Here is a 114,423-nt window from a genome sequence, read left to right on the forward strand (position 1 = left end):
AAGAAAGTTACGTGAGTGCTTCGCGAGATGCAAATCGCCTGGTCACGGCGTGTCGAACAGCGCGAGAGGCCGGCACATCGCTCTCATGCACGGCCACGAATACCTCCAGAGTGCGCCCGAGCCGGCCCGATGGTCGTGTCGGCAGGCGTACCGGAACGGAGTAGCTCGTGCCTATCGCAGCAGTCGACTACAACCATGTGCGACTCACTGTCAGTGACATCGCGACCTCGCGGAAGTTCTACGACGACGTCTTCGGTTTCGAGGTGGCCTTCGAGCTCCCGCCGAACCCGGACGAGGCGACGAAGGAAGCGCTGGGGTTCCTCTTCGGCGGAGTCATCTACAAGTTCGGCGGCGGGCTGCTCGGTCTGCGCCCCGTGGCTCCGGGTGACGACACGTTCGCCGAGGACCGCGCCGGCCTGGACCATCTCAGCTTCAGTGTCGCGTCGTTGCAGGATCTGCACGACGCCGCCGCACTGCTGGACACCCTGGGCATCGAGCACGAGCCGGTGAAGGATCTCGGTGACGCCGGCATGGCGATCCTCGAGTTCCGGGATCCCGACAACATCGCCCTGGAGATCGCCGGTCCCAACAGCTAGTCAGTCCGAGGCGCGCTTTCGCTCGTCTCTCGCTGCCATCCGGGCCTCGAGGTCGACGGCATCCAACTTGTCGGCTTCCTCGAGGGTCGGGGCCGTCCCCCCGAGACGGGCCGGTACCCAGTACTCGCCGGCGGGGTGGTGATAGTTCTTCTGCACGTCGGCGAGCATGGTCTGCATCGTCGATCGCAGGTGGGCGGTGAGGTCACCGGCCGACATGGTCGGCGCGATCGGCTCTCCCACCGCGATGGAGATCGGGGTCTTCGTGCGTCCGAGCTTTTTCGGGAACCCCTTGGTCCACACACGCTGCGCGCCCCAGATGACCACCGGAATCACGGGGACCCCGGCCTCGATCGCCATCCGGGCCGCGCCCGACTTGAACTCCTTGATCTCGAAGCTGCGACTGATCGTTGCTTCGGGATAGACCCCCACCAGTTCGCCTCGCGACAACGCGTCGACCGCAGCCCGGTAGGACTCCGCGCCGGCGGCGCGGTCGACCGCGATGTGCTTGAGAGAGCGCATTATCGGCCCCGACTTGGGGTTGTCGAACACTTCCTTCTTCGCCATGAACCGGATGTACCGCTTGTGCTTCCGCGCAGGCAGGCCGGCGTAGGTGAAGTCCAGGTAGCCCGTGTGGTTGATGGCGATCACGGCGCCACCCCGAGCGGGGATGTTCTCCGCGCCCTCGACGTCGAACTTCAGCCCCTGCGCCGCGAAGACGGTGCGAGCGATTCCGATGACAGTGCGATAGACGGGGTCCACAAGGTGCAGCGTAGCGGCTCGTCGCCGCCCCCGAGAGGGGCTCGTCCGGTAGGGCACTCCGTCAGCGGGAGTTGCCCACCGCCACGACCATCTTCCCGGTGTTCTCCCCGCGCAGCATCCCCAGGAACGCCTCCACCGTGTTCTCGATGCCGTGCACGACCGTCTCGTCGAAGGTCACGCGACCCTCGGAGAGCCACGTCCCCATGTCCTCCGCGAACTGGGGGAACCGGTGCAGGTAGTTGCCGACCGTGAATCCCTGCAGGGTGAGACCGCGGGTCACGATGTTCGACATGTTGTCCGGCCCCGGCGTCGTTCCCACAGTGTTGTAGGCGGATATCGCTCCGCACAGTGCGGTCCTGCCACCGTCGTTGAACGCGTCGAGCGCCGCTTCGAGGTGGTCGCCGCCGACGTTGTCGAAGTACACGTCGATGCCGTCCGGGGCTGCCTCACGCAGTTGGTCGCGCACAGGAGCCTGCTTGTAGTCGAAGGCCGCGTCGAACCCGTACTTGCTGGTGAGCAAGTCCACCTTCTCCGGTGATCCCGCAGAACCGACGACGCGTCCCGCGCCGAGGATCCGTGCGATCTGCCCGACCGCGCTGCCGACGGCGCCCGCTGCACCGGACACGAACACCGTGTCGCCCTCCTGCAGGCGCGCCACGTCCTGCAGTCCGACGTAGGCGGTGAGTGCGGTCATGCCGAGGATGCCGAGGTAGGCCGAGGTGGGGACACCGTCGATCTCGCGCACCACGCGGAACTGCGACGCTTCGGCCTGCGCGACGTCGCGCCACCCGAGCTGGTGCACCACGACGCTGCCCACGGGATGCTCGTCCGAACGGCTCTCGACGACCCGGCCCACGGCGCCACCCGTCATGGTCTCGTTCAGTGCGAAGGGCGGCACGTAGGACCGCACGTCGTTCATGCGCCCTCGCATGTACGGGTCGACGGACAGGAAGTCGTTGGCGACGCGCACCTGGCCGTCGCCGAGTTCGGGCAACTCCGTCTCCACGGTGCGGAAGTTCTCCTCGGTGGGCCATCCGGTGGGACGGGAGACCAACTGGATCTGGGTGCTCTTCACGAAATACTCCTTTTGTGGATCGTTCGGTACAGTAAATACCGTACGCCTCACCGGCGAAAGGTGACAGATGGGTAGGAGAGCGACGTTCGATGCGGCGCAGGTCGTCACTGATGCGCGGGATGTGTTCTGGCACAGAGGCTTCGATGGCGCATCTCTGCCCGAACTCGAGGCGGCGACCGGGCTGTCCCGGTCCAGCATCTATCACGCGTTCACCAGCAAGCGCGGCCTGTTCGACGCAGCGGTGCAGGACTATCTCGACACGGTGGTGGCACCGCGGCTCGCCCTGTTGCGTACCGACGACGGTCTGGACGCGTACTTCGCGTCGATGGACGTCGAACTCGAGAACCTCGATGCCGAAGCACCACGTCGCGGCTGTCTTCTGGTCAACACTGCTGCGGGATCCGCCGCGCACGACGACACCCTCGCCGCCGTCGTCGACGCCTACCGTCGGCGACTCACCGATGCGGTCACCGACGCCCTGGTGAACCGGGGTGACGACGATCCCGAGAATCGGGCTCGCATTCTGGTGACGATGAGCTCGGGCGCACTTCTGCAGGCACGCGTCGACCGGGACGAGGCACGCGCAATCATCGCCTCGGCACGGAAGTTGGCGCGGTCCTGGGAATCATGAGCCGACGCGGACATCGGTACCGTCGAGGAAGTGGATATCGACCGGTGGCGTAGCCGACTCCCCGTGACCAGAGCATCGGACGGTGAGCTCGTGGGGTGGACCGTCTCCGACATGGCTCGCGACGACGGCGAACTCGTGGACGCCGTCAACCCTGTCGGCCACGTGATCGCCGAAGACGTGCAGCTCGAGGCGGCAATCGACGTTCTCGAAGCGCGCGGGCTGAGCTCGCTGTCCGTGCCCTACTGGGCGCGTGCGCCGTTACCGCTTGTCGGCGAGCTGGATCTCCGGCGTGCGACACCGGAATGGCAGTGGCGTCGGATGGTCATGACGCAGTTGGACGACACCAAGGTGTGGATCCGTCCCGCCTACCCGTCGTATCCGGAGCGGATGGTGGAACTCGCCGTCCCGCTGCCGGCAGACGACGTCCTGGTCCCCGAACCGCCGACACGGGACGAGTAGTTCCGCGGCACCCTGGCGCGGATCACTCCAGCAACGCCACCTGATCGCTACCGACGTACAGAAGTCCGGCGGAACTGTCGACGACGGAACCGTGTCCGTCCGCATCGGCATCTTCGGTCGGGCCGAGGAGATCTCTCCCGGTCATCGCTCCCGTGCGGACGTCGAGCAACTGCACGGACAACGAGCCGTCGGGTCCAGCCACCACGCTGGCGGCGCGGCCACCGACCTCCGCTGTCACCGGATCGAAGTCGTCCGCTGCCTGCTGCCACAGGCGCGTCCCGGTCCGCAGATCGAAGGCGGAAACCTCGGCGGTTCCGCGCGCTCGGACCAACACCACGTCTCCCACGACTGCTGTCCCGTTGGTCGCGGTAAGCGCATCGTTCGACCACAACACTTGCCCGGTGACTCTGTCGATGGCCGATGAGCCCACCAGAAGCGGCAGGTCGGCGGTCGAAGAATCCCATTCGTCGTAGGAATAGCTCGGCCCGGGAACCACCGCCAGGACACGGCCGTCCACTGCAATCGCCTCGTAGCCGGTGACGGGATCCGACGACTGGTCGCACGTCATCCTGCGTACCGTCGTCACTCCACCCGCCGACACGGTCGCGCCCGACACACAGGAGTCGGGGCGTCCACGAGACCACCTGGTGGCGCCTGTCACGGGGTCGAAACCCAGTGCCTCACTGCCGAATCGAACGATACCGACGTCTTTGCCCACCGTGACGACCTCGCCCGGATAGCCGGGATAGCCACCCGTGATCGGCGTCGACACGGCCCAGTCGGCTGCAGGGTCGTCGAGCGTTCCCTTACGTAGAACGGTGGGGCCGGATTCGCCCGCCGGCGTCACTGTCTGGACCACCGAGTACAGCGCATCCCCGTCGGTTCCTATCCCCACCAGCGGGTCCCCGCCGGGCATGTTCTGCAGATCCCCGGTGCTCGTATCGACGGCGACCAAGGATGTCTCAGACGCACGGTCGGGATCGGCTCGCAGACACACCACTGTCGTGCCGAGAAGCGTGTCGAGGCACGACACGAGATCCTCCACGGGTGCTCTCCACCGCACGACCCCCGTCACCGTGTCGATACCGAGCAAGGTCGAGTCGTCGTATGCGCCGGTGGTTCGGTCGAGTCGGCCCACCGACACGACTGTGACTCCGCCCGCGTCGATGACCCCGGACGCCAGCGGGGGCACCGTGCCGCTACCTGGATCACTGAAAGTGGAGAAGCGTCCTCCCGCATCTGCTGTGAGCGTCCACGCGCTGTCGACGACGTCGCGGACGACGGGCAGAGCTTCGCCAGGGGTGCCATCCGGATCGACATCGAGGCCTGGCGCCGTTGCCAAGTGCTCGAGGTCCGCCGTCGAGAGATACGGCACGTCGGCGGGTTTGTCCTCGCGCGCCGTCACGGTGATCACCGTTCCGGACGGGCGAGTGACGACGATACTGGGGACGCCGGTGCGGGATCGGGCGGACACGGCCCCTCCGGCGAGCTGCACGTGGTCGCTGCTCAGGTCCTGGTCCGGGTCGTGAACGTCCGGGTTCCGCGGGGCCTCGGTGCCGCCGGCGATACCGAGCGTCAACGACCCCGAACGACCGCTTGCACTTGTGCGGACCTCGATACACGCACCCGACTTCGAGCCGTCCGACAGCGTCAGCTCGCTCAGCGAGCGATCAAGCTCGACTCTGCGGCCCGGTCCGTCGTCCCAGGCATTCGACAACGCTCTGCTCACTGCGCCGAGCCGCGCCCTGTCGAAAGTCGGTGCGCCCTCGACGGTGCTTGTTCGACATACCGGAGGTAGGGGCGACGTTTCACCCGGAATCCGCGCCGAGACACGCAGGCCGGGAGAGGCGACGATGTCGAGCAGTTCGTCCTGTGTCACCGGGTCGTCGCTTCCCAGCTGGAGCACGGTGCCGTCCGGCGCGTACGCCAGAGCGGACCCCGGCGACAGATCGACCACGGTTCCGTCGGCCAGTCGCACTCGCCGCGTCACCGTCGGCCCGCAGGGCGGGACACCCCGATCCGTCACACTCACCGTCGCGGTCAGCGAACCGGACTTCCCTGCACGTGTGATGGTTCCCGATGCGGTGGTCGAGGCGATCTGCTCAGGTGCCACGTCGGACGGCCTACTCATGATGTCGTCGGGAACGCCACCGAACTGCAAGGACCCGGACGGCGACGCGAATGCCACCGTCGTTCCCCGTGGGAGGGCGCGGTGCAAGGCGTCCGTCATCGCCGCCGCCTTGCGAGCGGAGAACCACGGTGCGGCAGGACTGTCGTATGTCTCGGCGCCGAACGCCACGTAATAGCCGCTCGTCTCGCCGGCCGACGTGCACTGCAGCGGAAGGTCGACGGGATCGGGCGGGCGCAGAATCGCCGCGATCAGTGTTCCGGCCGCCACGATGCCCACGACGACGAGCGCATCGACGCCGCGAGCTCGCATCGACTACGAGGTCGGCGGACGCAGGACGTCGGTGCCGACGAACGGGACGAGTGCCTCGGGAATGCGAACGCTGCCGTCGGGCTGCTGGTGGTTCTCGAGGATCGCGGAGATCCACCGCGTCGTGGCCAGGGTCCCGTTGAGCGTCGCCGCCGTCTGCGGCTTCCCGTTCTCGTCGCGGTAACGAACACCGAGTCGACGCGCCTGGAACGTGGTGCAGTTCGAGGTGGACGTGAGTTCACGGTAGGTGTTCTGCGTGGGAAGCCATGCCTCGCAGTCGAACTTGCGCGCAGCCGACGATCCCAGGTCGCCGCCGGCGGTGTCGATGACGCGGTACGGCAACTCGACCGCGGCGAGCATCTCCTTCTCCCAGCCGAGGAGCCGCTGGTGTTCCGCGTCCGCGTCCTCGGGACGGGTGTAGACGAACATCTCCACCTTGTCGAACTGGTGGACACGGATGATGCCGCGGGTGTCCTTGCCGTAGCTGCCGGCCTCGCGGCGGAAGCACGACGACCATCCCGCATAGCGCTTCGGGCCGCCGTTCAGATCGAGGATCTCGCCCGAGTGGTAGCCGGCGAGGGGCACCTCCGACGTGCCGACGAGGTAGAGGTCGTCGTCGCCCAAGTGGTAGATCTCCGACGAGTGCGCGCCCAGGAAGCCGGTCCCGGCCATGATCTCCGGCCGCACGAGCACCGGTGGGATGACCATCGTGAACCCGTTCGACACTGCCTTCTGGGCGGCGAGCTGCAGCAGACCGAGCTGCAGCAGTGCGCCGTAGCCGGTCAGAAAGTAGAACCGAGCGCCCGACACCTTGGCGCCGCGCTCCATGTCGATGATCCCGAGAGCCTCGCCGAGCTCGAGGTGGTCCTTCGGATTCTCGATGGTCGGGATCTCACCGATCGTCTCGAGGGTGACGAAGTCGTCCTCGCCGCCGGCCGGCGCGCCCTCCTGCACGATGTTGGAGATCGCACGGTGTGCGGTGTCGAGAGCCGCGTCGGCGGCATTCTGCTCGGCCTCCGCCTCCTTCACCCGCGCGGCGAGCGCGGACGCCGTCGCGAGAAGCTCCGGGCGCTCGTCGGGAGTGGCCTTACCGATCTTTTTACCGAACGCCTTGTGCTCGGCGCGCAGATTGTCGGCAGCCGACACGGCGGCCCGGCGCGCGGTGTCCGCCTCGAGCAACGCGTCCACCAGGGACGGATCCTCGCCACGGGTGCGCTGCGACTGACGGACGGCGTCGGGGTCCTCGCGGACAACTCTGAGGTCGATCACGGGACGTCAGCCTACTGGGGCGATGTGGTCACCCTCGTCCGAGGACGTCCAGGTAGTCCTCGCGGCCGAACATGCGCGCGGCGTCGACCGCGGTCGGATGCCCCGCATCGGCGTCGGCTCCGGCGTCGACCAGTGCCCGGACGACGTCGTCCTCGCCCTTGAACACGGCACCGGCGAGCGGGGTCTGACCCTTGTCGTTCGCGCGGTTCACGTCGGCTCCGCGGTGCGCGAGGGCCACGACGCTCTCGGCGTGACCGTGATAGGCCGCCAGCATCACCAGGGTGTCCCCGGATCCGTTCGTCAGATCCACGGGCACGCCCGCGTCGACGTACGCGGTGAGTGCGGCGGTGTCGCCGCTGCGTGCCATGTCGAATACGCGCGTCGCGAGGTCCTCGATCCCGGCCTCGAGCCCGGTGTCCTCGGTATCAGCACCACTCATACCGTCCGAACCTACCGGCAGGCATGATGGAGCCGATGTCTCCGAAGCCCGAAGATCCCACCCCGAGCCCGTCCGGCGAGGACGGCCCGGTGGTCGACGACGCCCCGACGTCCGAGATCGCGACACCCGACGCGTCCACATCCGACACGTCCGCGCCCGACGCGGTGGTACCCGAGGCATCGACGGCCGACGAGACCGACACCGCGACGGACGAGAAGAGTGGTCCCCGCACCGTCCAGGCCTCGAACGCCCGTCGGCTGCTCGCCCTGGTCGCGATCGGCGCCATCGGAGCCGCCGCCGTCACCATCGGTGTGTCCGGTGGGTTCGACCGGAGCGAGAAGCTCGCCACACCGTCCACGGCAGGAACCGTCGGAACCGCGTCGACGACGTCCTTCGGCTCGTCCGACGCGGGCGACTGCCTGCAGTGGACCCCCACCGACGACCCCGACACCGACCGCCAGGACCTCGCCGAGGTGAGTTGCGCCGAGCCGCACCGCTTCGAGGTCGCCGAGACGGTGGACCTCGGGGTGTACCCGGTCGCCGAGTTCGCGACGGGATCTCCGTATCCCGACGCGGCCCGCTTCGCCTCCCTGCGCGACGAACACTGTGAGACCGCGGTGCAGGACTACACCGGGGGCCGCTTCGACCCCACGGGCAAGTACTCGGTCGGCCTCATGTTCCCCAGCCAGGCCGGGTGGGCCGCGGGCGAGCGCGCGATCCGGTGCGGCATCCAACAGACCGGCGCGACCAGCGCGCTGCAGGTGATGACCGGCAGCGTCGCCGACCAGGACCAGTCGATGGTCTGGGAGACCGGTAGTTGCGTCGGCGTCGAGTCGGGCGTGCCGACAGACCCGATCGACTGCACCGCTCCGCATGCCTTCGAGGTGGTGTCGGTGGTGGATCTCGCCGCGCAGTTCCCCGGCGGACTGCCGTCCGTCGAGGACCAGGACCGCTATCTCGAACCCACGTGCACCCAGGCGTCGGACGCCTACCTGGGCGGTCCGGACGTTCTCCGGGAGAAGACACTGACGCTGTTCTGGGACAACGTCGACGCCTCGAGCTGGTTGGCGGGCAGCAAGAAGGTGAGCTGCTCCATCGGCAAGGAGGTCGAGTCGGGCGGGTTCGCGTCCATCGTCGGCTCGGCGAAGGGCGACATCACCATCGACGGCGCCGCGCCGGTTCCGCCGCCTCCCGTTCCGGACGGCCGCAGCCTGCCGATCCCGCTCCCCGGAGCGTCTCCCCTGCCCGGTGCGTGACGTGTCGGTCAGCATGTCCGAAGCGGAGTTCGAGAACGCGGTCGGCGATGCGCTGGACACTCTCCCGGACGAGCTGGCCGCATACATGAACAACGTCGTCGTGCTGGTCGAGGACGAGCACCCGACGGAGGATCTCCTGGGTCTGTACGAGGGCGTCGCTCTGACCGAACGGTTCGAGTACAGCGGGCACCTGCCGGACGTCATCACGATCTACCGACTGCCGATCCTCGACATCGCCCGTGACGAGGACGACGCGCGCCGCGAGATCGCGGTGACCGTCGCCCACGAGATCGGGCACCACTTCGGCATCGACGACGATCGCCTGCACGAACTCGGCTTCGGCTGAGCTCCGTTCTCCACCTGCGGAACCGATTCCAGCCGTCGCGCGTCCAAGTCTCGAGATCCGACCGGACGCTCGAACGGAGACCCCCATGCCCGGCCACGTACTCGTCGATCCCGAGGCGCTGCTCGCGGCCGCGTCGGAACTCGATGCCGCGGCGATGCGCCTGGCGTCGTCTCTCGCCTCCGCGTCCGTCGCGCTCCGTCCTCCCCCCGCGGGCAGCGACGAGGTGTCCGCGCTGGCTGCACGCTACTTCTGGTCGACCGCGCAGTCTCTCGACACCTCGACGTCCGCGGCGGTGACCGAGCTCCACGAGACGGCGGCTGCCCTGCGAGTCCAGGCGGCGGCGTACCGCGAGGTCGACGCGTCGTTCTCCACGGCCCTGACCGCGGGCACCGCGTGACGGCCGGGCCCACCGGGGTAATCTGGCTCCCGCGTACCGCGGCGGTGAACTCGGCCGCACTGCTCGCGGGTGCCGGCCCCGCTCCGCTGGCCGCCGCCGGCACGGCGTGGGCCGCGGTGGCCACGGCACTCGCCGCGGCCACTGCGACGGTCAGCGGTGTCGCGTCCGCACTGGCAGCCACGTGGGACGGGGATGCCGCCGACGCCGCCGGAGCGGGGATGACGGCGTTCGCGACGTGGGGCACGGGAGCGGCGCAGCACGCCGCGGCCGTGTCCGCTCGGGCCGCCGCCCAGTCCGCGACGGTGGTGACCGCGCTCGCCGTCATGCCGACACTGCCGGAGATCGCCGCGGTGAAGGCCGGACGCACCACCGCGTACGCCACCGGCGGCGCCCTCACCGGCGCGGCGCAGGCTGCCGATGCCGCCGACGCCGCGCTCGATCTCCGCGCCGCCCTGGTCATGGAGGCGTACGAAGCGGCGACGGCGCCGCTCGCGCTCGTCGACGGTCTGCAGATGCCCCCGCAGATCACCACGGCGGTCACCGCGGCCACCTCCACGGTCATCTCTGCTGTCCCCGGTCACGGGCCGGTGCCGGGCGAGGCCGGGACACCGCCGTCGGACGACAGCGGATCCGACCGGCAGAAGCATGGATTCTCGGACGGGGCGGCGCACCAGGGTCACCGGTCGCCCCTCACCACGGACAGCATCGGACACGATCCCGCCGTCACGAGGGCGGCGTCGCTGATCCAGCAGATGCCCGCGCAGGCCGGGTCGACGCTGTCCTCCGTTCTGTCGTCGGCACCGCAGGCCGGTGCGGCACCGACGATCAACCACGCTGTGCCGCAGCAGGTTCCGATGGTCGCCACCGGGTGGGGTGGCGGCGGCGGGCGAGGTGGCAGCGGACAGGGTGGCTCCGTGCACGCCGCCGGTGGCTCGTTCGCACGGACGCCGTCACCGTTCCTCGGTGCGGGCGTCGGATCGGACACGGCGGTGTCAGCGGGACAGGACGCGTCCGTGTCCGGCGCCGCGCACGCCCGGTCGCCGTTCGGCGCGGGACTTCCCATGGGTCACAGCAGGCTCGGCTCCGACGATGTCGTGCACGCCCGCAGGACACCTGCCGTCGTCGAGGAGGAGGCGGGAGTTCCGGTCGTGCCCGCCGTCATCGGGGCGCGGCGATGAGCGCGGCGCCGGTGCTGGGCGGGGACGTCCCGCTCGAGGGTTCGCTCACGCTCGACACGAACGAACTGACGTATCTCGTGGGGGCGATCGGAGGACGTTCTCTCCCTGCCGTTCTCGGATGGCACCCGGCCGGCGCGACCGTCGCCGATCGCGCGACCGTCCTCGCGAGTGCCGCCCGACGCCTCGCCGATCGTCTCCTGGTGTCAGCCGACGGCGGCCTGCACCGTGATCTGGCCGCGATGCTCCGTGCGGCGGCGGCGCCTCGCTGGAGTGTCGACGTCCGCATCGTCGGCCACTCCACCGGCATCGAGAACCGGCGAGGATGTCTGTGCGGCAACGACATCGACGATCCGGTGTGGATGACCGAGAGCGAGGGATCGGTGACGATCACGCGGGTCGACACCGACATGGCCGCCCTGATCGCGGCCTGGCTCGGCGACGCCGCAGGAGCGCCGATCGATCCGCTGACCGAGTACACCGACGTCCTCACGGCCGGTATCGAGGACGTCGTCCCGCACTGCACCCGCCACACCGAGATCGTCGGACTCCGACACGATCACGGTGTCACCACCACGGTCGACCCGTCGATCGCGGTGTACGACAGCGACTCCGGCCGTGTCGTCGCGACCACGGTCCAGGATCCGACCGGACGATCGAGCACATCCGTGCGATCCGCGACACCGGTACGCACCGTCGGAGCACTCCGCTCGCTGATCACCTCGCTGGAACGGCGCTCGATACTCGACGACCACCTGGTCCGTGTGTCCGCTCAGCCCATCGGATCGTCGGGAGTGCGGCTGCCCTTCGTCTCGAACGGGGGCGTGTAGTCGCCCCAGCGCACGCAGTCCCAGGCCGAGACACCCTCGGCGGGCACCAGTTCGACGGTCCCCGTGTTGTCGAGATGGTTGTCGGCGGCGAAGTCGCGATCGATCCCGGACAGCACCGCGGCGACGAGCCGAATCGCAGCACCGTGACTCACCACGTGGACGGTGGCGGAATCGTCGCCGAGGTGGGTGGCGCGGAGCTCGTCCAGTACCGGCACGTAGCGGGCGAGCACGTCGGCGCCGGACTCGCCCCCGGGCAGGCGGGCATCGAGGTCACCGTCCAGCCAGGCGCGATACACCGCGGTGAAGCGGGCGTGGTCCTCCTCGGCGCTGCGGTCCTCGAGGTCGCCGACGAACGTCTCCTGCAGACCGTCGCGCACCGTCAGCGGCGTACCGGTCGCGTCGGCCAGGTACTGCGCGGTCTGACGTGCGCGGACGGCGATGGACGACACCACGGCGGCCGGCGTCTGCGTGACTGTCCGGGCGTACTCCTGCGCCTGTCGGTGTCCGAGCTCGGTCAGCTCCGCGCCGGGCGGCAGGGTGTCGAGACGACGAGCGACGTTCGAGTGGGTCTGACCGTGCCGCACCAGGACGAGTCGGCCGCTCACCGATCTCCCCGTCGCAACGCGTCCAACCAGTCCCGGCCGCGGTCGTCGGTGGGGCGAGGACCGCCGGCGGCGACGTGCGCGCTGGGCCAGGAGCCGAGGAACCGCACGTCGGTGCGCGAGTGCAGGACCCGCAGGGCGTCCGCCACCGCGACGTCGTCGATGTGGCCGACGCAGTCGATGTAGAAGCGGTAGGTGCCCAGATGGGTACGGAGAGGGCGAGACTCGATGAACGTCAGATCGATGTCGCGCGTGCTGAACTCGGCCAGCGCGGACACCAACGTGCCGGGCCTGTTGGCGGGCGTGAGCACCACGGCAGTGCGATCCGCCCCCGTGGGCGCAGGCGGCGGGCACGGGCGCGTGACGTACACGAAGCGGGTCCGTGCGTTCTCCACGTCGGCCACGCCGTCGGCCAGTACGTCGAGTCCGTGCCGTCGGCCCGCCAGACCGGTGGACACCGCGGCGTCGGCGAGTCCGGCCGCGACGTCCTCGGCCGCACCGGCATTGGACGACGCGAACTCCACCTGAGCATCGGGCATGGTGGCGGCGATCCACTGCTGGACCTGGGCGGCGGCGTGGGGGTAGGCCCGGATCGTGCGGACGTCCGCCATGGCGGTGCCCGGACGAGCGACGATGGTGAAGGCCACGTCGAGTTCGGTCTCCGCGAGGATCTGCAGCCGGTCCCCGATCGCGAGCGCGTCGAGAGTGGGCGGGACCGAGCCCTGCACCGAGTTCTCGATGGGCACCACGGCGCCGTCGGCCGCACCGGAGCGCACCAGTTCGAGGGTGGCGGGCGGGCTCGACGCACTGACGCGCTCGACGGGAGCGCCGAACGCCCCGTCCGCCTCGAGCTTCCCCAGGGCCATCTCGGTGAACGTTCCCGAGGGTCCGAAGTAGGCGATGCGCACCCCGGTCACGCTACGCGTCCCCCGCCGCGTCGCCGGTGATCTCGTCGATACGACGGCGAAGTTCGTGTGCGATGTTCCCGGCGTTCGGCACCAGGACACCGAGAAGGACCTCTCGGGTCGCGGCCGCGGCGTCGGGATGAAGGGCCACCAGCGCGGCCAGATCCGGGGAGCGGAGCGCGCTGCGGACGTCGTCGCCGCGCAGTGCGGCCACCGTTCCGGCGAGCACGGCGAGCACCGAGGACGTGTCGGTCGCGACGGCGAAGAACCCGTGTTCCGCGTGCGCGACGACCGCGAGGAAGTCGGCGACCCTATCCTCGGACCACCCCGCGTCCAGGCCGGGATGCCGACCGGCCCGATCGACGAGCGCCGTCGTCTCCACGACGTCGCCGTCCGGACAGAGCACGACGACGGACGAGCACGGCGTGATCGCCACCGCGTCGCCCAGCTGCTCGGCGGTCGCCTCGACCACGTAGGCGCGCACCGAGGGCGGCTCGTCGGGCGGAGCCACGTCCAGTCGTACGAGGAACCGTTCGAGGGCGGCCGAGTCGTCCACCGCACTCAGCGGAACGCAGGCCGTTCCGACGAGTGGGTGCGGTTCGAGGGCCTCCGCCGTCGCCACGTCGTCGACGGTCGCGACGAGCAGGTCGGCGAACAGGGCCTCGGGATCTCGCCGGGGGCGCACGCCCAGGGTCAGCATCGTGGGCACGCTCCGAGTCTAGTTCGACGTCTTGCGCACCGGCGCGAGGGCTGGTTAGCTAACCCTTACCTAATTACTTCCACCCGAGGGGGCCGTCATGAACGGTGTCGTCACCACCACCGCGCCGTCCACCGCCGAGCGGGTGCGCAGCGTGTGTCTGCGTGCCGAGCACACCGTCCTGGCGGTGGAGGGTAGCGCACCCGTCGCCACGACCATGCACTTCCTGCGCTCGCCAGGCGAGATCGTCATGGTGGTGCCCGCGGACAGCACCGTGGGGGCCGTGTCCTTCCAGGCCGGCTCCGCGGGGATCCCCGCCGTGCTCGAACTGACCGACCACACTCCCCTGGACCTGCGCGAACCCGTGCGCTCGCTGGTCTGGCTCAGCGGTGAGCTGCGCCGCGTCCCGGACACCGCCGAGCGCGCGGTCGCCGCGGCGGTCGCCTCCCAGTACCCGCACGCCGGACTGCTCGACATCGGACACAGCGGCATCCTGCTGCGTCTGCTGCTCGAGTCCGTCGTCGTGGCCGATGCAACGGGGGCGGAGCCGGTGCCGGTGCGCGACCTCTTGAACGCCGATCCCGATCCGTTCTGGGAGGTCGAGGGAGGCTGGCTGCAGCACCTCGACAGCGACCACTCGGACATGGTCGAGCAGATCGCGCGGCGACTCCCACCGTCGTTGCGCATCGGTCGCGCCCGGCCGCTGAGCATCGACCGCTACGGCGTCGGGATCCGGGTGGAGGGGCAGGGCCAGGACCACGATGTGCGGGTGCCGTTCGCGAACCCCGTGTCCGACGTGACCGAGCTCGGTCGCGCGCTGCGCGTGCTCGCCGGATGCCCGTTCATGAACGGCCTGCGGGCGCGCGACCACCACTGACTACGACCCTCGAGACGGGTCACGGGCACAATCGACCGGGTGCATCCGGAGAAGACACCCACCACCGAGTCGCCACGGTCGATCCGGATCGAGATCGTCGTCGTCCTGCTGTTCACGTTCGGGCTCAGCGGACTGTCGAGCATTCTGTCGCTCGTCGAGAGCGCGCTCGAGCAGGGCGCCCTGTCGGACCAGACCGTGGCGATCAACGTGCCGCAGTCGACTCTCGGACCGATCGACTTCCTCCGTCAACTGATCGGCGTCGTCCGGCTCTGCGCATGGGGGGCACTCGGTCTGTACCTGTTGTGGCGCAGCGGAATCGGGCCACGCGCCATCGGCTTCGCACGTCCCCGCCTGCGCCCGCACGTGCTGCACGGCGTGGGGCTCGCCGCGATCATCGGCATCCCGGGCCTGCTGTTCTACCTCGTCGCCGTCGCACTGGATCTCAACGTCACGGTGCTGCCGAGCACGTTGAACGACGTGTGGTGGCGCCCGATCACGCTGACGCTCTCCGCGGTGGCCAACTCGGTCGCCGAGGAGGTCCTGGTGGTGGCGTGGCTGATCTCGCGGCTGCGCGCCCTCGGGTGGACCGACAACCGATCGCTGCTCGCGTCGGCCGTGTTGCGCGGGAGCTACCACCTCTACCAGGGCTTCGGGGCCGGCGTCGGCAACCTCGTCATGGGTCTGATCTTCGGCCGGTACTTCCAGCGCACCGGTCGACTGTGGCCCCTCGTGATCGCCCACGCCCTCATCGACATCGTGGCGTTCGTGGGGTTCGCCGCCCTGCGGGATCACGTTTCGTGGCTGCCGGGCTGACAGGTCGGCCGGTTAGAGTCGCCGGATGAGCCAGCAACCTCCGTACGACCCGCGGCGGCGACCGCCACCCCCTCGCCGTCCGGGTCCGGAGGAACCGCCGGTGGTGCGGCGACGGGCGGGCAGCCCTCCGGGGTGGGCCGACCAGACCCGTGTGCAGCGGGGTCCTCAGCAGCCACCACCCCGTCAGGATCCGCGGGCGTGGTCGGCGGTTCCCCCGGCGCGGGACGCGCCACGGCGTGACGATCGGTACCGGGACGACCGGCGACCGTACGACGACGGGCGTGGGCCGGCCGATCGAGGCCGCGCCCCTGCTCCCGCCCCGGTTCCGCCGCGCCAGGTGCCGCCCGAGCCGACGCGTCGACGCAGGCGGCCACGGTGGGGTCGCCGCACAGGCATCGCCCTGGTGGTGTTGCTCCTGCTCGTCGTCGGGGGCGCCGTCTGGGCGGACACGTCGCTGTCCCGAGTCGACGCGCTCGGGAACTACGAGGGTCGCCCGGGAGACACCCCGGGGACCAACTGGCTGCTCGTCGGATCGGACAGTCGTACCGGACTCACTCCCGAGCAGGAGGCCGAACTCGCGACCGGTGGGGACATCGGTGCGGGCCGGACCGACACGATCCTGCTGATTCACGTGCCGGCGAGCGGCCCGACCACGATGGTCAGCCTCCCGCGCGACTGGTACGTGCCGATTCCCGGCAACGGCACCGACAAGCTCAACGCCTCGTTCTCCATCGGCGGCGCGCCGCTGCTGGTGCAGACCGTGGAGGGTGTGACGGGCCTGCGCATCGACCACTACGCCGAGGTGGGCTTCGGCGGGTTCGCCGACATGGTCGACGCGATCGGCGGGGTGGACATCTGCGTGCCCTACGACATCGTCGACCCCCTGGCAGGAATCGATCTGCGTGCGGGCTGCCAGGAGCTCTCGGGTCCGCAGGCGCTCGGCTTCGTCCGCAGCCGCGCGACGGCACTCGCCGACATCGATCGGATGAACAACCAACGACTTTTCCTGTCGTCGTTGCTCTCGAAGGCGACCAGCTCGACCACCTTCCTGAACCCGTTCCGGGCGGTGCCGCTGGTACGGGGGGTCGTGAAGTCGCTGCAGGTCGACGACGGCGACCACATCTGGAATCTGGCGTCCCTCGGCTGGGCGCTGCGCGGGGAGATGGTCACCACCACCATTCCCGTCTCCGGGTTCGAGGACGTCGACGGCTCGGGCAACGTCCTGCTGTCCGACCGCGAGCGGGCGTCCCGGTTCTTCGAGCTCCTGGCCACCGATCAGCAGCTGCCCCCCGACCTCGTCGGCGGCGGATGACGCGTCCCGACGGACACGCTCGACCCAGTACCGTGTGTCGTCATGAGCCTCGACGACGTGTCCGCTGCCTCCGACGCCCGGGATTCCGGGGTGTTCCACGACAGGGAGTCCAGCGCGTTCCACCTTCTCCTCCGTGAACAGGTGCGACACGAGTTCACCGCCTCGCAGCAGTACATCGCGATCGCGGTCCACTTCGACGGGGCGGATCTGCCGCAGCTCGCCGCACGGTTCTACGCCCAGGCCGACGAGGAACGCGGCCACGCCATGATGATGATCCAGTACCTGCTGGACAACGACCTCGAGGTCCGGGTGCCCGGGGTCGACGACGTCGTGAACGCGTTCGGGTCGGTGCGCGAGCCGGTCGAGCTGGCGCTGCGGCAGGAGAAGAAGGTCACCGAGCAGATCACGACGCTGGCACGCACCGCCCGCGACACCGGCGACTACCTGGGCGAGCAGTTCATGCAGTGGTTCCTCGCCGAGCAGATCGAGGAGGTGGCGTCGATGACGACGCTGCTCACCATCGTCGACCGTGCCGGCGAGAACCTCTTCCACATCGAGGACTTCATCGCCCGCGAGATGACGAGCGAGTCCCGCGGCGGCGGCAACGCGCCGAGGGCCGCCGGGGGACTCGCCTGATCGTCAGCGCAGGGTGACCTGCCGGCTGCGCAGGCCGTCACGGGCGCGCCGCTGCTCGGAGGTGAGCTCGCTGGTGTCGGCCAGCGTCTCGTCGAGCCTGCGGCCGAGAGCCGCTGTGCCCGTCGCCCATTCGTCGGGATGAACCTCGGGATCGAGGTCGAAGACGGGTACGAGCAGGCCGTGGGTACGGAACGAGCCGGCGAAGCGCGATCCCTCCCCCACATGCAGTTCACCCACCGACTGCAAGCGAGCCAGCGCGATCATCAACTGATCCTCGTCCTCGGGACGGACCCAGCGGATGTGCGCCTTGTCGCCGGCGTCGACCCACCAGGCCGCGGACACACCATCGGCCGTGATGCGGGCGGACGGGAGGATCGCACCGTTGGCGCGCTCGATGGTGGCGTCGACCTCGGGGTCCGCTCCCGCGCCCTCCGGGATCCACCACGAGAAGTCCTTGTGGACGGTGATGTCCAGGGGCGACGTCGCGTCCACGAGTTCCGTGAGCGCGGGCGTCTCGGCGGACGGGTTCGACGCCGCCGTCGAGGTTCCGGGCGTCGCCGAGGAGGCCCACACGACGGAGGCGGCGAGGTCGGCCGACAGATCCTCCGAGAAGGTCTGGACCTGCATCGCGACGAACGCGTTCTTCTGCTCGTCGTCACGCACGAGTGCGGCGACGGCACCGGGGAGCACGGTCGCGAGGGTGAAGGGACGGTCGCTTCCCGTCACCGGGAGGGATGCCGACGCGGAGGCGACGAACTCGCGCATCGCCACGATGTCGCACTCGAAGGCGAGGCCCTCGAACGGCCGCACCGGCGCGGACGACAGCGCCTCACGCTCGGCTCTGCGCTGCTCGAGCAGCTCCGCGCGTCGACTGTCGGGCTTCGGTCCGCTGTTTCTCTTGCTCTTCTTACCCACGAGCGTCGAACCTACCGGGTGATGCTGTCGTCCAACCACGCGAGCGCCTGACCCGGATGATCGGTGGCGAGCCAGCGCACCCCGAGGTCGTGGCACAGATGCACGTCCTCCTCGGTGTTCACGGTCCAGCAGTACGTCGCTCGACCGGCCGCCGCGGCGTGATCGACCAGGTTCGGATGATCACGCAGCGTCTTGATCGAGGGCCCGACCGCCGTGGCGCCCACCGTGGTCGCGGCGCCGCCGCCGATGTAGCGCGACGCGGTGCCGAGCAGCACGGTCGGCAGCATCGGCGCCGATCGCCGCACCCGCCACACCGCCGACGGCGCGAACGACATCACGACGGCGCGGGACAGGGATGCCGACCCGGGTCGGCCGATGCCGAAGCGGTGCAGTTCCGCCAGCACGGCGTTCTCGATCAGGCCTCCGTAGCGCACCGGGTGCTTGGTCTCGATGAAAATCTTGGCGGGCTTCGCCTTCCACGCCATGACCATGTCGATGAGATCGCTCAGCAGCAGCACGTTCGCCGGATCGTCGGCTGTCCCGTAGTCGTGGCCGGACAGTGCCTCGTAGGTGAGGGCACTGACGATCCCGGTTCCCGACGACGTCCGGTCGATCCGTCGGTCGTGGACGCACACCACCCGGCCGTCGCGCGTGAGCCGCACGTCGCACTCGACGCCGTCGGCCCCCTCGCGCAGCGCCTGTTCGTACGCCACCAGTGTGTGTTCCGGCCGCGTTCCCGACGAGCCTCGATGCGCGACGACGAGGGGTGTGGCCTCGTGTGCGGAGTAGATCATCGGACGTCGGCGAGCTGGTCGGGTGCGGTGTCCTCCGGGGCCGGGGTCGTGTCGGACACGGGGGTGGTCGGCAGGACCGTCCATCGCGTGAGGGTGCGGGTGTCGCCGCGCACGGTGCGGCCGTCGGCTCGGCGGATCACGGTGAGCGTGAGGGCGGCCACCCCCGCGGCGACCAGGTCGGTGATCGCGGTGAGGACCACACCGTTCGCCTGCGCCTGGATGCCGTCGACGGTGCGCCACGCGACAGTTGCCGCGATCAGCAGCCAGTTGCCGACCCAGGCCGCCCACCACCACGGCACCAGACGCTCGAGTCGGAGCCGGTGCTCGCTCGTGCGGGCCAGCTCCGTGAGGAAGACCCCGGGCAACAGCAGGGTGACGATCGGCAGCAGCGATCCGAGGTACAGGGTTCGCGTGCGCCGCGGATCGGTGAGTCCGTGACGGGCGTAGGCGCTGCGGCGCAACCGGACCACGCGGGCGACCGTCGCCACCGCGGCGACCAGACCGACTCCGAGGGACAGGAACGACAGGCACCACACGGCGGCGTCCGACAGTGCGAGGACCGCGGCGGGCATCAGTCGGTCGCGACTGACGAGCAGCACGACGTACCGGGCCAGCTCGGCGACGGCCGCCGCGACGAACAGGGCGACGGTCGCCGTGAGCAGGGAGGTCGAGCGCCGGGCCAGCCGGTCCGTGGCGCTCTCCGGCGCACTCGGGTGCGGGCGCGGCGCGATCGGCAGACCCCAGGTGGGCATGACGTCGTAACGGGGGGTGGGGGTCGGCACCCGGCGGACACGGCGCCGCGGCGCGGATCCGGGCGCGGAGGCCACCCAGCGGAAGTTACGACGGACGGCCATCGGCAACTGCCCGACCGGGGCAGTCGACTGCCCGACCGGCACCGGGGAGAGCAGGACCCCGTGGCAGACGGGACACCACTGCCGCGGCGACGGCCCCACGTCGATGCGCCGTGTGCAGCGCGCACAGATCTGGAACCAGGCCACCGGCCGAGGAGCGGTCACGGCGTCAGTACACGGTGGCCGGGCGACCGGCGTCGTCGACGACCGGGAGGCCGGCCTGCTGCCACGCCACCATGCCGCCGTCCACGTTCACCGCGTCGACTCCCGCGTGCTGCAGGTACTCGACGACGCGGGCCGAACGCCCACCCTGGCGGCACACCACGTAGAGGGTGCCGTCAACGCTGATGTCGGCCATCCGCGACGGGACGTCGCCCATCGGGACGTGCAGCGCGCCGGGAGCGTGCCCGGCGGTCCACTCGTCGTCCTCACGGACGTCGAGCAGGGCGGCGCTGGGACCGGGCTCCGGGACGTCGGAGACGGACACGGACGGTACGGATCCGAAGCTCACGCACTCGATCCTGTCACGCCCCTCGCCCCGGTGCCACCGTCGATCACCAGTCGTTCTCGAACCGCCCGCTCTCGTACCGCCCGCTCTCGTACTGCCCGCTCTCGAACCGTCGTGCGCCGCGGGCCACCACCCACGTGGTCCCCACCTTCGCCGCGGGCAGGGTGCCCGCCGCGATCTGCGCGAGCACGGCCTGTCGGGAGATCGCCCGCTCCGCCGCCACCTCGGACACCGACGACCACCCGTCGGTGGGCGGCAGTCCGGACACCGACTCGTGGTCTCGTGCCGAGCGGACGGACAGCGACACGAGGTCGCGACCACCGGCGAGATCTCGCAGCAGAGCCGAGGCGAGGGTGACGGCCTGCGGCAGGCCGTCTGCCGAGAGTGTGACCACCAGGCGCGCGCGGCCGAGATGGCTCCGGGTGAGGCGTCCGCGAAACGGCGCGACCGCCGAGGCCAGGGAGTCGATCTCCGCTGCGTGCAGGTCGTCGAGCGCGGCGGACAGTTCGGCCTCGGCGGTGAAGTCCATGGGGAGCAGTATTGTCGATCGGCATCTTCGACTTCCTACGGAGGTTGCTGATCGACAATCACCATCCCCATCATCCACAGAAACATCCACAGAAACGGGACTCGATCCCGTTTTCTCCGCGTGTGTCGCACCCACGGTCGCTCCCCGACTCCGGCACGCCCTTCTACTGTCGAACCATGGACCTCAGAATCTTCACCGAACCGCAGCAGGGCGCGACCTACGACGACCTGGTCCGCGTGGCGCGCGCCGCCGAGGACTTCGGGTACGACGCCTTCTTCCGCTCCGACCACTACCTGGCGATGAGCACGGACGGTCTCCCCGGACCCACGGACGCCTGGATCACCCTGGCCGGCATCGCCCGGGAGACCTCCACGATCCGCCTCGGCACCCTCGTCACCTCGGCCACCTTCCGGTACCCGGGTCCCCTGGCGATCTCGGTCGCGCAGGTCGACGCGATGAGCGCCGGCCGCGTCGAACTGGGGCTCGGAGCAGGCTGGTACGCCGAGGAGCACGCGGCGTACGCGATCCCGTTCCCGTCGGTGGGCACGCGCTTCGATCGCTTCGAGGAGACCCTCGCGATCGTCACCGGTCTGTGGGGCACTCCCGCGGGTGAGACGTTCTCGTACCAGGGCGACCACTTCACCGTGACCGAGTCACCCGCTCTGCCGAAGCCGGTGCAGAGTCCGCCGCCCATCATCATCGGGGGCATGGGGAAGAAGCGGACGCCGGAACTCGCCGCGCGTCACGCGACGGAGTTCAATCTCCCGTTCGCGGACACCGACGCGACGGCGACACAGTTCGACCGGGTGCGCGCAGCGTGCTCGGACATCGGCCGTGATCCGTCGTCGATGACGTTCTCCAACGCGCTGGTGCTGTGCTGCGGCACCACCGAGGACGAGATCGCCCGTCGCGCCGCCGCGATCGGACGGGACGTGGAGGAGCTCCGGGCGAACGGCGCGGCAGGGACGCCTGCCGAGATCGTCGACAAGCTCGGAACGTACGCCGGGCTCGGATCGACCCGGTTCTACCTGCAGATGCTGGACCTGTCCGATCTCGACCACATCGAACTGGTCGCCGCCGAGGTGATGCGTCAGCTGGCCTGAGGGCCGGAGGTCGGGTCACTCGAGGTCGGCTCGTTCGCGGTCGGGGCAGGCGTCCGCGGATGCCCCGACCAGTGGCGGGCGATCCACCGTGCCGCCGGCGTCTCGACGTAGCGGTACACGAGATCCGAGAGCACACCGGTGATCAGCGCGAAGACGAGCACCGCGACGGTCGCACCGAGATGCGGCTCGACGAGCGAGTAGATGCGGTAGAGCACCAGAGTGTGGACCAGGTAGATCGTGTAGCTGCGCGTCGCGAGCCAGTGGATCACGCGCGAGCGGCCGAACGCGGTGTCGGTGGGAGCCACCAGCACCACCGCGACGACGAGCACCAGCACCGTCCACAGGTGACCCTGCTGACCGACGTGGAAGGCGTCCACCGTCGTCGCGTACCGGATGACGGCGAACTGGGCGAGACCCGCGAGAAGAAGGGCCCGCCACGACGCCAGCCGGGCGAACGCGAGGTACACGATCTGGCCCAGGAAGACGGTGGGCAACGTCGCCGCGACCTTGTCGACCATGGGGATCGTGTACTCGTACGGCACCAGATCGGTGTAGAGCAGGATCAGCCAGCACACCGCCGCGCCGACGACCGGAACCAGCACGGGGCGGGACGCGAGCACCCGGCGCATGCTCACCGCGTACACGTAGAAGACCCCCTGGACGACGAGCGTCCAGGTGACCCCGAGGACCACGACCTCCGGGCGCACGAAGAAGCCGCCGAGCACGAAGCTCATGGCGGCCTCGGCGTTGCTGATGCCCACGGTCTGCGAGAACATCCCGTTCACCCCGAGGCGGACCAGCACGATCGCGGCGAGGACCGACAGCCAGAACACCGGGAGCAACCGCGCTGCCCGCCCCACGAGGAAGGCGCGCGGCGAGTTGCGGACGACGGACGCGGTCGCGACCAGTCCGGTGAGGATCATGAAGAACGCGACGCCCACGAACGAGAGATGGTGGTTCAGACCGCCGTGCTCGACGAACACGAGGGTGACGACGTCGATGAGCCACCACGGTGTTCCGAGATCGTCGACCAGGAAGTACGAGATGTGCGAGTACACGACGGTCAGGACCGCCAGCGCACGCAGGATGTCGACTCCGCCGAACCGGATCCGCGGCGGATCGGCCGCCGTACGGACGGAGACCACCCCACCGTCCGAGTCGGGCGTCGAGGAGGTCATCACCCTCGATCTTAAGGTTCCGTTCACCTGTCGGTCGAGTTCGCCCACGTCATCGCTGCGCGCGGGCAAGGGGACCACGGTCCGCATCGGCGTGTCTGCGCTGCACTCCGACTGCGTCGAACTCTTGCGCGAGGTGTACGAATGACGTTGGCTGGGTAACGCCAGCAGTCAGCTACAACAGATGCAAGAGAAGGGAAACACGTGTCCGAGTACACACTGCCCGACCTCGACTACGACTATGCAGCTCTCGAGCCCCACATCTCCGGGGAGATCAACGAGATGCATCACTCCAAGCACCACGCCACCTACGTCGCCGGCGTGAACACCGCACTGGAGAAGCTGGCCGACGCCCGTGACAAGGACGATCACGGCTCGATCTTCCTGCAGGAGAAGAACCTCGCGTTCCACCTCGGTGGCCACGTGAACCACTCCATCTGGTGGAAGAACCTCTCCCCCAACGGTGGAGACAAGCCCGAGGGCGAGCTCGCGGCCGCACTGGACGACCACTTCGGCTCGTTCGACAAGTTCCGCGCGCAGTTCACCGCCGCGGCCAACGGTCTGCAGGGCTCCGGCTGGGCAGTGCTCGGCTACGACACGCTGGGCAAGAAGCTCCTCACGTTCCAGCTGTACGACCAGCAGGCGAACGTGCCGCTCGGCATCATTCCCCTGCTGCAGGTCGACATGTGGGAGCACGCCTTCTACCTGCAGTACAAGAACGTCAAGGCCGACTACGTGAAGGCGTTCTGGAACGTCGTCAACTGGGCCGACGTGCAGCAGCGCTTCGCCGCAGCCACGTCGCAGACCTCGGGTCTCATCTTCCCGTAGTCCCGCCGCACAGTCGTACCGCGAATGCCGCGTCCCACGAGGGCGCGGCATTCGTCGTCTCACCCGCCACATCTGGCACTCGTGACCACTTGTGTGCCAGCGCGATGGTGGTGTTCTCTTCCTCTACCCGACGTTGTGTGCCGATGGTCCGCGCACGTTCCGCGCAGGCCGTCCCGCTCGATGCCGGCCAGTGCGAGGAGAACGTCATGACCAGTCCCGATCGTCGCATCATCGGTGTGGCCCCGTTCCACGCCTCGGGAACGCTGCGCGGCTTCGTCATCTCCGGCCGGTGGCCCGACACGACGAAGGAATGGGCGCAGCTTCTCGCCTTCACGGTGCGGGTCGCGTCGACCCCCGGCCTGCTGGACACCAGCACCGTCTTCTGTGTCCGCGAGGAACTGCCCGACGACCCACACGAGGGGACCGTGGGCATCGTGGTGTCCGAGGGCCCCGTCATCGGGGACCACGCGGTGACCCCGGAGCGCTTCGCGCTGCATCAGCCGGCCGCGCTGATGATGCTGCATCCGCCGTCGGAGACGATGCCGACGCTGCCGGAGTGCGCCGGGGCCGCGTCGGGGTGCGTGCTGTTGCCGGGTCTGCCGCACCTCGGGCTGGACCATCGCGCCGCCTGGGTCGAGGCCGAGGCGGACGGCACCGTGACGTCGATGATCAGCCGTGTGGGCCTCGATCCCATCAGCCATCCCGATACGGCCGTCCTCGCGATGTTGCTCGCTGCATGACACGACAAATTTCGGGTAGCCGAACAGGTTTGTCGAAGTTGCAGAAGCCTGACCAGGGCTTTAGCGTGGAAATCAGCGAAGGGGAGTAGCCCCCGATCATCCAGTCGACATACTGGCGCGCACCGGTTCGCCGGGGCGCTCCCGGCTCGGTGAACCGAGCTTCCACACACGTGGCAGCAGGTGGGCGAGACCTTTCGTCGACCGGCCGGCCTCCGGCCTTCCCGCACCGGTCCCGATGACCGCACGGTGCGCTGCACCGAGCGTCGGCCAGGTTCTCCCCTCGTGTCGGCCGACGCGCCCTGTCCTGGAGGTTCGACGTGCTCGCCGCCCTGCTGCTCAGCTTCGGAGTCATCTTCGTCGCCGAACTCGGTGACAAATCCCAGCTGATGGCCATGACGTTCGCCCTGAAGTACCGCTGGTGGGTCGTCATCGGCGGCATCACGGTCGCCACGACGCTCGTCCACCTCGTCTCCGTCGCCGTGGGCCACTACCTCGGTGTCGCGCTGCCCACGCACCTGATCGGCATCGTCGGCGGCGTCGCGTTCCTGGTCTTCGGCCTGTGGACGCTGCGCGGCGATTCGCTCGACGACGAGGAGAAGACGAAGGCCGACCGGGTGACGAAGTCCGCCTTCATCGCCGTCGCGTCCGCCTTCTTCCTCGCCGAGCTCGGCGACAAGACGATGTTGGCCACCGTCACGCTCGCCTCCGACAACGACTGGGTCGGCGTGTGGATCGGCTCGACGCTGGGCATGGTCGCCGCCGACGCTCTGGCCATCGTCATCGGCGCGACCCTGGGCAAGCACCTGCCCGAGCGGCTCATCACCCTCGGTGCCGCGACCCTGTTCTTCGTCTTCGGCGTGTGGCTGATCCTCGAGGGGCTGCTTCCCGGCACACCCGTCGGACTGATCGCCGCGGCCGTGGTCCTCGCCCTCGGTATCGCGGCGACGAGCTGGACTCTCACTCGTCCGACGGCAGACCGGCATTCCGACGATGAAGTGACCGCATCTCCGCGCTGACCTCCGGTACGGGCCCCCGCACCCGGATCCGCGGCGCCACGTCGCCGATGGGCAGCGCGGCGACAGGGCCCGGCTCCAGACCCCACTCCGACCGCCACGCGGTGAGCTGAGCACTCGTCACCGCGACGACGATGTCGCCGAGCCCCACCCACGCGTGCGCCGCCGAACACATCGGGCAGTGCTCCCCCGATGTGTACACCGTGGTCCGGGCGCGCTCGTCGGCCGTCAGGTTCCGCACGGCCCACTCCACGATCGTGAACTCGGGATGGCGCGTCGAGTCCCCGCCGCCCACGCGATTGCGGTCCTCGAAGAGCACCTGACCGTCCGCGTCGACCAACACCGACCCGAACGGCTCGTCACCGGCGTCGAGTGCCTCGCGCGCGAGCGCGACACAACGCCGGACATGGACCTCGTCTGCCGAACCGGGGAACGTCATGTCCCGAGTCTGCACCCACCGACTAGGGTTCGTTTCAGTGAGCGGCCGGTAACCGAGTCGGCCGTCCGACGAGAGGACACGGCAGTGGAGATCGCGGGAACAGCGGCATTGGTCACCGGCGGCGCATCGGGGCTCGGCGCGGCCACGGCGAAGCGGTTCGCCGACAACGGCGTCACCGTCTTCGGCCTCGACCTGCAGCAGTCCATCGACAAGGCCGGTGACTCCGTACCGGACGGCGTGACGCTCATCGCCGCCGACGTCACCAGCGACGAGGAGGTACGGGCCGCCCTCGCACAGATCGGCGAGGCCGGCGTCCCGCTGCGCATCGTCGTGAACTGCGCCGGCGTGGGCTGGGCGGGACGCATCCTGTCCAAAAAGGGCGTGCACGATCTCGAGCTCTTCCGCACGGTCATCACCATCAACCTGCTCGGCACCTTCAACGTCATGCGTCTGGCGGCCGATCACATGCAGACGCTGCCGACCGTCGACGAGGCCGGGCAGCGCGGCGTCATCATCAACACCGCGTCGGTGGCCGCGTTCGAAGGCCAGATCGGTCAGATCGCCTACTCCGCCTCCAAGGGCGGCGTGCACGGCATGACCGTCCCCGCGGCGCGCGACCTCGCCCAGGTGGGCATCCGCGTCAACACCATCGCCCCCGGCATCGTCGACACCCCGATGCTCGCCGGCGTCACCCGGGAGTACCGCGCCGGCCTCGAGGCGGGCGTCCCGTTCCCGTCCCGACTCGCTCAGCCCACCGAGTACGCGCAGCTCGCACAGATGATCGTCGAGCACGACTACCTCAACGGCGAGACCATCCGCATGGACGGCGCACTCCGGATGGCACCGCGGTAACTGCTCGAAAAGAAAGTTTTTCGTCACCACCCATCCACACCGGGTACTGGGACGAATCACATCTCGAGACGCTCGTCGTCGCTGCCAACCCCCGACTGGTAGCGATGGCGAGCGTTTCACTTCGTTACACGACGGGGAGAGCGTGTCACTTCGTCACAGAGGAACTTCCGCCGAGGTCGTCCGCAGTCGGAATCTCCCGCGCGGCCGCCCCGTCCATCCAGACCCGCAGCGCGCGGGTGGCCTGCACGTCGTCCTCGTTGTACTCGAGCAACCGCGTGCGTTGCGACGCGTCGACGTCTCCGTCGTATCCCACCGCGCGGCGGTACCAGGCCATCGACGCCTCGCCGCCCGCCTCGTCGTCCCGCCAGTGGAAGCCCGCGACCGGTGCGACCTTCTTGAGGCCCTTTCCCGACGGACACACGAAGTTCTGGGACACCGCGATGTAGATGTCGACCCAGTCCGGCCCGTCGATGAACTCCCGCACCTCGGCCTCGGTGGGGACACCGGGCATGCCGGCGAACCGGCGCGCGGATCCCAGCAGCCACTTGTCCTCGGCGGCGCGCGAGTAGCAGTAGGCCGCGAACGTCAGGCCCTCCGCATGCGCGTCCGCACGCACGCCCTGCATCCAGGACCAGAACTCGCCGAACGAGCGCGCCTCGTCCATCGTGGGAACCGGTTCCCACGTCACGAAGGCGCGGTACTGCGGCTCGGCACCGTCCCGCCGGTCGAGGAGCGTTCCCCACATGTAGGCGCCGTGCTCCTGGTAGCTCTCCATGTCGACGTCCACCTCGACGTCCGCCCGCTGGACCGTCACGGTGTCGCGGCGCCGGACGAGCGGCAGGTCGGCGATCCATGCACGGGCGATGACGACCGTCTCGTCGAAGTCGCCGTGCGGCCACTCGTCGGGCACGCCGCCCGTCCAGTCCGCCAGGTCGTCGATGGTGACGATGCCCGCGGACCGCAGGGCGTCCGCTCGCGACCCCGCCGCCACCAGCGAGACGTCCCGCGTGCGCCGCAGGGTCTCCCCGCACTCGGACCACCACGGACAGGACCGACATTCCGACACCTTCGACGGCGACGTGACGACCGAGCCCGACGCGATGGCCAGTCGGTCACCGAAGCGCGTGTCGTACTCCGCGTCGACCGCCGTCAGATCGTGCACGAGCATCACCTCGGCACCGAAGCCGATGACACCGGCTCGCGCCGACACACCGGCCTGACCGATGCGGCCCAGGAGCCGATGCACGTGCACGGCCGCCAACTGGTCCCGTAACTGCGGTCGCACCTTGCGCGTGGGATCGAGAGCGGGGGCCCACGACGTGAACGGCGTGGTCACCGCGCCGCTTCCCGGATCGGTGACCTTGTGGTTGACCACCAGTACCGGGATGTACCCGCCGTCCGGATCGCGCACCAGCATGTCGCACCGGCCACGCCGACCGGCGTCCTCGTCGTCGGCGAAGGTCGCGTTCCAGATGCGCTCGACACCGGACTCGCACGCCGCGCGGGTGGCGCGGACCTGCATCGAGCGGGACATCGACGGGGAGACCACCACCCACGACTGCGGATCCGCGGCGACCAGGGTGTCCCGGATCTCGGCTCGGTACGCGGCGGCCGCCTCCCGGCGCATCTGCACCCCCGCGTCCTCCGCGGTGTCGACGAGCAGAGAGCGGTAGGCGGTGTCGAGATACACGCGGTGGCGGCACCGGGTGAGCGACGACGCGTCGATCAGCACGGAGGGGCCGGACGCCGGAGCGGGGGGCGGCACGACGTGGGACATTCTCGCAGCGTAGATCCACGGGCCGACACCTCACGCGGATGCAGCGCACCCGGAGCGGACCGATAGGCTGGCGGCAGGCATTCAGGCGCTCGTCGGTCATCCGGTCGGAGCGTTCTGGCGACGTAGTCGGACACGATAGGGGCACGTACACCATGGCTCTGCGCAAGAAGCGTTCTCGCCGTGCGACCCGGAAGGCCGAGGCCAAGGCCCTGCGCCACAAGGCGGGCCTTGAGGCGAAGTACACCGCCCGGAACGAGCGCAAGCATCTGAAGAAGCTGGCGAAGAACGACGCCAAGGCGCTGACCAGCCAACAGAAGGTGGATCAGGCGCACATCAGGACCCTGGCCGCACGGGAGAAGGCCGCGCGCGAAGGCAAGATCAACGCGGCGAAGGTGCGCAAGTACGTCGGCATCGGTCGCGTCCTGGCCCCCGTCCTCGTGCCGATCGCGTACCGCGCGGCGACCCTCCTGCGGGGTCAGCTCGACCAGTACCGGGCCGGCCGCATCGGCGTCGACGTGAAGGAGCTCGGCCAGTACACCGGACACGGCGCGAAGCTCAGCGCTCGCATCGTCGGTGCCGAGCGTTCCGTCGCCGAGGTCGCCGCGTCGCACCAGGACGCCGAGACGGGCGCCTTCGCCGATGCGATCCGGTCGCGCCTGACCGAGCTCACCACCGCGGTGCACGCCGCCGAGCAGATGCCGCCGTCGCGCCGCAAGCTGGCTCACGGCGCCATCTCCGACGAGCTCGACGGCATCGAGGCCGACATCCTCGCGCGCCTCGGCGTGCGCTGATCCCTGCCTGAGTCGACGATGGGGACCGAGCGCACGCGCGTGTGGCGTGGTGGTGCCGTGGGAGCACTCACGGCCACGCTCGCCGTCGCCGCGCACGGTGTCGGCGGTGGTGGCGTGCCCACCTCGTCCGCTCTCTCCCTGCTGCTCGCCGTCGCGATCGGTGCGGGCGTGCTCGCCGCCGGTGTCGGGACCGCCCGGACCGGCCCCCTCCCGATCCTCCTGTGGCTCGTGGGCGGACAGGTCGTCGCGCACGAGGCACTGGCCGCCGTCGCGGAACACGCCCACCCGCTCGACGCGTCGATGCTCGCGGCGCACGCCGTCGCCGTCGGTGTCGGCGCAGTCCTGGTCGCCTCGTCGGAGCGGCTGTTCGCCGCGATCACGTCGGTGCTGCGCGCACCGCGGCTCACGTTCTCGCCGCCGCGTCGCCCCCGATCCGTCACCGCCACCGCGCCGCTCGATCGGCCGGTTCCCGTACCCGTTCTGTCCGCCGTCTCCAGGAGAGGACCACCGCAGGTGCTCGTGCAGCCACTCACACCGCGGTACTCCCTCACCTGAACGGAAGACAACTGTCATGACCAGCTTCTCCACGCGTGCCCTGGGCACGAGTGTCCTCACCGCCGCCGCCCTCCTCGCCTCCGCAGGACTGGCGTCCGCCCACGTCGTCGTGTCCGCTCCGGACGCGGCACAGGGCGGATACGGCGTTCTCACCTTCCGGGTGCCGACCGAGTCGGAGGCGGCGTCCACCACCTCCGTCACCGTCCAGCTGCCCGGCCTCACCTCGGCCCGCACGCAGCCCATGCCCGGATGGACGGCCGTCGTCGAACGCTCGGCGGACGAACTGGCCACCTCGGTCACCTGGACGGCGGATCCCGGCAACCCCGGTGTCGGGCCCGGACAGTTCGAGCAGTTCCAGCTCTCGGCCGGCCCCCTGCCGGAGGAGGAGAGCGTGTCCTTCCCGGCCCGCCAGACCTACAGTGACGGCGAGGTCGTGAACTGGGACCAGCCGACACCGGAGGACGGTACCGAGCCCGAACTGCCGGCTCCCACACTGGAACTCGCGGCGAGCAGCGGCGATCATCACAGCAGCCCCACGGTGTCGTCAGCGTCCTCGACCACCGAGGCCGCCGCGTCGTCGTCCGACACCACGGCCCGGTGGCTCGGCGGGATCGGCCTGGTTCTCGGAGCACTCGGTGCCGCACTCGGGATCGGCGCCACGGTGCGGAGTCGACGCTCGTGAGCCGGTTCCTCGCTCTGCTGCTCGCCCTCGCCGCGACGCTGCTGCTCGGCACCTCGACGGCGTCCGCGCACTCGGTGGTGGTGTCCAGCTCCCCCGAGAACGAGAGTTCCGTCGATCAGGGTCCGGCGGAGGCGACGGTGACGTTCAACGAGGCAGTGCAGTCGCAGTTCGCCTCGCTGACCGTCGTCGGTCCCGACGGCAACCTCTGGTCCGACGGTGACCCGCGCGTGTCGGGTTCCACCGTCGCGGTGGACCTCCGAGAGCTCGGGCCGACGGGCACATACACCATCGCGTTCCGCGTCACGTCAGCCGACGGCCACCCCGTGAGCGGTACGCGGACATTCGAGCTGACGACGGCCGGCACCGGGATCCCCGGTCCCGCGGCCGACGCCGGCGCGTCCTCGACCGAGTCGGGGGGCGGTGTGCCGCTCTGGCCGTTCCTGGTCGCCGCCGCGGTGGTGTTCCTCGGCGGTCTCGCGTTCGCTCTGCGGAAGAAGAACTGAGTCGTGGCCGGAACGACGACGGCGCGGTGGTCACCGCTCGCCGTCGTTCCGGCCGCACTGCTCGGAGTGATCGCCGCCCTCGTACTGGCGCCCTCCGACCTTCCGCTCGACTCCCTCGTGCGGACCGGTGCCGACGTCGCCGGTGCCGTGGTGCTCGGGTTCGGTCTGCTGGTCCTGTGGGCCCGCGATTCCCGGCACGTCGACGACCACCTCGCGTGGCGCGGCGCCCTCGTCGCGGCCGCGTGCTGGGCAGTCTCCGAGGTCACGCTGCTGGTGCTGGGGGCGGCGCGGTCCGATGCCGTCAGCGCCACCGCGGTGTCGCTCGGCACGTTCACCGACTACGTCCAGAACATCGCGAACGGCCGGATCGGCTCCGCGGTCGTGGTCGTCGCGCTCGCGATGGCCGTGCTGGCGGCCACTGCCCTCCGCACCGATCTGGAAGTCTCCGGCATCGTCGTCGTCGTACCCACCGCCGTCGCCCTCATCGCTCGCCCGATGACCGGCCACATGGCGCAGCAAGCCGTCGGCGCGCTGCTCGTCGCCGTGCACGTCGTGGCGGCATCGGTGTGGCTCGGGCTGCTGGTCGCGATGGCGGTGACCCTGCGGTCACGGACCGCCTGGGCGGATCTGCTCCCGCGCTACTCGGCGGCCGCGCTGTGGTGTGTGGTCGCCGTCGCCGTCACCGGTGTCGTCAACGCCGCCGTGCGGCTCACCTCGGTGACCGCCCTGGTCGACACCGATTACGGGCGGCTGATCCTGCTCAAGTCGGTCCTGCTGGTCGCCCTGGTGATCGGCGGGTGGTGGCGACGGCGTACATGGGTGAGCGTCATCGGTGCCCACACCACGCACGCCGCGGTCTCGACGCGGCGTGCCGTCGTCGAGACCGCGGCGATGGCCGTGGCGTTCGGCGTGGCCGCCGCACTGGCGACCACGGCCTGATCACGCGGGCAGCGGGTCCGCGCTGGGCAGCAACCGGACGAGCACGTCCGACATGGTGATGACACCGACCACCGCACCGCCGTCACGCACCACCGCGAGATGGTTGCGGGTCTCCCGCATCTCCGCGAGCGCGACGTACACGGGCGCGGCGGCGTCGAGCTCGAAGGCCGGTCGCACGAAGTCGTCCACCGAGCGGGAGTCCTCCGCCTGCAACGTGTCCCGCACGTGGACCAGACCGATCACGTCAGCGCCGTCCCGCACGAGGATGCGCAGATGGCCCGTGCGCAGCGACGCCGCCCGCACGTCGGCGACCGTCGCCGTCGTCGCCACCGCGGTGGGCTCGGAATCGATGCGCACGAGGTCCGCCACCGTGAGCTTCTGCAGTTCCAGCGCACTCGAGATCTGATCCGAGTAGCCCTTGTCCAGCGATCCGACACTCACCGAGTGCGCGACCAGCTGCTCGAGATCGTCCGGGTTCTGGCCCGACATCACCTGATCGGCCGGCTCCACACCGGCCCGGCGCAGCAGTGCATTCGCCATTCCGTTGAGGGACACCAGGATCGGGCGGGTGAAGAACATGAAGACACGCATCGGGATGGCCAGCATCGTCGCCGACTTCTCGGGATGCGCGATGGCCCACGACTTCGGCGCCATCTCGCCGACGACCAGGTGCAGGAAGGTCACGATGATCAGGGCCAGGACGAAGCCGAGCACGTCGGATGCCCAGTAGGGCAGACCGAGTGACTCGAACAGCGGCCGGAGCCAGTAGTGCACGGCGGGCTTGGTGAACGCACCGAGTGCCAACGTGCACAACGTGATACCCAGCTGCGAGCCGGCGAGCAGCACCGTGAGCTCGGTGGAACTGCGGAGCGCGGCGCGCGCCGACCGCGAATCGGCCGCCGCGTCCTCAAGCCGGTGCCGCTTGGCGGCGAGGAGCGCGAACTCGACGGCGACGAAGAAGGCGCTGAGCGCGATCAGGCCGACGGTGACGACGAGGAACACCAGGGGGTTGCTCACAGCGCATCCTCCGTCTCACTCATGGCCGGGACGTCGTCGGGAGTGCGCTCGACGACCTCGAGCGTGACCGACGACGGCACGTGGTTGTCGATCTCCTGAATCCTCATGACGAGGAACCGTCGGGGCGGTTCGGCGTCGGTCGCGAGGTCACCGGGGTCGATGGGCAGCTCCAGTTCGATGACGTCGCCGACCTCGGGAAGCGATCCGTGGACGCTTATGGCCAGTCCGGCGATGGTCTCGATGTCGCCCTCCGGAAGTTCGCGGTCCAGAGCACGTTCCACCTCGTCGAGGTGGACGTCGCCGGCCACCGTCCACACACCGTCGTCGCCGGGCACGGGTTCCGCGCCGTCGGCGTCGTCGTGCTCGTCGGTGATCTCGCCGACGAGCTCCTCGGCCAGGTCCTCGATGGTGACGACACCGGTGAAGGAGCCGTATTCGTCGATGACGCAGGCGAGTTGGTTCTTCGACGCGCGAAGCTCCCCCATGGCGTCGGGGAGCATCTGGGTCTCCGGGAGCACCAGTGCGTCGCGGGACAGCACGGCGACCGGTGTGTCGCCGGGCAGGTCGGTGGCGAGCACGTCGCGCAGGTGCACGACGCCCTCGATCGAGTCGTCGGCATGGAGCACCGGATACCGCGAGTGCTCGACGCTCATGAGGGCGCGCACCTCGGCGATGGTGGAGTCGGAGCGCACCGTCGCCACCTTCGCGCGGGGGATCATCGCGTGACCCGTGGTCTGGGTGGGGAAGTCGAGGATGCGGTCGAGCAGTGTGGACAGCTCCTCGGGCAGGTCACCGGTGCCCCGGCTCTCGGCCACGATGTGTTCGAGGTCGCGCGGGGTCGCCGAGTGCTCGACGTCGTGGACCGGCTCGATCTTCAGCGCCTTCAGCAGCGCGTTGGACGAGGCGTCGAAGATACGGATGAGCCAGCCGAACAGCTTGAGGTAGATCGTCGTCGACAGCGAGAGCCATCGCGCGACGGGTTCGGGGCGGGCGATGGCGAAGTTCTTGGGGAACAGCTCGCCGAAGAGCATCTGCACGAACGTCGACACCACCAGCGCCGTCACCGCACCGACGGCGAGTCCGACACCGCTCGGAATGCCGACGCCGCCGAGCAGAGTCCCGAGGGACTGTCCGATGAGCGGCTCGGCGAAGTTACCGACGAGCAGGCCGGTGACGGTGATGCCCAACTGAGCGCCCGAGAGCATGAAGGACGTGCGCTTCGTGACGGCCAGGGTGCGCGCGGCGACGGTGTCACCCGCTTTCGAGCGCGCTTCGAGCCTCGACCGGTCCACGGTCATGTAGGCGAATTCCTGGGCCACGAAATAGCCTGTGCCGGCGGTGATTCCGACGACGACGACGATACCGAGGAGAAGCGTCAACAACTCGCTCATGTGCCGGTCACCGCCCTGGTCGCATCGGTCGATACGAGGGGGGCCATGACCGGCCCGGGTTTGTCGCTGTCCATTCGTCCTCTAGTCGCTGCGGGTGTTTCGCCCGATTCTACGGGATGCGCGCCGCTACCGTCCCGGCACGTACTTCAGCGCCCGGATGAAGATCGGCAACGTCTTCGCCCAGAGCTTCGGAGGCAGCCGTCGTCCGCCGAGGTTGATCAGGCGCGTCGTGGAGACGGTCTGCGACTCGGTGTACTTCAGGACGCCGTCCGGTCCGTGTCGACGACCGACGCCCGAGACACCCATGCCGCCCATCGGCGCACCGGTGCTTCCCCAGGTCGGCGCGTACCCCTCGTCCACGTTCACGGTGCCGGCGTGCAGTCGCGCGGCGATGGCCTCGCCCTGCGCCTTCGTCTTCGCCCACACGCTGGCGTTCAGTCCGTACTCGGTGGCGTTGGCCCGCTCGACAGCCTCGTCGACACTGGCGACGGGGTAGATGGAGACGAGGGGACCGAACGTCTCGGCTCCCCAGCACTCCATGTCGTCGGTCACGCCGGTGAGCACGGTGGGCTCGTAGAACAGCGGGCCGATGTCGGGGCGTGCCTTGCCGCCGGCGACCACGGTCGCACCCTTCACCTTCGCATCGTCCACGTGGTTCGAGATGGCCTTGACCTGGTCCTCCGAGATGAGGCTGCCCATCTCGACCCCGAACTCGTACGTGGCGGCCAGCGTCATGCGGCGCACCCGCTCACCGAACGCGGCGGTGAACTTGTCGGCGATCGACTTCTCGACGTAGATGCGCTCGATGGAGATGCAGAGCTGACCGGAGTTGGAGAAGCAGGCACGGACGGCCGCGTCGACCACCTCGGGGATCTTGGCGCCGGCGGCGACGATCATGGCGTTCTTGCCGCCGAGCTCGGCGGAGAACCCGATGAGTCGCCGACCGGTCTGCTCGGCGAGAAGCTGGCCGGTGGCGGTGGAACCCGTGAACATCAGGTAGTCGGAGGTGTCGACGATGGCGGTGCCCACCACCGATCCGGGGCCGGGAACCACGGCGAAGAGGTCACGGGGCAGACCGGCCTGGTAGAGCAGTTCGACACATGCGAGCGCGCAGTACGGCGTTTGGCTGTCCGGCTTCAGCACGATGCCGTTGCCGGCCATCAGAGCCGGGATGGCATCGGACACCGCGAGGGTCATCGGGTAGTTCCACGGCGAGATGATGCCGACGATGCCTTTGGGCTGGTAGTTGACCTGCGTCTTGGTCAGCACGGGAAGCATGCCCTTGACGCGCTTGCTCTTCAGCAGTTCGCCGGAGACCCGCGCGTAGTGCCGCGCCGTCATCGCGATGTCGAGGACCTCCTCCTGGGCGGCGGACCGGGACTTCCCGGTCTCTGCCTGCGCCAGGTCGATGAGCGACGCCCGGTGCTTCAACACGAGGTCGCGATACTTGTGGAGGATCTTCGCTCGATCTGCGATGGACGTCGTCGCCCACCGCTTCTGGGCTGCGCGGACCTTGTCGTTCGCCGCCAGCACGTCGTCGCGGGTGCCGACGGGGATGGTCGCCATCTCGCGGCCGGTGAACACCTCGATGACGGGCTTGGTCTCCCGGCCCGGTGCGACCGAGGCGAGGGCGACGAGTCGTGTGAACGTGTCTGCGGTCGGCGCTGACATGCGTATCTCCCAGTGGCGGATGAGTGTGACGACGGTTGACGGATACACCGTCGGTATCGACACGGTACGCCAGGAGTGCGTTCGGACACAGCCCCCGACCGGACGCCTCGGCGGATCGGGCCAAGATTGTGCTTGACCCTCACGCAACGGGAGGCAGGACAGTGACCGGTGTGAACGATGCACTGACCGTGGGACAGGTCGCCGCGCTGGCAGACGTCAGCGTGCGCACCCTGCACCACTACGACGCGGTGGGGCTGGTGGTGCCCGGCGGCAGGTCTCCTGCGGGATACCGCACCTACTCCTCGCAGGACGTGGAGCGCCTGTACTCCGTGCTGACCTATCGCGAACTCGGGTTCCCGCTGACCGAGATCAAGGAGATACTCGACGATCCCGCCGCGGACGCGCTCGAGCATCTCCGACGGCAGCGCACCCTGCTCGACCGGCGCATCGCTCACCTGACAGCCATGGCGAACGCCGTGGACACCGTGATCGAGAGGAAGACGATGGGTACGAACCTGACCCCGGCCGAGCAGCGTGAGATCTGGGGCGACGACTGGGCCGGCGAGAAGTACGAGGACGAGGCCCGCGAGCGCTGGGGAACCACCGATGCGTGGGCCCAGAGCACGGAGCGCACCGCCGCGATGTCGGCCGACGACTGGCGTGCGATCAAGGCCGACACCGAACAACTCGAGGCTGATCTCGCTGCAGCGATGCTCCGCGGCGTGGAGCCCGGTTCGGACGAGGCCGACGTCCTCGCGGAACGCCACCGAGCGTCGATCGACCGTTTCTACGACTGCGATCACGCGATGCATGTCTGCGTGGCCGGGATGTACACCGCCGACGAGCGGTTCCGCGCGCACTACGACGGGCGGGCCGCCGGGCTGGCGGAGTGGATCGTCGCCGTCGTCGGAGCGAACGCCCGCGAGAACGGGGCCTGACACACGGACGGAGCACGAGGCCGAGAGGCCACGTGCTCCGTCGTCAGTTCTGTCGGGGGCTCTAGACGAGGCCCGCGATCCTGCCCACGACACCGAGGACGATCAGCACCACGACGACGCCGACCGCGACCAGGAACACGATCGCGGGTGTCCGAGTGCGCTGGGGCGGTTCATGATTGGGACCCGCGGCCGACGTGGAGTCCGGCGGCGTGTCACCCGGCACGATGCTGCCACCGGGTTCGAGTCCTGCAGTCTCTGCGGGATCGGGGTTCTGGCCGGACATGGGGTGGTCCTCTCGGGTGGCGTCGCGCGCAGTCTCGTCACCGGTGTGACCGTCGTTGCCGTCGTGACTTGTACTCATGACGTGCGGGTTCCCCCGACCTGCACCGTCCAATCGACCTCGAGGGACCGAACCGCCGACGCACCAACCGCCGCCCCGGCGGGTGTCCCCGACAGCGTGACCCGACGTGCCGCAGGACTGCCGCTAGCCTGTGACGCCATGAGCACCTTCATCGCGACCGCCGATCTCGCCGACACCATCGGGCCGGACATCCGGAGCTGCGACACGCAGTTCCGTCAGCTCGGGGCCGTGCGGGAGTTCTGCGGAACCATCACCACCATTCGCTGCTTTCAGGACAACTTGCTGGTCAAGCAGACATTGTCGGAGCCCGGCAACGGCGGTGTCCTGGTGGTCGACGGCGACGCGAGTGTCCACACCGCCCTCGTCGGCGACATCATCGCCGGGCGCGGTGTGGACAACGGGTGGGCGGGCGTCATCGTCAACGGTGCCGTGCGCGACTCGGCCATCCTGACGACTCTCGCCATCGGGGTGAAGGCGCTGGGAACCAACCCGCGCAAGAGCACGCAGACAGGGTCGGGTGAGAAGAACGTCACAGTCGAGTTCGGCGGAGTCACCTTCATCCCCGGCGAGTTCGTCTACAGCGACGACGACGGTGTCGTCGTCGCGGCGCAACCCCTCCCGCCTCAGGGCTGACCGGCAGCTCAGGCCTGAGCGACGCGGGCGGACACCCCGCCGACGGTGACGGTGTCGCCCGCACGGAGCTGACGTCCTCGGCGCAGTTCGGTCTCACCGTTGACTTCGACGAGACCGTCCGCGATGACGGCCTTCGCCTCGGACCCCGACTCGATGAGGTCGGCCAGCTTGAGGAACTGCCCCAGCCTGATCACCTCGTCGCGGATCTCGACCGTTCGATCGCTGCTGTGATCCCGGCCGTCCTCCGGCCTTCCCGCGTGATCCCGGCCGGCCTCCGGCCTTCCCGCGTGATCCCGGCCGGCCTCCGGCCTTCCCGCATGATCCCGGCCGGCCTCCGGCCTTCCCGCAGTCACAGGAACGTCACCCCCTGGGCGAGCGGCAGCTCCGAGCTGTAGTTGACCGTGTTGGTGGTGCGTCGCATGTAGGACTTCCAGGCGTCACTGCCCGATTCGCGCCCGCCACCGGTCTCCTTCTCGCCGCCGAACGCGCCGCCGATCTCCGCGCCCGACGGGCCGATGTTCACGTTCGCGATGCCGCAGTCCGACCCTGCCGCCGACAGGAAGCGTTCCGCCTCGCGCAGGTCGGTCGTGAAGATCGACGACGACAGCCCCTGCGGTACGTCGTTGTGGAGGGCGATGGCCTCGTCCAGATCGCTGTAGGTCATGACGTACAGAATGGGCGCGAACGTCTCACGGCGCACCACGTCGGTCTGCGCGGGCATCCGCACGATGGCCGGCTGGACGTAGACACCGTCCTCGGCGCCCGCCACTCGCACCCGCTCACCACCCGCGACGACGGTGCCGCCGTCCTTCCGCGCGAGCTCCAACGCGTCGGCGTACCCGTCGTGCGCGGCCTCGTCGATCAGCGGTCCGACCAGCGTCGACGAGTCGAGCGGCGACCCGACGGGCAACGACGAGTACGCGGTACCCAGTCGGTCGACGAGGGTGTCGGCGACGGACTCGTGCACGATGACGCGGCGCAGGGACGTGCACCGTTGACCGGCCGTGCCGGCCGCGGAGAACACCAGGCCGCGGACGGTGAGGTCGAGATCGGCGCTCGGACAGACGATCGCGGCGTTGTTGCCGCCGAGTTCGAGGAGCACGCGGCCGAACCGTGCCGCGACGCGGGGGCCCACCTCGCGGCCCATGCGGGTCGATCCGGTGGCGGAGACCAGGGCGATGCGCGGATCGTCGACGAGGGTCTCACCGACGGCACGGTCACCGACGACGAGTTGCGCCACCGCCGGCGACACCCCGGCACGGCGTGCGGCTTCCTCGAACAGCGCCTGCACGGCCACCGCGGTGACGGGCGTCTTCTCCGACGGCTTCCACACCACCGTGTCGCCGGCGACGAGGGCGAGCACGGTGTTCCACGACCACACCGCGACCGGGAAGTTGAAGGCCGTGATCACGGCGACGACTCCGAGTGGGTGCCACTGCTCCATCATCCGGTGGCCGGGCCGCTCGGTGGCGATGGTGTTGCCGTAGAGCTGGCGGGACAGTCCGACGCCGAAGTCGCAGATGTCGATCATCTCCTGGACCTCGCCGAGGCCCTCGCTGACGATCTTGCCGGCCTCGATGGACACCAGCTCACCGAGTGCGTCCTTGTGTTCGCGGAGCAGTTCACCCAGCTCACGCACCAGACCGCCGCGTACCGGCGCGGGAACGAGAGACCACGACCGGTAGGCGTCCGCGGCTGCGGCGATCACCGAGTCCACGTCGCTCGTGAGCGGCACGTGGCCCAGCACCGCACCGGTGATCGGGCTGGTCGCGGCCAGGCCGGAGTCGTGGTCGAGCGGCGCGGCCCCGACTGCGGCGAGCAGCTCGGACGTACGGGCGGACAGGTCGACGGTCGATGTCATGGATTCATTGTCTCCGATGGTCGTGACAGGATTTATTCCGGCCCAGCTGTTGTTTGACAGTATTTTATCGCGTACTTTCGCCTTCATGACGCAGGTACTGCCATCGCGGCCCACCACCCCCGTTCCCGCCGGTGCGCCGGAGTCGGTCCACGACGTGCTGTCGCGCCACATCCTGGCCGACGGCTTCGACATGGTTCTCGACCTCGAGCGGTCGCACGGCTCCACACTCGTCGATGCGCGGACCGGTGCGTCCTATCTCGACATGTTCACGTTCTTCGCCTCGAACGCGCTCGGGATGAACCATCCGTCGCTCGCCCGCGACGACGAGTTCCGGGCGGATCTGCTGACGGCCGCGCTGCACAAGCCGAGCAACTCCGACCTCTACTCCGAGCCGATGGCCCGCTTCGTCGCGACCTTCGCGCGCGTGCTCGGCGTCCCCGAACTACCCCACCTCTTCTTCGTCGAGGGCGGTGCGCTCGCCGTCGAGAACGCCCTCAAAGTGGCCTTCGACTGGAAGAGCCGGCTGAACGAGTCCCGCGGTCTCGACCCGGCACTGGGCGGACGGATCCTGCACCTCGAGCACGCCTTCCACGGCCGGTCGGGCTACACCATGTCGCTCACCAACACGGATCCGATCAAGGTCGCGCGTTTCCCGAAGTTCGACTGGCCCCGCATCCCGTCGCCGTACCTGCGCGAGGGCGCGGACATGGACGCTCTCGAGGCGCGCTCACTGGCCGCTGCGCGGGCCGCGTTCGAGTCGTTCCCCGACGACATCGCCGCCGCCATCGTCGAGCCGATCCAGGGCGAGGGCGGCGACCATCACTTCCGACCATCGTTCCTCCTCGGGCTGCAGGCTCTGTGCCACGAGTTCGACGCATTGTTCGTCGTCGACGAGGTCCAGTCCGGGGCGGGCATCACCGGCACCGCGTGGGCGCACCAGCAGCTGGGCGTCGAACCCGATGTCCTCGCCTTCGGCAAGAAGACCCAGGTGTGCGGCATCATGGCGGGCCGCCGCGTGGACATGGTGCGCGACAACGTCTTCGAGGTCGGATCACGGATCAACTCGACGTGGGGCGGCGGCCTGGCCGACATGGTGCGAGCACGGCGGATCCTCGAGGTGATCGAACGCGACGGCCTCATCGCCCGCGCCGCGGAGAGGGGCGCGATCCTCGGCGCCGCTCTCGACGCACTCGCGGTGCGTCACCCGTCGATCTCCGACGTGCGGGGACGCGGCCTGTTCCGGGCGTTCTCGCTGCCGGACACCGCGACTCGCGATCGACTGATCACGCGGCTCCTCGTCGACGAGCGGGTGATCATGCTGGGGTGCGGCTCGCGCAGCGTCCGGTTCCGTCCCGCGCTGACCGTGACCGAGGATGCGTTGGCCGACGCCGTCGCGGCGATCGACCGGGTTCTCAGCTCGTGACCGGATTGTCTGTGTACGCCGAGTGACAGGCACTGCGCCGGGCTCCGCTACCATCCGCCCATGACACTGCGCTACGACGTCGACGGTCACGGTCCCACCCTCGTACTGGTGCACGGAGTCGTTCACCGCCGCCAGGCGTGGGACGCGGTGCTGGACCTGCTCACGCCCTATAGGCGGGTCGTGGCCGTGGACCTGCCCGGGCACGGGGAGTCGGAGCCGCTGCACGAGTCCGGTGAGAACGTGTTGCTCACGCTCCAAAACGAGGTCACCGAGTTCGTCCGCGAGATCGAGGAGCCGGACCACCAGGTGCACATCGCCGGCAACTCGCTCGGCGGCTACGTCGCGCTGTGTCTCGCCGCGCAGGGCGAGGTGGCGTCGGCCACCGCGCTGTCCCCCGCCGGCTTCTTCCTCAACCACACCGACCAGGCTCGGACCATGGTGACGTTCCGCGCGATGCGGACCGTCGCGCGCACGTTCGGCAAGGCCACGCCGACGGCGCTCAAGATGCGGGCGGTGCGGTACCCCACGCTGCTGCCGTTCTTCGCGCATCCGAGCAGGGTGTCGTACGAGGCCGCCGTCGTCGACGCCTCGTCACTCACCACCAACGCGATGATCGACGCGGGCATCGACGCGCCGTTCGAGTTCCCGCCACTCACCGAACCGCTGGTGCCGGTGACGGTGGCGTGGGGCACGCGAGACCTGATCCTGCCGCACTACCAGGTGCGGGGCGTCCGTCGCCGCTTCCCGCACGCCCGCGTCATCTCGGTCCCCGGGGTCGGCCACGTGCCGATGACGGACAACCCCGAGCTGATCGCGTCGATCCTCCTCGCGGGAAGTCAGGACCGGTCCCCGACCGCAGACCCGTCCTGAGGTTCTAGGCGGTCTCCATCTCGGCGACGATCCGCGCGACGATGTCCGCGGCCGGCGCGGCGGTCACCGAACGCCACCCGGTACCGGCCCACAGGTTGGGCACGTCAGCTCGGCCGGCAGCCGTCGCCGCGGTGCGGATCGGGCCCGTGATCGCGTTGACATCGGGATAGCCGGCCGGTGCGGAGGCCGTGAACTGCGCCGCGAACTCGTTCTCGAGTCCCCGAGCCGGTCGTCCCGAGAACGCACGCGTCACCACGGTGCGCCGGTAGCGGCGGTCCAGCAGTGCGGCGCGGTGCACCGCCGAGGTACCGGCCTCGTCTGAGCACAGGAACGCGGTGCCCATCTGCGCAGCGACGGCGCCGAGTCCGAGAGCGGCCACCACTCCGGACCCGTCCATGATCCCGCCGGCCGCGATCAAGGGCACGTCGACCGACAGTCCGACGGCGAGCAGCAGGGACGGCAGCGACATCGCGTCACCGCCTCGAGGAGACGACGCGTCGTCGGTGAAGACGCCCCGGTGTCCGCCGGCCTCACTGCCCTGGACGACGAGCATGTCGGCCCCGTCCTCGACGGCCTCGCGGGCCTCGTCGACGGAGGTGACCGTCCCGATCATCAGGGCGCCGATCTCGTGCACGCGGGCGGTGAGCTCGGCGCCGGGTCGACCGAACGTGACCGATACGGCCGCCGGGCGGTGGGCGAGCACCACGTCGATCACCGCGTCGATGTCGTCGGGGCCGGGTGTCGCCGGGCCGGGTTCGACCCCGAACTCGGCGGCGATCGGGGCCAGCGCGGCGCGGTACGACTCCATCTCGTCGGCGACCGCGATGTGCGCTGACGGGAGGAAGAGATTGACGCCGTACGGCGCCGACGTGAGGGACTCGATCTCGGAGAGCCGGCCGTCGAGCGCCTCCGGGCTCAGCAGCGCTCCGGCCAGGAACCCCAGGCCACCGGCATCGCTCACGGCGGCGGTCAGGGCGGGGGTGGACGGGCCTCCGGCCATCGGCGCGCACACGACGGGAAGCCTGGCAGGGAACACAGCGGTCATGCGGCCGATCGTACGTCGAGGGGTGATCTCGACTACCTATCACGAATACCCGATGTTTCACCGGTTTCGGGCCGACCAAACCGACTACACGTACACTTCACTGGTCACCAGCAGGGACACACGCCGCGTCGGGGGTCGCATCGAGTTCGAAGGGATTCTCCACGCATGCCGCACCCGACCCGTCCGCCGGTCACGCAGCGCGTCCGCGCGTCCCGCGATCGCGCTCGCCCGGGTCGACACAGCGGATCCCGGCGCATCCGCAACGCGCAACGCAGACCCCTCACCCACGGGCCTCGGGACAGCGCACTCGACGTCGTGCGTCGGTGGCTGACCACGCCGCACGATTTCGACTGGATCTTCGTCCACCACTCCACCCGGTCCATCCACGGCATCATCCGGCTGGTCTTCGCCGGCGCGGTGCTGCTCAACGCGACCGTGTCCATGTTGATGCTCGCCTCGCCCAACGGCCCCTCCGGCACGCCGGCGATCGTCTACGTCTTCCTCGTGCTGGCCCTGCAGATCGCCGCGATGATCTGGGTGCTCACGGGACCGACGCCGGACACGAAGGCGCAGTTCCTCGGGTTCCTGATCTTCGGCGACGTCGGCATCGCGTCGGTGATCCTGCTGGACACCCCGACGTCGGCACTGATCGGCACCTTCCTGTTCGCGATCAACGGCGCTCTCTGCACGTTCTTCCTCAGCCCACGAGTGCTGCTCGCCCATCTCGCGTTCACCAATGCCGTCATCGTCCTCATCGGCACCCTGGCGTACGTCCAGAACCTGTGGGGGCCGTGGGACGCGATCGCCGCGGTGCTGGTGGCCAGCGGCGCGAGCAGTGGGGTGCCGGTCTTCGCGTCCATCGCGTGGTCACTCGTCTCGACGGACGCGAAAGCCTCGGACCTCGATTCGCTGACCGGCGTCAGGAACCGCCGCGGTCTGCAGAACTCGGTCGAGGATCTGTGGGAGACGGCACTCGCGACCACATCGCCCGTGGTGGTCGTGATGATCGACATCGATCGTTTCAAGAGCGTCAACGACCGCTTCGGACACGATCAGGGCGACACCGTGATCGTCCTGGTCGCGACCCGGCTCGCCGAGCTCTTCGACGGCCACGGGGTGCTCGCGCGTACCGGCGGCGAGGAGTTCGTGGCGGTCCTCACCGATGTGGACGGTGACGTCGAGTCGGTGGTCGCCCGTGTCACCGAGACGGTCCACGATCGACAGGACACCATTCCCGTGACCGCCAGCGTCGGCGTCGCCGTGTTGACTCCCGACTCGTCGCTGTGGAGTTCCGGACCCGGGGCGATCGACCGCGCGACGCGGGGTGCGGACTCGATGATGTACCGAGCCAAGGCCGCCGGCGGGCATCGGCTGCTCTCGACCTTCCTGTGACACCCGCCCTGCATCGGACCCAGACGAGGAAACCCACCCCGTGATCGACATCTTCCACGCACTCGTGGTCATGAACTCGCTGTTCGCCGCGTCGGCGTGGTGCCTGGCGCGGCCGAACGCCTGGTCGATCTCCGCGGTGGTGCTCGCGTCGATCGGCTGGCTGCTCTTCAACGCGCCGCTCGAGGGCCGTGTGCTGGTGGTGTTCTCACTCCAGCACGGATTCACCGAGTCGGACGTGCTGTCCATCGTGGGCATGATCATCGGGGCGGTCGGCGTCGTGCGCGCGAGGCGACGAGCCGACCGCCCCGAGGTCAGGCGTCGAGACTGATCAGACGCTGATGCCGAAGTCGCGGGCGATGCCGGCGAGTCCGGAGGCGTAGCCCTGGCCGACGGCGCGGAACTTCCACTCCGCACCGTTGCGGTACAGCTCGCCGAAGACCATGGCGGTCTCCGTCGAGGCGTCCTCGGTGAGGTCGTAACGGGCGAGCTCGGTGCCGTTCGACTTGTCGATCACGCGGATGTAGGCGCCGCGGACCTGGCCGAACGACTGCGAGCGCGCGTCGGCCTCGTAGATCGAGACGGGGAACGTGACGATGTCGACGGTGGACGGGACCGCTGCGAGATCGACGTCGATGACCTCGTCGTCGCCGTCGCCCTCACCGGTCTTGTTGTCACCCGTGTGCTGGATCGAGCCGTCCGGAGTCTTCAGATTGTTGAAGAAGACGAAGTACTCGTTGCCGGGCGCCTTCTTGTCCGGGCCGAGCGCGATGGCGCTGGCGTCGAGATCGAAATCCGTTCCGGTCGTCGTGCGCAGATCCCATCCGAGTCCGACGGACACCGCGGTCAGATTCGGTGCGGCCTTCGTGAGAGACACGTTGCCACCCTTGGTCAGGCTGACGCCCATGTGAGAGATCCCTTCTCGTTTCGCCCGATTCATCCGTATTCGGATCGGTGCTGCCCGGCCAACGAACCCGACGTCGTTCCGGTTCCCGGCCCTTCGTGACGACCCGCCGCGCAGCACAGGGCGCGCGGCGGCATCGAACGCTGCATAGTTGTCTGTCACAGCCTGTGTCCTGCGGAGCACGGGCTCGTCCCGTCATCCACGGTCCCGGCAGGAGGCGCTCGATCATGGCCACACAGGCGACCCCGGCGGCATCCGCCGCGGGCACTGCATCACCGTCCCCGTCGGGCCTGTCCGACGCGTCCCGCGTCGCCCGCGCCGATCGCCGGTCGCGCCACAAGGGGCGCCTGCGGCAGGTGCCGCACCACGTCGGCCTCGTGCTCGGTGTCTACGCGACGCTGGTCCTCCTGTGGAGCCTGTCACCCGCGCTCCGAGCCCTCGTCCACGTGCCCCGCGAGTGGCTCGACTCGTACGTCATCGACGCTCCCGACACGAGCCTGTCCTACGGCTTCGTGGTCGCGCTGGTCGCCGCGGCGCTGTCGACGCGCAAACGCGTCGCGTGGTGGATCGCTCTCCTCTACACGACCGGATCCGCGGTGGTGAACGTATCGACCCTGGTGGACGATCCCGGCAGCGTCGGGTCCTGGATCGGCCTCGTTCTGCAGGTCGCGGTGCTCGCACTGCTGCTCGCCTCCCGCACCGAGTTCGACACCAAGGTCCGACGCGGCGCCGGATGGAAGGCACTCGGTGTTCTCGTCACCGGTCTGATCGTCGGCATCCTCGCCGGCTGGGCGCTGCTCGAGGCCTTCCCGGGTTCGCTGCCGCGGAACGAGACCTTCCTGTGGTCACTCAACCGAGTGGCCGGCCTGGCACTGGTGGACAACGAGCAGTTCAGCGGCCGACCACACGGATTCCTCAACTTTCTTCTGGGACTGCTCGCCTTCGTCGCCCTCGCCGCGGCGGTGGTGACACTGTTCCGCTCGCAGCGTGCGAGCAACGCCCTCACCGGCACGGACGAGTCGGCGCTACGCGGACTCATCGCCCGCTCCGGCCACGACGACTCGTTGGCCTACTTCGCCACCCGCCGCGACAAGGCGGTGGTCTTCGCACCGAACGGCAAGGCCGCCATCACCTATCGTGTCGAGGTCGGAGTGTGCCTCGCCAGCGGCGATCCCATCGGCCTCGAGGAGTCCTGGCCTCACGCGATCGAGGCGTGGCTCGAGATGTCGTCTCGGTACGGGTGGGCCCCGGCGGTGATGGGAGCGAGCGAGACCGGTGCCGCCGCGTTCCGGCGGGCGGGACTCGCCGTGCTCGAACTCGGCGACGAGGCGATCTTGCAGACCCGCTCGTTCAGCCTGAACGGACCCGACATGCGCCCGGTGCGCCAGGCGGTCAATCGGGCGCGCGGCAAGGGCGTGACGGTGCGCATCCGACGGCATCGCGACATCCCCGAGGACGAGTGGCCGGCCATCGTCGAGCGTGCCGACCGCTGGCGTGACACCGAGACCGAACGCGGGTTCTCCATGGCACTCGGGCGCCTCGGCGACCCTCTCGACGGCGACTGCCTGCTCGTCGAGGCCGTGCTCGATGCGGACGACCGCGTCGTCGGCACCCTCTCCCTCGTGCCCTGGGGCGCGAGCGGAGCATCGCTCGACCTCATGCGCCGTGATCCCGCCTCACCCAACGGCACCGTCGAGCTCATGGTCTCCGAGCTCGCGTCCCGCTCGGACACCGTGGGCATCACCAAGGTGTCCCTGAACTTCGCCGTCTTCCGCTCCGTGTTCGAGGAGGGCGGCCGCATCGGTGCGGGACCTGTTCTGCGCCTGTGGCGTTCGACGCTCGTGTTCTTCTCGCGATGGTGGCAGCTCGAGGCGCTGTACCGATCGAACCTCAAGTACCAGCCCGAGTGGGTACCGCGGTACCTGTGCTTCGAGGACAACCGCGATCTGCCGAAGGTGGGTACCGCATCGGCCATCGCGGAGGGCTTCCTCACGCTGCCGGGCCTCGGTGCACGCACTCACACCGGCACCCGACAGGCTGTTCCCGCCGCGCTGCTGGCCGACGGCACGCTGCACGCCGACGGGAGCGAGCCCGACGACACACCCGTCGACACGCTGCCCGGCCGGCGACGGCCGGAACAGGTCCGGGTGCGGATGTCCAAGCTGGACAGGCTCTCCGCGGACGGCGTCGACGCCTACCCCGTCGCGCATCCGCCCACCCACACCGTGGACTCCGCGGCGAACGCCCCGGAGGGCACCACCGTGCGCGTGTCCGGTCGCCTGCTGCGCATCCGCGACTACGGCGGCGTCGTCTTCGGCCTCGTGCGCGACTGGAGCGGGGACCTGCAGATCCTCCTCGACAGCGAGCGCATCGATCGAGATCGGTTGCGACGCTTCACGTCCGATTTCGACCTGGGCGACCTGATCTCCTGCACGGGAGTGGTCGGTCGCAGTCGCACCGGAGCGCTCGCGCTGCTGGTGAGCGACTGGCGCATGAACGCGAAATCGCTGCACCCGCTGCCCGACAAGTTCCGCGGGCTCACCGATCCCGAGGCGCGGGTGCGTCAGCGCTACGTCGACATGGAGATCAATCCGCAGGCGCGCGCCCTCATGCGTGCCCGCAGCGCGGTGGTGAAGTCGCTGCGCGACACGTTGGGCGACCGCGGATACATGGAGGTGGAAACGCCGATCCTGCAACAGATTCACGGCGGCGCGAACGCGGCACCCTTCCTCACGCACATCAATGCCTACAACCTCGATCTCTACCTCCGTATCGCGCCGGAGCTGTACCTCAAGCGGCTGTGCGTCGGCGGCATGGAGCGGGTCTTCGAGATCGGTCGCGTGTTCCGCAACGAGGGCGCCGACTTCAAGCACAATCCGGAGTTCACGATCCTCGAGGCCTACGAGGCGCACAGCGACTACGAGCGCGCGATGGTGTTGTGCCGGGAGCTGATCCAGCGCGCCGCCGTGGCCGCGCACGGCCGCGAGGTGATCTACCGGCCGGCCGAGGACGGCACCATGACGGAGATCGACATCTCCGGCGAGTGGCCGGTGAAGACCATGCACGACGCCGTCGCGGAGAAGATCGGTGCCGACGTCCGGCCCGAGACACCGCTCGCGGAGCTGCAGCGTCTGTGCGATCTGCACGACGTCCCGTATCAGTCGACCTGGGACGAGGGGGCCGTGGCGCAGGAGATGTACGAGCACCTCGTCGAGGACTTCACCGAGTTCCCGACGTTCTACACCAATTTTCCCACGTCGATGTCCCCGTTGACCCGGCCCCACCGCAGCATCGCGGGCGTCGCCGAGAAGTGGGATCTGGTGGCGTGGGGGGTCGAGTTGGGCACCGCGTACAGCGAGTTGACCGACCCCGTGGACCAACGCGCTCGTCTCACCGCGCAGTCGATGCTCGCCGCGGGCGGCGATCCCGAGGCGATGGAACTGGACGAGGACTTCCTCCAGGCGCTCGAGCACGGCATGCCGCCGACCGGTGGCCTCGGAATGGGTGTCGACCGGGTGGTCATGCTCATCACGGGCGGGTCGATCCGCGAGACCCTCGCGTTCCCGTTGGCCAAGCCGCGGAGCTGAATGTTTCACATGAAACCGAACGGCGAGGTGGTCGTCGACGTACTGGGGACCGCCGTGCACGTGGTGGTCTCCCGTCCTGACGCGGCGGCGGCGCCCGCCCCGGTCGTCGTGCTGTGCGGGGGGCTCGCCTCGACGTGGCACGACTGGATCGACGTGTCCGCGCTGCTGGTGGCGGCCGGCCACACGACGGTGGCCATCGATCGACCAGGCTTCGGCGACAGCGAACCGCTGCCTCCGGACCGGGTGCCGACGGTGCACGAGGAGGCCGATCGCATCCTCGCCGTCCTGGACGCCCTCGCGATGACGGACCCCGTGGTCCTGGTGGGGCACTCGATGGCCGGCTTCTACGTCGAGGGCTTCGCGCGGTCGTACCCCGCGCGCACGGCGGGGCTCGTGCTGCTCGACTCGAGCGTCGAGAAGTCGCCGTCGGCCCTGGTGCCGCCGCGCATCCGCATTCCGGTGACCCGCGTGATCGCCCGCATCGTCTCGGCCGCCGGTCTGCAACGGTTGCTCGCCGATCCGGTGCGCCACGTCCTGACGCAGGCCATTCCCCCGGACGGGTACGCGCCCGACCGGGTCGACGATCTCCGCCGCATCTACCGCGATCCCTCCTATCTGGAGGCCGCCGCGATCGAGTACGCGGTGTACGCCGACATGGCCCTCGAGTTGAACCGCCTGCGCCGCACGACGCCCGTTCCGTCCGTCCCCGTCATCGTGGCCGCCGCGCACACGGGGCGACGGACCCCGTGGGGAGCGCAGTGGTTGCGGCGCCAGCAGCGTCTGGCCCGCTACCTCGGCGGCCGCTTCGCCGTGGTGTCCCCGTCGCACCACCACGCCATGATCGATCAGCCCCGGCGAGTCGCGGCGCTGGTGAGAACTGTCTCCACCGGCTGAACGCCGCGCGAGCGCACACTGGAGAGATGAATCCTCTGCGCACGGTCCAGACCCGAGTGGGCGAGACCATCTCCGCGCGGGTCGCGGGCGACGAGGGCCCCGCTCGACGCGACCGGATCCACCTGGCCGAGGGGCCGCGTCGGTACGGCCCCGATTCGGCGATCCAGCGCGTCCACGCCGATGCGTCGATGTTCGTCGGCGGAATGCGCGCCCTGCTCCTGCAGTCGTTGCACCCGCTGGCGATGGCTGCGGTGGACGAACACTCCGGCTACCGCGGCGACCCGTGGGGCCGTCTGCAACGCACCAGCACGTTCCTCGCCGAGACCACGTTCGGCACCATCGAGGACGCGGAGCGCGCCGTGCGGATCGTGCGCGCCGTGCACAAGCGCATCACGGGCGTCGCGCCGGACGGGCGGCCGTACGCCGCGTCGGATCCGCACCTGCTGCGGTGGGTCCACGTCGCGGAGATCGACAGCTTCCTGCGCGCGCACGATCGTTACGGTGCCCGACCTCTCGATGCCGGCGGCCGCGACGCCTACGTCCGGGAGTCGGCCTGGGTCGCTCGCGGGCTCGGCGCCGAGGACGTGCCCGAGACGGTCGACGAGCTGAACGAGATGCTGGCGATGTACCGGCCCGAACTGCGCGGCACTCCCGCAGCACGTCGCACCGCCCGCTTCATCCTGCTCAACCCGCCGATTCCGCTCGCGGTACGGCCGGCCTACGGACTGCTCTCGTCGGTGGCGGTGTCGATGATGCCCTGGTGGACGCGACTTCCTCTGCGGCTGCCGTACCTGCCGCTCACCGAGGCGACGGCAGTGCGTGCCAGCGGCGTCGCCGTCACGACGGCGATCCGGTGGGCGCTCGGATCCGTACCGCCTCCGCAGCACGCTGATGGCGCTCGACAGGCGAGCTGAGCCTGATTGCGGGTAGAGGGGGCACACGGATGTCCACGATGTAGCTGAGGTGGTCGCCGCTGTGCCCGTTCTTCTCGACCACGCTCATGCAACTGGAGAGCATCTGCACGGTGGACTCATGACGCGATCCGTGTCGTGGATGAGTGCCCGCGGCTGCACCGAACATGTCGATCGCCAACGCCGCCGTCTTGCCCATACGGGGACCGTGAGGGCGAACAGCATGCCTCCCAGGACATGAACAGCTTCTCCCGGCCGCTTACGTTGCGCCCCACACCATGGCCCCGGTGTCGCTGTCGGACAGGTCTTCACCAGCTCAAGGTCGGGGCGGAGCTGGGGTGCCCGGGTGCGGGCTTGATTGCCGGTGACCCCGGTCACCTCCGACGGCGACGCCATCAGCTTGGCCTTGGCGTCGACCGCGGTTGTCCCGCGCCCGCGGCGCAGGACGACGATCCCGCACATCGCTGCGACGACGATGATTGCCGCGTGGACCACGACGACGGTGGACAGAGTCGGCGCGTCAGGGAGCCTGCCGCGACCTCGATCAGCGCCTGGACCGGATCGCCCGGCACCAGAGCGCCGGTGCAGGCGGCGGCGTGCCCGGCCCACAGTGACCCGTAGGACACCGGTAGAAAAGCGATCATTGCCAGGATTCCGACCAGCGAGAGCATCGACGACTGTGTGCCGCGCCGCGGGCGGTGGCGGGGTTCGTGGCCATCACAGGCGCACCCCGTCATTCAGGTTCCGAGCCCAGGTGCGGCTGCGTTCCAAGATCTCGGCGACGTCATCAATGTTGTTCATGTACTGACCTGTCGCGGCGACGCCGGTCGGCGGAGCCGCCAGCTCAGCGCGGGTCGCTGGCTCCCAGGACGGTTCGACGACGGCGTCGAGAGCGTCCTCGGCCGTACGAATCACAAGGCCGGTTCTTCGCGGCTCGCGGTTTGTTAGCATGCAATTATGTTTCTCGGCACTGCTCAGATTTCGCTGGCGGTGCCCGAAATGGCTGACGAGTGCGAGCTTTTCGCGCTGTGTAGTGACCCGCGCGAATGGGTGCAGGATCCGGGTTTGCGGCATACGTCTCCTGCTGATACACGCGCCATCCTTGGAAGTTGGATCGATCAGTGGAATCGAGACAAACTGGGCACCTGGGTTGTAAGACGGCACACTGAGAGCGTCATTGTCGGGTTCGGGGGTTGTTCGATTCGGCAGCATTCGTTCTGGAATTTGGGATACCGATTCCTGCCGTCGGTTCGGGGCTTGGGGTACGCAACGGAGATGTCCTGCGCAGCGGTGGTAGCGGCGGCGTGCGTTCGGCCCGATCTGCCTGTTGTTGCGTACCTGCGTGAATCGAACGCCGCCTCGGCAAGAGTGGCAGAGAAGGCCGGTCTTGTCCTTGTCGGGCGTTTCCCCGTCGCCGATGATGCACACCCGGGCGCAGTTCGACTCGTGTACGCGAACAGGCGTCTCGGCGATGACGAACTGCACGCAGTGTTGACAGCTTGAGGCTGACAGATCCTCGGGTGTCCTCGCCGTCAGACGACGGTGCTGGCCTGGTGTCGGTTAGTTTCGCGAATCAGCGGGGACAGCGTCACGGCGACCAGTGCAAGACCGGCCCCGCAGAGGAAGGCGAGGTGTACTCCGTGGGCGGTGGCGAGGCCGACGTCACTGGCCTTCGCCGTAGATGTCGCCGACCCGATGGACATGACCGTTACGAACAGCGCAGTCCCGGCTGCGCCGGAGAATTGCTGAACGGTGCTGATCATGGCGCTGCCGTGCGCGTAGAGGTGGGGAGGTAGCGAGCCCAGTGCAAATGTCAGCAGGGGTGTGATGGCCAGTCCGAATCCCAGGCATATGGCTGAGTGCGCCGCGACGACCGCGCTGATGTGGGTGAACGGATCGAACAATGTTGTCGCGGCGAGTGCGGCGGTGCAGAGCGCCATGCCGGGTAGAACGAGAGGGCGCGGTCCGTAGCGGTCGAACATAGACCCAACAATGGGGGCAGTCAGACCCATGAGCAGGCCACCGGGCAGCAGGGCTAGACCGGCTTGCAGGACAGTCATGCCGCGAACTGTCTGCAGGTAGATCGGCAGAATGATCAGTACACCGAAGAGTGCACTGTTCATGGTCAGGACGAGAACAACGGCAAGTCCGAACGGACGCGAACGGAACGTTCGTAGATCCAATAGCGCGTTGTCGTGTCGTTGCAGGCGTAGTTGCCTGCGGATGAACACGGGGAGGGCAGTCAATCCCACAGCTGTCGGAATCCACACTGGCACCGCGAGATGCCCGGTGGCCGACTCTCCGATGCTGCCCAGGCCGAACACCAGTCCACCGAAAGCGAACGCGGACAATGCTACTGAGGGTGCATCGAATTTGACCCGTTTCGTCTCCGTGGCGTTCTGAACCCAGCGAGCGCCTAGCCCGAGCGTGACGACCGCAATGGGGAGGACTATCAGGAACATCCACCGCCAGTGAAGCGAGGACAGAATGAGGCCGGAGACGGTGGGGCCGATGGTGGGTGCGACGGAGATGACGATGGAGATCACTCCCATCATCCGGCCCCGACGCGTCGGCGGTACAAGGTTCAGCACGGTGGTCATGAGCAACGGGATCATCATCGCCGTGCCCGCAGCCTGTATGACGCGGCCTGCGAGAAGGACGACGAAGCCCGGTGCCGCAGCCGCGACGAGGGTTCCGGTGGAAAAGAGGCCCATCGCGGTGAAAAACACGGTGCGCAGGGTGAAGCGTTCGAGAATGTACCCGGTGAGGGGGATGACCACGGCCATGGTGAGCATGAATCCGGTGGTCAACCATTGCGCGGTACTTGCTGATATGGCCAGGTCGTTCATCAGCCGGGGTATGGCCACGCCCATGATTGTCTCGTTGAGGACGACGACGAATGCGGCTGCCACCAACATGGCGATCAACCGCCCACTGTGTCGGCGCTCGGTGTTCATGCTCGCCGGTGTGGGGTGGGGTGGAGTGGGATACGACGACGGTTCTGTCATGGGATTGTCTCGAGGTCGACTGTGTCTGCCTCAGACCTGTGGGACGGTGTAGGTCGTCTGAACGAAACCCTCTGCGAGGGTCGTGGTGCTCAGGTGCCGTAGTTCAATGTCGTTGTCGAGTGCGCCGAAGAGCGGAAGGCCCGAACCGAGGAGGACGGGCGCGGTGGTGATGGTGACCTGGTCGACGAGACTCTCTCGGAGGAACGTCTGAATCAGTTGACCGCCGTCGATGTAGACGTTTCGCGCGCCCGCCTCATCGAGATCGCGCACGAGTTCGGTGGTGTTGCGAGTGATGATGATGTTCGGGTCGTCGGCGTCGAGCTGCGTACTCAGTACTCGTACGGGGATGCCTTCGTAGGGCCAGAACCCGAAAGTCTGCGTCTTTTGATAGGTGTTGCGTCCCATCACGATGGTGTCGATTTCGGCGATGAAGGCGTCGTAGCCGGTGTCGCCGGCGCGTTCTCCGCGTTGAATAAGCCAGTCCAGCTCGCCGTCGGGGCGGGCAATGAACCCGTCGAGGCTGGTAGCGATGAACACCTGCGTACGGAAGGTGCGGTGGAGGTCGGTGGATGCGGCCATGAGGAGGCTCCTGTCGGGGGTCAGTTGATGGACAACGAGGACCGAAGAAGGTCAGGGAGTGGGGGTTCTATGGGGGGCCAGTACCTGCTCGAGCGCAGAGTGCAGACGCTCGGTGAGAGGTCCGCGCTGTTCGATGGCCCAGATGACGCCCGCGCCGGCGATCACTGATTGGATTGTTGCCGTCAGGTTCTCGACGTCGGTTCCTTCCAACAGATCTCCTGTGTCGACGCCCGCATGAAGCAGATCGTCGATGAGGGTGCGCTGCGAACGGTGATTCTCCTGCGTCAGTCCCAGGAATTGCGCGTCGGCAAGATCGGCGCACAAGAAGGCCAGGTGGTTGGCGTACTGCTGAGGTGTAGTGGAGGAGTCCCAGGCACCGACCAGAAGCTCGATGAGCACGTCAAGGGAACGTCGCTGATCACGTTGTGCCTGTTCGCGTAGATCGGCCGAACGCTGCCCGGTGTATTCGGCCAGGGCCAAGATCAAGCCGCGCTTCGATCCGAACCGCTGTACCAAGGTTCCCGGCACTATGCCGGCCTCCTCTGCGACCGAGGCCAAACTCATCGATCCGGGACCAGTCCGTCCCATGACGCGAATCATTGCCTCGAAAATCTGGGTGTTGTCGATGGATCTGGGCCGCCCAGCCATGTCACTCCTTAATAAATGAACGTGTAGTTATTATTAGCGACCGATCAACCTCATCGCAAGTCGGTTGCGCTAGGCAGCTCGAGGCGCAGTCGCTCACTGTGTGCAAAGCAGTCGTCGACGATGCCGTCGGCTCCTGAACCTCCACGCTTGACCGTCACGCTCACCTGGGAGTGCATCTATGAACGGACTGCCGCCGAACTGCTGCACTGCTCCGGGTCCGGCCTTGTACCCGGCGAGCATCAGCTCCACCGGATCACCGGCGATGGCAACGGACTCCATACCGGGTCGCTGGTCGTCGAGGGCGGCGGGGCTAATTGAACCGGCCCGATGCCCGACTCCTGCTCGATCTGCGCGCCAAGGACGGAGGGAGAAAATTCGCGGCACTTCGCCGCCGAGAGCAGCAGCCACCGAACGACGACTCACGGGAACGCGACAACAACGATGCGGCCGTGTTTTCAGCCACGATCGCCGGGTATGCGGGGCTCACGCAGACCCGAGGAGTGCACGTGAGCATCGTCGAAACAGCGCGGAACGCAGTGAAGGCGGCGGCCGAGACCGCCCTGAGCAACCCGGCCGTCCAGAAGGTGACCGGTCGCGGTGAGGCGGAGCCGGCAGGGCCCGTGACGCTGACGATCTCGGTCGACTTCCCTACGGCTCGCGAGTTGTGGCTGGACACCGAGCGGTTGTCGTCCGTCCTCGGTGACGTTGCCACGGTCTCTCCCGGTGAGGGCGACGTCGTGGTGTGGACGCTCGACAGCGGGTCGGACGACAGTGGGTCCGGCAACGACCCGAGCGTCGACACCACCCGCTCCGAGGACGGGAACACCGTGCGCTTCGCCCGAGCAGACGGAGGCACCGACCTCGCCGTCGTCCGGTTCGCCGAAGCCCCCCTCGACCTGGGCACCGAGGTGACGCTCGAGCTGGCCCTCCCCGTAGTTCCCGACGTCGCGGCACGGGTCGCGGCCTTCAAGGTGCTCTATCGAGCCCGAGCCCTGCTGCAGACCGGCGAGATACCCACGCTGGTTCCCACCCCGGCCGCCCGACCGGGCGAGAAGTAGGAGACCGACGTGCGCGCACTCTGCTGGACCGGCGTGAACACCCTGTCCGTCGAGACCGTGGACGATCCTGTGATCGTCAATCCCCACGACGCCGTTCTGGAGGTGTCGGTGACGACGACGTGCGGGTCCGACCTGCACTTTCTGAGCGGCTACCTCCCCGGCATGCGGGAGGGCGACGTCATCGGCCACGAGTTCATGGGCCGGGTGGTCGAGGTCGGCGCGGAGGTGACGGCCACGAGTGTGGGATCCCGCGTGGTGGTGCCGTCGTTCATCGCGTGCAACAACTGCTGGTATTGCGACCACGAGCAGTACTCACTGTGCGACACCACCAACCCGAACGCGGATCTGCAGCGACCGATCATGGGCTATCCCACCGGCGGCATCTACGGCTACACGCATCCGTTCGGCGGCTACCAGGGGTCGCACGCGCAGTACATTCGCGTGCCGTTCGCCGATCAGAACTGCTTCGCCGTTCCCGACGGCGTGACCGACGAGCAGGCGCTGTTCGCCTCGGACGCGATTCCCACCGGGTACATGGGTGCGGACTTCTGCTCGATCACCGGCGGGGAGACGATTGCCGTGTGGGGAGCGGGAGGCGTCGGCCTGATGGCGGCGCGCAGTGCACAGCTGATGGGGGCCGGCCGCGTGATCGTCGTCGACCGGATCCCGGAGCGACTGGCCATGGCGCGCGACGAGATCGGTGCCGAGACCGTCGACTACACCGCCTCGGACAGCGTCACCGACGAGATCCGCGAGATGACCGGCGGCCGCGGGCCCGACGCGGTGATCGAGGCCGTCGGCATGGAGGGCCACGGCACCGGTGTCGGCCAGATCTACGACAAGGCGAAGCAGGCGCTGCGCCTCGAGAGCGACCGCGCGACGGCGCTGCGGGAGGCGATCAGGACGGTCCGCAAGGGCGGCGTCGTCTCGGTGCTCGGCGTCTACGGTGTCACCGACAAGTTTCCCATGGGTCTGGTCATGAACAAGGGCCTCACGCTGCGCTCCGCACAGCAGCACGGACAGCGGTACGTCCCGCGTCTTCTGGACCACCTGCAGTCCGGCGAGCTGGACCCGACATTCCTGATCACGCACGACATGTCGCTCGAGGAATCACCTGCGGGGTACGCGATCTTCAAGGAGAAGGCGGACAACTGCGTCCGGGCGATCTTCCGGCCGTGACCGGTGGCATCATGCGAGAGTGACGCGTGACGTATCTGCCCACCTCGACGTGACCGTCGTCGACCCCAGCAACCTCGAGTTCCAGATCGCGGTCGCCGAACTACCGGGGACGACGGTCACCGAGTCGCTGTCGTTCCGGCTCGACGGCGAGGAGATCACGCCCACGGTGATCCGCGCGGAGACCGGCGGGCGCATCCACCGATTCGATTGTGGGCGTGGGCAACTCGTCGTCGACTACCGCGCCCGCGTGGAAGGCGAGGCGGATCCCGCCCCGGTGGTCGAGCGGGACCTGTCGGTCTACCTGCGGCCGAGCCGCTACAGCGAGTCGGACAAGTTCCTGGGCTTCGCCGAGACCGAGTTCGGGCGCTACACCTCCGACGCCGACGTGCTCGAGCGCGTCTCCGCCTGGGTCGGCCGCCGTCTGCGCTACGTTCCCGGCAGCAGTGACCCCATCGACGGCGCCACCGACACCCTCCTCGCGGGTAGCGGAGTCTGCCGCGACTACACGCATCTCGTCGTCGCGTTGCTGCGGGCGATGACGGTGCCGGCCCGCCTCGTCGCGGTCTACGCGCCCGGCTGCGACCCGATGGACTTCCACGCGGTCGCGGAGGCCTACGTCGACGGCGTCTGGCGCGTCGTCGACGCGACGCGGCTGGCCCCACGGCAGAGCCTCGTGCGCATCGCCACCGGGCGGGACGCGTCCGACACCGCGTTCCTCGACAACCACGACGGGTACATCGTTCTGGACCGCATGCAGGTCATGGCCACGGTGGACGGGATGCTCCCCTACGACGACGTCCACGAACTCGTGTCCATGCGCTGATCGTGATCACCTTCCGGCGGGTCACCGAGGACGACTTCCCGCTGCTCGCGCGCTGGTTGTCTCACCCGCACGTGGCGCGGTGGTGGAACCACGAGGTCACCGCCGAGGCCGTCGCCCGCGACTTCGGAGCGTCCGCCCGCGGCGAGGAGCCGTCCGAGGACGTGCTGGCTCTCGACGACGGAACCCCCGTCGGCCTGCTCCAGCGCGCCCGGTGGCACGACTACCCGGAGTACGTCGACGAGCTGGCGCCGTTCTGGGCGGTGCCCGCGGAGGCCGTCACCATCGACTACCTCATCGGCGAGGCGCACCTCGTTGGGCACGGCCTCGGCACCCGCGTGCTGATCGAGTTCACGGCCGACACGTGGCGGCGGTACCCGAGCGCGACGTGCGTCGTCGTGCCGGTGGCCACGGGCAACGTGGCGTCGTGGCGGGCGCTCGAGAAGGCCGGGTACCGACGTGTCGCCGAGGCCCACCTCACCCCGGACAATCCGATCGACCCCACCGACCACGTGGTGATGGCGATCGACCGCCCGGCTCGATGACGAGGGCCTAGTCTCCTCGGTCATGGAGCATCCTGTGCGATTCCGCGACGACGATCCGTTGTTGGCCACGGTGCGGGAGCGAGCCCTGCGCCTGCCGGGCGCCACCGAGAAGGTCTCCCACGGCCGCCCCAACTTCCGCACCACGAAGGTCTTCGCGATCTACGGCGCCACGGTGAAGGGGGATCACCCCTCCACCCGCTGGGATCGGTCGCTGCAGGTCCTGCCCGACACCGACGAGCGAGCGGCGCTGCTGGACGACGAGCGATTCTTCGAGCCCGCGTACACCGCGGCGAGCGGCTGGGTGGGACTCGACCTGACGATCGGGACCCCCGACTGGACCGAGGTCGACGAACTGCTCGACATGTCGTTCCGGCGGACGGCGCCGGCACGGCTGGTGGCAGAACTCGGAACGCTCTCGTGACCGTGAGACAGTGGCCGCTGTGCAACTGCTGCTGATCCGCCACGCTCTCCCGCTGCGTTCCGACGCGGATGCCGATCCCGCCCTCGCGCCGCTGGGACTCGAGCAGGCCGCGCGCGTGCCCGACGGGCTGCGCGCCCATCGGCTCGCGCGCATCGTCAGCAGTCCACAACTGCGCGCCCGGCAGACCGCGGAACCGCTCGCCGCGGACACCGGACTCCCGGTGGACGTGCTCGACGGTCTGGCCGAGTACGACCGCGACTTCCCGGGTTACCTCCCCATCGAGGAGGCGCGCGAGAAGTTCCCCGCCGAGTTCAAGCGCATCAAGGCCGGGCATCTGCCGAGCGCGGTGGACGCCGACGCCTTCCGCCGACGGGTGTTCGACGACATCGCCTCGGTGGTGCGGGACGCGGAGCCGGAGGACACGGTCGCGGTCTTCGCCCACGGCGGGGTGATCAACGTCCACCTGCAGGATCTGCTCGGCACCGCCATGCCTCTGACCTTCCCGATCGACTACGTCTCGGTCACGCGAATACTGTTCTCGCGCAGCGGCAGACGTACGGTAGCGTCGGTGAACGAGACGCAGCACGTGTGGGATCTGCTCCCCCGGAACCGCGCACGATCCTCACCGACTTCTTAATCGCGCAGGTCACCGGGCATTACGGGCACGATCGGTGCTCGGCACGGTCCGTCGAGCGCGTCGGCACCGGTTAGCCTGAGCAGTATCATGACTTCTCCCTCAGCACACGGTGCCCCGCGTTCGGGTCTCGTCGCCACGTTGTCGCGGCCCGTGATCGTCGTTCTCGTGATCGCCCTCCCCCTGCTCCTGGCCGGCCTCTACGCGTCGTTCAGCGGGAACGACGTCGTTCCCCTGGCCTCGCAGAGCAGTTCCGAGACCACCACCTCGGCAGACGGTTCCGAGGGCACGGACGGCGGCACCCCCGCCGCGGGAGACCCGCTGGCGAAGACGCGCTCGGCCCTCACCCAGACGCAGTTGCCCCTGAGCCTGCTCAGCGGTGGACTCACTCAGCTGACCGACGCGGCGCCGCAGCTCACCGACGGAGTCACCCAGCTCTCCGACGGCCTCGGGCAGGCGCGCTCCGGGTCCCAGCAGCTCGCGGACGGCAACTCTCAGCTGGCCGGCGGACTCGTGCAGCTGCAGGGCGGAGTGGGCCAGCTCGGTGACGGCGCCGTGCAGATCAGCGGCGGCGTGAACCAGCTGACGACGCCCCTGCTGGCGCTCGGCGAGAAGCAGGCTCAGGTCACCTCGTCCATCGCGGACGTCGCGAACCGCATCGAGGTGCTGAACAACCCGATCACCACCGACGCGGCACGGCAGCTGCGTGAGCTCATCGACACGCTGAACGCGCAGGGCATCGGCCCCGACACCGTCTCCCAGATCAACCAGCTGCGCGACGGCGCCGCCCTGCTCGCGTTCCAGCTCGACGATCCGTCCAGTGAGTTCGTCACCGGCGTGAACACCGCCGTCGACGGCAGCGCGCTGCTCTCCACGGGCGCCGGCCAGCTGAACGACGGCATCATCCAGCTCGACGACGGTGGCAAGCAGCTGAAGGCGGGCACCGACCAGATCACGACCGGCATCGAGCCGATCGGCGGCGTCGTCAGCAGCCTGCAGACCAACGTGAAGACCGCGCAGACCTCGCTGCCCGCGGCCAACGCAGTAGCGGCGACCACGACAACCGACGAGAACGGTCAGACGCAGACCACCCTCGTCGTGCAGGGAAGCACCCCGTCGAACTACTACCTGATCGCGGCACTAGTGGCCTTGGCCGCGGCTGCCGCGGTGAGCCTGATGCGCCTGCTGACGCGTCGGGACCGCGTGGCGCGCATCGCACCCGTCCTCGGGGCCCTCGCGGTCACCGCAGCTGCGGGTATCGCCTACTGGTTCGTCGGCGACGGTCTCAGCTTCGGCTCGCTCCTCGGCGGCCTCGTCTTCCTGTTCCTGGGTTCCGCGGCGTTCCTCGCCGCGGCGGGCGCCGTTCAGATGGCGTTCGGCCGTGCCGTCGGCCAGTCGATCAACCTGGTGCTGCTGCTCGTCCAGCTCGTCCTGGCAGGCGGAGCCCTGGTGGGGTCGCCCGACAGCTCCGTCTTCGGCAAGGCCGCGGCCTTCACGCCCGTCGGGTGGCTCGCCGCCGGACTCGAGCGCATCGCGGCGGACGCCATGGACTCGACCGGCTGGCTCGCCGTCCTCGTGATGGTCGCCCTGCTCGCGGTGTCCGGTCTCGTCTACTCGCTCGTCGCCCGGTCCGACCCGGAGGACGACCGCGCGGCCTACCGGGACGAACCGCGCCTCGCCTGACTCAGGCGGGCGTCAACGGATGGATCGCCAGGGCGCCCAGCTTGGCGCCGTGGCGACCCATGACGTCGGCCATGTGCGGTGACGCCATGTGCCCGTCGAGGGCCGCCTGGTCCCGCCACACCTCGACGGTGACGATGGTGTCGGGCGCCGCGTTCGAGGTGTAGACGTCGTACTCCAGGCAGCCGTCCTCCTCGCGCGTGAGAACGGCGAACTGCCGCATCGCCTCCAGCACCTCGTCGAAGCCGTCCGTCACCGGAATGGTGGCCACCACGTGCAGATCACTCATCGTCGTTCTCGTCTCGCTCGTTCGTCATCGGTCCACCCGAACGTACGGCGAGGAGCGGCGGCGGGCGTCGGTTATCGCCCGACTGCCCCCTGACGACTCAGCCCTGGAACCCCTCGTCGTTCTTGAAGGCCGTGACGACGGCCGCCAGATCGTCGGCGCCGTGCCCCGCGACGCTCGCGTCCACGTACGCACTGCGCACGGCCTGCAGCAGGCGGGAGGTGCGCGGATCCACCGCATCGATCATCAGGTCGACGTCCTTGACCACGCCGTCGATCCCGAACGACGGGGTGAAGTCGCGCTCGATCATCGAGCGGCCCTTCATCTGTGTGTACGGCGCGTTGATCGGACCACCGTCGAGCGCCTCGAGGACGAGCGAGGGCTCCAGGCCCAGTTCCGACGCCATCGCGAGGGACTGCGCCGTGGCCGCCGTGAGCGTGGACACCATCGCGTTGCACGCCAGTTTGAGCGCACTCGCCCGGCCGGGTTCCGTCCCCGCGTTCACGATCTTCACCGTCATCGACTCGAGCACCGGGCGCACCGACTCGAGCCCCCCGGCGGGTCCGGAGGCCAGCGCCGTGAGCTTTCCCGACTCCGCCGGCTCCTTGGTCCCCAGCATCGGGCAGTCGAGAAAGGCGACCCCGTGGTGCTGCGCCAGATCGGCCAGCCGTCGGGCGCCGGCCGGACCGACGGTCGCGGACTGGACCCACACGGCGCCGTCCTTCACCGCTGACAGGAAGGTGGTGGCCGTGTCCGCGGTGGCCGACTCGTCGTAGAGCATCGTGACGATCACGTCGGCGTCGGCGACGCAGGCCGCCGGATCGTCCGCGACGGTCGCCCCCTGGTCCTTCAGCGGCGCCGCGCGATCGGCGTTGCGGTTCCACACCGTCACCTCGTGGTCGCCGCGGAGCAGAGACCCCGCCATGCCCGCGCCCATCGTTCCGGTTCCCAGTACTGCCACCCGCATGTTCGTTCCCTCTCACCGGCTGGAGCGGATTCTTTTCCGACCCGCTCCGTGTGTTGCAATGCAGGGTGTTCCCCTCACGGAGCACCACCACACGCACTCTCGAACGGATCACGCATGACCAGCACCGACACGCCCGCCACCGAAAGGGCGGGGCGTCGCGAGTGGTGGGGTCTCGCCGTCCTCGTCGTCCCCATCGTCCTCGTCTCGATGGACATGTCGGTCCTGTACCTCGCCCTGCCCTCGCTGACCGAGGATCTCCAGCCGAGCAGCTCGCAGCAGCTGTGGATCCTCGACATCTACAGCTTCATGCTCGCCGGCCTACTGGTCACGATGGGCTCGCTCGGCGACCGCATCGGCACCCGTCGGCTGCTCATGATCGGGTCGCTCGTCTTCGGCATCGCGTCCGTCGCCGCCGCCTTCTCGCACACCCCGGAGGCCCTCATCGCGTCGCGGGTGCTTCTCGGGATCGGCGGCGCCACCCTCGCGCCGTCGACACTGTCGTTGCTGCGCAAGCTCTTCGTCGACCCCGTGCAGCGCGGTGTCGCCATCGGAATCTGGACGGCCGGATTCGCCGGCGGTGGCTCGTTCGGCCCGGTCATCGCGGGCGCGCTGCTCGAGTACTTCTGGTGGGGCTCGGTGTTCCTCATCAACATCCCGATCATGGTGGTCCTGCTGATCGCCGCGCCGGTGATGCTGCCCGAGGCGAAGAACCCGAACCCCGGCCGCTTCGACCTGCCCGCTGTCGGCGCCTCGATCGTCGCGATGCTCGGTATCGTCTACGCGCTCAAGCACGCCGCGCAGAACGGCCTCGACTGGCAGGTGGCCGCCGCGCTCGCGGTGGGGCTCCTGGTCGGCTGGTGGTTCGTGCGACGTCAACGCGCGAGCACGCACCCCGTCATCGAGTTCGATCTGTTCCGCACCCCGGCGTTCTCCGTCGCGGTGATCGTCATCCTCGTGTCGGTCTTCATCATCACGGGCTTCAATCTGATGCTGTCGCAGTATCTTCAGCTCGTCATGGGGCTCGGCACCCTCGAGGCGGGACTGTGGTCGCTGATCCCGGCGATCGCGACGGCCACCGCCTCACTGACGGCCCCCCTGATCATGAAGCGCCGCCCGCCGGCCGTCATCCTCGTCGGCGCCATCTCCGTCATGTTCGTCGGTGCCGTCGTGATCGGTGCGGTGGCCCTCCCCTCGGACGTCGGGTCGGGCGCCACGCTCGCGATCCTGCTGTGCGGCATGGTGATCGCTGCGTTCGGTGTGGGTACCGGCACGACGTTCGGCTCGGATCGGGTGCTCGCCACCGCGGCACCGGAGAAGGCGGGCGCGGCCGGTGCCGTGTCGGAGACGGGCGCGGAACTCGGTGGGGCACTGGGCATCGCCGTGCTCGGCTCCATCAGCGTGGCCACGTACCGCCTGGTGCTGGGGCCCGCCGACACGTCCGGAGACGGCACGCTCGCCGGCACCCTGGCCGAAGCCGGCCGGATGTCACCCGACGTCGGGCCCGACCTCGCGTCCCGCGCCCGCGAGGCGTACGTGGACGGCATCGTCGCCGCGTCCGGGGCCACGCTCGTCACGCTGCTGATCGCCGGCAGCGCGGCCGCCGTCCTGTTCCGTCGAGCGCGCTGACGCACCGACTCCCGACACAGAACACCCCCTGCAGCAGGCTGCAGGGGGTGTTCTGTTCGTACCGGGTGTGTGGGCTCGCTACCGCTGGGGTGCCTGGGTGGGCACGATCGGCGCGGGCAGCGCCGTCTTTCCCATGAGGAACGAATCGACCGCGGACGCGCAGGAGCGGCCCTCGGCGATGGCCCACACGATGAGCGACTGACCGCGGCCCATGTCGCCGGCCACGAAGACGCCGTCGACGTTGGTGTTCCACTTGTCGGTCCGCGACACGTTGCCGCGCTCGTTGAGGTTCACCCCGAGATCGGTGAGCAGGCCCGGCTTCTCGGGTCCGGTGAAGCCCATCGCGAGGAACACGATGTCGGCCTCGAGGTGGAAGTCCGACCCCTCGACCTTGGCGAAGCGACCGTCCTTGAACTCGACCTCGTGCGCGTCGAGTCCGGTGACCATGCCGTTCTCGCCCGTGAAGCGTTCCGTGTTGACGGAGAAGACGCGCTCGCCACCCTCCTCGTGAGCCGAGGACACGCGGTAGACCAGCGGGTACGTCGGCCACGGGGTGGATCCGGCGCGCTCCTCCGGCGGGCGGGGCATGATCTCGAACTGGTGGACGCTGGCCGCGCCCTGACGGTGCGACGTGCCGAGGCAGTCCGCGCCGGTGTCGCCGCCGCCGATGATGACGACCTTCTTGCCCTTCGCCGTGATGGGCGGCTGGCCGTACTGGTCGACGACGTCGTCGCCGAGCTGAACACGGTTGGCCCAGGGCAGGAACTCCATCGCCTGATGGATGCCGCCGTACTCGCGGCCGGGGACCTCGAGGTCGCGGGCCTTGGTGGCACCGCCCGACAGGACGACCGAGTCGAACTCCTCGCGGAGCTCGTCCGCGGTGATGTCGACACCGACGTTGACACCGGTTCGGAAGATGGTGCCCTCGGCCTCCATCTGCGCCAACCGGCGATCGATGTGGCGCTTCTCCATCTTGAACTCGGGGATGCCGTAGCGCAGGAGTCCGCCGATGCGATCCGCTCGCTCGAACACGGTGACGGTGTGGCCGGCACGCGTGAGCTGCTGCGCTGCAGCGAGACCCGCGGGACCGGAACCGACGACGGCCACCTTCTTGCCGGTGAGGTACGTCGGGTAGACGGGCTGGACCCATCCCTCGTCGAAGGCGCGATCGATGATCTCGACCTCGACCTGCTTGATGGTCACCGGGTCCTGGTTGATGCCCAGGACGCACGACGCCTCACACGGAGCCGGGCACAGCCGGCCCGTGAACTCCGGGAAGTTGTTGGTGGCGTGCAACCGGTCGATGCTCTCGCGCCACCGGTCCTTGTACACCAGGTCGTTCCACTCGGGAATCAGATTCCCGAGCGGGCACCCGTTGTGGCAGAACGGAATGCCACAGTCCATGCACCGGCTGGCCTGGGTGCGGAGGGTGTCCGTGGAGAAGTCCTCGTACACCTCCTTCCAGTCCATCAGGCGCAGGTCCACGGGGCGCCGCGACGGGAGCTCCCGCGACGTGTTCTTCAGAAATCCTTGTGGATCACCCACGAGCTGCCTCCATGATCGCCTCGTCCACGTCCGCGCCGTTCTTCTCGGCCTCGGAGATCGCGAGCAGTACCTTCTTGTAGTCGCGGGGCATCACCTTCACGAAGTGATTGACCTGCTGAGACCAGTCCGCGAGGATGCGCTCGGCGACCTCGGACCCGGTCTCGTCACGATGCCGCGTGATCGCATCCTTGAGCCACGCGAACTCGTCACCCTGGAGCTCCTCGATGTCGACGAGCTCGGTGTTGAGGTTGTCCTCGAACGTCGAGTTCGGGTCGAAGACGAACGCCACACCGCCGGACATGCCGGCACCGAAGTTGCGGCCGGTCTCGCCGAGAATGACGACCTTGCCACCGGTCATGTACTCGCACCCGTGGTCACCGACACCCTCGACCACCGCGACGGCGCCCGAGTTACGGACGGCGAACCGCTCACCGACGACACCGCGGATGAGCGCCTCACCCTCGGTGGCACCGAAGAGGATCACGTTGCCGGCGATGATGTTGTTCTCGGCGACGAAGCTCGAGTTGGCCTGGAGCGACGGGCGTACGACGATCCGCCCACCGGACAGACCCTTGCCGACGAAGTCGTTGGCGTCGCCCTGCAGTCGCAGCGTCATGCCCTTGGGCACGAACGCTCCGAAGCTGTTACCGGCCGATCCGGTGAAGGTGATGTCGATCGTGCCTTCCGGCAGACCGTCCTCGCCGTACGCCTTGGTGACCTCGTGGCCGAGCATCGTGCCCACGGTGCGGTTCACGTTGGTGATCCGCGTCGAGAACTCGACCTTCTCGCCCTTGTCCAGTGCCTCGCGGCTCTGCGCGATGAGTTGCTGGTCGAGAGCCTTGTCCAGTGCGTGGTCCTGCGTGCCGGTGCAGTAGAGATCCTGGTTCATGAACGCCGACTCCGCGACGTCCAGGATCGGCGACAGATCGAGCTTCGACGCCTTCCAGTGATCCTTCGCCGCGGTGGTGTCCAGCAGCGCGACCTGGCCGATGGCCTCGTCGAGCGTGCGGAAACCGAACTCCGCGAGGTACTCGCGGACCTCCTCGGCGATGTACAGGAAGAAGTTCTCGACGAACTCCGGCTGACCGGCGAACCGCTTGCGCAGCAGTGGGTTCTGCGTCGCCACGCCCACCGGGCAGGTGTCGAGGTGGCAGACGCGCATCATGATGCAGCCCGAGACCACCAGCGGCGCGGTGGCGAATCCGAACTCCTCACCACCGAGCAGCGCGGCGACCATGACGTCGCGACCGGTCTTGAGCTGACCGTCGACCTGCACGACGATGCGATCGCGAAGACCGTTGAGCAGCAACGTCTGCTGGGTCTCGGCCAGGCCGAGCTCCCATGGTGCGCCGGCGTGCTTGACCGACGTCAACGGGGTGGCGCCCGTGCCGCCGTCGTGGCCCGAGATGAGCACCACGTCCGCGTGCGCCTTGGAGACACCGGCGGCGACCGTACCGACACCGACCTCGGAGACGAGCTTCACGTGGATGCGCGCCGACGGGTTGGCGTTCTTCAGGTCGTGGATCAGCTGAGCCAGATCCTCGATCGAGTAGATGTCATGGTGCGGGGGCGGCGAGATGAGGCCGACACCCGGCGTCGAGTGACGCACCTCGGCCACCCACGGGTACACCTTGTGCGCCGGAAGCTGGCCACCCTCACCGGGCTTGGCGCCCTGCGCCATCTTGATCTGGATGTCGGTGCAGTTGGTCAGGTAGTTCGACGTGACACCGAAACGACCCGACGCGACCTGTTTGATGGCCGACCGACGCCAGTCACCGTTCTCGTCGGGGAGGAAGCGTGCGGTGTCCTCGCCGCCCTCACCCGAGTTCGAGCGACCACCGAGGCGGTTCATCGCGATGGCCAGCGTCTCGTGCGCCTCTGCCGAGATGGAGCCGTAGCTCATCGCACCCGTGGAGAAACGCTTGACGATGTCGCGTGCCGACTCGACCTCGTCGATCGGGATCGGGGTGCGACCCTCGGTCTTGAAGCGGAACAGTCCGCGCAGCGACGCGAGCCGCTCGGACTGGTCGTCCACCATGCGGGTGTACTCCTTGAACACGGAGTACTGACCGGTGCGGGTGGCGTGCTGGAGCTTGAACACCGTGTCCGGGTTGAACAGGTGGTACTCGCCCTCGCGGCGCCACTGGTACTCGCCGCCCGTCTCGAGCTCGCGGTGCGCGCGCTCGAACTTGTTGTCCAGGTAAGCGACTCCGTGACGCACCGCGACGTCGGCCGCGATCTGGTCGAGGTCGATGCCGCCGAGCGGCGACTGCACGCCGTAGAAGTACTCGTCGACCAGTGCCTGCGACAGGCCGATGACCTGGAACAGCTGGGCGCCGGTGTACGAGGCGAGCGTCGAGATGCCCATCTTCGACATCACCTTCAGCACACCCTTGCCGGCGGCCTTGATGTAGTTCTTGACGGCGCTGTCGTAGTCGATGCCCTGCAGGGTGTCGCGATCGATCATGTCCTCGATCGACTCGAACGCCATGTAGGGGTTGACCGCTGCAGCACCGAAGCCGACGAGGGTGGCCATGTGGTGGACCTCGCGGGCGTCACCGGCCTCGACGATCAGCCCCACCTTGGTGCGGGTCTTCTCCCGGACGAGGTGGTGATGCACGGCCGAGGTCAGCAGCAGCGACGGGATCGGTGCCAGCCGTTCGCTCGACTCGCGGTCGGACAGGATGACGATGCGCGCGCCGCCGTCGATCGCCGCGGAGACCTGCGAACGAATGATCTCGAGCGAACGACGTAGTCCCTCACCGCCTTCGGCGACCGGGTAGAGGCCGCGGACCACCACGGAGCGCAGTCCGTCCTGGGTGCCGTCGTCGTTGATGTGGACCAGCTTGGCCAGCTCGTCGTTGTGCAGGATCGGCGACTTCAGCACGATCTGCCGGCATGCTTCGGCACTGGGCTGCAGGAGATCCCGCTCGGGACCGATGGTGCCGCCGAGGCTGGTGACCACCTCTTCCCGGATGGCGTCCAGGGGCGGATTCGTCACCTGGGCGAACAGCTGGGAGAAGTAGTCGAACAGCATGCGCGGGCGGTTCGAGAGCACGGCGACGGGCGTGTCGGTGCCCATGGACCCGATGGCCTCGGCGCCGGCCTTGGCCATGGGAGCGACCAGCATGGTCAGTTCCTCGGTGGTGTAGCCGAAGATCTGCTGACGGATCAGCACACGGTCGTGCGTCATGTGGACGTGCGGGCGCTCGGGCAGGTCGTCGATCTCGACGAGGCCCTCGTCGAGCCACTCTTGGTAGGGGTGCTCGGCGGCGAGCTCGTCCTTGATCTCGTCGTCGCTGACGATGCGGCCCTGCGCGGTGTCCACCAGGAACATGCGGCCGGGCTGCAGGCGGACCTTACGCACGATCTTCGACGGCTCGATGTCGAGGACGCCGACCTCGGACGCCATGATGACCAGGCCGTCCTCGGTGACCCAGAGACGGCTCGGACGCAGGCCGTTGCGGTCGAGGACCGCGCCGATGACGGTGCCGTCGGTGAAGCACACCGACGCCGGTCCGTCCCACGGCTCCATCAGAGTCGAGTGGTACTGGTAGAACGCCCGGCGAGCCGGATCCATCTTGTCGTGGTGCTCCCACGCCTCGGGGATCATCATCAGCACGGCGTGCGGCAGGCTGCGACCGCCGAGGTGCAGGAACTCCAGCACCTCGTCGAAGCGCGCGGTGTCCGACGCTCCGTGCGTGTTCACCGGGAAGATCTTCTCGAGCTTCTCCGGGCCACCGAAGACGTCCGACTCGATGAGGGCCTCGCGGGCACGCATCCAGTTCTCGTTGCCGGTGACGGTGTTGATCTCACCGTTGTGCGCGACACGGCGGAACGGGTGTGCCAGCGGCCAGGAGGGGAACGTGTTGGTGGAGAAGCGCGAGTGCACCAGACCGAGGGCACTGACGACGCGCTCGTCCTGCAGATCGAGGTAGAAGCCTCGCAGCTGCGGCGTCGTGAGCATGCCCTTGTAGACGATGGTCGACGGCGACAGCGACGGGAAGTACACGGACTCGCGTCCGGGACCGTCCTTGCCGGGGCCTTCGAGGCCGAGTTCGTGCTCGACGCGCTTGCGCACGACGAACGCGCGGCGCTCGAGATCGATGCCGGACAGTGCACGGTCGGGAGCGGCGACGAACAGCTGGCGGAACGTCGGCATGGCGTCGCGCGCCAGCGCGCCCAGGGAGGCGTCGTCCGTCTCGATGTCGCGCCAGCCGAGAACCTCGAGGCCCTCCTCGGTCACGACACGCTCGACGCCGGCGACAGCCTCGGCGGACGCGGCGCGCGCCTGCGGGAGGAACGCGATACCGGTGGCGTAGGAACCCTCGGGCGGCAGATCGAAGTCGACCACGGCGCGGTAGAACGCGTCGGGGACCTGGATCAGGATGCCGGCACCGTCACCCGTGTTGGGCTCGGCACCCGCAGCGCCGCGGTGTTCGAGATTGATCAACGCCGTGATCGCCTTGTCGACGATGTCGCGGCTCCGTCGGCCGTGCATGTCGACCACGAACGCGACACCGCAGGAGTCGTGTTCGTTGGCGGGATCGTAGAGGCCGCGCGCTGATGGGTACCGGTGTCCGGGAAGCTGCATGTGTCTTGCCTAACTGACGAGTCGAGCCAAGATCCGCGAGAGCGCGGCCACGTCCGAGATTCGACGCGAGCCACCGCGGGGCGATGCGAGAGCGGGTTCGCCGTTGAACACGCACTCCGATGGGGCTCCGGCCACTCTCGGACAACGATCCGTTCCGAGGTGGTGACCGAGTGTTTTCGGGCAGGGGCGATCCTTGTGGGTCGACCCCGCAGCTGAACGATAAGTCAGGAACCGGTCGAATTCACAAATCAGGGCATCCTCATTCGGGCCTGACCTGGTCGTTCCCCCGGCGGTGTGGGTGTGTGCGCGACGTTGCGCGGTACCTCGGCGTTCGTTCACGAGAATACTCCGGGAGCGCACGAGCTCGACGTCGGAGATCTCACACCGAGACGTACGTCCGATGAAAGACTACTGGCCGTAGCGATTTCTCGGCTACGGCCAGTGTGGTGGGCGAAGGGGGACTTGAACCCCCACGTCCCGAAGGACACTGGCACCTGAAGCCAGCGCGTCTGCCATTCCGCCACTCGCCCGAGCGACGGGACGAGATTAACACGACCCGTCACTCGGGCAGAAATCCATACCGTCGGTCCGGGTTTCCGGTCCCGAGGCGGGGCCGGGAACCGGTTCCGGGCGTATAGCATGGATCGGTAGTCGCACGACGGAAGGACACGCGAGGCCGCACGGCCTGCGCGGACGTCGGCGGCGTGGACGCCTCGGGGACGGTTCCAGCATCATGAGTCTCCGATGCACGGACGCAGTACCGATGTGAGACGCAGTACCGACGAAGACGGAGAAGGAGGGTGTCGTGGGAGTGGTTCAGCGATTCGAGAGAAAGCTGCAGAGTGCTGTCGGTGACGCCTTCGCTCGCGTCTTCGGTGGCGGTGTGGTGCCGCAGGAGGTCGAGGCGGCCCTCCAGCAGGAGGCCACCATGTCGGTCCGCACGCTGGACGGCGGACATCTGCTGGCACCCAACGCCTACGTCATCACCATCAGCCCGTCGGATCACGACAGGCTCGCGTCCGACCACGACCTCACCACTCGCGCCTTCTCACGCCATCTCCAGGACTTCATCACCGACCAGGGATGGCAGACGTACGGGCGCGTGGTGGTCCGCTTCGAACCGTCCACCACACTGCACACGGGACAGTTCCGCACGTCGGGAACAGTCGATCCCGACGCGTCACCCCAGCAGAGCGCTCCACCTCACCAGTCCACTGCACAAGACCGACCGTCGTCGACATCAGGAGCCGGCCCCATGACCCAGAACTCAGGGACTCAGAACCAGGGCGACGAGCCCGACCGCGACAACGATCGGCCCGCATCGGGCGTCGCCGCCCGTGCCCCTCGCAACGGCAGCGCGTACCCGTCCGAGGCGTACGACCCCGAGGCGTCGGGCCGCGTCGACCCGGCGGCGGAGAACCGGGTGCGCCCGCCCCGCGCGTACGGCGACTCCGAGCAGGACGCCCGCGGCTACGGCCGCCCGCCCGCCGGTCAGGAGCAGGGCGGATACGGACGCGCACCGTACGGACAGGGTCACGATCAGCAGGGCTACGGCCAGGCCGGGTACGACCAGCAGGGCTACGGCCAGGCCGGGTACGACCAGCAGGGTCACGAGCAGGGCGGCTACGACCAGGGATACGGACGCCAGCCGCAGAACCGCGCCCCCTACGACTCGCGTGCCTACGGCCAGCAGCCTCCCGCTCAGCAGCCGTACGACCGCCAGGCCTACGGACAGCCGGCGGCGGATCCGCGCGGTCACGGCCGTCCTCAGTACGACCAGGGTGGACCCGATCCCCGCGCCTACGGCCAGCAGGGCTACGGCCAGGGCGGGTACGACCAGCAGGGCTACGACCAGGGCGGCTATGACCAGCGCGGGTACGACCAGGGTGGTTACGACCAGGGCGGGTACGACCAGCGCGGCTACGACCAGGGCGGCTACGACCGGTCGGGCTACGACCAGAACGGTCAGGACCAGCACGGTCAGGACCGTCAGCAGGCGTACGGCGACTACGACCAGCGCGGCTACGCCGACGGTGGCCAGGCCGCACAGCCGCGGGCGTACGGCGCTGCGGCGGCGTACGACCAGCCGGCCACACAGGGCTACCAGCAGGTCGCGGACGGGGACGACTACGACCGCCCGGCCGCGTCTCGCGGGCTCGCCGCCACCCTGCAGCTCGAGGACGGCAGCGGCCGTCACTACCAGCTGCGCGAGGGCGGCAACGTCGTCGGTCGCGGCCAGGAGGCCCAGTTCCGGCTCCCCGACACCGGCGTCTCGCGTCGGCACTTCGAGATCCGCTGGGACGGCCGGGTGGCCATGCTGTCCGACCTGGGTTCCACCAACGGCACGACCGTGAACGGTGCACCGGTCCAGGACTGGCAGCTGGCCGACGGCGACATCGTCCGCGCCGGACATTCGGAGATCCTCGTCCGCATCGTCTGACACGACCGGACCGGCGACGGGTGCGGCGGCCGACACCGGCCGTCGGCGCCTGCCCTTATGATGCTCCGAGACGGGACGTCCCCGGGCGACCGAGAAAGCCGTGACCCGGCTTCTGGTGACACGAGGAGGTGACACGCTGTGCAGGGATTGATTCTGCAGCTCACTCGAGCTGGCTTCCTCCTGATCCTGTGGTTGTTCGTCTGGGCAGTGCTGCGCACCCTGCGGTCGGACATCTATGCGGCCTCCGGGCTGCGCGTGGCACCGCGCTCCCGCACGTCACCGGTGTCGCTGCAGGGCCGCAAGGCGAAGGTGGCCAAGCAGCTGGTGGTCACGCAGGGTTCGCTGGCCGGTACCCGCATCACGCTCGGGTCGCAGCCGGTCCTCATGGGTCGGGCGGACGACTCGACGTTGGTCCTCACCGACGACTACGCGTCCACGCGCCACGCACGGCTGTCTCCTCGCGGGGGTGACTGGTACGTCGAGGATCTCGGTTCGACCAACGGCACCTACCTCGACCGGGCCAAGGTCACGACGGCGGTGCGCGTCCCGCTGGGCACGCCCGTCCGCGTCGGCAAGACCGTGATCGAGCTGCGCCCGTGACACTGGTTCTCCGCTACGCCGCGCGCAGCGATCGCGGTCTCGTGCGATCCAACAACGAGGACTCGGTCTACGCCGGTGCGCGCCTGCTCGCTCTCGCCGACGGCATGGGAGGGCACGCCGCCGGTGAGGTCGCGTCCCAGCTCATGATCGCGGCGCTCGCCCACCTCGACGACGACGAGCCGGGAGACGATCTCCTGGGCAAGCTCGAACGGGCGACGCGCGAGGGCAACGCCACCATCGCCGAGCAGGTCGAGGAGGATCCCGAGCTCGACGGCATGGGCACGACCCTGACGGCGATCCTGTTCGGCGGCAGAAAGATCGGGCTCGTCCACATCGGCGACTCGCGTGCCTACCTGCTGCGCGACGACGAGCTGACGCAGATCACGCGAGACGACACGTTCGTCCAGTCCCTGGTCGACGAGGGCCGGATCACGGCCGAGCAGGCGCACTCGCACCCGCAGCGGTCGCTCATCATGCGCGCGCTCACCGGTAACGAGATCGAGCCGACGCTCACGGTGCGGGAGGCCCGCGCCGGGGATCGGTATCTCCTGTGCTCGGACGGCCTGTCCGACGTCGTCAGCAGCGAGACCATCGCCGACACGCTCCGCGAGGGCGAGAACGACGAGTGCGCCGATCGGCTCATCGAGCTGGCGCTGCGCAGCGGTGGCCCCGACAACGTCACCGTCGTCGTCGCCGACGTCATCGATCTGGACTACGGCCAGTCGCACCCCATTCTCGCCGGAGCCGCGTCGATGTCCGACGAGGAGGACGCGCCGCCGCCGAACACGGCAGCCGGCCGCGCCGCCGCCATGCGGCCGCCCCGCACCACCCCGAAACGTGTCGTGACACCACCGCCCGTGCCGGAGAAGAAGTCGCACAAGCTCCGGTGGTCACTCGCCGGCCTCGGCGTGGTCGCCCTTCTCGTCGTCGGTCTCGTCGTGGGATGGCAACTGCTGCAACGTAACTACTACGTCGGAACCGACGACGGTCGCGTGGTGGTGATGCGCGGAGTCTCCGGTTCGGTGCTCGGCTTCTCGCTGCAGGAGGTCGATCTGGTCGGCTGCGTACGCGACGGGGCGACGGCCACCGAGGACGCGACGGTCGAGCTGCGCGCTCCCGGCGATGCCGACTGCACGATCCTGGGTGTCGACGATCTCCAGCCCTCGGCACGCGAACAGGTGCGCTCGGGTCTGCCGTCGGGCACCCTCGACGACGCGCGCACCCAGGTGGCGCGACTCGCGTCCGGTGACCTGCTGCCCCCGTGCACGCCGCCGGCGAGCACCACCACCACGCCGAGCGCCACTCCCGAGGCCACGCCTGCTCCCACGGCCGCACCGCCCGCTCCGGACCCGGCGGTGCCCGTCGATCCGGCGGCTCCCGTGACCACCACGATCGAGCCCACCCCGGCACCGACGCCGACGCTGGTGGCGGGCCAGACCTGCAGGACAGGTTCGTGATGTCCGCTCCGAACCTGCCGACCCCGAACCGGCCCACCCCCAGCCAGTCGTCCGCCTCGTTCCCCAGCCCGCCCGGTGGGTTCGCCCCCGCCCCACCGCAGTCGACGAGACGCGGTGTCGAGGCGGCACTGCTCGGCGCGGCCGCGGTCATCACCACGGTGTCGCTGGTGCTCGTCGAGGCGAGCCAGGAGCAGGCCATCACCTGGGACCTGGCGAAGTACGGCCTCGCCTACCTCGCGATGTTCGCGGTCGCCCACGCCGCGGTCCGTCGATTCGCCACCCACGCGGATCCGCTGCTGCTCCCGGTCGTCGCCATGCTGAACGGGCTCGGACTGGTGCTCATCCACCGGCTCGACCTCGCGGCGCAGCAGTCGGCGGTGTACCTCGGCATCGAGGAGCCGTCGGCCGACGCCACGCAGCAGGTGCTGTGGACGGCCCTGGGCATCGCCGGGTTCATCGCTGTCCTCGTGCTGGTCCGCGACTACCGCACCCTCGCGCGGTACGGCTACACCCTGGGCCTCGGCGGTCTGGTGTTCCTGGCCCTGCCGGCCGTCCTGCCCTCCTCGTTGTCCGAGGTCAACGGCTCGAAGATCTGGATCCGGTTGCCCGGCTTCAGCATCCAACCCGGTGAGTTCTCGAAGATCCTGCTGCTCATCTTCTTCGCCTCGGTGCTCGTGGCGAAGCGCGAGCTCTTCACCACCGCGGGCAAGCACGTGCTCGGCATGGACTTCCCGCGCGCCCGCGATCTCGGCCCCATCGTCGTCGCGTGGATCGTGTCCATCGGCGTCCTGGTGTTCGAGAAGGATCTCGGCACGTCGCTGCTGATCTACTGCACGGTCCTGGTGATGATCTACGTCGCCACCGAGCGCGTCGGTTGGATCGTCGTGGGTGTGGCGCTGCTCCTGCTCGGCTTCCTGCTCGCGTATCAGTTCTTCGGGCACGTGAAGATCCGCACCGACACATGGCTGGATCCGTTCGCGGACTACAACGACACCGGCTATCAGATCTCGCAGTCGCTCTTCGGTCTGGCGACCGGCGGCATGGGCGGTACCGGGCTCGGCAGTGGCCGGCCGTCGCAGGTGCCGTTCGCGAGCACCGACTTCATCATCGCGACCATCGGCGAGGAGCTCGGCCTCATCGGCCTGGCCGCCGTGTTGATGCTCTATCTGGTCTTCGTGTTGCGTGGGCTGCGCACCGCCCTCGCGGTGCGCGACAGCTTCGGCAAGCTGCTCGCCGCCGGACTGTCCGTCACCATCGCGGTGCAGCTGTTCGTCGTCGTCGGCGGCGTCACCAAGCTCATCCCGCTCACCGGTCTCACCACACCGTTCATGTCCTACGGAGGATCCTCGCTGCTCGCGAACTACGCTCTGGTCGCCCTGCTCATCAAGATCTCGGACGCTGCGCGGGCGCCCGTCGTGCCGCAGAGACGCGGACCGGCGGCTCCGATCGGTGACGCTCCCACCGAGGTGGTGAAGCGCCCGTGAACACACCTCTGCGCAGAGTCGCCATCGGCGTCATGGCGATGATCGTCGTCCTGCTCGCGAACGCGACGTACGTCCAGGTCATCAAGGCGGACGACCTCCGAACGGATCCGCGGAACTCGCGGGTGCTGCTCGACGAGTACGCACGCCAGCGTGGGCAGATCTCGAGCGGCGGCCAGGTGCTCGCGGCCTCCGTCGCGACGGACGATCGCTACAAGTACCTGCGGACGTACCCCGCCAACCCCGCGGCACCGTCCAGCCCGGCCGCCAACGCACCGGTCACCGGCTTCTACTCGATGCTGTACTCGAGCACCGCTCTCGAACGGTCCGAGGACGCAGTGTTGAACGGCTCGGACAACCGACTGTTCGGCAAGCGGTTCTTCGACCTGCTCTCCGGTCGCGACCCCCGCGGCGGCAACGTCGTCACCACGATCGATCCGGTGATGCAGCAGGTCGCCTACGACCAGTTGACGTCGAAGGGCTACACCGGCTCCGTCGTGGCCATCGAGCCGTCCACCGGCAAGATCCTGACGATGGTGAGCACGCCGAGCTACGACCCCAACGAGCTCGCGACGCACGACGGCGAGACGTCGACGCAGGCGTGGGAGCGACTGAGCAGCGATCCGGGCGAGCCCCTGGTCAACCGCGCGGTCTCCCAGACCTACCCGCCCGGTTCGACGTTCAAGGTGGTCGTCACCGCGGCGGCGCTGGCGGCCGGCTCCACCCCGGACACCCAGCTCACGGCGGCGCCGACCATCACGCTGCCCGACACGTCGACGACGCTCGAGAACTACAACGGCTCCACGTGCGGCGGCGGCGCCACCGCGTCGTTGCGCGAGGCGTTCGCGCGCTCGTGCAACACCGCCTTCGTGGAACTCGGTATCGACGCCGGCACCCAGAACGTCAAGGACACCGCGTCCGCGTTCGGCATCGGCGAGGCGAACCAGGCCGTGCCGATCCCGGTCGCCGACAGCACCGTCGGGGAGATCCCCGACGACGCCGCCCTCGGTCAGAGCAGCATCGGCCAGCGCGACGTCGCACTGACACCGCTGCAGAACGCCGAGATCGCCGCCACCATCGCGAACGGTGGCGTGCGCATGGCGCCGCACATGGTGGCCCAGCTGCAGGGTCCGGATCTGTCGACCCTCGACACCACCGAGCCCACGTCACTGGGCCAGTCGATCTCTCCCGAGGTCGCGTCCACGCTCACCGATCTGATGGTCGGCTCGGAGAACAACTCCGGCGGCGAGGGCAAGATCGCGGGGGTGCAGATCGCATCCAAGACCGGCACCGCCGAGCACGGCAGCGATCCGCGCAACACCCCTCCGCACGCCTGGTACATCGCGTTCGCGCCGGCACAGGACCCGAAGATCGCCATCGCGGTCATCGTCGAGAACGGTGGTGACCGCGCACTCGCCGCCACCGGTGGGTCCGTCGCGGCACCAGTGGCGAGAGCAGTGCTCGGCGCCGGATTGCAGGGGAGGTGAGCCCCGCATGAGTGGAGGCCTGGGTAACGGAGCAGTGGTCGCCGACCGCTATCGACTGCTCCGACTGATCGCGACCGGTGGAATGGGACAGGTCTGGGAAGCGACGGACAACCGGCTCGATCGCCGCGTCGCCGTCAAGATCCTCAAGCCGGAGTTCTCGGACGACCCCGAGTTCGTCGAACGGTTCCGTGTCGAGGCGCGCACGACCGCGCTGTTGAACCATCCCGGCATCGCCAACATCTACGACTACGGCGAGGTGCGGGACGCCAACGGGCAGTCGCTCGCGTATCTCGTCATGGAGCTCGTCATCGGCGAGCCCCTCAACACGGTGCTCACGCGCATGGGTCGGCTTCCGCTGGTCCACGCACTGGACATGCTCGAGCAGACCGGCCGCGCCCTGCAGGCCGCGCACCGCGCAGGCATCGTCCACCGTGACGTGAAGCCGGGCAACATCATGATCACGCCCGACGGGACGGTGAAGATCACCGACTTCGGCATCGCGAAGGCCGTGGACGCCTCGCCCGTCACGCGGACCGGCATGGTCATGGGCACCGCGCAGTACATCGCCCCCGAACAGGCGCTGGGTCAGGACGCGACGTCTGCGTCCGACGTGTACTCGCTCGGCGTCGTGGGCTACGAGGCCATCAGCGGGACCCGTCCGTTCGTCGGCGACGGCGCGCTGACGGTCGCGATGAAGCACGTGCGGGACGCCGCGCCGCCGCTTCCCGGCGATCTGCCGCAGCCGGTGCGGGAGCTCATCGAGATCACCATGACCAAGGACCCGGCCGCACGGTACGAGAACGGCGGGGAGTTCGCCGACGCGGTCGCTGCCGTGCGCGCCGGCCGGCGCCCGCCCGCCCCGGGCACGGCGTCCGGTACCGGTCGGGTCGCCCCGCCCGTCGGCGCCGTCGGTGGGCCGTCCAGCACCCGCATGATGACCACGTCCGCCACCGGCTACGCCGCCGCGGCAGCGGCCACACCACGATCACCGGAACCTGATCGTGACCGCGAATCGGGCATGACCCCCGGGCAGAAGGCCCTGGCCTGGGCTGCCGGTGGACTGCTCCTGCTCGCCGCCGTCGTCGCGTTCGGGCTGTTCGTCTTCACCGAGAGCAACGGTTCGACGCCCGTCGTCACCTCGACCACCACGGCGGCGCCCACCACGGAGCCGACCACCACCACGACGCGGCCGACGACCACCACCACCGAGCCCACGACGACGACCACCACCACCACCACGACCACCACGACGACGGAACCGACGACGACCACCACCGAGCCCACGACCACCGAGCCGACGACCACCACCACGACCACGACCGACGGGGGACTGTTCACCATCCCCGGTCTCGGCGGCGGGAACGGCAACGGCAACGGGGACGGCAACCCCTTCAACTACGCACCGGGAGGAGCGCGATGACCACACCGCGCAAGCTCTCGTCCCGGTACGACCTCGGGGAGATCCTCGGTTTCGGTGGCATGTCGGAGGTCCACCTCGCGAAGGACGGCCGTCTCGATCGCGACGTGGCCATCAAGGTGCTGCGTCAGGATCTGGCACGCGATCCCACGTTCTACCTGCGGTTCCGCCGCGAGGCGCAGAACGCTGCGGCACTGAACCATCCGGCGATCGTAGCGGTGTACGACACGGGTGAGGCGGAGACCGAGACGGGTCCGCTGCCCTACATCGTCATGGAGTACGTCGACGGCGACACGCTGCGCGACATCGTCCGCGCCGAGGGGCCGATGGCTCCCAAGCGTGCGATGGAGGTCATCGCCGACGTCTGCGCCGCCCTCGACTTCAGCCACCGCAACGGCATCGTGCACCGCGACGTCAAACCGGCCAACGTGATGATCAACCGCGCCGGTGCGGTCAAGGTCATGGACTTCGGCATCGCGCGGGCCATCGCCGACAGTTCGTCTCCGATGACGCAGACCGCTGCCGTCATCGGTACCGCCCAGTACCTGTCGCCAGAGCAGGCTCGCGGCGAACAGGTCGATGCGCGATCCGATGTCTACTCGCTGGGCTGCGTGCTGTTCGAGATCCTGACGGGCGAGCCGCCGTTCACGGGTGACTCCCCGGTCGCGGTCGCGTACCAGCACGTCCGGGAGGATCCGCGACTGCCGTCGTCGGTGAATCCGGACATCCCGCGGGAGCTGGACTCGATCATTCTCAAGGCGATGAGCAAGAACCCGGCCAATCGGTACCAGAGCGCCGCGGACATGCGCACCGATCTCATCCGCGTCCTCGGTGGCCAGCGGCCCAGTGCGCCGATGGTGATGAACGACGAGGATCGCACCACCATCCTCGGCTCGATGGATGCGCCGCGGTCCGGCGCTCGGCCGGCGTCCGACAACTCCGGCGAGCCTCGCCGGATCGCCCGCCACGCGCATCCCGACGCGGACGACGACGGAGACCGACCGCGCCGCAAGGGCGTGCGCGTCGCCGTCATGGCGCTCGCCGCCCTCGTGGTCGTCGGCATCGTCGGCGTCTTCCTGTGGAATCTCGGCCCCGGTGCGGAGGCCCGTTCGGTGACCGTCCCGGACGTGTCCGCGCAGACCGCCGACGCCGCCCGCACCACCCTCGAGAACGCGGGCTTCCGCGTCGACGTCCAGCAACGCTCCGACGCGACGGTGCCCGAGGGGTCCGTCATCGGCACGCGACCCGTGTCCGGCACGACGGTCGACGAGAACAGCACCCTCGTTCTCGAGGTGTCCACCGGTCCGGAGCAGATCCAGGTCCCCCAGTTGGCAGGACTGACGCAGAGCGCTGCGGAACAGGCACTGGTGCAGGCCGGTCTCGCTCTCGACCCGTCGATCGGCCGGGCCGCGTCGTCTCGCGCGGACGTCGACAAGGTCATCGGTCAGGAGCCGGCTCGCGGATCGTCGATGGCTCAGGGCTCGTCGGTACGCATCACGCTCGGATCGGGACCGCGTCAGGTGCGGGTACCCGACGTGGTCGGTCAGAACATCGAGGTCGCTCAGCCCAACATCGCGGGTGCCGGTTTCCTCGTCGACCGCCAGAACGTCGACTCGACGCTCCCGGCCGGTCAGGTGGTCGCCACGACGCCCGCGGGCGGCAGCAACGCCACCGACGGCGACACCGTGGTGGTGCGGGTGTCCAACGGATCGCAGTTCGAGATCCCGGACCTGGCAGGCCAGACCCCGGTCCAGGCCGTCGACCTCCTCCGCTCCGCCGGCTGGGAGGGCACCATCGCCGAGATCGACCAGGTCGACGTCCAGACGTCGGACCTCACGCAGGTCAACCGCGTTCAGCAGCAGGCGGTCGCGCCGGGGACGGCAATCGCCAAGACGGCGCGCGTCAACGTGACCGTCGGCAAGTTCGGGCTCTGACCCGACGCGGCGCCGTGCTCAGACGCGGGCGGCGCTCTCGAGCTCGGCCACCAGGCCCGGTTCGGGAGCCTCGCCGCACACGGCGAGCCAGTTCGCCAGCATGCGGTGACCACCCTGCGTCATGACCGACTCGGGGTGGAACTGCACGCCGTGGATCGGCAGCTCCCGGTGGCGCATCGCCATGACGATGCCGCTCTCGGTGCGCGCGGTCACCTCGAGGTCGTCCGGGATCGTGTCCTCCCGCACCGTCAACGAGTGGTAGCGCGTCGCGGTGAACGGATCCGGCAACCCTGCCAGCACGCCGTCTCCGGAGTGGTGGACGACGCTGGTCTTGCCGTGCAGAAGTTCCGGCGCGCGTTCGACCACACCGCCGAAGGAGGCACCGATGGCCTGGTGTCCGAGGCACACGCCGAGCAGGGGCGTTGCCGACGAGGCGCAGGCCTGCACCATGTCCATGGTGACGCCGGCACGCTGCGGCGTGCCGGGTCCGGGACTGAGCAGCACTCCGTCCACCTCCGCCACGGCGGCCTCGACATCGAGCACCCCGGGGTCGTCGTTCCGCAGCACTCGGGCCCGTGTCCCCAGCTGGCCGAGGTACTGGACCAGGTTGAACACGAAGCTGTCGTAGTTGTCGACGACGAGGATGCGCATGTCACAAGACTAATGCCGCACGGGTGGGAGCTCGGCTGCAGGTTATCGTGGACGTGAGCAGTGAGCATCCCCACCGTGGCTCACACCCGCCCGCCTGCAGTCCGGTACGAGAGTTCGAGGTCATCCATGCCCAAGTCGAAGGTCCGCAAGAAGCCCGACTACACGATCGATCCGGCGTCGCGGACGCCCGTCAAGGTCAAGGCCGCGCCGTCGAGCACGCTGTATCTGTCGGTCATGTTCGGTTTCATGGTGCTCGGTCTGGTGTATCTCATCGTGTACTACCTCGCCCAGGACAGCATCGGCTGGATGTCGGATCTGGGGGCCTACAACCTGCTGATCGGCTTCGGTTTCTGGATTGTCGGTCTCGTCATGACGATGAAATGGCGCTGACCGGGGCTTCCTCCGCCATGCGCGCCGAAATTACACGCGTGTTGTTCATCCACACTGTGGATAACTTCTGTGGATAACTTGTCCACAGGTGGCCGCGAGGCGCCGCAGTCCTGGTCCACACCCCTCGCCGCCGTGGCCGCGCTGGCGGTGGGAGCCGCTGCACTCGCCGCCGCTGCCGTCGCCACGACGGGTGATCCGGCCGGCCGCGCGCTCATCGGACTCGCCGCACTGGCAGCCCTGGCGCTGGCTGTGCTGGCCGCGGTCCAACGTCCGAAGTTGAGTGTCGACGGCGACCTCCTGCGCATCAGAACTCTGCGCGGAACCCGCGACTACGGGCGCGACGACGTGCTCTCACTGCGTCTGGTCCCGTACCCGCGGCTCGGTCGACGGGTTCCGATGCTGGAGATGGACGTGACCGACGGCGACGACGAGCGACTCGTCATCTTCGGTCGCTGGGACCTCGGGGCCGATCCGCGCGCCGTGTTCGACACTCTCGAGCTGCACGGGTGGGTCGACGCGGGCTGGTCGCAGCGGGACTAGCCCACCACGAGAGTCGGAGCGAGCGTCGCGGCACGCAGACCGATCAGCGCCAGGGCGAGCAGCCCGACGCCGGCGATGCCGAACCATCCCAGTCGGCGTGACCGACGAGCGTCCGAACCGGTGACGAACAGCACCGCGGCCGTGGCGGCGGCACCGGCGGCGAGCCCGCCGAGGTGTCCCCACAGGGAGATACCGGGGATCGCGATGCTCAGCACCACGTTGAGCCCGATCACGACGAGCACCGGGGTGGGGCTGCGGCGCAGCCGGACGAGGATCACGGCCTGTGCACCGAGGAGGCCGAACACGGCGCCGGATGCTCCGACCGTCGCCACCAGGGGGCTGGACAGCCACATCACCGCCGCGGCGCCGCCCAGCAGCGCGACGACGTACACGGCGAGGTATCGCGAGCGTCCGAGCACCAGTTCGCAATCGCGCCCGATGACGTACAGGGCGAACATGTTCACGGCGAGGTGCACGATGCCGGAGTGCAGGAAACCACTGCCCAGGATGCGGACGACATCGCCGTCGGCCACCAGGAGCGGGACGAGCTGCCAGCTGCGGAACAGCGAGCTCGACTGGTTCGCCAGGCCGCCGGACTGAGCGGCCGTGAGGGCGAACACGAGGATGTTCAGTGCCATCAGCGCGTAGGTGACGACGGGGGTGGAGACGGTCCTGCTGACACCGCCGGCCATCGTGCGGGCACGCGGGATCGACCCTGCTGCCTGTGCCACGCAGTCGACACAGTGCTGACCCACCGCGGCGGGCCGCAGGCATTCCGGGCAGGCCGGTCGGTCGCACCGGGTGCAGGACAGGCCGGTGGGCCGATCGGGGTGGCGCACGCAGGCAGGGAGGGGCGGCACCGGAGCGCCGCCCCATCCTGGTCCTGTCATGTCACACCGATCTCGCGACGGGGGACCGTGTCGGTCGAATCAGGCAATGGTGACGGATTCGATGACGACGTCGTTCACGGGGCGATCGCCGCGGCCGGTCGCGGTCGAGCCGATCTCGTCGACGACCTTCTGCGACGCGGGATCGATGACCTCGCCGAAGATGGTGTGGCGACGGTTGAGATGCGGCGTCGGGCCGACGGTGATGAAGAACTGCGAACCGTTGGTGCCGGGGCCCGCGTTCGCCATGGCGAGCAGGTACGGACGGTCGAACGACAGCTCGGGGTGGAACTCGTCACCGAACTTGTATCCGGGACCACCCGTGCCGGTGCCGGTGGGGTCACCACCCTGGAGCATGAAGCCCGCGATGACGCGGTGGAAGATCGCGCCGTCGTAGAAGGGTCCCTCGGAGGAGCCCGACGCGTTCTTCGTGCTGTAGTCCTTGGTGCCCTGCGCGAGACCGACGAAGTTCTCGACCGTCTTCGGCGCGTGGTTGCCGAAGAGGGCGATCACGATGTCGCCGTGATTCGTGTGCAGGGTCGCGGTCTGAGTCTGTAGAGGTGAGGTCACAACACCATGGTGCCACCCGGGGAATGTGCAAGGGTGAACGGATGACGTCAACACCCGACAGTGCCACCGCCAAGAAGGCGCTCGGCATCGCCCGTGACACCGCCCTCACGCTCGCGAAGGGCCCCGCAGCAACAGGTTTCGTCGTCACTCGCAAGGGGGTGTCGGTCCTCCGGTCGCGACGCGCCCAGCAGCGTGCCGCTCGTCCCGCACCCGTGCGTGCGGCGGCGCCCGTTCGACGCGGTCGGTTCGTGCCCGGCCGCCGCGCCGGCGTGATCGGACTGCTCGTCCTCCTCGGCGCCGGCGCTGTCGCGTTCTCCCGCTCGCGCCGCACCGAGCTGCCCCCTCCCGCCGCCGAGCCGCCGAGCCTGGGCACGCCGACGACCAACGGTCACCAGGCGCCCTGACACTGCTCCGCCGGTCAGAGCACCCCGAGCACGAACCGCGCCACGTCGGCCAGGTCCATGGTTCGTGGGGCGGGTGGGCTCGGCACTCCGGCCACCACCTCGGCCACGGCCCGTGCCGACACGCTTCCCGGTTCCAGGTAGTCGGCATGGCCCACGGTGCCCGCCGTGTCCAGCGCCTCGGTGTCGGGTCGCTCGCTGGGATCGGGCCCGAACCGTCCCAGATCGGCGACGGGGTCCCACGCCGCCTCGGCGACGTGCACCGGGCCCGGCGCGGCGGCGGCGGCGCGGTCGCTCCATCCGGGCGAGCCCATCACCACCACGGCGTCGACGGGGCCACCGGCCTCGATGGCCTGCGCCGCGACGACGGTGCCGTAGGAGTGCGCCACCAGCGTCACCTCCGGAACATCACCACCGTGTCGACGATCGCCGAGCGCCTCGAGAACGCCGACGAGTGCCGGCGCGCCGGCCGCGGCCGGTGCGGTCGAGGCCACGCTGCGCCCGGGCTCGACGAGCTCCGTGTTCCATTGCGGCGCTTCGTATCCGAGCCACGACACACCTGCGGTGACGGAGCCGGGTGACAGCGCACCCGCCTCGGTGACGAGTGCCGCCGTCTCGCCGTCGTGTCGCGCGATCGACCCCGCCACCGTCGTCCCGGCGCCCGGAACCACCACCGCCACCCGATCCGCACCGTCGAGGTCGCCGACGGACACCGCCGCCAGGGTGCGGCGCGCACCCGCCTCGTAGTGCACCAGACGGCGCTCGGGTCGCGCGAGCACCTCGATCAGCGCGTCGATGGCCGCCAGGCGCTGCCGCGTCTCGGCGAGTCCCGCGTCCACGTTCGAGAACGCGCCCCCGAACGCGGCGTCGTCGAGTCGCGCGGACAAGTCCCGTTCGGCGACGACGAGGCGCTCACGGTCCTCGGCCATCCGCGCCCGGTTGGCGGTGTCGAGCACCGCCACGGCCCTCGTGGGCGCCGACTCCGGCGGCGCGTCTCCGCCTGCCCTGGTCAGGTCCTCGGCGACCGTGCGATCCAGTTCGGCGAGGGCGCCCGTCCGATCCGCGGGATCCCATCGCGACAGGGCTGCACGGTCGTCACCCGCGCGGGCGAGGACGTCCGCGATCCGACCCAACACGTCCGCTCGCGTCGACAGCTCCGCTGCCGTACCCACGACGCCCGACCGAGCGGCGTCGGCCGCCGCTCCCTCCCACCCGGGCAGCCGCCCGATCGCGGTCGTGCGATCGACCAGCACGCGCAGGCGAGTCCCCGCGGACACCACCCTCGTGTGCATGCTCCACATGTCCGGTGCTGTCCAGACCACCGACTCGCTCACGCCGACCCCCGTCGTTCCCGGACGGCACGTGACGGCCGCCTCGAGCGGACAGTGGACCAGATGGAGCCGGCGGGCCTCGCTGCGTCGTCCACAGCCCGGGGAACGAGCCGTCAGCGCCGCTCGGCAGGCACTCCGGTGTCCTCGATGACGGCCCTGGGCACCGGCGTGGACATCTGTTGGGCACCTCGGCTGCGCTTGGCCTTGTAGAGCTCGGCGTCGGCGGCCCGGTAGATTTCCGACCACTTGCGCACGGTGGGCATGCAGACCAGTCCGACGCTCCACTCGGCCGAGTGCGCTGCCCGCAGCCGCTCCAGAAGGGTCGCCGCCTCGCCCTCACCGGTTCCCGGCATGAACAGCACGAACTCGTCGCCGCCGAGACGGCCGAGGACGTCGCCCTTGCGCAGCTGACCGCGCCACGCTGCCGAGACCCGCTCGAGCAGTACGTCGCCGGCGATGTGCCCGTAGATGTCGTTCACGGTCTTGAAGTTGTCGAGATCGAGAACCGCCATGCTCACCGGCAGACCACGAGAGGCGAAGACTGGGAGCAGTTTCTCGACGCGGTCCTCGAGGCCCTGACGGTTGAGGAGTCCGGTCAGGGCGTCCCGCGACGCCGAGTGCCGCATGCGCCGCGAGTGGGAGCCGAAGAACTCGGCGGCGGCCACGATGCCCAGCGCGGTGAGGACGTAACCCACCATCGGAATGGTCGACGGCGACAGCGCGGCCGCCACGACCGATCCCACCGTCAGCACGCTCACCCACACCCAGCCGCCGCGCTCACTCCAGTACCCCGCGAGCTGCATGCCCAGGAACATCGCCGCCTGACTCAGCAGCAGGTACGCCACCGGTCCGTCCGACGTGAGGAACATCGCGCACAGCGACGCGACGGCGCCGCCCGTCACGATGCCCAGCGTGCGAGGCGAGGTCGGACGCGGGCCGAAGTGCAGGACGGCCGCACCGAGGAGTTGGAGACCTGCCGCGAGGACCATGACCACGGTTCCGGTGGTCGTGCCCGAGAACGCGACGGCACCGGCGATGAAGAGAACGGCGGTGGGACAGAGATAGACCACCATCGCGGTGCTCGCTTCTGTTCCTCGTCCGGGGTTCACGCGTCAAGTATCGACGATGAGGCGCGCAGTGGTGGACGAAGCATCGCCGGTGGGCATGGTGACATGTCCAGAGACGAGAACACCCTGCTCCGGCATGCGGAACAGGGTGTGGTCGTGACTGTGGAGCCTAGGAGATTCGAACTCCTGACATCTGCCTTGCAAAGGCAGCGCTCTACCAACTGAGCTAAGGCCCCGGATCGACATCCGGCAGACGATGCCACCGCGTACTCTCCACGCGGATCGCGCGAACAGTGACGGCAACGACGACCGACGTCACGAGGGCGGGGAGAAGAATCCTCACGGACATCCTTTCTCGCTCTCGTTCGTGGGCCTAGGAGGACTTGAACCTCCGACCTCTTCCTTATCAGGGAAGCGCTCTAACCGCCTGAGCTATAGGCCCGCACTCGGCTCGCAGAGCACGGTGGAACGTGCTGTGCTGACCGAGGAACGAGATTACCGCACACACGGCGCGAGACCAAAACGCCGGTGTGCGGTGGGTCAGTCCCGGTCCGCCAGCGTCACTTCCAGGCCACCGACGAGGTCGGAGCACAGGTTGTAGATGAACGTGCCGATGGTCGTCAGTGCTGTGAACAGCACCACGTTGATGAGACCGATGACGGCGGCGTAGCCGAAGATCTGGCCGGCCGACACCAACCCGGACTCGCCGGACGTGGCGACGATGTCGGAGAACGCATTGTTCAGTCGATCCCACACGCCCATGCCGTCGAGCACCATGTACAGCAGCCCGACGGCCACCATCCAGACGAAGAACAGCGACACGGAGATCACGAGCGACAGCTTCAACATCGACCACGGATCGATCTTGCGCACCTGGACGGTCGCGCGCAGCGGCTCACCGGACTCCGACGATCGCGCCGTCATCATCGGGGTGGCGCGCTCGGTGCGCTGCTCCTCCTGCTGCGGGTGACGGACCGTCGAGAGGTCCGGCATGTCGGTGGGCAGGTCGTTCCGCGCGATGTTGCGCGTCGGCCCGTCGATCACCGCAGCCTTGGCCGTCGCCTCGGCGGGACGCCCCTGGCGGGGACGGTCCTGACCGTCCGTCGGACGTGCAGCGGGCTGCACGGTCGTCCGGGCCTGGCCCTGGTCCGGACGAGCTTGCTCGGGAGCGCGGCCCGCCGGAGCGGGACGGCTCTGCAGGTTCGTCTGCGGCTGCCGCTGAGGTGGCTGCTGCTCCCGCACGGGAGCCTGCTGGGAGTCCGGTGTCCGAGCCGGACGGGGACCCTGATGGCCGGGGTCCTGCCGAGCAGGGTCCTGCCGAGCGGAGTCCTGCTGCACCCCGTCCTGGCGCGCGCCGTCCTGCTGGGCAGGCGGCCACGCCGCGGGCGGGCGAGGTGCCGGGGGTCCGCCGGCAGGCCGTGGGGCCTGACGGTCGGACGTGGTGCTCGGCGCGGGGCGTCCGTTTCCGGTGGACCCGGGCTGTTCGGGAGTACTCACTGCGCTCATGACTCCTTGGATCCGTCGGCCTCGGCGATCGCGAGGTCCTCCGGCTCGTCCGCGTTGCGTGCGATGGCCAGCAGGTTGTCGCCGTCTCCGAGGTTCATCAGCCGAACGCCCTTGGTCTGGCGTCCTGCCTTGCGAACCTGACGAGCCGCGGTGCGGATGACACCGCCGCTCGAGGTGATGGCGTAGAGCTCGTCGTCGTCCTCGACGATGAGCGCTCCCACCAGGGTGCCACGACGCGGGTCGTACTGAATGGTCAGCACGCCCTTGCCACCGCGGCCCTGCGGGGGGTAGTCCTCCATCGCGGTGCGCTTCGCGTAGCCACCGGACGTGGCGACCAGCAGGTACGTGCCGTCCTTCACCACGTTCAGGGAGAGCAGTGCGTCCTCGCCGTTGAAGCGCATTCCCTGGACACCCGAAGTGGCGCGGCCCATCGGGCGCAGCACCTCGTCGGTGGCCGAGAAGCGGATCGACTGGCCCTGAGCGGACACGAGCAGCAGGTCGTCCGAATTGGTGCACAGCACGGCTCCGACCAACTCGTCGTCGCCACGCAGGTTGACGGCCACGATGCCACCGGAACGGTTGGAGTCGAAGTCGGCCAACTTGGACTTCTTCACCAGACCGGCCTTCGTCGCGAGCACCAGGTACGGCGCGTCGTCGTAGGTCTTGATCTGAATGATCTGCGCGATCCGCTCGTCCGGCTGGAACGCCAACAGGTTGGCGACGTGCTGTCCGCGGGCCGTGCGGTTGGCCTCGGGGAGCTCGTACGCCTTGGCCCGGTAGACCCGGCCCTTCGTGGTGAAGAACAGGATCCAGTCGTGCGTCGAGCAGACGAAGAACTTGCTGACGATGTCGTCCTGCTTGAGACCCGCGCCCTGCACACCCTTGCCGCCGCGCTTCTGCGATCGGTAGAGGTCGGTCCGCGTGCGCTTGGCATACCCCGTCTCCGTGATGGTGACCACGACGTTCTCACGCGCGATCAGGTCCTCGTCGCTGACGTCGCCGTCGGCCGCGATGATCCGGGTACGACGATCGTCGCCGAACTTGTCGACGATCTCCTTCAGCTCCGAGCGCACGATCTCCCGCTGACGCTCCGGACGGTCCAGGATGTCCTGCAGGTCCGCGATCTCGATCTCGATCGCGGCGAGCTCGTCGACGATGCGCTGCCGTTCGAGGGCAGCGAGGCGACGCAGCTGCATCGCGAGGATGGCGTCCGCCTGGATCTGATCGACGTCGAGCAGGTCCATCAGGCCCTGGCGTGCGACGTCGGCGTCGGCGGACCGGCGGATCAACGCGATGACCTCGTCGAGGGCGTCGAGCGCCTTCACCAGTCCGCGCAGGATGTGGGCCCGCTCCTCGGCCTTCCGCAACCGGTACCGCGTACGACGGACGATCACGTCGAGCTGGTGGGTCACGTACAGCTTGATCATCTGGTCGATCCGCAGGGTGCGCGGAACGCCGTCGACGATCGAGAGCATGTTGGCGCCGAAGCTCGTCTGCAACTGGCTGTGCTTGTAGAGGTTGTTCAGCACCACCTTCGCGACCGCGTCGCGACGCAGCTTGATGACGATGCGCATACCGACGCGGTCGGACGACTGATCCTCGATGTCGGAGATGCCGGCGATGCGGCCGTCCTTCAGCTGCTCGGCGATCGAGGCGATCATGTTGTCCGGGTTCACCTGGAACGGCAGCTCGGTGACGACGATCTGCGTGCCGCCGCGCTCCCCCTCCTCGATGTCGACCACGCCGCGCATGCGGATCGATCCGCGACCGGTGCGGTACGCGTCCTCGATGCCCTGCGATCCGACGATGAGACCGTGAGTGGGGAAGTCCGGTCCCTTGATCCGCTCGATCATCGCCTCGAGGGCGACCTCTTCACTGGCCTCGTAGTTGTCCAACATCCAGTACACACCCTCGGCGAGTTCCCGAAGGTTGTGCGGCGGAACGTTGGTCGCCATGCCGACCGCGATGCCGCCACTGCCGTTGGCGAGCAGGTTGGGGAACCGGGCGGGCAGCACGGTCGGCTCGAGGGTCCGGCCGTCGTAGTTCGCGATGAAGTCGACGGTCTCCTCCTCGATGTCCGCGAGCATCTGCATCGCGAGAGGAGTGAGCCGACACTCGGTGTACCGCATGGCCGCCGGGCCGTCGTTGCCGCGGGAACCGAAGTTGCCCTGACCGTCGACGAGCGGGTACCGCATGGACCACGGCTGCGCCATGCGCACGAGGGTGTCGTAGATCGAGCTGTCGCCGTGGGGGTGGTAGTTGCCCATGGTCTCGGCCACCGGTCGAGCCGACTTCACGTATCCGCGATCGGGTCGATATCCGTTGTCGAACATGGCGTACAGCACGCGGCGGTGCACGGGCTTGAGACCGTCGCGCACCTCCGGGAGTGCTCGACCGACGATGACGCTCATCGCGTAGTCGATGTAGCTGTTCTGCATCTCCTGCTGGATGTCGACCAGCTCGATGCGGTCGGACGTGGGTCCGTCGCCGCCGGTGGGGGGCAGGGTGGTGTCTGTCATTGCATTCTCCTAGCGCGGCGCTCGGGGCGCGGAGCGCCTATACGTCGAGGAAACGAACGTCCTTGGCATTACGGGTGATGAAGCTGCGGCGGGCCTCGACGTCCTCACCCATGAGGATGGAGAAGAGTTCGTCGGCGGCGGCAGCGTCGTCCAGAGTCACTTGACGCAGCACGCGCACGCTCGGATCCATCGTGGTCTCCCACAGTTCCTTCGCGTTCATCTCGCCCAGGCCTTTGTAGCGCTGGATGCCGTCGTCCTTGTTGATCTTCTTGCCCGACGCCAGGCCGGCCTCGATCAGTCCGTCGCGCTCCCGATCGGAGTAGGCGAACTCGGGATCCGCACCTCGCTGCCACTTGAGCTTGTACAGCGGCGGCATGGCCAGGTAGACGTAGCCGTGCTCCACGAGAGGCCGCATGAAGCGGAACAGCAAGGTGAGCAACAGAGTCGAGATGTGCTGGCCGTCGACGTCGGCGTCGGCCATCAGCACGATCTTGTGATAGCGCAGCTTCGCGATGTCGAACTCGTCGTGGATGCCGGTGCCGAACGCCGTGATGATCGACTGGACCTCGGTGTTCTTGAGGACACGGTCGATGCGGGCCTTCTCGACGTTGATGATCTTGCCGCGCAACGGAAGAATGGCCTGATACATCGAGTCGCGACCGGACTTGGCGGAGCCGCCGGCCGAGTCGCCCTCCACGATGTAGATCTCGCACTTCGACGGATCGTTGGAACGGCAGTCCGCGAGCTTGCCCGGCAGTCCACCGATGTCGGTGGCGCTCTTGCGCCGCACCAGATCTCGCGCACGACGAGCAGCTGTGCGCGCCTGCATCGAGGCGACGGCCTTGGAGATGATGAGCTTGGCCTCGGCGGGATTCGCCTCGAACCAGTGCGTGAGGTGTTCGCCGGCGGCCTTCTGCACGAAGGACTTCACCTCGGTGTTGCCGAGCTTGGTCTTCGTCTGGCCCTCGAACTGCGGCTCACCGACCTTGACGGAGATGATGGCGGCGAGACCCTCGCGGATGTCGTCTCCGGTGAGGATGCCGTCCTTCTCCTTGACGAGCTTCTTCTCGTTGGCGTACTTCTTCACGACGTTGGTCAGCGCGGAGCGGAACCCCTCCTCGTGCGTACCGCCCTCGTGCGTGTTGATCGTGTTGGCGAACGTGTGCACGGACTCCGCGTACGTCGAGTTCCACTGCATCGCGATCTCGAGTTCGTGGCCCGGGCCCTTGGCCGAGAAACCGATGACCGACGGATGCTGCGGCGTCTTCGCACGGTTGATGTAGCGGACGTAGTCCTCGAGACCACCGGGGTAGTGGTAGGTCCGGGTCTTGATCTTGGCCGGTGCTCCCGACGGCTCCTCGGCGTCCGCCTTGGGCGTCTCCGCCAGCTCGCTCTCGGAGGCCTCGTCGGCGATGCGCTCGATGTCCGAGGCGCGCTCGTCGGTGAGGACGATGGTGAGTCCCTTGTTCAGGAACGCCATCTCCTGCAGGCGACGCGCGACCGTGTCGAACTTGAAGACGGTCTCCTCGAAGATGTCCGCGTCCGGCCAGAACGAGATCGCCGTACCCGTGCGCTTCGTCGGCTCGCCCTTGATCAGCTCGCCGGGGACGGAGCGCGTGTAGGTCTGCTCCCAGTGGAAGCCGTCGTTGTCGACCTGCGCGAGCAGGGTCGTCGACAGGGCGTTGACCACCGAGATACCCACGCCGTGCAGGCCGCCCGACACCGCGTAGGAGTCGGAGTCGAACTTGCCGCCGGCGTGCAGCTGGGTCATGACGACCTCGATGGTCGGGATGCCCGAGGAGTGCATGCCGACGGGAATACCGCGACCGTCGTCGACGACGCGCACGCCGCCGTCGGCGAGAAGGGTGACCTCCACCGTGGTGGCATGACCTGCCATCGCCTCGTCGACGGAGTTGTCGACGACCTCCCAGATCAGGTGGTGCAGGCCGCGCTCTCCGGTGGAACCGATGTACATACCGGGTCGCTTGCGTACCGCCTCGAGTCCTTCGAGGACGGTGATCGACGACGCGTCGTATTCCTTCGGCTTGTCGCTCTTGCCTGCCTTGGGGTCAGCCACGGTCAGCTGTTCTCCTTCTCGACTACGCTCCCCCGACACTCACCTCGATCGGTGAGGACGGCAGAGGACCTCGACCCGAAAAAATGCGCTCGGGGACGCATGCCCCTCGCGCTCGGTGGTCTTTACCGGTCCATCGTACCGGTAAAGCGTGGGTCGCGGCTCACGTCGACACCCGAAACGGCCCCTCATTGCGTCGGAGACGGACTTTTCTCGTGTTCCGCGGCTCATTTCGTGGGTACGGGGGCTCCGCGCGTCAGAGATCGAGCGTCAGCCGCTCGCCTGCGGAGCGCGACACACAGATCAGCATGTGATCCTCGCGCTCGTCGTCGGCGAGGCGTCGGTCCCGGTGCTCGGGAGCGCCGGCCAGAACCTTCACCTTGCACGTTCCGCAGAAGCCCTGGCGGCACGAGTACGGCACACCCGGGACGACCTCGCGGATCACGTCGAGTGCCGTCCGGTCCGCCGCGACGTCGAGCACCGTCCCGGACGACGCGAGTTCGACACTGAACGGGGATCCGGCGACGACGGGCGGCGGCGAGAACCGCTCGTAGTGCAGACGCGTCGCTCCCGTCGCCGGGACACCCTCGCGCACCAGAGCCAGCATCGGCGGCGGACCGCAGCAGTAGACGGATCCGCCGTCCGGCGCGTGGCGGAGAAGATCCGCTGCGGTGGGCAACCCGTCGACGTCGTCGGTCCGGACGGTCACACGCTCCTGGTCCCACGTCGACACCTCGTCGAGGAACGGCATCGACTGCCGTGAGCGTCCGCTGTAGACCAGATGCCAGTCCATGCCGAGGGCACGGGCCCGCCGCACCATCGGGATGATCGCGGTGATGCCGATACCACCGGCCACGAACAACGCGGATCCGGACGCGTAGAACGGAAAAGCGTTGCGCGGACCGGTGACCGAGAGTCTGTCTCCCACCTCGAGGGTGTGCATCTCGGCCGAACCGCCGCCGCCGTCCGGTACCAGTCGCACCGCGATCGAGTACGCGTCCTTCTCGAGCGGGTCACCGCACAGCGAGTACTGCCGGCGACGCCCCGAGGGGAGCACGAGGTCGAGGTGGCTGCCCGGATGCCACGGCGGGACGTCGCCGCCGTCGACTCGGCGAAGCGTCAGCCCGACCACGTTCTCGTCCCGGCACAGCGTGAAACGCTCGGAGACCGCCATCGTGTGCGTCCGCGTCTGGACCGGCGCCGCACGCGCCTTGTACTTCGAGTGATCCAGGATGGCGAACAGTTTGTCCAGCCCGTCCGTGATCTGCGCCAGCGACTCGTCCATGCCGCCCTTGCCGAGCAGATCCTCGGGAATCGTCCGGGACGCGCGGTACTCGCGAACGGCCGCCATGGCTCGTGCGAACGTGCGATCGCCCATCAGACCGTGGCGGCCCTCGCCGCCGGGGAGGTGGCGAGGTACGCGACTGCCAACGAGGTGGATCCCTCCTTGGACGGGTGGTAGTCCTTCCGCAGGTACCGCACGGACGCCTTGCCGACGGCCTTGGCGGTGGGGAACAACCCGCGCTGCGTGACGGCCCTGATCTGCTTCAGCGTGTAGCTGCGCTGATCGTCCGTCAGCGTCGGGTCGTTCTTCATGAGGAAGCGGAGACCGCGGCCCCACATGACCACGACGGTCGGTGCGACGAGAAGGTAGGTACGCGTGCGGCGGAACCGTCGCGTGTCGAAGTACTGCAACACGTCGTAGGCCACGGCGCGGTGCTCCACCTCCTCGGCCCCGTGCCAGCGCACGAGGTCCAGCATGCGGGGATCCACGTCCGCCTCGTCCAGGCCTTTCTCCGTCAGCACCCACATGCCGAGGAACGACGTGAGGTGCTCGATGGCGGCGATCAGGGCCAGGCGCTCGACGAGGCTGTTCTTGGTGTTCGTCGACCTCTTGTCGAGAGCGACCCGGAAGACGTACTCCATCTGCTTCACGTACGGCGCCGGGTCCAGGCCCTGGTCGGCCAGGAACGTGTGGATGCCCGAGTGCGCCTGCGCGTGCATGGCCTCCTGGCCGATGAAGCCGATCACGTCGGCGCGCAGCTTCTCGTCGTGGATCAACGGCAGCGCCTCCTTGAACACGCGCACGAACCACTCCTCGCCCTCGGGGAGGAACAGGTGCATCACGTTCATGAGGTGCGTGGCCAGGGGGTCACCGTCCATGTAGTGCATGCGCATGGACTCCCAGTCGAACGAGACGTTGCGCGCCTGCAGGACGACGGGTCCTGGATCGTCGTTCATCATCGGGTCCTTTCGTGGCTGATCATTCGATCATTCGCCGCAGAGCGCGAGTTCGGATCGGATCCACCGTGACGCTGTCCCCGATCACCACGTCCGGTCGTTTCCCCGTGAAACGCTACGCACCCTCGTGACATCGATCAATGGGCCCGCGGGTTCACCCGTAGGTGTCACGAGGTCCGCGACCCGACACGTGACGGTCGCCCTTCTTCCAACTGGGCGCAGCGGGACCGGTGATACGCAGCGACGTGACCACACCGTGGCCCACGGACGCGGCGATCTTCGCGAGGATCTGCGACTGCATCAACCGCAACTGGGTCGCCCACGCCGTGGACTCCGCCGACACCGCCAGCACGCCGTCCCGGACGGACACCGGCTCCGCGTGCGCCGCGATGTCCTCACCCACCACCTGGGGCCACCGGCCGAGCACCGTGCCCTCGTCCACCTTCGCCGACCAGCCACGCGACGCTGCGAGCGTCTTCGCGAGCGACCCGAGTGCCTGGGGATCACGGTCGTCGGGCCTCGAGCCGGACCAGGTGCGCGACCGTCGCGGCCGGCGTTGCGTCGACGCGCGACCCTGCCCCACGGCCTTGCCGTTGGCCTTGGCCGCCGCACGCGCGTTCTCGAGCGCACGCCGCGCGATGTCCGCTCCGCGCAGCGGGGGCTCGGCCGGATCGCTGCCGGACGGCGTCTCGTCCGTCATGACTCCTCCTCCACGTGGCTCGTGTCGACATCAGTATCGGACGTGCCTCCGACAGAATCCGACCCGGACACCTCGGTCAGTTCCGATCTGCGTGCACCCTCGGTCTCGTGGGCACGCACGTCCATGCGGCGCGCTCGCAACTCGGGCGGCACGTCCTCGGGCACTGCCGCGGTCACCAACACCTGCTCCGCCGTCACCGCGACCCCCGCCAGGGCGGTCCGCCGCGCACGATCGAGTTCGGCGAAGACGTCGTCGAGGAGGAGCACGGGATCCGAACCCTCGGAACGCAGCAACTCGAAAGCGCCGAGCCGCAGGGACAGTGCGAAGGACCACGACTCGCCGTGACTCGCGAACCCCTTGGCAGGATCGGTTCCGAGTACGAGGTCGAGATCGTCACGATGCGGGCCGACGAGGGTGACACCGCGTTCGATCTCCCGTGTCCGCATCACCGAGAGCTGTTGCAGGAAGGCTGCTTCGAGCACCTCGACGTCGTCCGGTTCCTCCGTTCGATCCAGCGCGAGCATCTCGGGGGGCATGGCGTCGGCGAGACTGCTCCGGTACGCGATGGCCGCAGGCCGCGACGACGGTGCGATCCGGCGGTAGGCGTCGACGACGAAGGGACCGACGTCGCGTACCGCGCGCAGCCGGTGCTCCACGATCTCGGCACCGAAGCCGGCGAGCTGCCCGTCCCACACGTCGAGCGTGGCCAACGCGTTCGCGCCGTCGCTCGACGACGATCCGCGTCGCAGAACCCCGCTCGCGCTCTTGAGTAGCGCGGACCTCTGCCGGAGAACGCGGTCGTAATCCGCACGGACAGCGGCCATTCGAGGAGACCGCGCGACGATCAGCTCATCGAGGTAGCGGCGCCGCTCGCTCGGATCGCCGCGCACCATCGCCAGATCCTCGGGTGCGAACAGCACCGTGTTCAGGATGCCCAGCACCTCCCGTGTCCGCCGCACCGGAGAAGTGTTGATGCGAGCGCGATTCGCCCGCCCGTCGTTGATCTCCACGTCGACGGTGAGCTCGCGACCGAGGTTGACGACGGACGCCCGCACGAGAGCGCGTTCCGCACCCGTCCGGATGAGCGGAGCATCGGCCGACACCCGGTGCGACGACAGCGTCGCGACGTACCCCAGTGCCTCGAGAATGTTGGTCTTCCCGTGGCCGTTGGGACCGACGAACACCGTCACCCCCGGCGCGAGATCCACCGAGAGTTGTTGCCAGGAACGAAAATCGACCAGGGTCGCCGAGCGGACGAACACTTACGCGCCGGTGCTCTCCGTGTTGGGGGCACGCTGCACCGCGTGTCCACCGAACTGGTTGCGCAGCGCGGACACCGCCTTCATGGCGGGCGAATCCACCTGTCGCGACGCGAATCTCGCGAACAGTGCCGCGGAGATGACGGGAGCCGGCACCGAGTGTCGGATCGCCTCCTCGACGGTCCAGCGTCCTTCACCGGAATCCTGTGTGTAGCCGGAGATGTCGGTGAATCCCGGATCTTCCTGCAGAGCCTTCACCAGGAGATCGAGCAACCACGACCGTACGACGGTGCCCTTGGTCCACGCACGCACCACACCGGTGACGTCCTCGATGAGATCCTCCGCGGCGAGGAGCTCGTACCCCTCGGCGTAGGCGTGCATGAGGCCGTACTCGATACCGTTGTGCACCATCTTCGCGTAGTGACCCGCGCCCACCGGGCCGGCGTGGACGAAGCCGTCCGCCCGCTCGCCCTCGGGACGCAACGCATCGAACACGGGCATGGCGCGCTCGACGTCCGCAGCAGCACCGCCGACCATGAGGCCGTACCCGTTCTCCAGGCCCCAGACGCCGCCCGAGACGCCGGCGTCGACATAGCCGATGCCCTTCGCGGACAACAGTTCCGCGTGCACCGCGTCATCGGTGAAGCGCGAGTTGCCGCCGTCGATCACGAGGTCGCCCTCGGACAGCACGCCGGCCAGAGTGGTGACGGTGTCGCGTGTGACGGGGCCGGACGGCACCATCACCCAGACGATGCGGGGAGCGGGGAGCGCGGCGGCGAGGGCCTCGAGCGACTCGACGTCGGTGACCTCCGGCCGCGGATCGTAACCGGTGACCTCGATGTCGTGGCGCCGCAGGCGCTCACGCATGTTGAAGCCCATCTTGCCGAGACCGACCAACCCGATGTTCATGCGTGGCTTCCTTTCGATGGACCTGCGCCGGTGCCTCGCGAGCGACTCAGCCCGGAAGGCGTACCGGCATGAGCAGGTACGTGTACGCACTCTTCGGTGCGCTGAACGTTCCGGTCTCGTCCGGCTCGAGCTCGTCCTCACCCGCCGGGCGCAGCACTGCGGGCCGGCTCGGTGTGGTGAACCCGAAGGACACCCGCTCGGAGCGCAGCGAGTTGAGACCGTCGATGAGATACCCGGGATTGAACGCGATCACCAGGGGCTCGCCCTGGAAGTTCGCCTCGATCGACTCCTCGGCCCGACCTGCATCGTCGCCGCCGGCGGACAGAGTGACCGTGTCGGCCGAGAACTCGAGGCGGACCTGCGCCCCACGCTCGGCGAGCAGAGCGACACGCTTGATGGCCTCGAGGAGGGGAGCGATGGGCACGCTGGCGACCGCGGTGTGCCCGGACGGCAGCAACTGTCGGAACTTCGGGAACTCTGCGTCGAGCAGACGGGTGGTGGTGCGGCGGCCGTCGCTGACGATGCCCAGGAGGCCGTCGTTGCCGATGTGCGATGCGGAGCCCAGAGCGAGCTCGACGCCCGATTCCGCGCCGCCACCAATGCTTTTCGCGGACTCGGACAGGGTCTTGGCGGGGATGAGGACCGCGGCGGCCGTGCCGGGTGCGGCCGGAGTCCAGTCGAGTTCGCGCACGGCGAGACGGAACCGGTCGGTAGCGGCGAGCACCACGGAGTCGCCGTCGATCTCCATGCGGATACCGGTGAGCATCGGGAGCGTGTCGTCACGGCCCGCGGCGATGGCCACCTGGCTGATGGCCTCGGCGAACACGTCGACCGGGACGGTGCCCGTCTGCGACGGCAGTTCGGGGAGTTGCGGGTAGTCCTCCACCGGCATCGTGGGAAGAGAGAACTTGGCACTGCCGCACGTGATGAGCACCTTGGTCCCGTCGACCGAGACGTCGACCGGCTTGTTCGGCAGCGAGCGCGTGATGTCGGCGAGCAGCTTGCCCGACACGAGCACCTGGCCTCCGCCGGCGACCTCCACGGGAACGCGTACCTGGGCCGACACCTCGTAGTCGAAGCCGGAGACCGTCAGTCCGGAGTCGTCGACCGACAGCAGCACACCGCCGAGGACGGGAACCGCGGGACGGGACGGGAGCGATCGCGCCACCCAGGCCACCGAATCGGAGAAATCTTCTCGAGCAACTCGAAACTTCACACTGCCAAGCTCCATCGCCCGGTTGATCCTCTCGCTGACCTGCTCCACACGAGTCGGTGGGCAAACCACACCGTATGCCCTCGAGCGCGTGCTGAAAAGTCGGGGTTCGTCTCGATCCGAGGCCTCGGAGGCGGTTGTGAATGGATCCGTCCCCACCCTGTTTTCAAAGAGATGTTCCTAGGAAGAAATACAAGCAGTAGTCATAGGTCCTGTGGAATCTGTGGACCGACCCTGTCCGGTGCTGGTGGCACGGCGTGGCGGCTCGAGGATGAACCCGGGCATCACGACGGGCTCGGTGCGGGTCACATGTGGACGGACGGTGGACTCGGTGCAAACTACAGATTTCATCCCCGGGGTATCCACGTTATTCACACAGTTGTCCACAGGTGTGTATCGAGCAGAATCGGCCCGGATCCCGGCCGAACTCGTCTCCGTTCGGGGCTCCGTACCGACGAGAACGGCCGCCCGCATCGCCGCGGGGGCGAGTCGAACGGCCGTGGACACTCGGAGGGGTCAGCGCTTGGAGCGCTGCTTCACGCGAGCGGTGAGCTCCTGCACCTGGTTGTACGTACGGTGCCGCTCGGCCATCTCCTTGCGGATCTTCTTGTCGGCGTACATGACGGTGGTGTGGTCACGGCCGAACGTCTGACCGATCTTGGGCAGCGACAGATCGGTCAGCTCGCGGCACAGATACATCGCGATCTGTCGCGCCTGCGCCAGCGCGCGGGCCTTGCCGGGGCCGCACAGTTCCTCGATCGAGGTGTCGAAGTACTCCGCGGTGACGGCCATGATCGTCGCCGCCGTGATCTCCAGTCCCGTCGAGTCCGGCATCAGATCTCGGAGAACGGCCTCGGCGAGCGCGGTGTCCAGGTTGTGCCCGTTGAGCGACGCGAAGGCCGTGACTCGGATGAGCGCGCCCTCGAGCTCACGGATGTTCCGCTCGATCCGGCTCGCGATGAGTTCGAGCACCTCGTGGGGCACGTCGAGGCGGTCCATCTGCGCCTTCTTGCTCAGGATCGCGATACGCGTCTCGAGCTCGGGCGGTTGCACGTCGGTGATGAGGCCCCACTCGAAGCGGGTGCGCAGTCGTTCCTCGAGGGTCGCGAGCTGCTTGGGCGGCCGATCGGAGGAGACCACGATCTGCTTGTTCGCGTTGTGCAGCGTGTTGAAGGTGTGGAAGAACTCCTCCTGGATACCTTCCTTGCCCTCGATGAACTGGATGTCGTCGACCAGCAGGACGTCCGTCTCGCGGTAGCGGCGCTTGAACGCGACCTTGCGGTCGTCTCGAAGGCTGTTGATGAAGTCGTTGGTGAACTCCTCGGTGGACACGTACTTCACACGCATGCCGGGAAACAGACGTTGGGCGTAGTGGCCGGCGGCGTGCAGCAGGTGCGTCTTCCCCAGTCCGGACGCACCCCAGACGAACAGCGGGTTGTACGCCCGCGCCGGAGCCTCCGCGATGGCGACGGCGGCCGCGTGGGCGAACCGGTTGGAGGCGCCGATGACGAAGGTGTCGAACGTGTACTTCGCGTTGAGGCTGGTGCTGCCCGTCGGAGTGGACGTCGAGCGCGGCGGCACCGTGTACGAGGTGGGCCACGAGTTCTGGACGCTGGTCAGAGCGTCCCGGTCGTCGTCGACCTCCTCGTGATCGCCGTAGTCACTGCTCTCGGAGTCGGACGGCTCGCCCGCGGTGGACTCGGTGAGCAGGCGCCGGCGATACACGGGTGCACTGTGTGCGGTATCGGGGCGACGTTCGGTGTCGACGGGTGTGGGAACGTCCGAGAGGTCGGCGTCGGCTCCGGGCGCCAGCCGGACACCGAGCCCCTCGACCGGGCGGTCGAGGTGGCGACCGAGGGCCGCGAGGATGGGTTCACGCAGACCGCGCTCGACCGCCTCCTGCGCGATCGGCGACGGAACCGAGAGCAGAGCGAAACCTTGCGCCAGAGTGATGGGGCGGACGAGAGCGAGCCACGCCTTCTGGGCGCGAGACAGGGAGGACCCGGAATTCGACTCCGCGGTGAGCTCGGCGACGACGCTCGGCCATACAGCGGCCAAGACGTCCGGATCGTCCTCCACGGTGCCTCCCCAGGGCCGTGGCGTGACCGCGGCCGTCGATGATGCTGCGGTGCCTCGAGGGCCCCGCCGACGACACGAATATGCCACCCGACCTGTGTTTCCACATAATTATCCACAGCTGTGGACAAACGACACCGGTGTAGCTCGACGGCATCTCGCACGGAGACGTGCCGGAGCAATGGCGTTCTGACCTGCGGCGATGCAGAGCCTTGGTGAGAGATCCCCACCGACGGGGCGAGACGTCGTCACCCGCACAGCGAAGTTAGCAGGCTCGTCGGCGCACAACAAGACGAACGGTCCTCTCTTGCCGCCGCGAGGTCGTCGTCGTGCTCGAGGCGTGTCATCGTGACAGGAGCACCGTCCCCGGGGTAGCGCGGTTTGACCTCGTTCGACGCCGTCAGTACCCTCGAACGGTCACCCGCGACATGCGTGGATCGGTCCTGCCGTTCTCCTGCGCGAGTGGCCACCGAACTCGAGTTCGCCGAACTCGCGACCATCAGCACACCACCGGCAGTCCTCGGGACTGCCGATATCTCGAGGAGTACCACCGTGGCCAAGGGCAAGCGGACGTTCCAGCCGAACAACCGTCGTCGTGCACGCGTGCACGGTTTCCGTCTGCGCATGCGCACGCGTGCCGGTCGCGCGATCGTGTCGGCTCGTCGCGGCAAGGGCCGCGCGTCGCTGACCGCCTGATTTCCCGGTAACCGGAACGCTCGGGTGTTACCTGAGCAGCATAGGCTGCACCAGTCGTCGGATTTCCAGGCGACGGTGCGCCGCGGCCGCCGTACAGGACGCCACGACATCGTCGTGCACCTGAGGTTCCGGGGGGACGAGAACGCTCTCGTCTCTTCCGGACACCCGCGTTTCGGGCTCGTGGTCAGTAAAGCAGTGGGGCCGGCGGTGACTCGACACAGAGTCGCACGCCGGCTTCGTCATATCTGCAGCTCGATGCTTCCTCTCGTCGAGTCGGATGTCGACGTGGTCGTGCGGGCACTGCCCGGCGCAGCGACCGCGGCGTCCTCCGAACTCGAACGCCAGCTGGCGTCGGGTCTGCGACGACTCGGAGCGATGCGCGCGATGAACTCCTCTCACCCGGTTCCCGCCGAGCGCCCCCGCGCCCTCGGCCGGTCCGAGACGTGATGACGGAGTCCGCGAATCCGGTCCCGGTCGAGCCTGCGTCCGACCGGAGCCTCCTGCGTCGGCTGATGTCTCTCCCGGCCCGATCGGTCATCCTCCTCATCGAGGGGTACCGGTCCTACATCTCCCCTCTTCGCCTTCCGACGTGTCGATTCACGCCGACGTGCAGTGAGTACGCCGTGGAGGCGCTCCGCACCCGTGGGTTCGTCGTCGGTGCCGTTCTGGCGGTCGTCCGCCTCCTGAAGTGCGCGCCCTGGCACCCTGGTGGGTGGGATCCCGTTCCACCCCCGCGTCGTCTCCGGGGTGGTGCCGACGCGGTGCCCACCGACACCGACCACGCTTGCCCGCAGTCTCGTGACCCCGTGAGGGTGAACCAACAGAGGAGTACATAGAGCCGTGCTCGACTTCATCTACTACCCGGTATCCGGAATTCTCTGGGTCTGGCACAAAGTGTTCGGCGCCGTGCTCGGCGCGGACAGCGGTTTCGCCTGGGCGCTGTCCGTGGTGTTCCTCGTGTTCACACTGCGTCTGATCCTCTACAAGCCCTTCGTCAAGCAGGTGCGGACGACGCGCCAGATGCAGGAACTTCAGCCGCAGATCAAGGCTCTGCAGAAGAAGTACGGCAAGGACCGTCAGAAGCTGGCCGTGGAGATGCAGAAGCTCCAGAAGGAGCACGGCTTCAACCCGATCATGGGTTGCCTCCCCGTGCTCGCACAGGCGCCGGTGTTCATCGGCCTGTTCCACGTGCTCCGGTCGTTCAACCGCACCGGCACCGGAATCGGGCAGCTGGGTCTGAGCCCGGAGGTCAACGCCGAGACTCCGAACTACTTCTTCAGCGTCGAGGACGTCCAGTCCTTCCTGTCGGCACGTCTGTTCGGTGCGCCCATCTCGGCGGCCATCACGTCACCCGAGTCGCAGCTGCGCGCGTTCGAGCCGTTCGGCGGCATCCCGTCGATCGGTCCGATCCTCGCCGTCTCGATCCCGCTGATGATCATCGCCAGCATCGCGACCCACCTGAACTCGCGCGCGTCGGTGGCGCGTCAGAGCGAGGCAGCTGCGGCCAACCCGCAGTCCGCGATCATGAACAAGCTCGCTCTGTACGTGTTCCCGCTCGGCGTGCTCGTCGGTGGCCCGTTCCTCCCCGTGGCCATCCTCCTGTACTGGGTGAGCAACAACGTGTGGACCTACGCGCAGCAGCACCTCGTCTTCGGTCGCATCGACAAGGAAGAGGCGGCGAAGAAGGAAGCCGCCCTGGAGCGCCGGAACGAGAACGCTCCGAAGCCCGGTGCGCGCCCTGACGCTCTGAAGAAGAAGCCGGCACCGGGAGCCAAGCCCACCCGCGCCGTCGCGGCAGAATCGACCACGGACACCGGCAGTGACACGGCATCATCGGAGTCGAACCCGACACCGGGCACCGCGGCCACCAACGGCGCCACCACTCCTCGGAAGAAGAAGACTCCTCCCGGCAAGGTGCGACCCAAGCAGCAGAAGCGCCGCTGATCCGGCCGTCGTGACCCTGCCGGTCCGCCCGCGGACCAGAACCACGTGAAGTGATACGAGTGCGAACGGAAATGGACGACAACGTGACCATCGATTCGAAGACGGACGAGCAGAGCACACCCGAGGTCGAGGCCTCGGCAGACGACACCGTGGTGGCCGCTGCTCCCGTGACCCCGGAATCAGACACAGAGGCGGACGAGCCCGAGGGTGACGCCGAGGACTACCTCGTCGAAGAGGGCGAGATCGCGGGCGACTACCTGGAGCAGTTGCTCGACGTCCTCGACTTCGACGGCGACATCGACCTCGACGTGGAGGGTGACCGTGCAGTCGTCAGCATCGACGGCGGCAAGGATCTCAACAAGCTCGTCGGTCGCAAGGGTGAGGTACTCGACGCACTGCAGGAACTGACGCGTCTCGCTGTGCAGCAGTCGACGGGCGACCGCAGCAAGCTGATGCTCGATGTGGCCGGATGGCGTGCGGGCCGCCGCGAGGAGTTGACGCGACTGGGAACCGAGGCCGCCGAGCGCGTCGCGGCGTCCGGTGACAGCGAACCTCTGGAGCCGATGACCCCGTTCGAGCGCAAGATCGTGCACGACGCTGTGGCGACGATCGCCGGTGTGACGAGTGAGAGTGACGGCGTCGAGCCGAATCGACACGTGGTCGTCGTCAAGGAGTGATCTGACGACGGAGTCGACAAGGGGCGCGGTCCACGGACCGCGCCCCTTTCTCGTGCCCGGGGTCGGACGACGTCTCGGCGGGTGAGGAATGTCTGCGGTCGTCACTAGACTGCCTCCAGCGCGTGGCGCCCGGCGTCAGCAGAATTACACGAGTGTGGTTCACGACCACTCAGGACGACGCGAGAGGATGTTTCACGTGGAACATGAGGAAGAGTCCGCGACTCCAGCGTGGGTCGACGATGCCATCGTTCGAGTGTTCGGTGACCGTGCCGACACGGCTCGGGCGTACTACGACTCCCTGAAGGGTGACGGTGTCGTCAGAGGATTGATCGGTCCGCGCGAGGTCCCTCGGCTGTGGGAGCGTCATCTCCTGAATTGCGCCGTGATCGGAGAGCTCATCCCCGAGGGCGCCAGCGTGGTCGACGTCGGCAGTGGTGCCGGGCTGCCAGGGATCCCTCTCGCGATCGCTCGACCGGATCTGTCCGTGTTCCTCGTCGAGCCGCTCCTACGGCGCACGGTGTATCTCGCAGAGATCGTGGAGCAACTCGGTCTCGACGTGACGGTGGTGCGCGGACGAGCCGAGCAGCCGGGCGTCATCAAAGAAGCCGGCGGTTGTGACATCGTCACGTCGCGTGCGGTTGCCCCGTTGGAGAAGTTGGCGCGCTGGTCCCTGCCCCTCGTGCACGAGGGCGGCGTGATGCTCGCCTTGAAGGGCAGCACGGCGCAGGAGGAGATCGATCGCGACTCCGGGACGCTCACGCGGATAGGCGCGAAGAACTTCCAGGTGTTGCAGTGTGGTGAGGGCGTCGTTCTCACACCGACTATCGTTGTACGCGCGGAGCGCGCTGTGCGTGGTAACCGCGTCCCCAAGTTCTCCGCCGGCTCACGCTGACGTCTGCGTGGATCGATCGTTGTCGAAGGAGCAAGTCATGTCGGGTGAATCCGAAGCCGCTGTTTCACGTGAAACACCCGCCGTCGACGTTTCACGTGAAACACGGTCGGCATCGGAGTCCTACGGCTACTCCCCCATCACGTCGGACGACACCCCCATCGGTGCGGCGGCGCAGCGCGCGAGCCAGGTTCTGCACAAGAGCGGCGTCGCTCTGCCGCGACCCCCGGTCCGGAGAGTGCTGACGATCGCCAACCAGAAGGGCGGCGTCGGCAAGACGACGACGGCGGTGAACATCGCCGCGGCACTCGCTGTGCAAGGACTGTCTGTTCTGGTCGTCGATCTGGATCCCCAGGGCAATGCGTCCACGGCTCTCGGCGCCGTCCACACGTCGGGCACCCCGTCCAGCTACGAGCTGCTCCTCGGTGAGATCACCGCCGTGGAGGCCATTCAACGCAGCCCGAAGAACGATCGCCTGATGTGCATCCCGGCGACGATCGATCTGGCAGGCGCCGAGATCGAGCTGGTCTCCATGGTGGCTCGCGAAGGTCGACTCAAGACCGCGTTGTCCAGCGCGGCGCTCGACGATCTGCAGATCGACTTCGTCCTCATCGACTGTCCGCCGTCGCTCGGACTGCTGACCGTCAACGCGATGGTCGCGGCAACGGAGGTGCTCATCCCCATCCAGTGCGAGTACTACGCACTGGAAGGCGTCGGTCAGCTGCTGCGCAACATCGAGTTGGTCCAGGCGCACCTCAATCCGCGTCTGCACGTGTCCACCGTGATCCTCACGATGTACGACGGCCGAACCAAGCTCGCCGACCAGGTGGCCGACGAGGTGCGCAAGCACTTCGGTGATGCCGTACTCAAGTCGGTGATTCCTCGCAGCGTGAAGGTCTCCGAAGCTCCCGGTTACGGAATGACCGTCTTGGACTACGACCCGGGTTCACGTGGCGCCATGTCCTATCTCGACGCGGGGCGTGAGATGGCAGCGCGGAGCGCGAACATGAACGCAGCAACGGAGGGAACGGCATGAGTTCGACCAAGAAGGGCGGTCTCGGCCGCGGTCTGGCGGCTCTCATACCGACATCCCCCGGTCAGAGTTCCGGCCTGGGATCGGCGGCCGCCGACGTCGTCATCGGTGGCGAACCCCGCACGGCGACGGCTCCGTCCCCCACCCCACCGTCCATCGTGGAGGACGACCTCTCGCCCGCCGGCGCGGTCTATCGGGAGATCGCACCCAGCAAGATCGAACCGAATCCGAAGCAGCCGCGCTCGGTGTTCGAGCAGGAAGCGCTCGACGAACTGGTGCACTCGATCCGCGAGTTCGGCCTCATGCAGCCGATCGTGGTCCGCCAGATCGGCGACGATCGCTACCAGTTGGTCATGGGTGAGCGCCGATGGCGGGCGAGCCAGGAAGCCGGACTCGACGCGATTCCGGCGATCGTGCGCGAGACAGCCGACGACACGCTCCTCCGCGACGCGCTCCTCGAGAACATTCATCGGGTCCAGCTGAACCCACTCGAAGAGGCGGCTGCGTACCAGCAGCTCCTCGAGGAGTTCGACGTGACGCACGATCAGCTCGCTGCGCGGCTGGGTCGATCACGCCCCGTCATCACGAACATGATCAGGCTTCTACGGCTCCCCATTCCCGTACAGAGGCGCGTGGCGGCGGGCGTTCTCTCCGCCGGTCACGCTCGAGCACTGTTGTCGCTCGAGGCGGGCGCCGCGGCACAGGAGGAGTTGGCGGCACGCATCGTGGCCGAGGGCATGTCGGTTCGAGCCACCGAAGAGGCGGTGACTCTCGCGAATCGGGAGGACCCGGCTGCGCCGGCCCCGGCTCCGAAACGCAAGCCGATCCAGATGCCGGGTCTGCAGGACGTCGCGGAGCGGCTCTCCGAATCGTTCGACACCCGTGTCACCGTGAGCCTCGGCAAGCGTAAAGGCAAGATCGTGGTCGAGTTCGGCTCGGTGGACGACCTTCAGCGCATCGTGGAGATGATGGAACGCCAGAAGTCGTCGTGACCGCGTCGATCGCGGGTACGGCCACCCATGCTCTTTTCGTCACTGTGACGTAACTGCGTCATCGAAACCGAAAGTCGATGCACTGCTTCGACTTTCGCCCGACGGGCGACGTGGTGTCCTCGGGAGAGGCCTATCGCTTATCCTGAAGGGGCACACACAGTCGCGGAGGCTCGTCGCCGCCGCGAGTCGGGGTACGGAGGCTGAGTCAACGCGTGTCGATCGTCGTCTCCACACTCACCCTCGGCGGATTCGATGCGCTGCCGGCACACGACCGCCAGTGCGTCTTCTGGACCATGGATCCCGCGGCCCCCTCCACGGCAACTCTCGTCGACACCGAATTCGAGAAGGAAGCGTGGCTGTCGATGGTCATGCTCGAGTGGGGTCCGTGCGGACAGGTCGCCACCGATGTCGCGGGCGCCGATGTACCGGCATCCTCCGACTCGGTGGGGTGCGCTCTGTACGCACCTCCCGGCGCCGTGCCCCGAGTCGCGCACTTCCCCACCGCACCGGTCAGTCCGGATGCAGTCCTGTTGACGTCGCTCTACTCACCGCTGTCCGCGGAGGACGGTGACGGAATTCGGGACACGCTCCTGCACGCAGTGGTGCGCGATCTCGTCAACCGTGGTGTGCGAGCTCTCGAGGCGTTCGGAGTCCGGCTCGAGGATTCCGAGGTCGACGAACGCCGGTCCCTCATCGACACCCCGCCGTGCGGGGAGGCGACCTGCATGATCGACGCCGACTTCCTCGAGAAGTACGGCTTCGAGGTCGTGGCTCCGCATCACCGGTTCCCGCGGCTCCGGTTGGAGCTCGATCGGGACCACGGGTGGAAGGAAGACGTGGAGGCTGCGCTCGAGCGGTTGCTGGAGGCTGCAGCACTCACCGTGGTGGAAGCCGATGCTCGCGTGCCCGTCGGGGCTCGCTGAGCGACGTCCGGCCGGCCGGACGGAGGAGTGTCAGGCGCCCTCGGCGACAGACAGCTCGTAGGCGAGCAGCTCGGCGAAGGTGAACGTTCCCGTCGGCTGATCGTCCTGGCCGAGGAGATACAGGCGCTTCACCGCGACGAGCACGGCCTCCGCGATGATGTCGCGCATCCGCGGATCGGCGAGTACTTCGACGTCCTCGTGGCTGGTGAGGTAACCCAGCTCGAGCTGCACGGTCGGCATGTTGGTCAGACGCAGCAGGTCCCACGTGCGACCGTGACTCCGGCAGTCCTGCAACGAGGTCCGTGCCACGATCTCACGCTGGATGTAGCTGGTGAGCACCTGACCGATGAGCGACGCGGAGCCGTGTGAATTGCCGAAGTGGAAGCTGGCCACACCGTGCGCCACCGGCGACGGGTAGCTGCTGCAGCGCAGCGAGATCATGAGGTCGGCGCCGATACCGTTGGCGGTCTCGGCACGCTCAGCCGTGCTGGGATCCGCGGACCGGGCACGCGACAGGTACGTCTCCATACCGGTCGCTGCCATGCGCCCCTCGAGCCGTCCGGCGAGATCCCACAGGATCGCCTCCTCGGTCAGCGGACCGTCGGGGGTCTGGACGACCATGCCGGAGTTCACGCCACCCAGTCCCGGGTCGATCACGATGCGCTTGCCCGTCAGCTGCGGTCCCGACCGACGGACGAGCTCCTCCTCGGAGATCGCGTGCGGCGATCCGCCGGTGACCCTGGTGCCGAGCAGGTCGAGGGCACGCAGGGTGGCGGGTCCACAGATGCCGTCGGGCGACAGTCCGATCTCGCTCTGGAAGGACGACAGACCCTCGTGCGTCTCGCCACCGAAGTAGCCGTCGACCCGTCCGTTGTAGAACCCCAGGTCCTGCAGGCGACGCTGCAGGGTGGCGACGTCGTCGCCGTACAGCGGAGCGGAGAGCTGGTAGATCAGGGTGCGGGCGCCGAGTCGGAAGGATGCCTCCTTCACCGAGCGGTACGTGGCGGTGTCGACCTCGCCGGTGACCAGGAGACCGCGCTGCTGTTGGAATGCGCGGACGGCCTCGTCGAGAGCGGCGTCGAACAGGACGTCCGGCTCCGCCCAGGCAGTGTCGCCGTCCACCGCGGCCGAGGGAGGCAGGAAGCCGAGACCCGAGAGGATGTCCCGGACCTCCGCGACGGCTGGACCTCGATCGCCGTGGCGGAGTGGCTTCATACTGTCGTCGACCCTTCTTCGTGACCGGTCGCAACGGCGACCGGTGGTACACGTCCCCGGTGGGTGTTCCTGATGGACGATTGTCTCAGAAGATCATGCTCCTCCCACAATCGTCCCGGCCGCAGAACGCACACACGCCCGGCGTGTCATGGACAGGCCGGGCGTGTGGTGGTGCGGGAATGTCAGGTCAGGCGAGGACGCCGTCCAGGTCGCGCAGCAGCGCGGCCTTACCCTTGGCTCCGACGATGGTCTTCACGGGCTCACCGTTCTGGAACAGGATCATGGTGGGGATGGACATCACCTTGAAGTCACGCGCTGCCTGCGGATTCGCGTCGATGTCGAGCTTGGCGACGGTGATCTTGTCCGCGTGCTCTCCGGCGATCTCCTCGAGCACCGGTGCGACCATCTTGCACGGTCCGCACCACGTCGCCCAGAAGTCGACCAGGACGGGCTTCTCGCTCTGCAGGACCTCGGTGGCGAAGGTGTCGTCACTGATGGTGACGGTGTTCTTGTCGGTCATGTTCTCGTGCCTCTCGTGTGCCGGACGTAGCGGGATGGACGGTGCTCAGACACTCACGACGTCGACGTCGCGGTCGGCGTTCTCGATCGTGTTCTCGGTGATGTCGCCCTGGTCGGCGAGCCAGCGCTCGGCGTCGATGGACGCGGCGCAGCCGGTACCGGCCGCGGTGATGGCCTGCTGGTAGACGTGATCCACCAGGTCGCCGGCCGCGAAGACACCGTCGATGGAGGTGGACGTGGTGGGCGCCTGAACCACCACGTAGCCCGCGTCGTCGAGCTCGACCTGTCCGCGGACGAGCTCGGAGCGGGGGTCGTGGCCGATGGCGACGAACACGCCGGTGACATCGAGGACGCGCTCCTCACCGGATCCCGTGTCACGGATCTTCAGGCCGGTGACTCCCGATTCGCCCTGCACCTCGACGACGTCGGCGTTGGTGACGAACGTGATCTTCTCGTTCTCCTTGGCGCGCTCGAGCATGATGCGCGACGCACGGAACTCCTCGCGGCGGTGCACGATGGTGACCGAGCGCGCGAAACGGGTGAGGAACGTGGCCTCCTCCATGGCGGAGTCGCCACCACCGATGACGGCGATGTCCTGGTCGCGGAAGAAGAAGCCGTCGCATGTCGCACACGCGGAGACGCCGCGGCCGAGCAGCGTCTGCTCTCCGGGAACACCGAGGTAGCGTGCGGCGGCACCCATGGCCAGGATGATCGCGCGGGCACGGTACCCCGTGCCGTCGACGGTCACGGTCTTGACGTCACCGGTCAGTGACAGCTCCTCGACGTCCTCGGTGCGGATGTCGGCGCCGAATCGCATGGCCTGCTCGCGCATCTGCTCCATGAGGTCGGGACCCATGATGCCGTCACGGAAGCCGGGGAAGTTCTCCACCTCGGTCGTGGTCATCAGCGCGCCGCCGAACTGGGTGCCCTCGAACACCAGGGGCTTCAGCTCCGCGCGAGCGGCGTACACCGCAGCGGTGTAGCCGGCGGGACCGGACCCGACGATGATCAGGTCGTGGATGTCCGAAGTAGTCATCTTCGCCTTCCGAGATCGTGTGTGGAACCAGGGTCGGCGCTCCAGCGCTCGCCCTCTGATGCCCTCAACACTAGGTCAGGAGACGTTGTTCCCTCACTCGAGGCAGGCGGCCCGAGGCGACGGCACCGGGCGTGTCAGCCGATCTCCGCGCGCGAGACCGTGTCCGGATCGTCCGGACCGCAGGAGTCGCCCACAGCGACCGCGACGAGCGAACCGGGCGTGGTCCCGGCCGTGACGAGAAGGGTCGCGTCGATGCCGTCCAGGGTGACCGGGCCGGATCCGACCACCGTGGCCGACGCCGGGATGCCGTTGGCCTCGAGGCAACCGGCCAGCACGGCGGCATCGACGAAGCGGCCTCGATCGACCGACCCGACGACGGACAACACCGTGCGGTCGTCGAGTGGCCGGGCGGAGGCGATCACCTGATCACCGCCCCCGACCGTCTCGATGGACGCGAGTGCCAGGCCGGCACCGGCCCCCACCAGCGCGACGATCGCAGCGGCCGCCGCGATGATCGGGATCCGGGTGCGTCGGCCCGAGCGTCGTGCCGCCAACTCGTCCCGCGGTACTCCGGTGAGTGCGCCGTGCAGTCGCGCGGCGACGTCGGGCGGCATCGTGACACCGGCGGTGAGATCGGCGCCCCGTGCGCGCACCATGTCGACGACGGCGTCCAGATCGGCCAGACGGGCCGCTGCCTCGGGATCGGTCTCGACGCGCTCGCGGATGCGGGCGGCCTCGTCCTCCGGGAGCAGGCCCGCGTGCAGGTCGGCGAGGAGGTCGGGAGTGAGGGGAGCGCGGTCGGTCACGGACACGTCACCGCCTCGTCTGTCGCCATGACAGATTGGACGCCCGCGGCGGGTCCCCGGTTCCCCTCACTCGTCCGAGTTCTGCACACGGACGGAGGCGAGGACGACGGCGAGCTTCTGACGGCCCCGGGCGCAACGGCTCTTGATCGTGCCGACGGGAACCCCGAGCGCCGCGGCGGCATCGGCGACGGAGTACCCCTCCATGTCGACGGCGACGATCGCGGCGCGCTGGTCGGGAGGGAGTGAGAACAGTGCCTTCTCGACGACGAGGGAGAGATCGACGTCGGCGTAGCGGTCGAAGGGATCACGTGGCTCGCGGGTCTCCTCCCCGAGCGGCACGGTGGGTCGGACGCGATTGCGGCGGATGCGGTCGAGGCACGCGTTGACGACGATCCGGTGCAGCCAACTGCGGACGGCGGCGTCCGCACGGAACGAGGCGGCGGTGCGGTGCGCGGACAGCAGCGCCTCCTGGAGGGAGTCCGCCGCGTCCTCCGCGGAGTAGCTGGCCCTCCGTGCCGTGAGCCAGAGATGGTCCTGGTGGCGCCGTACGAGCACGGCGAAAGCCGTCGCGTCCCCCGCGATGTGCGCCGCGAGCAGCTCGCCGTCCGTGGCCTCACCACCCGCGACTCCCCCGATTTGTCGCACCCGCGGAGGCTAGCCCAGAAACGAACCGTCCGAGCTGGTCACGAAATCTGTTGTGACAGCGCACGACACGCGGCGATCAGGATGCTGCGGAGACCCCGATGTCCGCGATGGTGCTCTGGTTGCCGCCACCGGCTGTGCTGAGATCCGTGATCCAGAACAGCACGTACCGGACGGGTCCGTCGGGTGTGACGGCGATGTCGGTGAGGCCGTTGCCGAGCGTCGCGGACCCGATCACCTGGGTCTCGTCCAGGCTGGGTGTCGCGCTGGTGGCCGACCGGATCTCGACGACCGTGCCGGGCGACGGCGAGTTCACGTAGACGCTGGCGGGAGTGGTCTCCTGGTCGAGCGTCGCCATGATGCCGACGCCGGACTTGAGGGACGGGAACGGGTTGAAGTACGAGTCCGTCTCCCACACCGTCCCCGCGTCGTTGTCGGCCACGTTGTCGACGGTGCCCGGGTTGTCCGGGGTGCCCTGCGGCGAGAAGACGTCGACGGACGACAGAGCGACGGGCACGGTGGTCGGCGCGGGTGCCGCCTCTCCGGGCGCGGCCGGAGCCGACGCGGACGTCGTGAGCCCGAAGTTCTGCTCGGTGAGAGGTTCGTCGGAACCGCCGCCGGCGAACAGGTTGGCGAGCCACCAGCCGACGAGGCCGAGCACCACGACAGTGAGGACTCCGAGGCCCACCAACGCGGCGACCATGACGTTGGAGCGGTCCGCGGGCGGCTCGTCGTCGGGGTCGGCGAGTGCGTGACCGGTCGATCCGGGCGGCCGTTGACCCAGCCGCAGTGCGGGGATCATCTCGGTCTTCTCGTTGACCACCGCGGCCTGGCCGAGGATGTGCTGCACGGTGGCGGCGGTCCGGATGCCGCTGTTCTGCTCGAGGGCACGCACGGCGACGGCGGAGATC

General features: G+C 68.6%; 113 protein-coding genes and 3 tRNA genes (1 of these 116 only partly in view). 60 read left to right on the top strand and 56 right to left on the bottom strand.

Annotation, left to right across the window (positions count from 1 at the left end):
* Nucleotides 1-167: 167 nt before the first annotated feature.
* Entirely contained in the window at nt 168-596 is a 429-nt protein-coding gene (locus tag OG947_RS10670) for a VOC family protein (protein WP_027507307.1), read from the top strand.
* Here the strand turns inward: OG947_RS10670 and OG947_RS10675 are convergent, their stop codons facing one another.
* Both OG947_RS10675 and OG947_RS10680 read right to left on the bottom strand, forming a co-directional pair.
* Nucleotides 597-1,355 (bottom strand): lysophospholipid acyltransferase family protein, encoded by a 759-nt coding sequence (locus OG947_RS10675; protein WP_027507308.1) that lies wholly within the window; start codon nt 1,353-1,355, stop codon nt 597-599.
* 61 nt (nt 1,356-1,416) lie between these two features.
* Entirely contained in the window at nt 1,417-2,430 is a 1,014-nt protein-coding gene (locus tag OG947_RS10680) for an NADP-dependent oxidoreductase (protein ID WP_222632575.1), read from the bottom strand.
* Between the two features lie 67 nt (nt 2,431-2,497).
* Here OG947_RS10680 and OG947_RS10685 point away from each other — a divergent pair, with 67 nt between their 5' ends.
* Nucleotides 2,498-3,061, top strand: coding sequence for a TetR/AcrR family transcriptional regulator (locus OG947_RS10685; RefSeq protein WP_056440719.1), 564 nt, complete (start codon nt 2,498-2,500; stop codon nt 3,059-3,061).
* A gap of 63 nt (nt 3,062-3,124) precedes the next feature.
* On the top strand, nt 3,125-3,520 hold the full coding sequence (locus tag OG947_RS10690) for a hypothetical protein (protein ID WP_231476487.1): 396 nt from the start codon (nt 3,125-3,127) through the stop codon (nt 3,518-3,520).
* A gap of 22 nt (nt 3,521-3,542) precedes the next feature.
* On the opposite strand, the gene OG947_RS10695 is transcribed toward OG947_RS10690, so the two are convergent.
* Genes OG947_RS10695 through OG947_RS10705 form a run of 3 tightly spaced genes read right to left on the bottom strand, consistent with a single transcriptional unit; the run spans nt 3,543 to nt 7,665 of the window.
* Nucleotides 3,543-5,960: an outer membrane protein assembly factor BamB family protein gene (locus tag OG947_RS10695; protein ID WP_328813892.1), complete on the bottom strand. Its 2,418-nt coding sequence runs from the start codon at nt 5,958-5,960 to the stop codon at nt 3,543-3,545.
* Nucleotides 5,961-5,963: 3 nt separating this feature from the next.
* On the bottom strand, nt 5,964-7,226 hold the full coding sequence (serS, locus tag OG947_RS10700; RefSeq protein ID WP_307096825.1) for a serine--tRNA ligase: 1,263 nt from the start codon (nt 7,224-7,226) through the stop codon (nt 5,964-5,966).
* 28 nt (nt 7,227-7,254) lie between these two features.
* Complete coding sequence (locus tag OG947_RS10705; protein WP_328813894.1) at nt 7,255-7,665, bottom strand: ankyrin repeat domain-containing protein; 411 nt, start codon at nt 7,663-7,665, stop codon at nt 7,255-7,257.
* Nucleotides 7,666-7,700: 35 nt separating this feature from the next.
* Between OG947_RS10705 and OG947_RS10710 the strand changes: the two genes are divergently transcribed.
* From OG947_RS10710 to OG947_RS10730, 5 genes are all read left to right on the top strand, one after another.
* On the top strand, nt 7,701-8,921 hold the full coding sequence (locus tag OG947_RS10710; RefSeq protein ID WP_081821501.1) for a septum formation family protein: 1,221 nt from the start codon (nt 7,701-7,703) through the stop codon (nt 8,919-8,921).
* Between the two features lie 13 nt (nt 8,922-8,934).
* The gene (locus tag OG947_RS10715) at nt 8,935-9,267 is read left to right on the top strand and encodes a metallopeptidase family protein (RefSeq protein ID WP_081821502.1); all 333 of its coding nucleotides are present in this window, start codon (nt 8,935-8,937) and stop codon (nt 9,265-9,267) included.
* A gap of 85 nt (nt 9,268-9,352) precedes the next feature.
* A complete protein-coding gene (locus tag OG947_RS10720; RefSeq protein WP_307096827.1) occupies nt 9,353-9,664 on the top strand; it encodes a PE domain-containing protein in 312 nt (103 codons plus the stop codon).
* Nucleotides 9,661-10,842 carry a PPE domain-containing protein gene (locus tag OG947_RS10725; RefSeq protein ID WP_328813896.1) on the top strand — a complete coding sequence of 394 codons (1,182 nt, stop codon included), beginning with the start codon at nt 9,661-9,663 and terminating at the stop codon, nt 10,840-10,842. The genes OG947_RS10720 and OG947_RS10725 overlap by 4 nt, the downstream gene beginning before the upstream one ends.
* Entirely contained in the window at nt 10,839-11,669 is an 831-nt protein-coding gene (locus OG947_RS10730; RefSeq protein ID WP_222647819.1) for an ESX secretion-associated protein EspG, read from the top strand. The genes OG947_RS10725 and OG947_RS10730 overlap by 4 nt, the downstream gene beginning before the upstream one ends.
* Here the strand turns inward: OG947_RS10730 and OG947_RS10735 are convergent.
* Genes OG947_RS10735 through OG947_RS10745 form a run of 3 tightly spaced genes read right to left on the bottom strand, consistent with a single transcriptional unit; the run spans nt 11,612 to nt 13,885 of the window.
* A complete protein-coding gene (locus OG947_RS10735; protein WP_328813898.1) occupies nt 11,612-12,274 on the bottom strand; it encodes a histidine phosphatase family protein in 663 nt (220 codons plus the stop codon). The two genes, OG947_RS10730 and OG947_RS10735, sit on opposite strands and share 58 nt — an antisense overlap.
* On the bottom strand, nt 12,271-13,188 hold the full coding sequence (pheA, locus tag OG947_RS10740; RefSeq protein ID WP_268788538.1) for a prephenate dehydratase: 918 nt from the start codon (nt 13,186-13,188) through the stop codon (nt 12,271-12,273). Before pheA ends, OG947_RS10735 begins: the two co-directional genes overlap by 4 nt.
* A 1-nt stretch (nt 13,189) precedes the next feature.
* A complete protein-coding gene (locus OG947_RS10745) occupies nt 13,190-13,885 on the bottom strand; it encodes a hypothetical protein (RefSeq protein WP_051613716.1) in 696 nt (231 codons plus the stop codon).
* Between the two features lie 88 nt (nt 13,886-13,973).
* Here OG947_RS10745 and OG947_RS10750 point away from each other — a divergent pair, with 88 nt between their 5' ends.
* Genes OG947_RS10750 through OG947_RS10765 form a run of 4 tightly spaced genes read left to right on the top strand, consistent with a single transcriptional unit; the run spans nt 13,974 to nt 17,511 of the window.
* Nucleotides 13,974-14,750 carry a DUF2470 domain-containing protein gene (locus OG947_RS10750; RefSeq protein ID WP_222641321.1) on the top strand — a complete coding sequence of 259 codons (777 nt, stop codon included), beginning with the start codon at nt 13,974-13,976 and terminating at the stop codon, nt 14,748-14,750.
* 30 nt (nt 14,751-14,780) lie between these two features.
* The gene (locus tag OG947_RS10755; RefSeq protein ID WP_051613717.1) at nt 14,781-15,563 is read left to right on the top strand and encodes a CPBP family intramembrane glutamic endopeptidase; all 783 of its coding nucleotides are present in this window, start codon (nt 14,781-14,783) and stop codon (nt 15,561-15,563) included.
* A 25-nt stretch (nt 15,564-15,588) separates the two neighbouring features.
* On the top strand, nt 15,589-16,875 hold the full coding sequence (locus OG947_RS10760) for an LCP family protein (RefSeq protein ID WP_328813899.1): 1,287 nt from the start codon (nt 15,589-15,591) through the stop codon (nt 16,873-16,875).
* Nucleotides 16,876-16,917: 42 nt separating this feature from the next.
* Nucleotides 16,918-17,511 carry a ferritin gene (locus tag OG947_RS10765; RefSeq protein WP_081821499.1) on the top strand — a complete coding sequence of 198 codons (594 nt, stop codon included), beginning with the start codon at nt 16,918-16,920 and terminating at the stop codon, nt 17,509-17,511.
* 3 nt (nt 17,512-17,514) lie between these two features.
* Here OG947_RS10765 and OG947_RS10770 read toward each other — a convergent pair whose 3' ends face one another.
* From OG947_RS10770 to OG947_RS10790, 5 genes are read right to left on the bottom strand one after another with little or no spacing between them, the layout of a single operon-like run.
* Nucleotides 17,515-18,426, bottom strand: coding sequence for a DUF5926 family protein (locus tag OG947_RS10770; RefSeq protein ID WP_027507323.1), 912 nt, complete (start codon nt 18,424-18,426; stop codon nt 17,515-17,517).
* 11 nt (nt 18,427-18,437) lie between these two features.
* Nucleotides 18,438-19,220, bottom strand: a complete 783-nt coding sequence (locus tag OG947_RS10775) for a glycerophosphodiester phosphodiesterase family protein (RefSeq protein ID WP_204869492.1) — start codon at nt 19,218-19,220, stop codon at nt 18,438-18,440.
* Entirely contained in the window at nt 19,217-20,236 is a 1,020-nt protein-coding gene (locus tag OG947_RS10780) for a DUF4328 domain-containing protein (RefSeq protein WP_051613718.1), read from the bottom strand. Before OG947_RS10780 ends, OG947_RS10775 begins: the two co-directional genes overlap by 4 nt.
* 4 nt (nt 20,237-20,240) lie before the next feature.
* On the bottom strand, nt 20,241-20,582 hold the full coding sequence (locus OG947_RS10785; RefSeq protein WP_204869490.1) for a rhodanese-like domain-containing protein: 342 nt from the start codon (nt 20,580-20,582) through the stop codon (nt 20,241-20,243).
* Nucleotides 20,583-20,625: 43 nt separating this feature from the next.
* Nucleotides 20,626-21,108 (bottom strand): hypothetical protein, encoded by a 483-nt coding sequence (locus OG947_RS10790; RefSeq protein WP_328813901.1) that lies wholly within the window; start codon nt 21,106-21,108, stop codon nt 20,626-20,628.
* A 176-nt stretch (nt 21,109-21,284) separates the two neighbouring features.
* Here OG947_RS10790 and OG947_RS10795 point away from each other — a divergent pair, with 176 nt between their 5' ends.
* Nucleotides 21,285-22,211, top strand: a complete 927-nt coding sequence (locus tag OG947_RS10795; RefSeq protein ID WP_328813902.1) for an LLM class F420-dependent oxidoreductase — start codon at nt 21,285-21,287, stop codon at nt 22,209-22,211.
* Here the strand turns inward: OG947_RS10795 and OG947_RS10800 are convergent.
* Nucleotides 22,199-23,389 carry an acyltransferase family protein gene (locus tag OG947_RS10800; RefSeq protein WP_307096848.1) on the bottom strand — a complete coding sequence of 397 codons (1,191 nt, stop codon included), beginning with the start codon at nt 23,387-23,389 and terminating at the stop codon, nt 22,199-22,201. The genes OG947_RS10795 and OG947_RS10800 overlap by 13 nt on opposite strands.
* Nucleotides 23,390-23,590: 201 nt before the next feature.
* Between OG947_RS10800 and OG947_RS10805 the strand changes: the two genes are divergently transcribed.
* The 3 genes from OG947_RS10805 (at nt 23,591) to OG947_RS10815 (ending at nt 25,970) form a co-directional block, all read left to right on the top strand.
* On the top strand, nt 23,591-24,214 hold the full coding sequence (locus tag OG947_RS10805; RefSeq protein ID WP_328813903.1) for a superoxide dismutase: 624 nt from the start codon (nt 23,591-23,593) through the stop codon (nt 24,212-24,214).
* 206 nt (nt 24,215-24,420) lie between these two features.
* Complete coding sequence (locus tag OG947_RS10810) at nt 24,421-24,954, top strand: hypothetical protein (RefSeq protein WP_027507330.1); 534 nt, start codon at nt 24,421-24,423, stop codon at nt 24,952-24,954.
* A gap of 317 nt (nt 24,955-25,271) precedes the next feature.
* A complete protein-coding gene (locus OG947_RS10815; protein ID WP_222632541.1) occupies nt 25,272-25,970 on the top strand; it encodes a TMEM165/GDT1 family protein in 699 nt (232 codons plus the stop codon).
* Here OG947_RS10815 and OG947_RS10820 read toward each other — a convergent pair.
* Nucleotides 25,912-26,406: a nucleoside deaminase gene (locus OG947_RS10820; protein WP_222632539.1), complete on the bottom strand. Its 495-nt coding sequence runs from the start codon at nt 26,404-26,406 to the stop codon at nt 25,912-25,914. The two genes, OG947_RS10815 and OG947_RS10820, sit on opposite strands and share 59 nt — an antisense overlap.
* 84 nt (nt 26,407-26,490) lie before the next feature.
* Between OG947_RS10820 and OG947_RS10825 the strand changes: the two genes are divergently transcribed.
* Nucleotides 26,491-27,258 (top strand): SDR family NAD(P)-dependent oxidoreductase, encoded by a 768-nt coding sequence (locus OG947_RS10825; protein ID WP_328813904.1) that lies wholly within the window; start codon nt 26,491-26,493, stop codon nt 27,256-27,258.
* 145 nt (nt 27,259-27,403) lie between these two features.
* Here the strand turns inward: OG947_RS10825 and OG947_RS10830 are convergent, their stop codons facing one another.
* Nucleotides 27,404-29,035, bottom strand: coding sequence for a TM0106 family RecB-like putative nuclease (locus tag OG947_RS10830; protein ID WP_328813905.1), 1,632 nt, complete (start codon nt 29,033-29,035; stop codon nt 27,404-27,406).
* Between the two features lie 152 nt (nt 29,036-29,187).
* On the opposite strand from OG947_RS10830, the gene OG947_RS10835 reads away from it, so the two are divergent.
* The 5 genes from OG947_RS10835 to OG947_RS10855 are packed head-to-tail and all read left to right on the top strand — an operon-like array spanning nt 29,188 to nt 32,505.
* Entirely contained in the window at nt 29,188-29,826 is a 639-nt protein-coding gene (locus OG947_RS10835; RefSeq protein ID WP_027505892.1) for a DUF6474 family protein, read from the top strand.
* Between the two features lie 57 nt (nt 29,827-29,883).
* On the top strand, nt 29,884-30,381 hold the full coding sequence (locus OG947_RS10840) for a hypothetical protein (protein WP_222650012.1): 498 nt from the start codon (nt 29,884-29,886) through the stop codon (nt 30,379-30,381).
* Between the two features lie 16 nt (nt 30,382-30,397).
* Nucleotides 30,398-31,063: a YcnI family copper-binding membrane protein gene (locus OG947_RS10845; protein ID WP_027505893.1), complete on the top strand. Its 666-nt coding sequence runs from the start codon at nt 30,398-30,400 to the stop codon at nt 31,061-31,063.
* Complete coding sequence (locus tag OG947_RS10850; RefSeq protein WP_328813907.1) at nt 31,060-31,566, top strand: copper resistance CopC family protein; 507 nt, start codon at nt 31,060-31,062, stop codon at nt 31,564-31,566. The genes OG947_RS10845 and OG947_RS10850 overlap by 4 nt, the downstream gene beginning before the upstream one ends.
* A gap of 3 nt (nt 31,567-31,569) precedes the next feature.
* A complete protein-coding gene (locus tag OG947_RS10855; protein WP_328813908.1) occupies nt 31,570-32,505 on the top strand; it encodes a CopD family protein in 936 nt (311 codons plus the stop codon).
* Here the strand turns inward: OG947_RS10855 and OG947_RS10860 are convergent, their stop codons facing one another.
* From OG947_RS10860 to OG947_RS10870, 3 genes are all read right to left on the bottom strand, one after another.
* Complete coding sequence (locus OG947_RS10860) at nt 32,506-33,522, bottom strand: CNNM domain-containing protein (protein ID WP_200933782.1); 1,017 nt, start codon at nt 33,520-33,522, stop codon at nt 32,506-32,508.
* The gene (locus OG947_RS10865) at nt 33,519-34,913 is read right to left on the bottom strand and encodes a hemolysin family protein (RefSeq protein WP_222632529.1); all 1,395 of its coding nucleotides are present in this window, start codon (nt 34,911-34,913) and stop codon (nt 33,519-33,521) included. The genes OG947_RS10860 and OG947_RS10865 overlap by 4 nt, the downstream gene beginning before the upstream one ends.
* 126 nt (nt 34,914-35,039) lie before the next feature.
* A complete protein-coding gene (locus OG947_RS10870) occupies nt 35,040-36,584 on the bottom strand; it encodes a succinic semialdehyde dehydrogenase (protein WP_027505898.1) in 1,545 nt (514 codons plus the stop codon).
* A 170-nt stretch (nt 36,585-36,754) separates the two neighbouring features.
* Here OG947_RS10870 and OG947_RS10875 point away from each other — a divergent pair, with 170 nt between their 5' ends.
* On the top strand, nt 36,755-37,522 hold the full coding sequence (locus OG947_RS10875) for a MerR family transcriptional regulator (RefSeq protein ID WP_027505899.1): 768 nt from the start codon (nt 36,755-36,757) through the stop codon (nt 37,520-37,522).
* A 61-nt stretch (nt 37,523-37,583) separates the two neighbouring features.
* Here OG947_RS10875 and OG947_RS10880 read toward each other — a convergent pair whose 3' ends face one another.
* Nucleotides 37,584-37,883, bottom strand: coding sequence for a DUF6480 family protein (locus OG947_RS10880; protein ID WP_231476342.1), 300 nt, complete (start codon nt 37,881-37,883; stop codon nt 37,584-37,586).
* Nucleotides 37,884-38,021: 138 nt separating this feature from the next.
* Here OG947_RS10880 and rraA point away from each other — a divergent pair, with 138 nt between their 5' ends.
* A complete protein-coding gene (gene rraA, locus OG947_RS10885) occupies nt 38,022-38,516 on the top strand; it encodes a ribonuclease E activity regulator RraA (protein ID WP_328813909.1) in 495 nt (164 codons plus the stop codon).
* An 8-nt stretch (nt 38,517-38,524) separates the two neighbouring features.
* Here the strand turns inward: rraA and OG947_RS10890 are convergent, their stop codons facing one another.
* Together OG947_RS10890 and amaB are read right to left on the bottom strand one after the other, a co-directional pair.
* On the bottom strand, nt 38,525-38,722 hold the full coding sequence (locus OG947_RS10890) for an RNA-binding S4 domain-containing protein (RefSeq protein ID WP_027505902.1): 198 nt from the start codon (nt 38,720-38,722) through the stop codon (nt 38,525-38,527).
* Between the two features lie 143 nt (nt 38,723-38,865).
* Nucleotides 38,866-40,377, bottom strand: a complete 1,512-nt coding sequence (gene amaB / locus OG947_RS10895; protein WP_027505903.1) for an L-piperidine-6-carboxylate dehydrogenase — start codon at nt 40,375-40,377, stop codon at nt 38,866-38,868.
* An 85-nt stretch (nt 40,378-40,462) separates the two neighbouring features.
* On the opposite strand from amaB, the gene lat reads away from it, so the two are divergent.
* Nucleotides 40,463-41,800, top strand: coding sequence for an L-lysine 6-transaminase (gene lat / locus OG947_RS10900; protein ID WP_328813910.1), 1,338 nt, complete (start codon nt 40,463-40,465; stop codon nt 41,798-41,800).
* 60 nt (nt 41,801-41,860) lie between these two features.
* The gene (locus OG947_RS10905; RefSeq protein ID WP_328813911.1) at nt 41,861-42,670 is read left to right on the top strand and encodes an alpha/beta fold hydrolase; all 810 of its coding nucleotides are present in this window, start codon (nt 41,861-41,863) and stop codon (nt 42,668-42,670) included.
* Between the two features lie 4 nt (nt 42,671-42,674).
* Here OG947_RS10905 and OG947_RS10910 read toward each other — a convergent pair whose 3' ends face one another.
* The gene (locus OG947_RS10910) at nt 42,675-43,715 is read right to left on the bottom strand and encodes an NAD(P)H-dependent flavin oxidoreductase (RefSeq protein ID WP_222647791.1); all 1,041 of its coding nucleotides are present in this window, start codon (nt 43,713-43,715) and stop codon (nt 42,675-42,677) included.
* A gap of 165 nt (nt 43,716-43,880) precedes the next feature.
* Between OG947_RS10910 and OG947_RS10915 the strand changes: the two genes are divergently transcribed.
* Nucleotides 43,881-45,107 (top strand): GGDEF domain-containing protein, encoded by a 1,227-nt coding sequence (locus OG947_RS10915; protein ID WP_328813912.1) that lies wholly within the window; start codon nt 43,881-43,883, stop codon nt 45,105-45,107.
* A gap of 40 nt (nt 45,108-45,147) precedes the next feature.
* Nucleotides 45,148-45,435, top strand: coding sequence for a hypothetical protein (locus tag OG947_RS10920; protein ID WP_328813913.1), 288 nt, complete (start codon nt 45,148-45,150; stop codon nt 45,433-45,435).
* Here OG947_RS10920 and OG947_RS10925 read toward each other — a convergent pair whose 3' ends face one another.
* Entirely contained in the window at nt 45,436-46,011 is a 576-nt protein-coding gene (locus tag OG947_RS10925; protein ID WP_027505908.1) for a TerD family protein, read from the bottom strand.
* 224 nt (nt 46,012-46,235) lie between these two features.
* Here OG947_RS10925 and lysX point away from each other — a divergent pair, with 224 nt between their 5' ends.
* The 3 genes from lysX to OG947_RS10940 are packed head-to-tail and all read left to right on the top strand — an operon-like array spanning nt 46,236 to nt 51,403.
* Nucleotides 46,236-49,595, top strand: coding sequence for a bifunctional lysylphosphatidylglycerol synthetase/lysine--tRNA ligase LysX (gene lysX / locus OG947_RS10930; protein ID WP_328813914.1), 3,360 nt, complete (start codon nt 46,236-46,238; stop codon nt 49,593-49,595).
* Nucleotides 49,596-49,604: 9 nt separating this feature from the next.
* Nucleotides 49,605-50,489 (top strand): alpha/beta fold hydrolase, encoded by an 885-nt coding sequence (locus tag OG947_RS10935; protein WP_328813915.1) that lies wholly within the window; start codon nt 49,605-49,607, stop codon nt 50,487-50,489.
* Nucleotides 50,490-50,515: 26 nt separating this feature from the next.
* Nucleotides 50,516-51,403 carry an oxygenase MpaB family protein gene (locus tag OG947_RS10940; protein WP_328813916.1) on the top strand — a complete coding sequence of 296 codons (888 nt, stop codon included), beginning with the start codon at nt 50,516-50,518 and terminating at the stop codon, nt 51,401-51,403.
* 714 nt (nt 51,404-52,117) lie between these two features.
* Here the strand turns inward: OG947_RS10940 and OG947_RS22660 are convergent.
* Nucleotides 52,118-52,315, bottom strand: coding sequence for a hypothetical protein (locus OG947_RS22660; protein ID WP_442973111.1), 198 nt, complete (start codon nt 52,313-52,315; stop codon nt 52,118-52,120).
* 84 nt (nt 52,316-52,399) lie between these two features.
* Between OG947_RS22660 and OG947_RS22665 the strand changes: the two genes are divergently transcribed.
* Entirely contained in the window at nt 52,400-52,903 is a 504-nt protein-coding gene (locus tag OG947_RS22665; protein ID WP_442973126.1) for a GNAT family N-acetyltransferase, read from the top strand.
* A 29-nt stretch (nt 52,904-52,932) separates the two neighbouring features.
* Here the strand turns inward: OG947_RS22665 and OG947_RS10950 are convergent, their stop codons facing one another.
* The 3 genes from OG947_RS10950 to OG947_RS10960 all read right to left on the bottom strand — a co-directional run bounded on the left by OG947_RS10950 (nt 52,933) and on the right by OG947_RS10960 (nt 55,635).
* Nucleotides 52,933-54,357: a DHA2 family efflux MFS transporter permease subunit gene (locus OG947_RS10950; protein WP_328813918.1), complete on the bottom strand. Its 1,425-nt coding sequence runs from the start codon at nt 54,355-54,357 to the stop codon at nt 52,933-52,935.
* Nucleotides 54,358-54,438: 81 nt separating this feature from the next.
* Entirely contained in the window at nt 54,439-54,987 is a 549-nt protein-coding gene (locus tag OG947_RS10955; protein WP_328813920.1) for a dihydrofolate reductase family protein, read from the bottom strand.
* Nucleotides 54,988-55,038: 51 nt separating this feature from the next.
* On the bottom strand, nt 55,039-55,635 hold the full coding sequence (locus tag OG947_RS10960; RefSeq protein WP_328813921.1) for a TetR/AcrR family transcriptional regulator: 597 nt from the start codon (nt 55,633-55,635) through the stop codon (nt 55,039-55,041).
* A 147-nt stretch (nt 55,636-55,782) separates the two neighbouring features.
* Here OG947_RS10960 and OG947_RS10965 point away from each other — a divergent pair, with 147 nt between their 5' ends.
* The 8 genes from OG947_RS10965 (at nt 55,783) to OG947_RS11000 (ending at nt 61,975) form a co-directional block, all read left to right on the top strand.
* Nucleotides 55,783-55,953 (top strand): hypothetical protein, encoded by a 171-nt coding sequence (locus OG947_RS10965; RefSeq protein ID WP_328813922.1) that lies wholly within the window; start codon nt 55,783-55,785, stop codon nt 55,951-55,953.
* Between the two features lie 188 nt (nt 55,954-56,141).
* Entirely contained in the window at nt 56,142-56,693 is a 552-nt protein-coding gene (locus OG947_RS10970) for a hypothetical protein (protein WP_328813923.1), read from the top strand.
* Nucleotides 56,694-56,702: 9 nt separating this feature from the next.
* On the top strand, nt 56,703-57,872 hold the full coding sequence (locus tag OG947_RS10975) for a zinc-dependent alcohol dehydrogenase (protein ID WP_222641384.1): 1,170 nt from the start codon (nt 56,703-56,705) through the stop codon (nt 57,870-57,872).
* 19 nt (nt 57,873-57,891) lie between these two features.
* Nucleotides 57,892-58,695 (top strand): transglutaminase-like domain-containing protein, encoded by an 804-nt coding sequence (locus tag OG947_RS10980; RefSeq protein ID WP_027505913.1) that lies wholly within the window; start codon nt 57,892-57,894, stop codon nt 58,693-58,695.
* Nucleotides 58,696-58,697: 2 nt separating this feature from the next.
* Nucleotides 58,698-59,237, top strand: coding sequence for a GNAT family N-acetyltransferase (locus tag OG947_RS10985; protein ID WP_222641386.1), 540 nt, complete (start codon nt 58,698-58,700; stop codon nt 59,235-59,237).
* Between the two features lie 22 nt (nt 59,238-59,259).
* The gene (locus tag OG947_RS10990; protein WP_222647780.1) at nt 59,260-59,658 is read left to right on the top strand and encodes an MmcQ/YjbR family DNA-binding protein; all 399 of its coding nucleotides are present in this window, start codon (nt 59,260-59,262) and stop codon (nt 59,656-59,658) included.
* 19 nt (nt 59,659-59,677) lie between these two features.
* Nucleotides 59,678-60,295, top strand: a complete 618-nt coding sequence (locus OG947_RS10995; protein ID WP_328814008.1) for a histidine phosphatase family protein — start codon at nt 59,678-59,680, stop codon at nt 60,293-60,295.
* Nucleotides 60,296-60,382: 87 nt separating this feature from the next.
* Entirely contained in the window at nt 60,383-61,975 is a 1,593-nt protein-coding gene (locus OG947_RS11000; RefSeq protein ID WP_328813924.1) for a phage infection protein, read from the top strand.
* A gap of 1 nt (nt 61,976) precedes the next feature.
* Here the strand turns inward: OG947_RS11000 and OG947_RS11005 are convergent, their stop codons facing one another.
* Both OG947_RS11005 and OG947_RS11010 read right to left on the bottom strand, forming a co-directional pair.
* Nucleotides 61,977-62,261 (bottom strand): putative quinol monooxygenase, encoded by a 285-nt coding sequence (locus OG947_RS11005; protein ID WP_027505918.1) that lies wholly within the window; start codon nt 62,259-62,261, stop codon nt 61,977-61,979.
* 97 nt (nt 62,262-62,358) lie between these two features.
* Entirely contained in the window at nt 62,359-63,225 is an 867-nt protein-coding gene (locus tag OG947_RS11010) for an NAD(P)-dependent oxidoreductase (RefSeq protein ID WP_328813925.1), read from the bottom strand.
* Between the two features lie 114 nt (nt 63,226-63,339).
* Between OG947_RS11010 and OG947_RS11015 the strand changes: the two genes are divergently transcribed.
* Nucleotides 63,340-64,851, top strand: a complete 1,512-nt coding sequence (locus OG947_RS11015) for an MFS transporter (RefSeq protein ID WP_027505920.1) — start codon at nt 63,340-63,342, stop codon at nt 64,849-64,851.
* A 78-nt stretch (nt 64,852-64,929) separates the two neighbouring features.
* On the opposite strand, the gene OG947_RS11020 is transcribed toward OG947_RS11015, so the two are convergent.
* The 3 genes from OG947_RS11020 to OG947_RS11030 form a co-directional block, all read right to left on the bottom strand.
* Nucleotides 64,930-66,396, bottom strand: coding sequence for a glutamate synthase subunit beta (locus tag OG947_RS11020; protein WP_027505921.1), 1,467 nt, complete (start codon nt 66,394-66,396; stop codon nt 64,930-64,932).
* Nucleotides 66,389-70,990: a glutamate synthase large subunit gene (gene gltB / locus OG947_RS11025; RefSeq protein WP_222632497.1), complete on the bottom strand. Its 4,602-nt coding sequence runs from the start codon at nt 70,988-70,990 to the stop codon at nt 66,389-66,391. The genes OG947_RS11020 and gltB overlap by 8 nt, the downstream gene beginning before the upstream one ends.
* Before the next feature lie 444 nt (nt 70,991-71,434).
* Nucleotides 71,435-71,520, bottom strand: a tRNA-Leu gene (locus OG947_RS11030).
* A 275-nt stretch (nt 71,521-71,795) separates the two neighbouring features.
* On the opposite strand from OG947_RS11030, the gene OG947_RS11035 reads away from it, so the two are divergent.
* The 7 genes from OG947_RS11035 (at nt 71,796) to pknB (ending at nt 81,806) form a co-directional block, all read left to right on the top strand.
* Nucleotides 71,796-73,430, top strand: a complete 1,635-nt coding sequence (locus tag OG947_RS11035) for an FhaA domain-containing protein (RefSeq protein ID WP_328811850.1) — start codon at nt 71,796-71,798, stop codon at nt 73,428-73,430.
* Between the two features lie 138 nt (nt 73,431-73,568).
* A complete protein-coding gene (locus OG947_RS11040; RefSeq protein WP_027505924.1) occupies nt 73,569-74,030 on the top strand; it encodes an FHA domain-containing protein FhaB/FipA in 462 nt (153 codons plus the stop codon).
* Nucleotides 74,027-75,487 (top strand): PP2C family protein-serine/threonine phosphatase, encoded by a 1,461-nt coding sequence (locus OG947_RS11045; RefSeq protein ID WP_222649996.1) that lies wholly within the window; start codon nt 74,027-74,029, stop codon nt 75,485-75,487. The genes OG947_RS11040 and OG947_RS11045 overlap by 4 nt, the downstream gene beginning before the upstream one ends.
* Nucleotides 75,487-76,971, top strand: coding sequence for an FtsW/RodA/SpoVE family cell cycle protein (locus OG947_RS11050; protein ID WP_222650098.1), 1,485 nt, complete (start codon nt 75,487-75,489; stop codon nt 76,969-76,971). The genes OG947_RS11045 and OG947_RS11050 overlap by 1 nt, the downstream gene beginning before the upstream one ends.
* Nucleotides 76,968-78,455 (top strand): penicillin-binding transpeptidase domain-containing protein, encoded by a 1,488-nt coding sequence (locus OG947_RS11055; protein ID WP_222637829.1) that lies wholly within the window; start codon nt 76,968-76,970, stop codon nt 78,453-78,455. The genes OG947_RS11050 and OG947_RS11055 overlap by 4 nt, the downstream gene beginning before the upstream one ends.
* Before the next feature lie 7 nt (nt 78,456-78,462).
* Nucleotides 78,463-79,875, top strand: a complete 1,413-nt coding sequence (locus tag OG947_RS11060; protein ID WP_307096892.1) for a serine/threonine-protein kinase — start codon at nt 78,463-78,465, stop codon at nt 79,873-79,875.
* Complete coding sequence (pknB, locus tag OG947_RS11065; protein WP_328811851.1) at nt 79,872-81,806, top strand: Stk1 family PASTA domain-containing Ser/Thr kinase; 1,935 nt, start codon at nt 79,872-79,874, stop codon at nt 81,804-81,806. Before OG947_RS11060 ends, pknB begins: the two co-directional genes overlap by 4 nt.
* A gap of 18 nt (nt 81,807-81,824) precedes the next feature.
* On the opposite strand, the gene OG947_RS11070 is transcribed toward pknB, so the two are convergent.
* Nucleotides 81,825-82,457: an aminodeoxychorismate/anthranilate synthase component II gene (locus OG947_RS11070; protein WP_027505929.1), complete on the bottom strand. Its 633-nt coding sequence runs from the start codon at nt 82,455-82,457 to the stop codon at nt 81,825-81,827.
* Nucleotides 82,458-82,583: 126 nt separating this feature from the next.
* Between OG947_RS11070 and crgA the strand changes: the two genes are divergently transcribed.
* Together crgA and OG947_RS11080 are read left to right on the top strand one after the other, a co-directional pair.
* Nucleotides 82,584-82,847, top strand: coding sequence for a cell division protein CrgA (crgA, locus tag OG947_RS11075; protein ID WP_027505930.1), 264 nt, complete (start codon nt 82,584-82,586; stop codon nt 82,845-82,847).
* A gap of 78 nt (nt 82,848-82,925) precedes the next feature.
* On the top strand, nt 82,926-83,387 hold the full coding sequence (locus OG947_RS11080) for a PH domain-containing protein (RefSeq protein WP_328811852.1): 462 nt from the start codon (nt 82,926-82,928) through the stop codon (nt 83,385-83,387).
* Here OG947_RS11080 and OG947_RS11085 read toward each other — a convergent pair.
* Complete coding sequence (locus OG947_RS11085) at nt 83,384-84,277, bottom strand: rhomboid family intramembrane serine protease (protein ID WP_328811853.1); 894 nt, start codon at nt 84,275-84,277, stop codon at nt 83,384-83,386. The two genes, OG947_RS11080 and OG947_RS11085, sit on opposite strands and share 4 nt — an antisense overlap.
* Before the next feature lie 39 nt (nt 84,278-84,316).
* Nucleotides 84,317-84,844, bottom strand: a complete 528-nt coding sequence (locus tag OG947_RS11090; RefSeq protein ID WP_027505933.1) for a peptidylprolyl isomerase — start codon at nt 84,842-84,844, stop codon at nt 84,317-84,319.
* A gap of 41 nt (nt 84,845-84,885) precedes the next feature.
* On the opposite strand from OG947_RS11090, the gene OG947_RS11095 reads away from it, so the two are divergent.
* Nucleotides 84,886-85,248 carry a hypothetical protein gene (locus OG947_RS11095; protein WP_056695686.1) on the top strand — a complete coding sequence of 121 codons (363 nt, stop codon included), beginning with the start codon at nt 84,886-84,888 and terminating at the stop codon, nt 85,246-85,248.
* A 14-nt stretch (nt 85,249-85,262) separates the two neighbouring features.
* Here OG947_RS11095 and OG947_RS11100 read toward each other — a convergent pair whose 3' ends face one another.
* From OG947_RS11100 to dnaA, 14 genes are all read right to left on the bottom strand, one after another.
* Nucleotides 85,263-86,579, bottom strand: a complete 1,317-nt coding sequence (locus tag OG947_RS11100) for an alpha/beta hydrolase (protein WP_328811854.1) — start codon at nt 86,577-86,579, stop codon at nt 85,263-85,265.
* Nucleotides 86,580-86,689: 110 nt separating this feature from the next.
* Nucleotides 86,690-87,685, bottom strand: coding sequence for a GGDEF domain-containing protein (locus OG947_RS11105; protein WP_328811855.1), 996 nt, complete (start codon nt 87,683-87,685; stop codon nt 86,690-86,692).
* A 121-nt stretch (nt 87,686-87,806) separates the two neighbouring features.
* Nucleotides 87,807-87,879: transfer RNA gene (locus tag OG947_RS11110), tRNA-Ala, on the bottom strand.
* 132 nt (nt 87,880-88,011) lie between these two features.
* A tRNA-Ile gene (locus OG947_RS11115) sits at nt 88,012-88,085 on the bottom strand.
* Nucleotides 88,086-88,183: 98 nt separating this feature from the next.
* Entirely contained in the window at nt 88,184-89,149 is a 966-nt protein-coding gene (locus OG947_RS11120) for a DUF3566 domain-containing protein (protein WP_328811856.1), read from the bottom strand.
* Nucleotides 89,146-91,668, bottom strand: a complete 2,523-nt coding sequence (gene gyrA, locus OG947_RS11125) for a DNA gyrase subunit A (RefSeq protein ID WP_027505935.1) — start codon at nt 91,666-91,668, stop codon at nt 89,146-89,148. The genes OG947_RS11120 and gyrA overlap by 4 nt, the downstream gene beginning before the upstream one ends.
* 37 nt (nt 91,669-91,705) lie before the next feature.
* Nucleotides 91,706-93,745, bottom strand: a complete 2,040-nt coding sequence (gyrB, locus tag OG947_RS11130; RefSeq protein WP_027505936.1) for a DNA topoisomerase (ATP-hydrolyzing) subunit B — start codon at nt 93,743-93,745, stop codon at nt 91,706-91,708.
* Nucleotides 93,746-93,998: 253 nt separating this feature from the next.
* Nucleotides 93,999-95,093, bottom strand: coding sequence for a PDR/VanB family oxidoreductase (locus tag OG947_RS11135; RefSeq protein ID WP_222632697.1), 1,095 nt, complete (start codon nt 95,091-95,093; stop codon nt 93,999-94,001).
* Nucleotides 95,094-95,119: 26 nt separating this feature from the next.
* On the bottom strand, nt 95,120-95,986 hold the full coding sequence (locus tag OG947_RS11140) for a metal-dependent hydrolase (protein WP_027505938.1): 867 nt from the start codon (nt 95,984-95,986) through the stop codon (nt 95,120-95,122).
* A 151-nt stretch (nt 95,987-96,137) separates the two neighbouring features.
* The gene (locus OG947_RS11145; protein WP_027505939.1) at nt 96,138-96,683 is read right to left on the bottom strand and encodes a DUF721 family protein; all 546 of its coding nucleotides are present in this window, start codon (nt 96,681-96,683) and stop codon (nt 96,138-96,140) included.
* A complete protein-coding gene (recF, locus tag OG947_RS11150; RefSeq protein WP_222632468.1) occupies nt 96,680-97,945 on the bottom strand; it encodes a DNA replication/repair protein RecF in 1,266 nt (421 codons plus the stop codon). Before recF ends, OG947_RS11145 begins: the two co-directional genes overlap by 4 nt.
* Nucleotides 97,946-98,851 carry a phosphogluconate dehydrogenase (NAD(+)-dependent, decarboxylating) gene (gene gnd, locus OG947_RS11155; protein ID WP_027505941.1) on the bottom strand — a complete coding sequence of 302 codons (906 nt, stop codon included), beginning with the start codon at nt 98,849-98,851 and terminating at the stop codon, nt 97,946-97,948. It abuts the gene before it with no gap.
* Nucleotides 98,852-98,897: 46 nt separating this feature from the next.
* Nucleotides 98,898-100,082, bottom strand: a complete 1,185-nt coding sequence (gene dnaN, locus OG947_RS11160) for a DNA polymerase III subunit beta (RefSeq protein WP_328811857.1) — start codon at nt 100,080-100,082, stop codon at nt 98,898-98,900.
* 498 nt (nt 100,083-100,580) lie between these two features.
* Entirely contained in the window at nt 100,581-102,143 is a 1,563-nt protein-coding gene (dnaA, locus tag OG947_RS11165) for a chromosomal replication initiator protein DnaA (RefSeq protein ID WP_027505943.1), read from the bottom strand.
* Nucleotides 102,144-102,692: 549 nt separating this feature from the next.
* Between dnaA and rpmH the strand changes: the two genes are divergently transcribed.
* The 9 genes from rpmH to OG947_RS11210 all read left to right on the top strand — a co-directional run bounded on the left by rpmH (nt 102,693) and on the right by OG947_RS11210 (nt 109,294).
* The gene (rpmH, locus tag OG947_RS11170) at nt 102,693-102,836 is read left to right on the top strand and encodes a 50S ribosomal protein L34 (protein WP_027505944.1); all 144 of its coding nucleotides are present in this window, start codon (nt 102,693-102,695) and stop codon (nt 102,834-102,836) included.
* A 24-nt stretch (nt 102,837-102,860) separates the two neighbouring features.
* Entirely contained in the window at nt 102,861-103,283 is a 423-nt protein-coding gene (rnpA, locus tag OG947_RS11175) for a ribonuclease P protein component (protein ID WP_051613399.1), read from the top strand.
* Nucleotides 103,284-103,348: 65 nt separating this feature from the next.
* Complete coding sequence (yidD, locus tag OG947_RS11180) at nt 103,349-103,672, top strand: membrane protein insertion efficiency factor YidD (RefSeq protein ID WP_374197732.1); 324 nt, start codon at nt 103,349-103,351, stop codon at nt 103,670-103,672.
* Between the two features lie 4 nt (nt 103,673-103,676).
* Nucleotides 103,677-104,780 carry a membrane protein insertase YidC gene (yidC, locus tag OG947_RS11185; RefSeq protein WP_027505946.1) on the top strand — a complete coding sequence of 368 codons (1,104 nt, stop codon included), beginning with the start codon at nt 103,677-103,679 and terminating at the stop codon, nt 104,778-104,780.
* A 71-nt stretch (nt 104,781-104,851) separates the two neighbouring features.
* Nucleotides 104,852-105,457, top strand: a complete 606-nt coding sequence (locus OG947_RS11190) for a Jag family protein (RefSeq protein ID WP_081821301.1) — start codon at nt 104,852-104,854, stop codon at nt 105,455-105,457.
* A 187-nt stretch (nt 105,458-105,644) separates the two neighbouring features.
* A complete protein-coding gene (rsmG, locus tag OG947_RS11195) occupies nt 105,645-106,349 on the top strand; it encodes a 16S rRNA (guanine(527)-N(7))-methyltransferase RsmG (RefSeq protein WP_328811858.1) in 705 nt (234 codons plus the stop codon).
* A 37-nt stretch (nt 106,350-106,386) separates the two neighbouring features.
* Nucleotides 106,387-107,382 (top strand): ParA family protein, encoded by a 996-nt coding sequence (locus tag OG947_RS11200; RefSeq protein ID WP_328811859.1) that lies wholly within the window; start codon nt 106,387-106,389, stop codon nt 107,380-107,382.
* Complete coding sequence (locus OG947_RS11205) at nt 107,379-108,371, top strand: ParB/RepB/Spo0J family partition protein (protein ID WP_328811860.1); 993 nt, start codon at nt 107,379-107,381, stop codon at nt 108,369-108,371. The genes OG947_RS11200 and OG947_RS11205 overlap by 4 nt, the downstream gene beginning before the upstream one ends.
* Nucleotides 108,372-108,583: 212 nt before the next feature.
* A complete protein-coding gene (locus OG947_RS11210) occupies nt 108,584-109,294 on the top strand; it encodes a hypothetical protein (RefSeq protein WP_056440849.1) in 711 nt (236 codons plus the stop codon).
* Nucleotides 109,295-109,324: 30 nt separating this feature from the next.
* Here the strand turns inward: OG947_RS11210 and OG947_RS11215 are convergent, their stop codons facing one another.
* The 6 genes from OG947_RS11215 to murJ all read right to left on the bottom strand — a co-directional run.
* Nucleotides 109,325-110,509: an N-acetylmuramoyl-L-alanine amidase gene (locus OG947_RS11215; RefSeq protein WP_027505952.1), complete on the bottom strand. Its 1,185-nt coding sequence runs from the start codon at nt 110,507-110,509 to the stop codon at nt 109,325-109,327.
* Between the two features lie 187 nt (nt 110,510-110,696).
* A complete protein-coding gene (gene trxA, locus OG947_RS11220) occupies nt 110,697-111,029 on the bottom strand; it encodes a thioredoxin (RefSeq protein WP_027505953.1) in 333 nt (110 codons plus the stop codon).
* Nucleotides 111,030-111,074: 45 nt separating this feature from the next.
* Nucleotides 111,075-112,064, bottom strand: coding sequence for a thioredoxin-disulfide reductase (gene trxB / locus OG947_RS11225; protein WP_328811861.1), 990 nt, complete (start codon nt 112,062-112,064; stop codon nt 111,075-111,077).
* Nucleotides 112,065-112,198: 134 nt separating this feature from the next.
* Entirely contained in the window at nt 112,199-112,876 is a 678-nt protein-coding gene (locus tag OG947_RS11230) for a hypothetical protein (RefSeq protein ID WP_328811862.1), read from the bottom strand.
* A 60-nt stretch (nt 112,877-112,936) separates the two neighbouring features.
* Entirely contained in the window at nt 112,937-113,515 is a 579-nt protein-coding gene (gene sigM, locus OG947_RS11235; protein ID WP_056440861.1) for an RNA polymerase sigma factor SigM, read from the bottom strand.
* A gap of 76 nt (nt 113,516-113,591) precedes the next feature.
* Nucleotides 113,592-114,423, bottom strand: the end of a protein-coding gene (murJ, locus tag OG947_RS11240) for a murein biosynthesis integral membrane protein MurJ (RefSeq protein WP_442973127.1). The gene runs 2,990 nt beyond the window's last position; 832 of the gene's 3,822 nt are visible here — the last part of the coding sequence; its start codon lies beyond the right edge, outside the window; its stop codon occupies nt 113,592-113,594.

It is taken from the genome of Rhodococcus sp. NBC_00297, assembly GCF_036173065.1.
Classification (GTDB): Bacteria; Actinomycetota; Actinomycetes; order Mycobacteriales; family Mycobacteriaceae; genus Rhodococcoides.

What these genes read in the sequence shown, in the direction of transcription:
- OG947_RS10955 (WP_328813920.1), bottom strand. Translation starts at nt 54,987, where the DNA reads ATGGCCGCATCCACCGACCTCCACCGCACCTTCCGTACGCAGGTGTTC.
- OG947_RS10940 (WP_328813916.1), top strand. Translation starts at nt 50,516, where the DNA reads ATGAATCCTCTGCGCACGGTCCAGACCCGAGTGGGCGAGACCATCTCC.
- OG947_RS11000 (WP_328813924.1), top strand. Translation starts at nt 60,383, where the DNA reads ATGACTTCTCCCTCAGCACACGGTGCCCCGCGTTCGGGTCTCGTCGCC.
- OG947_RS10845 (WP_027505893.1), top strand. Translation starts at nt 30,398, where the DNA reads ATGACCAGCTTCTCCACGCGTGCCCTGGGCACGAGTGTCCTCACCGCC.
- OG947_RS10870 (WP_027505898.1), bottom strand. Translation starts at nt 36,584, where the DNA reads ATGTCAGCGCCGACCGCAGACACGTTCACACGACTCGTCGCCCTCGCC.
- OG947_RS11140 (WP_027505938.1), bottom strand. Translation starts at nt 95,986, where the DNA reads ATGATGAACGACGATCCAGGACCCGTCGTCCTGCAGGCGCGCAACGTC.
- OG947_RS10800 (WP_307096848.1), bottom strand. Translation starts at nt 23,389, where the DNA reads ATGACCTCCTCGACGCCCGACTCGGACGGTGGGGTGGTCTCCGTCCGT.
- pknB (WP_328811851.1), top strand. Translation starts at nt 79,872, where the DNA reads ATGACCACACCGCGCAAGCTCTCGTCCCGGTACGACCTCGGGGAGATC.
- OG947_RS10915 (WP_328813912.1), top strand. Translation starts at nt 43,881, where the DNA reads ATGCCGCACCCGACCCGTCCGCCGGTCACGCAGCGCGTCCGCGCGTCC.
- OG947_RS10910 (WP_222647791.1), bottom strand. Translation starts at nt 43,715, where the DNA reads ATGACCGCTGTGTTCCCTGCCAGGCTTCCCGTCGTGTGCGCGCCGATG.
- OG947_RS10810 (WP_027507330.1), top strand. Translation starts at nt 24,421, where the DNA reads ATGACCAGTCCCGATCGTCGCATCATCGGTGTGGCCCCGTTCCACGCC.
- OG947_RS11095 (WP_056695686.1), top strand. Translation starts at nt 84,886, where the DNA reads ATGACGTCAACACCCGACAGTGCCACCGCCAAGAAGGCGCTCGGCATC.
- OG947_RS11010 (WP_328813925.1), bottom strand. Translation starts at nt 63,225, where the DNA reads ATGCGGGTGGCAGTACTGGGAACCGGAACGATGGGCGCGGGCATGGCG.
- OG947_RS10865 (WP_222632529.1), bottom strand. Translation starts at nt 34,913, where the DNA reads ATGAGCGAGTTGTTGACGCTTCTCCTCGGTATCGTCGTCGTCGTCGGA.
- trxB (WP_328811861.1), bottom strand. Translation starts at nt 112,064, where the DNA reads ATGACTACTTCGGACATCCACGACCTGATCATCGTCGGGTCCGGTCCC.
- lat (WP_328813910.1), top strand. Translation starts at nt 40,463, where the DNA reads ATGACGCAGGTACTGCCATCGCGGCCCACCACCCCCGTTCCCGCCGGT.
- OG947_RS10925 (WP_027505908.1), bottom strand. Translation starts at nt 46,011, where the DNA reads ATGGGCGTCAGCCTGACCAAGGGTGGCAACGTGTCTCTCACGAAGGCC.
- OG947_RS10710 (WP_081821501.1), top strand. Translation starts at nt 7,701, where the DNA reads ATGTCTCCGAAGCCCGAAGATCCCACCCCGAGCCCGTCCGGCGAGGAC.
- amaB (WP_027505903.1), bottom strand. Translation starts at nt 40,377, where the DNA reads ATGACATCGACCGTCGACCTGTCCGCCCGTACGTCCGAGCTGCTCGCC.
- yidD (WP_374197732.1), top strand. Translation starts at nt 103,349, where the DNA reads ATGTCTCTCCCGGCCCGATCGGTCATCCTCCTCATCGAGGGGTACCGG.
- dnaN (WP_328811857.1), bottom strand. Translation starts at nt 100,082, where the DNA reads ATGGAGCTTGGCAGTGTGAAGTTTCGAGTTGCTCGAGAAGATTTCTCC.
- OG947_RS10990 (WP_222647780.1), top strand. Translation starts at nt 59,260, where the DNA reads ATGGAGCATCCTGTGCGATTCCGCGACGACGATCCGTTGTTGGCCACG.
- gyrA (WP_027505935.1), bottom strand. Translation starts at nt 91,668, where the DNA reads ATGACAGACACCACCCTGCCCCCCACCGGCGGCGACGGACCCACGTCC.
- OG947_RS11050 (WP_222650098.1), top strand. Translation starts at nt 75,487, where the DNA reads ATGTCCGCTCCGAACCTGCCGACCCCGAACCGGCCCACCCCCAGCCAG.
- OG947_RS10730 (WP_222647819.1), top strand. Translation starts at nt 10,839, where the DNA reads ATGAGCGCGGCGCCGGTGCTGGGCGGGGACGTCCCGCTCGAGGGTTCG.
- OG947_RS11135 (WP_222632697.1), bottom strand. Translation starts at nt 95,093, where the DNA reads ATGGCGGCCGTTCGCGAGTACCGCGCGTCCCGGACGATTCCCGAGGAT.
- OG947_RS11145 (WP_027505939.1), bottom strand. Translation starts at nt 96,683, where the DNA reads ATGACGGACGAGACGCCGTCCGGCAGCGATCCGGCCGAGCCCCCGCTG.
- lysX (WP_328813914.1), top strand. Translation starts at nt 46,236, where the DNA reads ATGGCCACACAGGCGACCCCGGCGGCATCCGCCGCGGGCACTGCATCA.
- OG947_RS10760 (WP_328813899.1), top strand. Translation starts at nt 15,589, where the DNA reads ATGAGCCAGCAACCTCCGTACGACCCGCGGCGGCGACCGCCACCCCCT.
- OG947_RS10905 (WP_328813911.1), top strand. Translation starts at nt 41,861, where the DNA reads ATGACACTGCGCTACGACGTCGACGGTCACGGTCCCACCCTCGTACTG.
- OG947_RS11070 (WP_027505929.1), bottom strand. Translation starts at nt 82,457, where the DNA reads ATGCGCATCCTCGTCGTCGACAACTACGACAGCTTCGTGTTCAACCTG.
- OG947_RS11085 (WP_328811853.1), bottom strand. Translation starts at nt 84,277, where the DNA reads ATGACAGGACCAGGATGGGGCGGCGCTCCGGTGCCGCCCCTCCCTGCC.
- OG947_RS10795 (WP_328813902.1), top strand. Translation starts at nt 21,285, where the DNA reads ATGGACCTCAGAATCTTCACCGAACCGCAGCAGGGCGCGACCTACGAC.
- OG947_RS22665 (WP_442973126.1), top strand. Translation starts at nt 52,400, where the DNA reads ATGGCTGACGAGTGCGAGCTTTTCGCGCTGTGTAGTGACCCGCGCGAA.
- OG947_RS10695 (WP_328813892.1), bottom strand. Translation starts at nt 5,960, where the DNA reads ATGCGAGCTCGCGGCGTCGATGCGCTCGTCGTCGTGGGCATCGTGGCG.
- OG947_RS10715 (WP_081821502.1), top strand. Translation starts at nt 8,935, where the DNA reads ATGTCCGAAGCGGAGTTCGAGAACGCGGTCGGCGATGCGCTGGACACT.
- OG947_RS10820 (WP_222632539.1), bottom strand. Translation starts at nt 26,406, where the DNA reads ATGACGTTCCCCGGTTCGGCAGACGAGGTCCATGTCCGGCGTTGTGTC.
- OG947_RS10685 (WP_056440719.1), top strand. Translation starts at nt 2,498, where the DNA reads ATGGGTAGGAGAGCGACGTTCGATGCGGCGCAGGTCGTCACTGATGCG.
- OG947_RS10765 (WP_081821499.1), top strand. Translation starts at nt 16,918, where the DNA reads ATGAGCCTCGACGACGTGTCCGCTGCCTCCGACGCCCGGGATTCCGGG.
- OG947_RS11120 (WP_328811856.1), bottom strand. Translation starts at nt 89,149, where the DNA reads ATGAGCGCAGTGAGTACTCCCGAACAGCCCGGGTCCACCGGAAACGGA.
- OG947_RS10705 (WP_328813894.1), bottom strand. Translation starts at nt 7,665, where the DNA reads ATGAGTGGTGCTGATACCGAGGACACCGGGCTCGAGGCCGGGATCGAG.
- crgA (WP_027505930.1), top strand. Translation starts at nt 82,584, where the DNA reads ATGCCCAAGTCGAAGGTCCGCAAGAAGCCCGACTACACGATCGATCCG.
- OG947_RS11015 (WP_027505920.1), top strand. Translation starts at nt 63,340, where the DNA reads ATGACCAGCACCGACACGCCCGCCACCGAAAGGGCGGGGCGTCGCGAG.
- OG947_RS10790 (WP_328813901.1), bottom strand. Translation starts at nt 21,108, where the DNA reads ATGGACTTCACCGCCGAGGCCGAACTGTCCGCCGCGCTCGACGACCTG.
- OG947_RS11190 (WP_081821301.1), top strand. Translation starts at nt 104,852, where the DNA reads ATGGACGACAACGTGACCATCGATTCGAAGACGGACGAGCAGAGCACA.
- OG947_RS10835 (WP_027505892.1), top strand. Translation starts at nt 29,188, where the DNA reads ATGGCTCTGCGCAAGAAGCGTTCTCGCCGTGCGACCCGGAAGGCCGAG.
- gnd (WP_027505941.1), bottom strand. Translation starts at nt 98,851, where the DNA reads ATGAACATCGGGTTGGTCGGTCTCGGCAAGATGGGCTTCAACATGCGT.
- OG947_RS10950 (WP_328813918.1), bottom strand. Translation starts at nt 54,357, where the DNA reads ATGAACACCGAGCGCCGACACAGTGGGCGGTTGATCGCCATGTTGGTG.
- OG947_RS10880 (WP_231476342.1), bottom strand. Translation starts at nt 37,883, where the DNA reads ATGAGTACAAGTCACGACGGCAACGACGGTCACACCGGTGACGAGACT.
- OG947_RS10720 (WP_307096827.1), top strand. Translation starts at nt 9,353, where the DNA reads ATGCCCGGCCACGTACTCGTCGATCCCGAGGCGCTGCTCGCGGCCGCG.
- OG947_RS11060 (WP_307096892.1), top strand. Translation starts at nt 78,463, where the DNA reads ATGAGTGGAGGCCTGGGTAACGGAGCAGTGGTCGCCGACCGCTATCGA.
- OG947_RS11200 (WP_328811859.1), top strand. Translation starts at nt 106,387, where the DNA reads ATGTCGGGTGAATCCGAAGCCGCTGTTTCACGTGAAACACCCGCCGTC.
- OG947_RS10960 (WP_328813921.1), bottom strand. Translation starts at nt 55,635, where the DNA reads ATGGCTGGGCGGCCCAGATCCATCGACAACACCCAGATTTTCGAGGCA.
- OG947_RS10830 (WP_328813905.1), bottom strand. Translation starts at nt 29,035, where the DNA reads ATGTCCCACGTCGTGCCGCCCCCCGCTCCGGCGTCCGGCCCCTCCGTG.
- rraA (WP_328813909.1), top strand. Translation starts at nt 38,022, where the DNA reads ATGAGCACCTTCATCGCGACCGCCGATCTCGCCGACACCATCGGGCCG.
- gltB (WP_222632497.1), bottom strand. Translation starts at nt 70,990, where the DNA reads ATGCAGCTTCCCGGACACCGGTACCCATCAGCGCGCGGCCTCTACGAT.
- OG947_RS11215 (WP_027505952.1), bottom strand. Translation starts at nt 110,509, where the DNA reads ATGAAGCCACTCCGCCACGGCGATCGAGGTCCAGCCGTCGCGGAGGTC.
- OG947_RS10935 (WP_328813915.1), top strand. Translation starts at nt 49,605, where the DNA reads ATGAAACCGAACGGCGAGGTGGTCGTCGACGTACTGGGGACCGCCGTG.
- rsmG (WP_328811858.1), top strand. Translation starts at nt 105,645, where the DNA reads ATGTTTCACGTGGAACATGAGGAAGAGTCCGCGACTCCAGCGTGGGTC.
- trxA (WP_027505953.1), bottom strand. Translation starts at nt 111,029, where the DNA reads ATGACCGACAAGAACACCGTCACCATCAGTGACGACACCTTCGCCACC.
- OG947_RS11205 (WP_328811860.1), top strand. Translation starts at nt 107,379, where the DNA reads ATGAGTTCGACCAAGAAGGGCGGTCTCGGCCGCGGTCTGGCGGCTCTC.
- OG947_RS10775 (WP_204869492.1), bottom strand. Translation starts at nt 19,220, where the DNA reads ATGATCTACTCCGCACACGAGGCCACACCCCTCGTCGTCGCGCATCGA.
- OG947_RS10750 (WP_222641321.1), top strand. Translation starts at nt 13,974, where the DNA reads ATGAACGGTGTCGTCACCACCACCGCGCCGTCCACCGCCGAGCGGGTG.
- OG947_RS11005 (WP_027505918.1), bottom strand. Translation starts at nt 62,261, where the DNA reads ATGAGTGATCTGCACGTGGTGGCCACCATTCCGGTGACGGACGGCTTC.